103 protein-coding genes, 3 tRNA genes and 2 pseudogenes (2 of these 108 running past the window's edge) are annotated in these 111174 nt (G+C 71.0%); 52 read left to right on the top strand and 56 right to left on the bottom strand.

Features of this window, described 5'->3' with window-relative positions; genetic code table 11:
* Positions 1-1486: the 5' portion of an ABC transporter permease gene (locus A37W_RS0102470; protein WP_018301440.1), read on the bottom strand. It extends 176 nt beyond the left edge of the window; the window shows 1486 of its 1662 coding nt (coding positions 1-1486); the start codon lies at positions 1484-1486; the stop codon falls past the left edge of the window.
* Positions 1487-1585: 99 nt separating this feature from the next.
* On the opposite strand from A37W_RS0102470, the gene A37W_RS0102475 reads away from it, so the two are divergent.
* Positions 1586-2467 carry a hypothetical protein gene (locus A37W_RS0102475; RefSeq protein ID WP_018301441.1) on the top strand — a complete coding sequence of 294 codons (882 nt, stop codon included), beginning with the start codon at positions 1586-1588 and terminating at the stop codon, positions 2465-2467.
* Positions 2468-2474: 7 nt separating this feature from the next.
* Here A37W_RS0102475 and A37W_RS0102480 read toward each other — a convergent pair whose 3' ends face one another.
* Positions 2475-2726, bottom strand: a complete 252-nt coding sequence (locus A37W_RS0102480; protein ID WP_018301442.1) for a DUF2312 domain-containing protein — start codon at positions 2724-2726, stop codon at positions 2475-2477.
* A 121-nt stretch (positions 2727-2847) separates the two neighbouring features.
* On the opposite strand from A37W_RS0102480, the gene A37W_RS0102485 reads away from it, so the two are divergent.
* Together A37W_RS0102485 and A37W_RS0102490 are read left to right on the top strand one after the other, a co-directional pair.
* Complete coding sequence (locus A37W_RS0102485; protein ID WP_018301443.1) at positions 2848-3066, top strand: hypothetical protein; 219 nt, start codon at positions 2848-2850, stop codon at positions 3064-3066.
* Between the two features lie 53 nt (positions 3067-3119).
* Positions 3120-3533, top strand: coding sequence for a protein tyrosine phosphatase family protein (locus A37W_RS0102490; RefSeq protein WP_018301444.1), 414 nt, complete (start codon positions 3120-3122; stop codon positions 3531-3533).
* Between the two features lie 54 nt (positions 3534-3587).
* On the opposite strand, the gene A37W_RS22645 is transcribed toward A37W_RS0102490, so the two are convergent.
* From A37W_RS22645 to A37W_RS0102515, 5 genes are all read right to left on the bottom strand, one after another.
* Positions 3588-5180 (bottom strand): FliM/FliN family flagellar motor C-terminal domain-containing protein, encoded by a 1593-nt coding sequence (locus A37W_RS22645; RefSeq protein WP_018301445.1) that lies wholly within the window; start codon positions 5178-5180, stop codon positions 3588-3590.
* Between the two features lie 69 nt (positions 5181-5249).
* Positions 5250-7919 (bottom strand): ATP-binding protein, encoded by a 2670-nt coding sequence (locus A37W_RS0102500; RefSeq protein ID WP_018301446.1) that lies wholly within the window; start codon positions 7917-7919, stop codon positions 5250-5252.
* A complete protein-coding gene (locus A37W_RS20785) occupies positions 7916-8251 on the bottom strand; it encodes a hypothetical protein (RefSeq protein WP_020502617.1) in 336 nt (111 codons plus the stop codon). Before A37W_RS20785 ends, A37W_RS0102500 begins: the two co-directional genes overlap by 4 nt.
* The gene (locus tag A37W_RS0102510; RefSeq protein ID WP_018301448.1) at positions 8226-8594 is read right to left on the bottom strand and encodes a response regulator transcription factor; all 369 of its coding nucleotides are present in this window, start codon (positions 8592-8594) and stop codon (positions 8226-8228) included. Before A37W_RS0102510 ends, A37W_RS20785 begins: the two co-directional genes overlap by 26 nt.
* Before the next feature lie 96 nt (positions 8595-8690).
* A complete protein-coding gene (locus tag A37W_RS0102515) occupies positions 8691-10007 on the bottom strand; it encodes a helix-turn-helix transcriptional regulator (RefSeq protein ID WP_018301449.1) in 1317 nt (438 codons plus the stop codon).
* A gap of 233 nt (positions 10008-10240) precedes the next feature.
* On the opposite strand from A37W_RS0102515, the gene A37W_RS0102520 reads away from it, so the two are divergent.
* The 10 genes from A37W_RS0102520 (at position 10241) to aat (ending at position 20726) form a co-directional block, all read left to right on the top strand.
* Positions 10241-11635, top strand: coding sequence for a substrate-binding protein (locus A37W_RS0102520; protein WP_026198244.1), 1395 nt, complete (start codon positions 10241-10243; stop codon positions 11633-11635).
* A 98-nt stretch (positions 11636-11733) separates the two neighbouring features.
* Positions 11734-12765: a branched-chain amino acid ABC transporter permease gene (locus A37W_RS0102525; protein WP_018301451.1), complete on the top strand. Its 1032-nt coding sequence runs from the start codon at positions 11734-11736 to the stop codon at positions 12763-12765.
* A 3-nt stretch (positions 12766-12768) separates the two neighbouring features.
* A complete protein-coding gene (locus A37W_RS0102530; RefSeq protein ID WP_018301452.1) occupies positions 12769-13983 on the top strand; it encodes a branched-chain amino acid ABC transporter permease in 1215 nt (404 codons plus the stop codon).
* A gap of 12 nt (positions 13984-13995) precedes the next feature.
* Positions 13996-14754: an ABC transporter ATP-binding protein gene (locus A37W_RS0102535; protein WP_018301453.1), complete on the top strand. Its 759-nt coding sequence runs from the start codon at positions 13996-13998 to the stop codon at positions 14752-14754.
* Positions 14755-14765: 11 nt separating this feature from the next.
* Positions 14766-15539, top strand: a complete 774-nt coding sequence (locus A37W_RS0102540) for an ABC transporter ATP-binding protein (protein ID WP_018301454.1) — start codon at positions 14766-14768, stop codon at positions 15537-15539.
* Between the two features lie 106 nt (positions 15540-15645).
* Positions 15646-17583, top strand: coding sequence for an acetate--CoA ligase (gene acs / locus A37W_RS0102545; RefSeq protein WP_373286044.1), 1938 nt, complete (start codon positions 15646-15648; stop codon positions 17581-17583).
* Positions 17584-17737: 154 nt separating this feature from the next.
* The gene (locus tag A37W_RS20790) at positions 17738-18097 is read left to right on the top strand and encodes a hypothetical protein (protein WP_018301456.1); all 360 of its coding nucleotides are present in this window, start codon (positions 17738-17740) and stop codon (positions 18095-18097) included.
* 130 nt (positions 18098-18227) lie between these two features.
* Positions 18228-18722, top strand: coding sequence for an acetyl-CoA carboxylase biotin carboxyl carrier protein (gene accB / locus A37W_RS0102555; RefSeq protein ID WP_018301457.1), 495 nt, complete (start codon positions 18228-18230; stop codon positions 18720-18722).
* A 10-nt stretch (positions 18723-18732) separates the two neighbouring features.
* A complete protein-coding gene (gene accC, locus A37W_RS0102560) occupies positions 18733-20082 on the top strand; it encodes an acetyl-CoA carboxylase biotin carboxylase subunit (protein WP_018301458.1) in 1350 nt (449 codons plus the stop codon).
* Positions 20083-20087: 5 nt separating this feature from the next.
* The gene (gene aat / locus A37W_RS0102565; RefSeq protein ID WP_018301459.1) at positions 20088-20726 is read left to right on the top strand and encodes a leucyl/phenylalanyl-tRNA--protein transferase; all 639 of its coding nucleotides are present in this window, start codon (positions 20088-20090) and stop codon (positions 20724-20726) included.
* Here the strand turns inward: aat and A37W_RS0102570 are convergent.
* From A37W_RS0102570 to A37W_RS0102580, 3 genes are all read right to left on the bottom strand, one after another.
* On the bottom strand, positions 20690-21043 hold the full coding sequence (locus tag A37W_RS0102570; protein ID WP_018301460.1) for a DUF2155 domain-containing protein: 354 nt from the start codon (positions 21041-21043) through the stop codon (positions 20690-20692). The two genes, aat and A37W_RS0102570, sit on opposite strands and share 37 nt — an antisense overlap.
* 4 nt (positions 21044-21047) lie before the next feature.
* A complete protein-coding gene (locus A37W_RS0102575) occupies positions 21048-21431 on the bottom strand; it encodes an NADH:ubiquinone oxidoreductase subunit NDUFA12 (RefSeq protein ID WP_018301461.1) in 384 nt (127 codons plus the stop codon).
* A gap of 80 nt (positions 21432-21511) precedes the next feature.
* Positions 21512-21898 carry a RidA family protein gene (locus A37W_RS0102580; protein WP_018301462.1) on the bottom strand — a complete coding sequence of 129 codons (387 nt, stop codon included), beginning with the start codon at positions 21896-21898 and terminating at the stop codon, positions 21512-21514.
* 94 nt (positions 21899-21992) lie between these two features.
* On the opposite strand from A37W_RS0102580, the gene A37W_RS0102585 reads away from it, so the two are divergent.
* Complete coding sequence (locus A37W_RS0102585; RefSeq protein ID WP_018301463.1) at positions 21993-22409, top strand: (R)-mandelonitrile lyase; 417 nt, start codon at positions 21993-21995, stop codon at positions 22407-22409.
* A 139-nt stretch (positions 22410-22548) separates the two neighbouring features.
* Here A37W_RS0102585 and clpX read toward each other — a convergent pair whose 3' ends face one another.
* Together clpX and A37W_RS0102595 are read right to left on the bottom strand one after the other, a co-directional pair.
* On the bottom strand, positions 22549-23823 hold the full coding sequence (gene clpX / locus A37W_RS0102590) for an ATP-dependent Clp protease ATP-binding subunit ClpX (RefSeq protein ID WP_018301464.1): 1275 nt from the start codon (positions 23821-23823) through the stop codon (positions 22549-22551).
* A 114-nt stretch (positions 23824-23937) separates the two neighbouring features.
* Positions 23938-24567: an ATP-dependent Clp protease proteolytic subunit gene (locus A37W_RS0102595; RefSeq protein ID WP_018301465.1), complete on the bottom strand. Its 630-nt coding sequence runs from the start codon at positions 24565-24567 to the stop codon at positions 23938-23940.
* A 167-nt stretch (positions 24568-24734) separates the two neighbouring features.
* Between A37W_RS0102595 and A37W_RS0102600 the strand changes: the two genes are divergently transcribed.
* On the top strand, positions 24735-25064 hold the full coding sequence (locus A37W_RS0102600; protein WP_026198248.1) for an ArsR/SmtB family transcription factor: 330 nt from the start codon (positions 24735-24737) through the stop codon (positions 25062-25064).
* The gene (locus A37W_RS20795; RefSeq protein WP_018301467.1) at positions 25061-25537 is read left to right on the top strand and encodes an SRPBCC domain-containing protein; all 477 of its coding nucleotides are present in this window, start codon (positions 25061-25063) and stop codon (positions 25535-25537) included. Before A37W_RS0102600 ends, A37W_RS20795 begins: the two co-directional genes overlap by 4 nt.
* On the opposite strand, the gene A37W_RS0102610 is transcribed toward A37W_RS20795, so the two are convergent.
* From A37W_RS0102610 to otsB, 3 genes are all read right to left on the bottom strand, one after another.
* Positions 25534-26436, bottom strand: a complete 903-nt coding sequence (locus A37W_RS0102610) for a YihY/virulence factor BrkB family protein (RefSeq protein ID WP_229666014.1) — start codon at positions 26434-26436, stop codon at positions 25534-25536. The two genes, A37W_RS20795 and A37W_RS0102610, sit on opposite strands and share 4 nt — an antisense overlap.
* 301 nt (positions 26437-26737) lie before the next feature.
* Complete coding sequence (locus A37W_RS0102615; protein ID WP_018301469.1) at positions 26738-28108, bottom strand: alpha,alpha-trehalose-phosphate synthase (UDP-forming); 1371 nt, start codon at positions 28106-28108, stop codon at positions 26738-26740.
* Positions 28093-28836, bottom strand: coding sequence for a trehalose-phosphatase (otsB, locus tag A37W_RS0102620; protein WP_018301470.1), 744 nt, complete (start codon positions 28834-28836; stop codon positions 28093-28095). The genes A37W_RS0102615 and otsB overlap by 16 nt, the downstream gene beginning before the upstream one ends.
* 430 nt (positions 28837-29266) lie before the next feature.
* On the opposite strand from otsB, the gene glpX reads away from it, so the two are divergent.
* The 4 genes from glpX (at position 29267) to A37W_RS0102640 (ending at position 32743) form a co-directional block, all read left to right on the top strand.
* On the top strand, positions 29267-30232 hold the full coding sequence (gene glpX, locus A37W_RS0102625; protein WP_018301471.1) for a class II fructose-bisphosphatase: 966 nt from the start codon (positions 29267-29269) through the stop codon (positions 30230-30232).
* 90 nt (positions 30233-30322) lie between these two features.
* Entirely contained in the window at positions 30323-32095 is a 1773-nt protein-coding gene (gene recJ, locus A37W_RS0102630) for a single-stranded-DNA-specific exonuclease RecJ (protein WP_018301472.1), read from the top strand.
* Positions 32092-32580: a P-loop nucleotide/nucleoside kinase family protein gene (locus A37W_RS20800; RefSeq protein WP_051081031.1), complete on the top strand. Its 489-nt coding sequence runs from the start codon at positions 32092-32094 to the stop codon at positions 32578-32580. The genes recJ and A37W_RS20800 overlap by 4 nt, the downstream gene beginning before the upstream one ends.
* Positions 32581-32668: 88 nt before the next feature.
* A tRNA-Glu gene (locus A37W_RS0102640) sits at positions 32669-32743 on the top strand.
* 14 nt (positions 32744-32757) lie between these two features.
* On the opposite strand, the gene thpR is transcribed toward A37W_RS0102640, so the two are convergent.
* Positions 32758-33324 carry an RNA 2',3'-cyclic phosphodiesterase gene (gene thpR / locus A37W_RS0102645; protein WP_018301473.1) on the bottom strand — a complete coding sequence of 189 codons (567 nt, stop codon included), beginning with the start codon at positions 33322-33324 and terminating at the stop codon, positions 32758-32760.
* Between the two features lie 107 nt (positions 33325-33431).
* On the opposite strand from thpR, the gene A37W_RS0102650 reads away from it, so the two are divergent.
* From A37W_RS0102650 to glpK, 3 genes are all read left to right on the top strand, one after another.
* The gene (locus A37W_RS0102650) at positions 33432-33794 is read left to right on the top strand and encodes a hypothetical protein (RefSeq protein ID WP_018301474.1); all 363 of its coding nucleotides are present in this window, start codon (positions 33432-33434) and stop codon (positions 33792-33794) included.
* Positions 33791-34108: a hypothetical protein gene (locus A37W_RS0102655; RefSeq protein ID WP_018301475.1), complete on the top strand. Its 318-nt coding sequence runs from the start codon at positions 33791-33793 to the stop codon at positions 34106-34108. Before A37W_RS0102650 ends, A37W_RS0102655 begins: the two co-directional genes overlap by 4 nt.
* A gap of 618 nt (positions 34109-34726) precedes the next feature.
* Positions 34727-36208, top strand: coding sequence for a glycerol kinase GlpK (glpK, locus tag A37W_RS0102660; protein WP_018301476.1), 1482 nt, complete (start codon positions 34727-34729; stop codon positions 36206-36208).
* Positions 36209-36360: 152 nt separating this feature from the next.
* Here the strand turns inward: glpK and A37W_RS0102665 are convergent, their stop codons facing one another.
* The 5 genes from A37W_RS0102665 to A37W_RS0102685 form a co-directional block, all read right to left on the bottom strand.
* On the bottom strand, positions 36361-37392 hold the full coding sequence (locus A37W_RS0102665) for an oligopeptide/dipeptide ABC transporter ATP-binding protein (RefSeq protein WP_018301477.1): 1032 nt from the start codon (positions 37390-37392) through the stop codon (positions 36361-36363).
* A complete protein-coding gene (locus A37W_RS0102670) occupies positions 37389-38408 on the bottom strand; it encodes an oligopeptide/dipeptide ABC transporter ATP-binding protein (protein WP_018301478.1) in 1020 nt (339 codons plus the stop codon). Before A37W_RS0102670 ends, A37W_RS0102665 begins: the two co-directional genes overlap by 4 nt.
* A gap of 35 nt (positions 38409-38443) precedes the next feature.
* The gene (locus A37W_RS0102675; protein WP_040753373.1) at positions 38444-39340 is read right to left on the bottom strand and encodes an ABC transporter permease subunit; all 897 of its coding nucleotides are present in this window, start codon (positions 39338-39340) and stop codon (positions 38444-38446) included.
* 72 nt (positions 39341-39412) lie between these two features.
* Positions 39413-40336 carry an oligopeptide ABC transporter permease OppB gene (gene oppB / locus A37W_RS0102680; RefSeq protein WP_018301480.1) on the bottom strand — a complete coding sequence of 308 codons (924 nt, stop codon included), beginning with the start codon at positions 40334-40336 and terminating at the stop codon, positions 39413-39415.
* A gap of 88 nt (positions 40337-40424) precedes the next feature.
* Entirely contained in the window at positions 40425-42065 is a 1641-nt protein-coding gene (locus A37W_RS0102685) for a peptide ABC transporter substrate-binding protein (protein WP_018301481.1), read from the bottom strand.
* 338 nt (positions 42066-42403) lie between these two features.
* Between A37W_RS0102685 and A37W_RS0102690 the strand changes: the two genes are divergently transcribed.
* From A37W_RS0102690 to A37W_RS0102750, 13 genes are all read left to right on the top strand, one after another.
* Positions 42404-43285 carry a LysR family transcriptional regulator gene (locus A37W_RS0102690; RefSeq protein ID WP_018301482.1) on the top strand — a complete coding sequence of 294 codons (882 nt, stop codon included), beginning with the start codon at positions 42404-42406 and terminating at the stop codon, positions 43283-43285.
* A gap of 96 nt (positions 43286-43381) precedes the next feature.
* Positions 43382-43843, top strand: coding sequence for a formate dehydrogenase subunit gamma (locus tag A37W_RS0102695; RefSeq protein WP_040753375.1), 462 nt, complete (start codon positions 43382-43384; stop codon positions 43841-43843).
* Positions 43840-45360 carry a formate dehydrogenase beta subunit gene (locus A37W_RS0102700; RefSeq protein WP_018301484.1) on the top strand — a complete coding sequence of 507 codons (1521 nt, stop codon included), beginning with the start codon at positions 43840-43842 and terminating at the stop codon, positions 45358-45360. Before A37W_RS0102695 ends, A37W_RS0102700 begins: the two co-directional genes overlap by 4 nt.
* Before the next feature lie 97 nt (positions 45361-45457).
* Complete coding sequence (locus A37W_RS0102705; protein ID WP_018301485.1) at positions 45458-45667, top strand: DUF4287 domain-containing protein; 210 nt, start codon at positions 45458-45460, stop codon at positions 45665-45667.
* Positions 45668-45670: 3 nt separating this feature from the next.
* The gene (fdhF, locus tag A37W_RS0102710) at positions 45671-48550 is read left to right on the top strand and encodes a formate dehydrogenase subunit alpha (protein WP_018301486.1); all 2880 of its coding nucleotides are present in this window, start codon (positions 45671-45673) and stop codon (positions 48548-48550) included.
* A complete protein-coding gene (gene fdhD, locus A37W_RS0102715; RefSeq protein WP_018301487.1) occupies positions 48547-49332 on the top strand; it encodes a formate dehydrogenase accessory sulfurtransferase FdhD in 786 nt (261 codons plus the stop codon). Before fdhF ends, fdhD begins: the two co-directional genes overlap by 4 nt.
* Before the next feature lie 2 nt (positions 49333-49334).
* Positions 49335-49562, top strand: a complete 228-nt coding sequence (locus A37W_RS0102720) for a formate dehydrogenase subunit delta (RefSeq protein ID WP_018301488.1) — start codon at positions 49335-49337, stop codon at positions 49560-49562.
* Positions 49563-49636: 74 nt separating this feature from the next.
* The gene (locus A37W_RS22650) at positions 49637-51412 is read left to right on the top strand and encodes a methyl-accepting chemotaxis protein (RefSeq protein ID WP_156169391.1); all 1776 of its coding nucleotides are present in this window, start codon (positions 49637-49639) and stop codon (positions 51410-51412) included.
* 477 nt (positions 51413-51889) lie between these two features.
* On the top strand, positions 51890-52861 hold the full coding sequence (locus A37W_RS0102730; protein ID WP_018301490.1) for a cytochrome c oxidase subunit II: 972 nt from the start codon (positions 51890-51892) through the stop codon (positions 52859-52861).
* A gap of 89 nt (positions 52862-52950) precedes the next feature.
* A complete protein-coding gene (ctaD, locus tag A37W_RS0102735) occupies positions 52951-55461 on the top strand; it encodes a cytochrome c oxidase subunit I (RefSeq protein WP_047772322.1) in 2511 nt (836 codons plus the stop codon).
* Positions 55462-55463: 2 nt separating this feature from the next.
* A complete protein-coding gene (locus tag A37W_RS0102740; protein WP_026198254.1) occupies positions 55464-55871 on the top strand; it encodes a hypothetical protein in 408 nt (135 codons plus the stop codon).
* Complete coding sequence (locus A37W_RS0102745; RefSeq protein WP_018301493.1) at positions 55868-56425, top strand: cytochrome c oxidase assembly protein; 558 nt, start codon at positions 55868-55870, stop codon at positions 56423-56425. The genes A37W_RS0102740 and A37W_RS0102745 overlap by 4 nt, the downstream gene beginning before the upstream one ends.
* Positions 56425-57447 (top strand): c-type cytochrome, encoded by a 1023-nt coding sequence (locus tag A37W_RS0102750; RefSeq protein ID WP_018301494.1) that lies wholly within the window; start codon positions 56425-56427, stop codon positions 57445-57447. The genes A37W_RS0102745 and A37W_RS0102750 overlap by 1 nt, the downstream gene beginning before the upstream one ends.
* Here the strand turns inward: A37W_RS0102750 and A37W_RS22655 are convergent.
* From A37W_RS22655 to A37W_RS0102770, 4 genes are read right to left on the bottom strand one after another with little or no spacing between them, the layout of a single operon-like run.
* Entirely contained in the window at positions 57444-59714 is a 2271-nt protein-coding gene (locus A37W_RS22655; protein ID WP_018301495.1) for a hybrid sensor histidine kinase/response regulator, read from the bottom strand. The two genes, A37W_RS0102750 and A37W_RS22655, sit on opposite strands and share 4 nt — an antisense overlap.
* Complete coding sequence (locus A37W_RS0102760; protein ID WP_018301496.1) at positions 59711-60088, bottom strand: response regulator; 378 nt, start codon at positions 60086-60088, stop codon at positions 59711-59713. The genes A37W_RS22655 and A37W_RS0102760 overlap by 4 nt, the downstream gene beginning before the upstream one ends.
* Positions 60051-64037, bottom strand: a complete 3987-nt coding sequence (locus A37W_RS22660) for a chemotaxis protein CheB (protein WP_018301497.1) — start codon at positions 64035-64037, stop codon at positions 60051-60053. Before A37W_RS22660 ends, A37W_RS0102760 begins: the two co-directional genes overlap by 38 nt.
* Positions 64034-66604, bottom strand: a complete 2571-nt coding sequence (locus A37W_RS0102770) for a CheR family methyltransferase (RefSeq protein ID WP_018301498.1) — start codon at positions 66602-66604, stop codon at positions 64034-64036. Before A37W_RS0102770 ends, A37W_RS22660 begins: the two co-directional genes overlap by 4 nt.
* Before the next feature lie 89 nt (positions 66605-66693).
* On the opposite strand from A37W_RS0102770, the gene A37W_RS0102775 reads away from it, so the two are divergent.
* Entirely contained in the window at positions 66694-67056 is a 363-nt protein-coding gene (locus tag A37W_RS0102775; protein ID WP_040753384.1) for a response regulator, read from the top strand.
* On the opposite strand, the gene A37W_RS0102780 is transcribed toward A37W_RS0102775, so the two are convergent.
* On the bottom strand, positions 67046-67444 hold the full coding sequence (locus tag A37W_RS0102780; RefSeq protein ID WP_018301500.1) for a response regulator: 399 nt from the start codon (positions 67442-67444) through the stop codon (positions 67046-67048). The genes A37W_RS0102775 and A37W_RS0102780 overlap by 11 nt on opposite strands.
* Before the next feature lie 306 nt (positions 67445-67750).
* On the opposite strand from A37W_RS0102780, the gene A37W_RS0102785 reads away from it, so the two are divergent.
* Genes A37W_RS0102785 through A37W_RS0102795 form a run of 3 tightly spaced genes read left to right on the top strand, consistent with a single transcriptional unit; the run spans position 67751 to position 69314 of the window.
* Complete coding sequence (locus A37W_RS0102785) at positions 67751-68584, top strand: manganese catalase family protein (protein ID WP_018301501.1); 834 nt, start codon at positions 67751-67753, stop codon at positions 68582-68584.
* Positions 68585-68588: 4 nt separating this feature from the next.
* On the top strand, positions 68589-69041 hold the full coding sequence (locus A37W_RS0102790; RefSeq protein WP_018301502.1) for a DUF2383 domain-containing protein: 453 nt from the start codon (positions 68589-68591) through the stop codon (positions 69039-69041).
* Between the two features lie 42 nt (positions 69042-69083).
* Positions 69084-69314, top strand: a complete 231-nt coding sequence (locus A37W_RS0102795) for a hypothetical protein (RefSeq protein WP_018301503.1) — start codon at positions 69084-69086, stop codon at positions 69312-69314.
* Between the two features lie 145 nt (positions 69315-69459).
* On the opposite strand, the gene phaR is transcribed toward A37W_RS0102795, so the two are convergent.
* From phaR to phaC, 3 genes are all read right to left on the bottom strand, one after another.
* A complete protein-coding gene (gene phaR, locus A37W_RS0102800) occupies positions 69460-70017 on the bottom strand; it encodes a polyhydroxyalkanoate synthesis repressor PhaR (protein ID WP_018301504.1) in 558 nt (185 codons plus the stop codon).
* A 145-nt stretch (positions 70018-70162) separates the two neighbouring features.
* On the bottom strand, positions 70163-70609 hold the full coding sequence (locus tag A37W_RS0102805; protein ID WP_018301505.1) for a phasin family protein: 447 nt from the start codon (positions 70607-70609) through the stop codon (positions 70163-70165).
* Between the two features lie 189 nt (positions 70610-70798).
* Positions 70799-72616: a class I poly(R)-hydroxyalkanoic acid synthase gene (gene phaC, locus A37W_RS0102810; RefSeq protein WP_018301506.1), complete on the bottom strand. Its 1818-nt coding sequence runs from the start codon at positions 72614-72616 to the stop codon at positions 70799-70801.
* A gap of 106 nt (positions 72617-72722) precedes the next feature.
* Between phaC and phaZ the strand changes: the two genes are divergently transcribed.
* On the top strand, positions 72723-74042 hold the full coding sequence (phaZ, locus tag A37W_RS20820) for a polyhydroxyalkanoate depolymerase (RefSeq protein ID WP_047772312.1): 1320 nt from the start codon (positions 72723-72725) through the stop codon (positions 74040-74042).
* 76 nt (positions 74043-74118) lie between these two features.
* On the opposite strand, the gene A37W_RS0102820 is transcribed toward phaZ, so the two are convergent.
* From A37W_RS0102820 to yajC, 16 genes are all read right to left on the bottom strand, one after another.
* A complete protein-coding gene (locus tag A37W_RS0102820) occupies positions 74119-74679 on the bottom strand; it encodes a PqiC family protein (protein ID WP_018301508.1) in 561 nt (186 codons plus the stop codon).
* A 4-nt stretch (positions 74680-74683) separates the two neighbouring features.
* Positions 74684-77983, bottom strand: a complete 3300-nt coding sequence (locus A37W_RS24105) for an MlaD family protein (protein WP_018301509.1) — start codon at positions 77981-77983, stop codon at positions 74684-74686.
* Positions 77980-78639 carry a paraquat-inducible protein A gene (locus A37W_RS0102830; RefSeq protein WP_018301510.1) on the bottom strand — a complete coding sequence of 220 codons (660 nt, stop codon included), beginning with the start codon at positions 78637-78639 and terminating at the stop codon, positions 77980-77982. Before A37W_RS0102830 ends, A37W_RS24105 begins: the two co-directional genes overlap by 4 nt.
* Positions 78636-79259: a paraquat-inducible protein A gene (locus tag A37W_RS0102835; protein WP_018301511.1), complete on the bottom strand. Its 624-nt coding sequence runs from the start codon at positions 79257-79259 to the stop codon at positions 78636-78638. The genes A37W_RS0102830 and A37W_RS0102835 overlap by 4 nt, the downstream gene beginning before the upstream one ends.
* Before the next feature lie 612 nt (positions 79260-79871).
* On the bottom strand, positions 79872-83453 hold the full coding sequence (locus A37W_RS0102840) for a hydantoinase B/oxoprolinase family protein (protein WP_018301512.1): 3582 nt from the start codon (positions 83451-83453) through the stop codon (positions 79872-79874).
* 54 nt (positions 83454-83507) lie between these two features.
* Positions 83508-84002, bottom strand: a complete 495-nt coding sequence (locus A37W_RS0102845; protein ID WP_018301513.1) for a GFA family protein — start codon at positions 84000-84002, stop codon at positions 83508-83510.
* 57 nt (positions 84003-84059) lie between these two features.
* The gene (locus A37W_RS0102850; protein WP_018301514.1) at positions 84060-85427 is read right to left on the bottom strand and encodes a phosphohexomutase domain-containing protein; all 1368 of its coding nucleotides are present in this window, start codon (positions 85425-85427) and stop codon (positions 84060-84062) included.
* Between the two features lie 79 nt (positions 85428-85506).
* Positions 85507-86040, bottom strand: coding sequence for a DsbE family thiol:disulfide interchange protein (locus A37W_RS0102855; protein WP_018301515.1), 534 nt, complete (start codon positions 86038-86040; stop codon positions 85507-85509).
* On the bottom strand, positions 86030-86182 hold the full coding sequence (gene ccmD, locus A37W_RS0102860) for a heme exporter protein CcmD (protein WP_018301516.1): 153 nt from the start codon (positions 86180-86182) through the stop codon (positions 86030-86032). Before ccmD ends, A37W_RS0102855 begins: the two co-directional genes overlap by 11 nt.
* Positions 86179-86919, bottom strand: coding sequence for a heme ABC transporter permease (locus A37W_RS0102865; protein WP_018301517.1), 741 nt, complete (start codon positions 86917-86919; stop codon positions 86179-86181). Before A37W_RS0102865 ends, ccmD begins: the two co-directional genes overlap by 4 nt.
* 51 nt (positions 86920-86970) lie before the next feature.
* Complete coding sequence (gene ccmB / locus A37W_RS0102870; protein ID WP_018301518.1) at positions 86971-87627, bottom strand: heme exporter protein CcmB; 657 nt, start codon at positions 87625-87627, stop codon at positions 86971-86973.
* 61 nt (positions 87628-87688) lie between these two features.
* Positions 87689-88309, bottom strand: a complete 621-nt coding sequence (gene ccmA, locus A37W_RS0102875) for a heme ABC exporter ATP-binding protein CcmA (protein ID WP_026198266.1) — start codon at positions 88307-88309, stop codon at positions 87689-87691.
* Complete coding sequence (locus A37W_RS0102880) at positions 88306-88653, bottom strand: Mth938-like domain-containing protein (RefSeq protein WP_018301520.1); 348 nt, start codon at positions 88651-88653, stop codon at positions 88306-88308. The genes ccmA and A37W_RS0102880 overlap by 4 nt, the downstream gene beginning before the upstream one ends.
* 18 nt (positions 88654-88671) lie before the next feature.
* Entirely contained in the window at positions 88672-89643 is a 972-nt protein-coding gene (gene secF / locus A37W_RS0102885) for a protein translocase subunit SecF (protein ID WP_018301521.1), read from the bottom strand.
* Between the two features lies 1 nt (position 89644).
* Positions 89645-91309: a protein translocase subunit SecD gene (gene secD / locus A37W_RS0102890; RefSeq protein WP_018301522.1), complete on the bottom strand. Its 1665-nt coding sequence runs from the start codon at positions 91307-91309 to the stop codon at positions 89645-89647.
* 10 nt (positions 91310-91319) lie between these two features.
* On the bottom strand, positions 91320-91607 hold the full coding sequence (gene yajC / locus A37W_RS0102895) for a preprotein translocase subunit YajC (RefSeq protein WP_018301523.1): 288 nt from the start codon (positions 91605-91607) through the stop codon (positions 91320-91322).
* A gap of 517 nt (positions 91608-92124) precedes the next feature.
* On the opposite strand from yajC, the gene serS reads away from it, so the two are divergent.
* Positions 92125-93417, top strand: coding sequence for a serine--tRNA ligase (gene serS, locus A37W_RS0102900; RefSeq protein ID WP_018301524.1), 1293 nt, complete (start codon positions 92125-92127; stop codon positions 93415-93417).
* Between the two features lie 156 nt (positions 93418-93573).
* Here serS and ndk read toward each other — a convergent pair whose 3' ends face one another.
* From ndk to A37W_RS20830, 3 genes are all read right to left on the bottom strand, one after another.
* On the bottom strand, positions 93574-93996 hold the full coding sequence (gene ndk, locus A37W_RS0102905; RefSeq protein ID WP_018301525.1) for a nucleoside-diphosphate kinase: 423 nt from the start codon (positions 93994-93996) through the stop codon (positions 93574-93576).
* Positions 93997-94187: 191 nt separating this feature from the next.
* The gene (locus A37W_RS0102910) at positions 94188-94598 is read right to left on the bottom strand and encodes a DUF6636 domain-containing protein (protein ID WP_018301526.1); all 411 of its coding nucleotides are present in this window, start codon (positions 94596-94598) and stop codon (positions 94188-94190) included.
* Positions 94599-94631: 33 nt separating this feature from the next.
* Entirely contained in the window at positions 94632-95468 is an 837-nt protein-coding gene (locus A37W_RS20830) for an alpha/beta hydrolase fold domain-containing protein (RefSeq protein ID WP_018301527.1), read from the bottom strand.
* Positions 95469-95559: 91 nt separating this feature from the next.
* Between A37W_RS20830 and A37W_RS0102920 the strand changes: the two genes are divergently transcribed.
* Genes A37W_RS0102920 through A37W_RS0102930 form a run of 3 tightly spaced genes read left to right on the top strand, consistent with a single transcriptional unit; the run spans position 95560 to position 98361 of the window.
* Positions 95560-97404, top strand: a complete 1845-nt coding sequence (locus A37W_RS0102920; protein WP_018301528.1) for an ABC-F family ATP-binding cassette domain-containing protein — start codon at positions 95560-95562, stop codon at positions 97402-97404.
* Complete coding sequence (locus A37W_RS0102925; protein WP_018301529.1) at positions 97401-97895, top strand: GNAT family N-acetyltransferase; 495 nt, start codon at positions 97401-97403, stop codon at positions 97893-97895. The genes A37W_RS0102920 and A37W_RS0102925 overlap by 4 nt, the downstream gene beginning before the upstream one ends.
* 16 nt (positions 97896-97911) lie before the next feature.
* Positions 97912-98361, top strand: coding sequence for a DUF2267 domain-containing protein (locus A37W_RS0102930; RefSeq protein ID WP_229666013.1), 450 nt, complete (start codon positions 97912-97914; stop codon positions 98359-98361).
* Here A37W_RS0102930 and A37W_RS0102935 read toward each other — a convergent pair.
* The gene (locus A37W_RS0102935; protein ID WP_018301531.1) at positions 98358-98768 is read right to left on the bottom strand and encodes a SufE family protein; all 411 of its coding nucleotides are present in this window, start codon (positions 98766-98768) and stop codon (positions 98358-98360) included. The two genes, A37W_RS0102930 and A37W_RS0102935, sit on opposite strands and share 4 nt — an antisense overlap.
* Positions 98769-98925: 157 nt before the next feature.
* On the opposite strand from A37W_RS0102935, the gene A37W_RS22670 reads away from it, so the two are divergent.
* Complete coding sequence (locus A37W_RS22670; RefSeq protein WP_047772325.1) at positions 98926-99420, top strand: hypothetical protein; 495 nt, start codon at positions 98926-98928, stop codon at positions 99418-99420.
* A gap of 205 nt (positions 99421-99625) precedes the next feature.
* Here A37W_RS22670 and rnd read toward each other — a convergent pair whose 3' ends face one another.
* The 3 genes from rnd to purM form a co-directional block, all read right to left on the bottom strand.
* Positions 99626-100783 (bottom strand): ribonuclease D, encoded by a 1158-nt coding sequence (rnd, locus tag A37W_RS0102945; protein ID WP_018301533.1) that lies wholly within the window; start codon positions 100781-100783, stop codon positions 99626-99628.
* A 92-nt stretch (positions 100784-100875) separates the two neighbouring features.
* Complete coding sequence (gene purN / locus A37W_RS0102950; protein WP_018301534.1) at positions 100876-101466, bottom strand: phosphoribosylglycinamide formyltransferase; 591 nt, start codon at positions 101464-101466, stop codon at positions 100876-100878.
* On the bottom strand, positions 101463-102506 hold the full coding sequence (gene purM / locus A37W_RS0102955; protein ID WP_018301535.1) for a phosphoribosylformylglycinamidine cyclo-ligase: 1044 nt from the start codon (positions 102504-102506) through the stop codon (positions 101463-101465). The genes purN and purM overlap by 4 nt, the downstream gene beginning before the upstream one ends.
* 101 nt (positions 102507-102607) lie before the next feature.
* Between purM and A37W_RS0102960 the strand changes: the two genes are divergently transcribed.
* Positions 102608-102683: transfer RNA gene (locus A37W_RS0102960), tRNA-Ile, on the top strand.
* A gap of 378 nt (positions 102684-103061) precedes the next feature.
* Here A37W_RS0102960 and A37W_RS0102965 read toward each other — a convergent pair.
* On the bottom strand, positions 103062-104381 hold the full coding sequence (locus A37W_RS0102965) for an ATP-binding protein (protein WP_018301536.1): 1320 nt from the start codon (positions 104379-104381) through the stop codon (positions 103062-103064).
* A 45-nt stretch (positions 104382-104426) separates the two neighbouring features.
* On the opposite strand from A37W_RS0102965, the gene A37W_RS0102970 reads away from it, so the two are divergent.
* The 4 genes from A37W_RS0102970 to A37W_RS23630 all read left to right on the top strand — a co-directional run bounded on the left by A37W_RS0102970 (position 104427) and on the right by A37W_RS23630 (position 106338).
* Complete coding sequence (locus tag A37W_RS0102970; protein WP_018301537.1) at positions 104427-105320, top strand: MBL fold metallo-hydrolase; 894 nt, start codon at positions 104427-104429, stop codon at positions 105318-105320.
* Between the two features lie 72 nt (positions 105321-105392).
* A tRNA-Asn gene (locus tag A37W_RS0102975) sits at positions 105393-105467 on the top strand.
* A 203-nt stretch (positions 105468-105670) separates the two neighbouring features.
* Entirely contained in the window at positions 105671-105940 is a 270-nt protein-coding gene (locus A37W_RS0102980; protein ID WP_018301538.1) for a hypothetical protein, read from the top strand.
* A gap of 128 nt (positions 105941-106068) precedes the next feature.
* Positions 106069-106338, top strand: a complete 270-nt coding sequence (locus A37W_RS23630) for a hypothetical protein (RefSeq protein ID WP_156169395.1) — start codon at positions 106069-106071, stop codon at positions 106336-106338.
* 56 nt (positions 106339-106394) lie between these two features.
* On the opposite strand, the pseudogene A37W_RS20840 reads toward A37W_RS23630, so the two are convergent.
* A pseudogene (locus A37W_RS20840) lies at positions 106395-107428 on the bottom strand (IS256 family transposase); the annotation flags it as partial.
* Between A37W_RS20840 and A37W_RS24205 the strand changes: the two are divergent.
* Positions 107420-107548: pseudogene (locus A37W_RS24205) on the top strand (IS5/IS1182 family transposase); the annotation flags it as partial. The pseudogenes A37W_RS20840 and A37W_RS24205 overlap by 9 nt on opposite strands.
* A 173-nt stretch (positions 107549-107721) precedes the next feature.
* On the opposite strand, the gene A37W_RS0102990 reads toward A37W_RS24205, so the two are convergent.
* Positions 107722-107946 (bottom strand): DUF2188 domain-containing protein, encoded by a 225-nt coding sequence (locus A37W_RS0102990; RefSeq protein ID WP_026198257.1) that lies wholly within the window; start codon positions 107944-107946, stop codon positions 107722-107724.
* 14 nt (positions 107947-107960) lie between these two features.
* Positions 107961-111174, bottom strand: partial view of a vitamin B12-dependent ribonucleotide reductase gene (locus tag A37W_RS0102995; RefSeq protein ID WP_018301542.1) — the 3' portion only. The gene runs 407 nt beyond the window's last position; the window shows 3214 of its 3621 coding nt (coding positions 408-3621); its start codon lies beyond the right edge, outside the window; its stop codon occupies positions 107961-107963.

Here is a 111174-nt window from a genome sequence, read left to right on the forward strand (position 1 = left end):
AGTCGACGAACACCAGCAGCAGCGCCGACAGCACGCTCGCCCGGATCAGCGGCAGGTGTACGGCGCGCAGCGCCCCTCCGGCCGTCCGCCCCAGCGACCGCGCCGCCATCGGCAGCGACGGCGGCACCCGGCCGAGCGCCGCGTCGGCCGTCCCCTGCCCGATCGCGAAGAAGCGCACCGCGTAGGCCAGCGTCAGCGCCCCGGCGCTGCCCGTGAGGATCAGGCCCGGATCGCTCCCGGTGAGCGCGAGGACCGCGTCCGCCACCCGGTTGTCGAGTGCGGCGAGCGGGATCAGCAGGCCGACGCCGAGCACCGCCCCCGGCACCGCGTAGCCGATCGCCGTCAGCGGCAGCAGCAGGACCGGCAGCCGCCGCCCCGACAGCCGCGCCCCGTAGGACATGAAGAGGCCGAGGGCGACCGTGATTGCCGCCGCCGCGCCGCCCACCGTCAGCGTATGGGTCAGCGCCCGGATCAGCCCCGGCGCCGCCCACTCCCCCGCGTCGAGCGCGTGGCTGACGAGCACTGCCACCGGCAGCACGAACCCGCCCGCCACCGGTAGCGCACACATGAGCGCTGCGCCCCAGCCGCGCACGCCGGTCAGCGGCTGCGCCGTCACCGGTCGCTGGCTGCGCGCCGCGAGGAAGTGGCGGGAGCGGCGGCGGGACAGCTTCTCCACAACCACGAGCGCCACGATCAGCGCCAGCGACAGCGTCGCCAATTGGGCCGCGCCGCCGATGTTCCCCGCCTGCAGCCAGACCGAGAAGATGCCCGTCGTCAGCGTCTGCACCGCGAAATAGTCGACCGTGCCGAAATCGTTGATCGTCTCCATCATCACGACCGCGGTGCCGGCGGCGATGGCCGGCCGCGCGCTCGGCAGGCCGACGCGCCAGAGGCGGCCCCAGGGACCGACGCCGAGGGCGCGGGCGACCTCGTACCCTGCCCCCGACTGCTCGCGGAAGGCCGCCCGCGCGAGGAGGTAGACGTACGGATACAGCGCCGCCGACAGGACGAGGATAGCTGCCCCCCGGGTGCGGATCGCCGGGAACCAGTAGTCCGCCGCGCTCTCCCAGCCGAAGGTGGCGCGCAGCATCCGCTGCACCGGGCCCGCGTACTCCAGGAAATCGACCAGCGCGTAGGCGCCGACATAGGCAGGCACGGCCAGCGGCGCGAGGAGCGCCCATTGCAGCCACCAGTGCCCCGGAAAGCGGTACATCACCACCAGCCAGGCCGCCCCCGTCCCCGCCGCCGCGGACAGAAGGCCGACCCCCGCCATCAGCAGCGCGGTATTGCCGAGGTAGCGGGGCAGCGTGGTCGAGACGAGGTGCGGCCAGATGTTCTCGGCCGGGTGCAGCGCGATCCACAGGACCGACGCCACCGGCAGCAGCATCAGCGCCGCGATCAGCACCGCGCCGACCGACCAGGGATCGCGGCGGCGGCGCACGCGCGCGGCGGGCGGCAGGAATGACTGACCGGTCTGGTCGGACATTCCGGCGGGCTAGCGGATAAGCGTTTGCCTGTCCAGCGGCCGTCCCTTAGGACGACGGGGACCGACGTCGCAGCCCATCCGCGAGCCCATCCGCGAGCCATGAATATCGTCCTTCACATCGGCGCCCACGTCACCGACGGCGAACGGCTGCTGCACTCGCTCCGCAAGAACGCCGACGCGCTGGCGCAGGACGGCGTGAGGGTGCCCGCCCACGGCGCCTACCGTCCCGCCCTGCGCGAGGCGATGCAGGCGGTCAACAACGGCGCCCCGATCGAGGGCCAGCGCGAGCTCCTGCTCGAGCGCGTGCTGGGCGCGGACGCCGGCGCCTGCCGCCGCCTCGTGCTGTCGAATCCGGCGTTCATCTGCACGCCCAGCCGGATCTTCGAGGGGCGGGAATTCTACGCGCTGGTCGGGATGAAGGCGCAGGCCGCGCAGGCGATCTTCGCCGGCGACGATCTGCAGATCTTCCTCGCCACCCGCAATCCCGCGACCTTCGTGCCGGCCGTCTTCACGCAGGCCAAGGCGAAGAACCTGCCGGACTACCTGTCGGGACTGGATCCGACCGAGATCCGCTGGTCCGACGTGGTGCGCCGCCTGCGCGCCGCCGTCCCGCAGGCGAAGGTCACGGTCTGGGCCAACGAGGACACGCCGCTGATCTGGGGCCGCATCCTGCGGCGAATGGCGGGCCTGACGTTCCCGGCTCCGATCCTCGGCGAGCACGATCTTCTCGCCTCGATCATGTCGGACGAGGGGCTGAAGCGCCTCCTCGCCTACCTGCGTTCCCACCCGCCGCAGACCGGCGCGCAGATGAGTCGCGTCGTGGCGGCCTTCCTCGACAAGTACGCCCTGCCCGAGGAGATCGAGGAGGAGATCGACGTCGAGGGCTGGGACGCGGCGACGGTGGCGGCGGTGACCGAGGGCTACGAGGCGGATCTCGCCGAGATCGCGCGCATCGAGGACGTCGAGATGCTGGCGCCCTGAGGCGCCCTCACATCCCGAGCGCGGCCTTGTACAGCTCCATGATCGCCTCTTCCTCGGCGATGTCGTTCTGGTCGCGCTTGCGCAGCGCGATGACCTTGCGCATCACCTTGGTGTCGTAGCCGCGGCCCTTGGCCTCGGCCATGACCTCCTTCTGGCTCTCGGTGATGTCCTTCTTCTCGGCCTCGAGCCGTTCGTAGCGCTCGATGAACTGGCGCAGCTCCTCGGCGGCGACGGTGGAGGAGGTGTCGATGACGCTCATGCCCGGGGCTCCCTTGATGCTGCGGCGCCTCCCCTAGCCCGCGGGGACATGCGTCGCAAGGCCGCCCTTGCGGCGCGGGCGCGGGGCCGGTAGGCGGCGCGGGACCCCTGGAGGAGAACGGATGGTTGCCCTCGTCTGGATCGGCGCCGCCCTGACCGTGATCGGCTTCGCCGGCCTGGTCTGGAGCATCGTGCAGGTCGCCCGCGCCCGCCGCGAGGCCCTGCCGGACGAGGAGCTGCGGGACCGTGTGCGCCGCGCCCTGCCCCTGAACCTGGGCTCGCTCTTCGTTTCGTTCCTGGGGCTGATGCTGGTCCTCGTCGGCGTCATTCTCGCCGGCTGACGGCCCGGCTGAGGCTACTGGACGGACGCCGTCGCCGGGCGTAGACCGATCCCATGGACATCCGACCGATCACCGACGGCTACGCCGTCAGCCCGCAGATCGACCCGGCCGACATGGCCGCGATCCGCGACGCCGGCTACGTGCTGGTTTTGTGCAATCGCCCCGACGCCGAGAACCCGCCCGACCTGCAGGCGGACGCGATGCGCCGCGCGGCCGAGGCAGCGGGCCTCGCCTTCGTGGAGAATCCGGTGACGCACCAGGGCCTGAACGAGGACATGGTGCGCCTCCAGCGCGAGACGATCGACGGCGCCGGCGGCCCGGTCCTTGCCTACTGCGCCTCGGGCACCCGCTCGACCATCGTGTGGGCGCTCGGCCAGGCGGGGGAGCGCCCTGCGGACGAGATCGTCGGCGCCGCGGCGAACGCCGGCTACGACATCGCCGGCCTGCGGCCCCGGCTGGGCGACTGAGCCCGGACGGGGCGGCTGGACGGCCCCTGACCTTCGATCCAGCGCCGAGCCGTTTCACTCCGCCTCCTCGTCGAGGCGAAGCCTGCTGACATCGAGTCCCCGGGCGATGGCTCCGTCGGGCGCCTGCTGCCCCTCGGCGTCGAAGTCCGTCGCATCGTCGCCCGCAAGCGCGAACCGTGCCGTGGCAGGGGCGGCGACGGCACCAGACGGGGACGTCCCGTCGACTGGGGCGGCCCCGGCCCGACCTGCCCCCGGAGGGGCAGGACCGGCTGGGGATGCCCCGTCGATGCTGCCGCCGGTGGAGTCTACGGCAGGGGCATGATCCGGGTCGGTCATCAGGTCCGTCGCGCACCGCGGAAGATCGTCTTCTGCGTCCCCTTGGGGCCCGGAGCCATGGTGCTCCCACTCTCCGCCCCGGGGATCAAGTCTAGCAGCGGCGTCCGGTCCGGCCGGGTCGGCCGGCCACGACAGGGCGTCGCCGATCGGCGTGTTCCCCGCCTCCGCGTCGATGTCCCTGCCCGCGCCGCCCCCGCCGTCTGCCGGAGCGGCGTCATGGGGGTCGGGCGGCCCCGGATCGTCGTGCGGGTCGGGGGACGGCGGGGACAGGTCCGGTGCGCCGGTCAGGTCCATCGGCGGAATCGCCGCCGGGGCGTCCAGCGTCAGGCCGTCGGTGCCGGCCCAGGGATCGGCCGCGCGCCCGTGGCCGACTTCGCCATCGAGCACCCCTGGCGCACCGCGGGCCGGCGCCCGCCGGTCCGAGAGCTCCGCCGGCGCCGGCATCTCCAGCCGGACGGCGCGCAGGCCCGCGACCTGCCCCAGCCGCGCGGTGGCGAGCACGCGGCCCGGCGGCGCCTCCAGCCGGACCGAGCCGACCGTGACCCCGGGCAGCGGCAGGACCAGGCCGGGGCGCAGCGCCTCGGCCTCGGACAGGGGAATCCGGTGGCGGGCGAGAACGGCGGTCAGCACCGCGGTCGCCTCCTCCACGCTGCCGCGGAACGCGTCGGCCCAGTCGCGCCCGTGCGCCGGCGGGGACGTGGCGGAGAGCGGCCGGGAGGGCGGCAGGATCAGGGTCAACTGCCCCGCGCGCCCGCCCTCGAGGTCGAGCGCCAGGGTCACGACCCGGTAGTCGCCCGCCGGAAGCGTCGCGCCGATGGCCCGGCGGCTGGCATGGCGCTCGCCCCCGGACGCACCGGCGACCCAGTCCGGCAGATCGGTGCCCGTCCCGGCCGCGGCGAGGCCGCGCAGCAGGCCGTCGAGGAACGGCAGCCCCAGCGCCGCGTCCGCGGCCGTCACCGCGCGCCGCGGCGCGTCCTCGGGCCGCGGTCGGTCCGACAGGCGGCCGAGCGTCTGCACCTCGACCAGCGCGTCGCGGAGGTCGAGGTCGATCACCGCCAGCCCCCGCTCCGCCCCGTCGCGGTCGAGGCCCAGCAGCAGGTCGGCCTCGTTCAAGCCGGCCAGCACCTCGTCCAGCGTCCGCCGCTCGTCCGCGATGGAGGCGACGGTCAGCGCCAGATCCAGCGCGGCGCCCGCGCGGGTTGCGGCGCGGCGCAGCGCCCGGGCGGGCGTCACCGGCGGCTCCGGCCCCGAAGGGGCGGCCGCGATCCCCGCCATCCGGCGCAGGACCGGATGTGAACCGTCCGCGGCCATGCCTCTCCCGTCCGTTGCGAGCCGGTTGCAGACTAGACGGGGGCCGGTTTCGAAAGGGCTAACGCGCGGTCAGGCCGCGCGGGCCGCCCGCGCCGGCAGCACGACCCGGAACGCCGCCCCACCCTGCCCCGGCAGGTACGCGATGGAGCCGCCGAGCCGGTCCATGATCTCGCGGCAGATGGCGAGGCCGAGTCCTGCGCCGCCGGCCCGCGACTGATCGCCCGCGCGCGAGAACTTCTCGAAGATCAGGTTCTGATCCTCCGGCGCGATCCCGCTACCGTTGTCGGCGAAGTCGATCTCGATCGCGCCCGAGCCGCGGCGGCGCACCCGCACCTGCAGCACCGGCTGCTCGGCGTCGCAGTATTTCCGCGCGTTCGCGATGAGGTTGATGAAGACCTGCGCCAGCCGGTCGAGGTCGGTGAAGACGGGCACGGCCTCCGCCGCCTCCCTGCGCTGGATGACGAGCGGATCGCCCGGCCGCCCCCCAGCCGCCGCCACCGCGCGGTCGATCACCCGCTGCAGGGATCCTTCGCGCATGTCCAGCTTGCCCTGCCCGTTCTCCAGCACCGACAGGTCGAGAAGGTCGTCGAGAAGGCGCGTCAGGCGCTGCGTCTCCTCCTCGATGATTCCGGCGTAGCGGCGCACCGCATCGGGTTCGGCCCCGCCCTCGCGCAGGATCTCCGAGAAGGCGCGGATCGAGGTCATCGGCGTTCGCAGCTCGTGGCTGATCTGGCTGAGGAAGGAATCCTTCTGCACGCCGAGACGGGTCAGCTTGTCGTTCGCCTCGCGCAGGGCCCGGGCCGTGCGCTCCTGCTCGGCCGACTTGGCCTCCAGGCGGGCGGAATATTCCATGATCTGCGCCGCCTCGTCGGCGACGGCGATCAGATCCTCGACCGACACGGTCGCCCCTTGCGTCAGCTGCGCCATCATCGCGTGCGCAGTCGCCGCGCCGACGCTGCCCGCCAGCTCGCGCTCCAGCGCGGCGATGAAGTCAGGGGTCACGTCCGGCAGGTAGCCGTGCTTGCCCTGCGCGACGGCCGCGGCCTGGAAGAAGTCCTGCGCCTCGGCCGCGCCGACGATACGCTGGGCCATGATGAGGAGGTCCTCGGCCTGCGCCGCGCCGGCGTGCAGCGCGCGGGCCGCGCTCGAATGCTGGAACACGTTGACGAACTGCGCGCCCTGCAGCCGCTCCATGGGAGTCGGAAAGGTGCAGAGCGAGACGGTGACGAACGTCCCGGCGTTGAGGAGCAGCGACCACAGGATCGCGTGCAACAGCGGGTCGAGGCCGGCGATCCCGAACAGCGCCTCGGGCCGCAGCCAGACGAGGCCGAACGGGCCGTCCGCCATCACGCCCGCCGGGATGACACCGCCGAGGCTGGGCAGGAACAGGCACCACGCCCAGAGGCTCGCCCCCACGATCAGCCCCGTCGCCGCCCCGGCCCGCGTGGCCCCCCGCCAGAACAGCCCGCCGAGGAGGGCAGGCAGCACCTGCGCGGCACCGACGAAGGAGATGAGACCGATGGCGGCGAGCGCCGCCCCTCCGCCGGAAAAGCGGAAATAGACGTAGCCGAGGGCGAGGACGCCGCCGATGGAGAGCCGCCGCGCGATCAGGACGACGGCTCGCACGTCGCCCGACATCTGCGCCCCCGGACTGCGCGAGCGCAGCCAGATCGGCACGACGATGTGGTTGGAGACCATGGTGGCGAGCGCGATGGTCGCGACGATCACCATTGAGGTCGCCGACGAGAATCCTCCGAGGAACGCCAGCAGCGCGATCCCCTCGCGGTTCTCGGCCAGCGGCAGGGTCAGCACGAAGAGGTCGGGATTGGTGCCCGGCAGACGCTCCAGCCCCATCACCGCGATCGGCACGACGAACAGGCTCATCAGCATGACGTAAAGGGGGAACGCCCAGGAGGCGGTGGCGAGGTGCCGCTCCTCGGCATTCTCGACGACGAGGACCTGGAACATCCGCGGCAGGCACAGGAACGCCGCCCCGGCGAGGAACGTGAGGCCGAGCCAGCGTCCGGCGGACTGGTCCCAGTGCGCGATGGGAGAGGCGTCGATGCGGGCGAGCGTGGCCTGGACGCCGCCGCCGATGCCCCAGACGACGAACAGGCCGACGGCCAACAGCGCGGCCAGCTTCACCACCGCCTCCACCGCGATGGCCATGACGACGCCGTGGTGGCGCTCGTTCACGTCGAGGTTGCGGGTGCCGAAGAGGACGGTGAACAGCGTGAGCCCCACCGCCGACCAGAAGGCGGTGGCCCAGAAGCCGCCCTCCTCCCCCTCGGCGCCGGTGAAGACGGCGAAGCTGAGGGCGATGGATTGCAGCTGCAGCGCGATGTAGGGCGTCGCCGCGGCGATCGCTATGAGGGTCACCAGGACGCCGAGGCCGGTCGACTTGCCGAAGCGCGACGAGATCAGGTCGGCGATCGAGGTGATGCGCTGGGCGCGGCCGACGCGGACCAGCTTGCGCAGGATGCCCCACCAGCCGAACATCACGAGGCTGGGGCCGAGATAGATCGTCAGGTACTCCAGCCCGGACCGTGCGGCGTAGCCGACCGCGCCGTAGAAGGTCCAGGCGGTGCAGTAGATCGACAGCGACAGCGTGTAGATCAGCGGCGAGCGCAGCCAGGCGGTACGCCCCCGCGCCGCCCGCCGCTCCGCCAGGAAGGCCACGGTGAACAGGAACGCCACGTAGAGCAGCGCGAAGAAGACGAGGAGGTTGAACGTGATCATCCCGCCTCGTCCCCCGGAGTGTCGAACGGCGTCGGCCAGTCCGCGCCGGCGTCGGGGCGGAACAGCGCCGCCAGTCCGGCGGCGAGGCAGGCGAGCCCGGCCCAGGCGACGAAGAGGTACACCAGCGCGGCCGAGGTGCGGGCACCCGTCCCCTCGCCCGTCGGCCAGAGCAGCGGAACCATGAACAGGATCGCCCCGAGGACCGGCATCAGCCGCAAGGCGTCGCGCAGCCGCCGCTGGCGATAGCTCGACCGGGCGAGGAACACCGGCCGGCCGGCCGGCGGCGCGCCTGCGGGGCGGCCGGCGTCAGCCCGCCACGAGGGTTCGGACATTCTCCAGCACCTCGGCGTTCGAGAACGGCTTGGTCATGAAGCGGTCCGCGCCGAGGCTCAGCGCGAGGTCGCGATCGCGGGACTGGCCGCGGGCGGTCAGCATCATCACGGGGACGGCGGCGGTCTCGGGGCTGGCGCGCAGGTCGCGCAGGATGTCGAGGCCCGAGCGGCCGGGCAGCATGATGTCGAGGATCACGAGGTCGGGCGGCGCCCGGCGCACCCGGTCGGCCGCGCTGGCGCCGTCGGCGTGGGTGTGCACGGTCCAGCCGTCACGGCTGAGAATGAAGCTGATCGCCTCGGTGATGTTCGGCTCGTCCTCGATCACCAGCACCCGCTTGGCCATGCCTCCCCCGCGCCTCCCCCGCGCGCGCAGCGGGACGCGGCCCCTCCCGGCCGCGCGCCCGCGCAACGATGTTATCGGGGCAAAGCGCGCGGCTTGTCAAAGCGCGTGACCCCGCGCCTCGCCGTCGTCCTCGGGCAGGACGCTCGGCTCGCGGCGCGCGGGGCAGCGGCGGCGGGGGCAGATGCGGCAGGCGATGCCGACCGGAGCCGGCGGGTCGAGGCCGGGCGGCGGATCGGTCAGCACCAGCATCACGGCCTCGGTCAGGACGGGCCCGCCGAAGGCGGCGGGCGCCACGGGCTCGGCCACCGCGTAGACGAGGAGGCGGGGCGCGTCGCCGGGCAGCGCCACCGCCGCGCGGATCGCCCGGCCCGGCTGGCCGAGCGCCTGGTAGAGCGGCCAGAGCGGACAGCCCGGCCCGGCCCGCGGCAGGACGAAACCCGGCGCGGTCTTGAGCTGCAGCAGCGCCCCGGCGCCGTCGCAGACCGCAAGGCCGGTGGGCGGATGGCCCTCTCCCGGCGGCAGCGCGGCAAGGCGGCGAAGGACGGCGGCAAGCGGCGCGCCGAAGCGCCGGGCGAGAGCCGCCGGATCGTACCCCGTCTCCCGCGCCGCCGCGCCGAACTCCGTCAGGGGCAGCGCCCGCGCGTCCGCCGCATACCGGGAGAGCCACGCCGTCGCCAGCCGCTGCGCCGCCGGCGGTCCGATCCCCGGCACCCCGGCCGCGACCTCCGCCGGTGTCGCCGCAGGCTCCGGCCCCTCGAGCGCGGCCACGTGGTGGTCCGTCCGGTCGAGGAACTGCGCCAGCGCCTCCGCCGGGCTGGCCGCAGCGCCCTCCACCGGCTCCAGCCGCCGCGCCAGCTCGCGCGAGGCGTCGGCGAGGCGCAGGGAATCGTCGTGGATGTTGCGGTGGAACCGCTCCTGCCAGTCCCGGTCGAGGTCGTCCGCGCCGACGAGGATGGACGCCGTCGACCGGATCGACGTCACGGCCGAGATCAGCTCGTGCAGCGAGGTGGCGAGGCGCGGGTCGTGGGCGAGCCGGTCTGTCAGCGCCGCAACGCGGCCCTCCAGCTCGCCCACCCGCGCCGCCTGACGCGCGACGAGCGCGGCCCAGCCCGGGAAGGCTTCGGCGAAGGCCTCGGCGCGATCCTCCTCGGCCTCGCTGCCCGGCGCGGCCGCCGCGGCGGCGAGCTGGTCGAGGAGCGGTCGGCCGGCGCCCTGGCTGAGCACCGCGGGCTCCACCTCCAGCTCGGCCGCGATGCGGTTCAGGAGGCGGCCGCCGATTCTGCGGCGGTTGTGCTCGATGAGGTTGAGGTAGCTGGCCGAGATGCCGGCGGCGCGGGCGAGGTCAGCCTGGGCGAGACCGCGGTCGAGCCGACGGGCCCGGATCCGGCTGCCGGCGAGCGCGCTGCGGGCCATCGGAGATTCCTCGTGCGTTTCCAAGGGCTTTCTGCGCCCGCGGGAAAAATCGTTTGCAGATTAACGCGCGAGCCTGTCGAAGTCTTTACAAAAAAGGCGAGCGTTCCGAGACCCTTGTTGAGCGCTTTACGATCCCGCCGATACTGGCCCCCGCACACGACAAGCGTGCGCGTGCCCTGCTCGGGACGAGGAGGTCCGGGGCGAGGCGCGACAAACCGACTGGGAGGATATCGATGTCCAGACACTTCACGCGGCGTGGCGTGCTCAAGTCCGGCGCCGTCGCCGGCGCAGGCCTCGCCCTGCCGACGTACCTGCGCGCGCAGGAGAGCGGATTCACCAATGCGCCGACGGGCGACACCGTCATTCTCGGCTTCAACGTGCCGCAGACCGGCGCCTACGCCGACGAGGGCGCGGACGAGCTGCGCGCGTTCCAGCTGGCGGTGGAGCACCTGAACGGCGAAGGCGACGGCGGCATGCTGCAGACCTTCTCCGAGCAGAACCTCGACGGCACCGGCATCCTCGGCAAGCGGGTCGACTACGTCACCGGCGACACCCAGACCAAGTCCGACGTCGCCCGCGCCTCGGCGCAGTCGATGATCCAGAAGGACGGCGCGATCATGATCTCGGGCGGCTCGTCGTCCGGTCCCGCGATCGCGGTGCAGGCGCTCTGCCAGGAGGCCGGCGTCATCTTCATGGCCGGCCTGACGCACTCCAACGACACGACCGGCAAGGACAAGAAGGCCAACGGCTTCCGCCACTTCTTCAACGCCTACATGTCGGGCGCGGCGCTGCCGCCGATTCTGGCCGAGCAGTACGGCACCGACCGCCGCGCCTATCACCTGACCGCCGACTACACCTGGGGCTGGACCCAGGAGGAGTCGATCAAGGCCGCGACCGAGGCGCTGGGCTGGGAGACCGCAAACACCGTGCTGACCCCGGTCGGCGCGGGCGACTTCTCGTCCTACATCACGCCGGTCCTGCAGTCGGGCGCCGACGTGCTGATCCTGAACCACTACGGCGGGGACATGGTGAACTCGCTGACCCAGGCGGTGCAGTTCGGCCTGCGCGACCGTCAGGTCAACGGCAAGAACTTCGAGATCGTCGTGCCGCTCTACTCCGAGCTGATGGCCGCGGGCGCCGGCGAGGCGATCAAGGGCATCTACGGCTCGATGAACTGGAACTGGCAGTTGCAGGACGCGGGCACGCAGGCCTTCACCCGCTCGTTCGGCGAGAAGTACGGCTTCCCGCCGTCGAACGCGGCGCACACCTGCTACGTGCAGACCCTGCTCTATGCCGACGCGGTCACGCGGGCCGGCAGCTTCAACCCCTGCGCGGTGGTCGAGGCGCTGGAGGGACGGACCGGCGGCAGCGGCAGCCTCGAGGGGATCGACTCGGCGTCGAACGAGGGCTTCCTGTTCGACGGCATGGGCAACGGCCCGACGCTCTACCGCGCGGCGGACCACCAGTGCTTCAAGGACGTGCTGGTCGTGCGCGGGGCCGAGAACCCGACCACGCCCTACGACAACCTCGAGATCGTCGAGGTCACTCCGGTCGAGCAGGTGTGGTACGAGCCCGACCACCCGCAGTTCGCCGGCGGCGATCTCGGCGAGTGCAACCCGGGCGCCTGACGCCCGGACCGCGGGACGGGGCATAGCCCCCGTCCCGCCCTTGCTCCCGGCCGCGCGCCGGGAACCTCCCGCTTCCCATCGCAAGGACGCCCGGGGCCATGGACGCCATCATCCTTCAAATCCTGAACGGGCTCGACAAGGGCTCGGCCTACGCGCTGATCGCGCTGGGCCTCACGCTGATCTTCGGCACCCTCGGGGTCGTGAACTTCGCCCACGGCGCGCTGTTCATGATCGGCGCCTTCTGCGCCGTCACGCTGAACGCCCTTCTGGGGATGAGCCACCAGGTCGAGGACCCGACGCGCACCGACTTTCTCGGCAACCCGCTGCAGGTCGACGTGCCCTACGTGCAGGACATCTTCGGCGAGGCGCTGGGCGCCAGCATCATCGACTGGGCGGTGCCGCTGTCGATCCTGCTGGCAATCCCGGTGATGCTGCTGATCGGCCTCGTGATGGAGCGCGGCCTGATCCGGCACTTCTACAAGCGCCCCCACGCGGACCAGATCCTCGTGACCTTCGGCCTCGCCATCGTGCTGCAGGAGATCATCAAGGCGATCTACGGCGCCAACCCGATCCCGACCCCGGCGCCCGACGCATTCCGCGGCTCGGTCGATTTCGGACAGTGGCTGGGGTTCCAGGCTGGCTCGATCATCTATCCGGTGTGGCGGCTGGTCTACTTCTTCTTCTCGGCACTCATCATCGCCGGCGTGTTCGCCTTCCTGCAGTTCACAACCTTCGGGATGGTGGTGCGCGCCGGCATGGCCGACCGCGAGACGGTGGGCCTCCTCGGGATCGACATCGACCGCCGCTTCACGCTGATGTTCGGGATCGCCGCGGCGGTCGCGGGGCTGGCGGGCGTGATGTACACGCCGATCCTCAGCCCCAACTACCACATGGGCATGGACTTCCTCGTCCTCAGCTTCGTCGTGGTCGTCGTCGGCGGCATGGGCTCGCTCCCGGGTGCGGTGCTGGCCGGGTTCCTTCTCGGGATCCTGCAGAGCTTCGCCTCGATGAACGCGGTGAAATCGCTGCTGCCCGGCATCGACCAGATCATCATCTACCTCGTCGCCATCGCCATCCTGCTCCTCCGGCCGCGTGGCCTGATGGGCCGCAAGGGCGTGATGGAGGAGTAATCCATGCTGGGTCTCGGCAAGAAAGACTTCACCCTGTTCCTGGCCGTGGCGGCGATCACGCTGCTGGCGCCGTTCATCCTGAACCCCTTCCCCACCGGATCGGGCCTGGCGCAGTTCAACGCCGGCTATCCCGACCTGATGCAGCGGTTCGTGATCTACGGAATCTTCGCGATCGGCTTCAACATCCTGTTCGGTCTGACCGGCTACCTGTCCTTCGGCCACGCCGCGTTCCTCGGCCTCGGCTCCTACTCCGCGGTCTGGATGTTCAAGCTGCTCAGCATGAACGTGATCCCGGCGCTGATCCTGTCGGTGATCGTCGCGGGGCTCTTCGCCCTCGTCATCGGCTACATCTCGCTGCGGCGGTCCGGCATCTACTTCTCGATCCTGACGCTGGCCTTCGCGCAGATGGCCTACGCGCTGGCCTACTCGGTCCTCACCCCGCTGACCAACGGCGAGACCGGGCTGCAGCTGACGCTGGACGACCCGCGCGTCCTGGACGGCGGCGGGCGGCCCACGTCGCTGCCGGTGACCGAGTTGTTCGGGATGGAGATGCGCGACACGGCGAGCCTCGGCCTCGGCGCCTGGGACTTCACCTTCGGCGTCGGCTTCTACTTCTGCGCCGTCGTGATGCTGATCTCGTTCTACCTCGCGATCCGCATCTTCCGCTCGCCCTTCGGGATGATGCTGCGGGCGGTGAAGTCGAACCAGCAGCGGATGAACTACACCGGCCTCAATACCCGGCCCTATACCCTCGCCGCGTTCGTGATCTCGGGCATGTATGCCGGCCTCGCCGGCGGCCTGCTGGCCTGCATGGACCCGCTCGCCGGGGCCGAGAGGATGCAGTGGACGGCGAGCGGAGAAGTCGTCCTGATGACCATCCTCGGCGGCGCCGGCACCCTGATCGGGCCGATCCTCGGCGCCGGCATGATCAAGTATTTCGAGAACATCTTCTCGAAGATCAACGACGCGGTCCTGCACCAGTGGTTCGCCGCCCTGCCCGACGGGCTGGAGGATTTCCTCGTCACCATCATCCATCCCTTCATCGGCAAGGGCTGGCACCTGACGCTGGGCCTGATGTTCATGGCCGTCGTCATCTTCCTGCCCGGTGGGCTGGTCGAGGGCGGGCAGCGGGTCGGGCGGCTGTTCCGCCGCCGCGACCGCAAGGCCGGCGGCGCCGAGGCGCAGGCGGCCGAACAGCGCCGCACCCCGGCCGAGTAAGGAGAGCGCGAGATGGGCATCCTCGAAGTCAAGGGCGTGAACAAGCGCTTCGGCGGCCTGCAGGCGCTGGGCGACGTCAACCTCAGCGTGGCCGAGCATACGGTCCACGCGATCATCGGGCCGAACGGCGCGGGCAAGTCGACGCTGCTGAACGTCCTCGTCGGCAAGCTGATCCCGGACTCGGGCTCGGTCATGTTCGACGGCAAGTCGGTGCTGGGTCGCAAGCCGCACGAGATCAACCAGATGGGCATCTCCCGCGTGTTCCAGACCCCCGAGATCTTCGCTGATCTGACGGTGCTGGAGAACGTGATGATCCCGTGCTTCGCCCGCCGCGACGGCGCCTTCCGCATGCACGCGTTCGAGAGCGTCGCCCGCGAGGGCGACATCCTCGGCCAGGCCGAGACGATGCTGGCGGACGTGAACATGCTGGACAAGGCGCACGCCCATGCCGGCAGCCTCAGCCGCGGCGACAAGCGGCGGCTGGAGATGGCGATGTGCCTGGTGCAGGAGCCCAAGCTGCTGCTGCTGGACGAGCCGACCGCCGGCATGGCGCGCGCCGACACCAACAACACGATCGACCTGCTGAAGGAGATCAAGGACAAGCGCCCCATCACGATGTGCATCATCGAGCACGACATGCACGTCGTCTTCTCGCTGGCCGAGCGGATCACGGTGCTGGCGCAGGGGACGCCGCTGATCGAGGACACGCCCGACAACATCAAGGGCCACCCGAAGGTGCGCGAGGCGTACCTCGGCGAGGCGCAGGTCTGAGGACGGAAGAGATGAGCCACATCGAAGCGATCCGCCCCGAGGGCAAGTTCGACAAGAACCGCAACATGGCCGGCACCTCGGCCAAGTTCCTGTCGGTCTGGGACATCCAGGCCTACTACGGCGAAAGCTACATCGTGCAGGGGGTGTCGTTTGACATCCACGAGGGCGAGATCCTCGCCCTGCTCGGCCGCAACGGCGCCGGCAAGACCTCGACCCTGCGGACCATCGCGCGGCTCGACAATCCTTCGCTGAAGCACGGCGAGATCTGGCTCGACCACAAACCGCTGCACACGATGCGCAGCCACCAGGCGGCGCAGAACGGCATTGCGCTGGTGCCCGAGGACCGCCGCATCATCGCCGGCCTAACGGTGGAGGAGAACCTGCGCCTGGCGCAAATCCAGCCGCCCATCGGCTGGTCGCTGGAGCGGATCTACGAGCTGTTCCCCCGCCTCGGCGAGCGGCGGGCCCAGGAGGGCACGACCCTGTCGGGCGGCGAGCAGCAGATGCTCGCCATCGCCCGCGCGCTGGCCCGGGACATCAAGGTGCTGCTGCTGGACGAACCCTACGAGGGGCTGGCGCCGGTCATCGTGCAGGAGATCGCCAAGACGCTGGCCATCATCCGCGACCAGGGCATCACCACGATCATCGTGGAGCAGAACGCCGTCGCCGCGCTGAAGCTCGCCGACCGCGCCGTGATCCTCGACACCGGCTCCGTCGTGTTCGATGGTTCGGCGCAGGAGGTGCTGGACGACGAGGCGCTCCGGGCGCGGTATCTCGCGATCTGACGCGGCCGTCCGGCACCCTGGATTTGGAAGAACGGCGCCGGCCGGGCCATCGCCCGCCGCGCCCGTCCGCCCGTGGCGGACAGATTGGGAGGATCCGATGAAGGACATGCACGACCCCGCCCCCGAACTGGCCAAGTCGGCCCACGCCGACCGGGCGAAGTACGACGAGATGTACGCCGCCTCGGTCGCCGACCCCGATGCATTCTGGGGCGAACACGGCAAGCGGATCGACTGGATCGAGCCCTACACGAAGGTGAAGAACACCTCGTTCGACTTCGGCAACGTCTCGATCAAGTGGTATGAAGACGGCGTCCTCAACGTCGCTGCGAACTGCATCGACCGCCATCTGGCGACCCGCGCCGACCAGACCGCCATCATCTTCGAGCCGGACGATCCGAAGAGCGAGGCGCAGCAAATCACCTACCGCCAGCTGCACGAGAAGGTCTGCCGCATGGCGAACGTCCTGCTGGCGCAAGGGGTGATGCGCGGCGACCGCGTGGTGATCTACCTGCCGATGATCCCGGAGGCGGCTTACGCGATGCTTGCCTGCGCGCGGATCGGCGCGATCCACTCCGTCGTCTTCGCCGGCTTCTCGCCCGACGCGCTGGGCAACCGGATCAACGATTCCGGCGCCAAGGTGGTCATCACCGCCGACACCGCGCCGCGGGGCGGCAAGAAGACGGCGCTGAAGTCCAACACCGACGCCGCGCTGCTGCACTGCTCGGACAAGGTCCGCTGCCTCGTCGTCAAGCATACCGGCGATCAGACGACCTGGATCGAGGGCCGCGACGTCGACGTGAAGGCCCAGATGAAGGAGGTCGCCCCCGACTGCCCGCCGCGCCCGATGAACGCGGAGGACCCGCTCTTCGTCCTCTACACCTCGGGCTCCACCGGCAAGCCGAAGGGCGTCGTCCACACGTCCGGCGGCTATCTCGTCTACGCCGCGATGACGCACCAGTACACGTTCGACTACCATGACGGCGACGTCTTCTGGTGCAGCGCGGACGTCGGCTGGGTCACCGGGCACAGCTACATCATCTACGGCCCGCTCGCGAACGGCGCGACGACGCTGATGTTCGAGGGCGTGCCGACCTGGCCCGACGCCGGCCGGTTCTGGGAGATCTGCGCCAAGCACAAGGTGAACCAGTTCTACACCGCCCCCACCGCGATCCGCGCGCTGATGGGACAGGGCCGCGAGTGGGTGACGAAGCACGACCTGTCGTCGCTGAAGCTGCTCGGCACGGTGGGCGAACCGATCAACCCCGAGGCCTGGAACTGGTACAACGAGGTCGTCGGCCGCGGGACGCTGCCCATCGTCGACACCTGGTGGCAGACCGAGACGGGCGGCCACATGATCACCCCCCTCCCCGGCGCGATCCCGACCAAGCCGGGCAGCGCCACCCTGCCCTTCTTCGGCGTGCAGCCGGTGGTGCTCGAGGCGGAGAAGGGGACCGAGATCGAGGGCAACCCGGCCGAGGGCGTGCTCGCCATCAAGGACAGCTGGCCGGGCCAGATGCGCACCGTCTGGGGCGATCACGAGCGGTTCGAGGCGACCTACTTCCAGCAGTACAAGGGCTACTACTTCTCGGGCGACGGCTGCCGCCGGGACGCCGACGGCTATTACTGGATCACCGGCCGAGTCGACGACGTCATCAACGTCTCTGGCCACCGGATGGGCACGGCCGAGGTCGAGTCGGCCCTCGTCGCCCATGCCAAGGTCGCCGAGGCCGCGGTCGTCGGCTACCCGCACGAGATCAAGGGCCAGGGCATCTACGCCTACGTCACGCTGATGAACGACGTGGAGCCGTCGGACGCGCTGCGCAAGGAGCTGTCGGACTTCGTCCGGCAGGAGATCGGACCGATCGCCAAGCCCGACCTGATCCAGTGGGCGCCGGGGCTGCCCAAGACCCGCTCGGGCAAGATCATGCGCCGCATCCTGCGAAAGATCGCCGAGAACGACTACGGCGCGCTCGGCGACACCTCGACACTGGCCGATCCGTCGGTGGTGGACGACCTGATCGAGAACCGGATGAACCGGGGCTGAACGCGCGGCCGGCCCCGTACGCCGGGGCCGGCCGCGGCGATTCCGGTTGACCGGCCGTTTACCGCCTTGGCCGAATTGTGTCGCTAGTTCAGCTTGTTGGGCGTATCCTCGGGGATGCGGCGACCTCTCGCCGACCAAGACCTCGGAGACGACCATGGACCAGATCGCACCTGCGGGTCCCGTGTCGACGGTGCCCCGCCACACGATGGACCTGCGCCCTGCCGCAGACGCCGCGGCGATCGCCCGCGACCCCCTCCCCGATGCCCCCCTCGGCGTGCCGGCCGCCCTGCCCCCGCAGACGGCGCAGGTCGCCGCCGTCAGCCGCGCCCTCCTCGACGGGTCGGCCGATGCCGGCCCCGCCCCGGTAAGGCCGCCCGAGCGGGTCCTCAAACCCTGGGGTATCCAGATGCTGCCGCGCGCCCCCGACGAGGGCACAGGCCCGACGCCGGATGCCGCCCGACGGCCGCCGGAGGATGGCGAAGAGGCCGGAGCCTCCCGTCGCGCCGACGCCTGACGCCGCTCCTTTCCCCTGCTGCAGCCTTGGCGTATAACCGCCGGATAACCGCTCCGACCGCGGCCCGGCGCCCTGCCCGGCCGACCCCGTCGAGACGCGGAGGGACAGGACCGGGCCAGGGGACCAGAGGATGAGCAAGACCGACACCCACGAAAGCGACGTGGCCTTCATTCGCGCGCTGGCCGAGCTGCTGCGCGAGAACGACCTCAGCGAGGTCGAGGTGATGCGCGAATACGGCGAGGACGACAGCCTGAACGTCCGCGTCAGCCGCAACCACCAGGCCCCCGCGCCCGCCGCCCCGGCGCCCGCCGCGCTGCCGGCCGCCCCGGCGACGCCCGCCTCGCCCCACGCGACGGCCGCCCCGGCCCCCGCCACCGACCCGGCCAGCCACCCCGGCGCCGTCACCTCGCCCATGGTCGGCACCGCCTACCTGCAGGCCGAGCCCGGCACCCCGCCCTTCGTCAAGACCGGCGATACGGTGAAGGAGGGCGACACCCTTCTCATCATCGAGGCGATGAAGACGATGAACCAGATCCCCGCGCCCCGCTCGGGCACGGTCAAGCGCATCCTGGTCGAAGATGGCGGCCCGGTGGAGTACGGCGCCCCCCTGATGATCATCGAATGAGGGGCACCCCATGTTCGACAAGATCCTGATCGCCAACCGCGGCGAGATCGCGCTCCGCGTCGTGCGCGCCGCCCGCGAGATGGGGATTTCGACGGTCGCGGTGCACTCCACCGCCGACGCCGATGCGATGCATGTCCGCATGGCGGACGAGGCGATCTGCATCGGCCCGCCCCCCTCGGGCCAGTCCTACCTGTCCTTCCCGGCGATCCTGTCCGCCTGCGAGATCAGCGGCGCCCAGGCGATCCACCCCGGCTACGGCTTCCTGTCCGAGAACGCCGCCTTCGTGCAGGCGGTCGAGGATCACGGCATCACCTTCATCGGCCCCTCGGCGGAGCATATCCGCATCATGGGCGACAAGATCACCGCCAAGGAGACGGCGAAGCGGCTGGGCATCCCGGTCGTCCCCGGCTCGGACGGCGGCGTGGCGGACGTCGCGGCGGCCAAGGCGATCGGGGCCGAGTTCGGCTATCCCGTCATCATCAAGGCCACCGCCGGCGGCGGCGGCCGCGGCATGAAGGTCGCCAAGGACGAGGCCGGGATGGAGCGGGCGTTCCAGACCGCCCGCTCCGAGGCCAAGGCCGCCTTCGGCAACGACGAGGTCTACATCGAGAAGTACCTCGAGAAGCCGCGTCACATCGAGATCCAGGTCTTCGGCGACGGCAAGGGTGGCGCGGTCCACCTGGGCGAGCGGGACTGCTCTCTCCAGCGCCGCCATCAGAAGGTGCTGGAAGAGGCCCCCGGCCCCGCGATCACCCCGGAAGAGCGCGCCCGGATCGGCACGATCTGCGCGAACGCGGTCGCCGAGATCGGCTATTCCGGCGCCGGCACGATCGAGTTCCTCTACGAGGACGGCGAGTTCTACTTCATCGAGATGAACACCCGCCTGCAGGTCGAGCATCCGGTGACCGAGGCGATCTTCGGCGTCGATCTCGTGCGCGAGCAGATCCGCGTGGCGTCCGGCCTGCCGCTGTCGTTCTCGCAGGAGGACCTCACCATCGGCGGCCATGCGATCGAGGTCCGCATCAACGCCGAGAAGGTGCCGGAATTCGCCCCGCGCCCGGGGCGGATCACCCAGTACCACCAGCCCGGCGGCCTCGGCGTGCGGATGGATTCGGCGCTCTACGACGGCTACTTCATCCCGCCCTACTACGATTCGCTGATCGCCAAACTGATCGTCCACGGCCGCGACCGCCCCGAGGCGCTGGCCCGGCTGTCGCGCGCGCTGGGCGAGCTGATCGTGGACGGGGTCGACACGACCGTGCCGCTGTTCAACGACCTGCTGGCCGAGCCGGCAATCCACTCCGGCGACTACAACATCCACTGGCTGGAGACGTGGCTCGAGACCCGCTACCGCGGGTGAGGCCCATGGTGGCGCTGACCGCCGACCACCTGCTCGCCGCCTATGCGGCGGGCGTGTTCCCGATGGCCGAGACGCGGGCCGACCCGGACGTCTTCTGGGTCGATCCGCGCCGGCGCGGGATCATCCCCTTGGGCGGCTTTCACATCTCGCGCAGTCTTGCCCGCACCCTGCGGCGCGAGCGGTTCCGCGCGACCGCCGACGCGGCCTTCGACGCCGTGGTCGCCGGCTGCGCGGCGCGCGAGGAGACGTGGATCAACCCGGTGATCCAGCGCCTGTACGGCGAGCTCCACGGCCTCGGCCACGCCCATTCGCTGGAAGTGTGGGAGGGGACACGTCTCGCCGGCGGCGTCTACGGCGTGGCCCTCGGCGGCGCCTTCTTCGGCGAGAGCATGTTCAGCCGCGCCGCCGATGCCTCGAAGGTCGCCCTCGCCCACCTCGTCGACCGGCTGCGGCGCGGCGGGTTCACCCTGTTCGATACGCAGTTCCTGACCCCCCACCTCGCCAGCCTCGGCGCGATCGAGATCTCGCGCGGCGAATACCGTCGTCGTCTGGCGAAGGCTCTGGAGGTGCAGGCGGACTGGACCCGCGCGGGGCCGCCCGGCCCCGGTCAGGCGCTGGTGCAGCGCAGCGCCCAGACGTCGTAGCGCGGATGGTCCATCGCGTTCAGCGCGGGGGCCGAGGCGATCATCCAGCCCTGGAAGACCGGGTCCGGCTCGTCCTGGTAGAGGATCGTCAGCCATTCGAACGCATCGCCCGACGCGTTCGCCGCAGGAAACCGGCACTCGCCGAGGTAGATCGTCAGGTGCCCCACCCGGCGGCTGTCGCCGTTGGCGAGCTCCACATCGACGATGGCCCCGGTCGTCTTGTCGAGGACGCGGAACACGCCGCCGGAAGCGGTCGCGGTCTCCTGCGCCGCGGCGGGCGCGGCCAGAAGAGCCAGGGTGAGGATGAAGGATCGCATCGGCCTATTCCGGGCTCCACGCCTCGTAGTCGGCGCGCGGCAGCGGATCGGCGCGGCGGATCGACCCGGCGGGCGCGTAGGCCATCGCGGTGCCGGTCATGTTCTCGCGGTGCGGCTTCTCCCACCGCTGGTGGACCAGCGGCTTCTCGGTCGGCGGTTCGTCCCAGGTGCGGTGCAGCCAACCGTGCCACTCGGGGCTGACGCGGCTACCCTCGACCTCGCCGTTGTAGATGACCCAGCGCTTGCTGTCGTCGGCGTTGCGGTAGAACACGTTGCCGGCGGAGTCCTCGCCGACCCTCATGCCCTTGCGCCAGGTGAAGAGCTGGGTGTTGAGCGTCTGCCCGTTCCACCAGGTGAAGGCCCGCAAGACGCTTTTCAGGATACCCATCGGCCCCTCCGCAAGATCCGCTCCCGTCTTGCCGCAGCAGGGCCGAAAGGTCCAGTCCCCCCTGTCGTCCCGGGCCGTGATCATCCGCGCGGCAAACGGGCCGTCGCCTCGATCTCGATCTTCATCTCGGGCTCCTGCAGGCCGGCGACCAGCATGGTCGCAGCCGGACGGGCGGTGGCGAATGCGTCCGACGTGACCGGCCAGCAGGCCGGCCACTCCGCCGCGTCGGGCAGGATGTAGCGCACGCGCACGACGTCGTTCAGAGAGGCGCCCGCCTCCTCCAGCGCCCGGCGGATGGTCGCCAATGCGTTGCGGCACTGGTCCTCCACCCGCTCCGGCATGGTCATCGTCGCATAGTCGTAACCCGTGGTCCCGGCGACGAAGACCCAGCCGTCCGCGACGACGGCGCGGGAATAGCCGATCCTCGCCTCGAACGGCGAGCCGGTGGAGATGTGGCGGATGATCATGTCGGGTCCCTTCGACGAATCGCGTCGGGCGGAACTATCGCCGCGCGGTGCGCCGACGCTAGGTGGCACGGCATCGGAGACGAAGGAGACGGGCATGGAGCATCACCCAAGGGGCGCGCGGCCGACGACGGACGGCTCGGCCGACTACTTCACCGGCGCCGTGCGGATCACGCCCGTGATCGAGGCGCCGGACCCGGCGCGCGTGCGCGCGGCCGTGGTCGAGTTCCAGCCGGGCGCCCGGACGCACTGGCACACCCACCCGCTCGGCCAGACGCTGCATGTGCTGTCCGGCCGCGGCCGGGTCCAGCGCGAGGGCGGCGAGGTGGTCGAGATCGCGACCGGTGACACGGTGTGGTTCGCCCCGGACGAGCGGCACTGGCACGGCGCCGCGCCCGACAGCGCGATGGTGCACCTCGCGATCCAGGAGGCCGAAAACGGCAAGGCCGTGGACTGGGCGGAGGCGGTGGAAGAGGCGCACTACGCCGGGACCGGACAGGCGTTCCCGGGCTGACGGAAGGCCGACGTCAGAAAGAGACCCCGCCCCGGGCCTGACCCAGGGCCTCGCCGTGGTGACGCACATCGGAGGGGAGGCCCCGGCTCGAGGCCGGGGCGGGTCTTCTTCGATCCGACGCGACAGGCCCGCCCCCCGATCAGCTCGCGGAGGCGGCGGAGCCCTTCTTGCCCTGGCTCTCGGCGTAGATCATGAGCGGGGCGGCGTCCGGGCTCACGGCCTCTTCGTTGACCACGACTTCGCTGACGTTCGACAGGCTGGGCAGGTCGAACATCGTGTCGAGGAGGATGTCCTCCATGATCGACCGCAGGCCGCGGGCGCCGGTCTTGCGCTCGATCGCGCGGCGCGAGATCGCCTTCAGCGCGTCGTCGGTGAAGGTCAGCTTGGCACCCTCGATCTCGAAGAGCCGCTGGTACTGCTTGACCAGCGCGTTCTTCGGTTCGGTCAGGATGGTGACGAGCGCTTCCTCGTCGAGATCCTCGAGCGTCGCGATGACCGGCAGGCGGCCGACGAACTCGGGGATGAGGCCGAACTTCAGCAGATCCTCCGGCTCCAGCTCCTTGAAGATCTCGCCGACGTTCCGGGCCTCGGGGTCGCGCACGTCGGCGCCGAAGCCCATCGCGCTGCCCTTGCCCCGCTGGGCGATGATCTTGTCGAGGCCGGCGAAGGCGCCGCCGCAGATGAACAGGATGTTCGTCGTGTCCACCTGCAGGAATTCCTGCTGCGGATGCTTGCGCCCGCCCTGCGGGGGGACGGAAGCCACGGTGCCTTCCATGATCTTGAGCAGCGCCTGCTGCACGCCCTCGCCCGAGACGTCGCGGGTGATCGAGGGGTTGTCGGACTTGCGGGTGATCTTGTCGACCTCGTCGATGTAGACGATGCCGCGCTGCGCCCGCTCGACGTTGTATTCCGACGCCTGGAGCAGCTTGAGGATGATGTTCTCGACGTCCTCACCGACATAGCCGGCCTCGGTCAGCGTCGTGGCGTCGGCCATCGTGAACGGCACGTCGAGGATGCGCGCCAGCGTCTGAGCCAGCAGCGTCTTGCCGCAGCCGGTGGGGCCGATCAGCAGGATGTTGGACTTGGCCAGCTCGATGTCCGCGCTCTTCTGCGCGTGGTTCAGGCGCTTGTAGTGATTGTGGACCGCCACCGACAGGACGCGCTTGGCGTGCATCTGGCCGATCACGTAGTCGTCCAGCACGTCGCAGATCTCGCGCGGGGCCGGCACGCCGTCCGAGGATTTCAGGCCGGCGGACTTCGTCTCCTCGCGGATGATGTCCATGCACAGCTCGACGCACTCGTCGCAGATGAACACGGTCGGACCCGCGATCAGCTTGCGCACTTCGTGCTGCGACTTGCCGCAGAAGCTGCAGTAGAGGGTGTTCTTGCTGTCGCCGCCCGACGTGTTCGCCATGTTCAACCTCTGGCTCCGTGGCCTTTTTCCGCCCCCTCCGGGACTGCCCGTTGGCTCAACGATAGGGCAGCCCGGCGGGGGCCACAACGTGAAATTCGGCGGCGTCCCGAGGCGTCACTTGGCCTCGTCGGATCCGCCCTCGCGGCTCTCCTGGATGTGGTCGATCAGGCCCCAGGCCTTGGCCTCCTCGGGCGACATGAAGTTGTCGCGCTCCAGCGCCTTCTCGACGTTCTCGAGACTCTGGCCCGTGTGCTTGACGTAGATCTCGTTCAGCCGCCGCTTCAGCTTCAGCGTCTCCTCGGCGTGGATCATGATGTCCGTCGCCTGGCCCTGGTAGCCGCCCGAGGGCTGGTGGACCATGATCCGGCTGTTCGGCAGCGAGAACCGCATCCCCGGCGCGCCGGCGGTCAGGAGGAGCGAGCCCATCGACGCCGCCTGCCCGATGACCAGGGTCGAGACCTTGGGCTTGATGTATTGCATCGTGTCGTAGATCGACAGCCCCGACGTCACCACCCCGCCCGGGGAGTTGATGTACATCGAGATTTCCTTCTTCGGGTTCTCGGCCTCGAGGTGCAGCAGCTGCGCCACGACGAGCTGGCTCATCCCGTCGTGGACCGGGCCGTTCACGAACACGATCCGCTCCTTCAGCAGGCGCGAGAAGATGTCGTAGGCGCGCTCGCCCCGGCTGGTCTGCTCGACCACCATCGGGACGAGGTTCATGTAGGTATCAATCGGGTCGCGCATGGCGGCGGGCCTTTCAACGGGACGTGTCGTCGCTAGGGGAGAAATCCTTCGGGAGTCTTAGTGACCCGGCGACGGGGCTGCAAGGAGGGGCCGGCCGGCGGACCGGCGGCTCCCGGGTTGGTAACCGGATCGTTGACATGATCGTAAGTCATCGCTTACCGTAGGACGTGACTTACGAAACCGCAATAGCCGCCCTCGCCGATCCCACCCGCCGCTGCATCGTGGAGCGGCTGCGCGGAGGCCCCCTACCCGTCTCGGCCCTCGCCGACGGCCTGCCGGTCAGCCGCCCGGCGGTGTCTCAGCACCTGCGCGTCCTGTCCGGGGCGGGCCTCCTGCAGGTGACGCCGCACGGCACCCGGCGCTACTATGGCCTCGCCCCCGGCGGCGTGGACGAGCTGCGCGCCTGGCTGGACGCCATGTGGGACGATGCGCTGGCGGCCTTCGCCGCCGAGGCGCGGCTCGAGGCCCGGCGCCGCGAGAAGGAGAGACCGAGATGAGCGCCCTGCCCGACCTCCGCCCCGACCCGCGGCCCCCCGTGCGCAAGCGCGTCACCGTGCCGCTGCCGCCCCGGGACGCGTTCGACCTCTTCACCCGCGGCATCGCCCGCTGGTGGCCGGACAGCCACACCGCCAGCGGCGGGCGCGGCGGCCGTCCCGCCGACCTGACGGTCGAGCCGCGCGAGGGCGGCCGCATCGTCGAGACCACGCCGGAGGGCCGGCGCGTCACCTGGGCCACGATCACGCGGTGGGAGGAGGGCCGGCGGCTGGAGGCGGACTGGCACCTGGGCGAGGACGGACCGACCGAGCTGACGGTGACCTTCTCCGACGACGGCGCGGGCGGCACACGGGTCGATCTCGTCCACGGCGGCTGGCCGCCGGGCGAGAGCGCCTCTGCGCGGCGCGAGACCTACGACGCCGACTGGACGCTGGTCCTCGGCCGCCTTGCACTCGCCCTGCCGGTCACCGCCTAGGAGCCGAGGGGCGATTCCTGGCTGCCCGGCTCGGGATGCTCCAGCTCCGTCGGCCGGGGTCCCTCGCGCGCCAGCCCCCGCTTCTCGATCGCCACGTTCAGCGCCGCTCCGAAGAGGATCAGATAGGCGCTGATGTAGAGCCACATCAGCATCGCCGCCGCCGCCCCGATGGAGCCGTAGACCTCGTTGTAGCGGCCGAAGTTCGACAGGTAGAGCGAGAAGCCAGTCGAGGCGGCCAGCCACAGCACGATCACCACCAGTGCGCCGGGCGTCACCCAGCTCGGCCGCGCCTCGCGCCGGTTGGGGCCGAAGCGGTAGAGGATCCCGAGGCCCGCCAGCAGCACCATGAAGGCGATCAGCCAGCGTAGAAGCTCCAGCACCGCCGCCGCCCTCCAGGGGAGCGGGACGTGCGCGATGACGACCGGCGCGACGACCACCATGAGCAAGGCAGTCAGTGCCACGCCGATCAGCGAAAAGGTCATCGTGATCGCGGCGAGGATGTGCCGCAGCCCTCCGCGCACGGGCCTGTCGTAGACCGAGTTCAGCCCCAGCATCAGCGCGGCCACCCCCGCCCGCGCCGAGAACAGCGCCACCGACAGCGACAGGACCGTCGCGAAGGTCAGCGTCTCGGGCCGCGCGGACAGCAGGTTCTCCAGCTGGCTGAACAGCGCGTCGTAGGCGTCGGGCGGGATCAGCTCGCGCACCAGTTCCAGCTGGGTCTGGATCACGATGGGGTCGGCGACGAGGCCGAAGATCGCGATGACGGCGGCGAGCGCGGGAAACAGCGCGAACATGGCGAAGAACGCGACCCCGGCCGCGATCAGGCCGAGATGGACCCGGTCCGCGACGAACCAGACCTTCAGGAAGGTCGATCCGTAATCCTTCATCCGTGCCAGCACGCCGCGCCTCCTCTCAGGTCAGGCGTAGCGCGCGCCGGGCGCGTGTCCAACACCGCGCCGCTGCCCCGGCACGAGCGGAAGCGAGGCGTTGCAAGCGGGCCGAAGCGGAGACGGTGGCGCCCGCTGGAATGGCCCTGCCGCTTTGCAGGACGGCGGCGCCGCAGAGTCTGCGTCCCGGGCCTGACCCGGGACCTCGCCAAACGGGTGGCCCGCGTTGCGCGAGCCCCCGGGTCAGGCCCGGGGCGGGTATTCCCGGGATCCGGAAGGTGGGCCAGCAGTCCGCCGCGCCCCGCCGCGCCCCTCACGCCGCTGCCGACGCCGCCCTCCCGGTCAGGGCGTCGAGGTAGGTCGCCGTCCACCAGGCGATGTCCGTCTCGCGGATCGTGCGGATCAGCGACAGGTGCCGGGCGCGACGCTCGTGCTCTGGCATGCTCAGCGCCTGGCGGATCGCCTTGGCGGTCTCGGCGGTGTCGTAGGGGTTCACCATCAGGGCGGCGTCCAGCTGCTCGGCCGCGCCGGCGAAGTGCGACAGGATCAGCACGCCGGGATCCGCGCCGTCCTGCGCCGCCACGTATTCCTTCGCCACCAGGTTCATCCCGTCCGCCAGCGGCGTCACCAGCATCGCGTCCGCGCGCCGGTATAGCCCCGCCAGCACGTCCCGCGGCAGGCCGCGTCGGATGTAGCGGATCGGCGTCCAGTCGAGTTCGGCATGGTTGCCGTTGACCCGGCCGGACAGCGTCTCCAGCTCCTCGCGGATCTCGCGGTAGGCTTCGACGTCCTCGCGGCTGGGCGGCGCGATCTGCAGGAGCGTCGCCCGCGGCTCGCCGTCCTCGCCCGTCGCGAGGAACTCGCCGAATGCGGAAAAGCGGTTGGGGATGCCCTTGGAATAGTCCAGCCGGTCGACGCCGAGGATCAGCTTCTCCTCGTCGGGGATCCGCAGGGTCGCGCCGGCGGGCGGGGCGGCCTCGGCCGCGCGGACGAAGTCGTCCACGTCGATCCCGATCGGGAACGAGCCGAGCGTGAAGTGCCGGTCGCCCAGCCGCATCTGCCCGCGCAGCAGCATCTCGGCCCCCGACCGGCGGAGCACGTCGATCGCCGCCGCCACGTCGCGCCGCGTCTGCAGGCCGACGAGGTCGTAGGCCGCGAGCCAGGACGCGAGATAACGCTGCTCGGGCAGCGCCGGCACGTCGCTGGCGTTGGGGAACGGGATGTGCAGGAAGAAGCCGATCCGGTTCTTCACCCCCTCCATCCGCATCGCCTGGGCGAGCGGGATGAAATGGTAGTCCTGCACCCAGACCACGTCATCGGGCTGCAGCTCGGCCGCGACCAGCTGCGCCACCTTGCGGTTCACCTCCCAGTAGATGCGCGAGCTCTCGGGATCGAGCGTCATCAGGTCGGCGCGGTGATGGAAGAGAGGCCACAGCGTCGCGTTGGCGTAGTCGAGGTAGAAGCCCTTGTGCTCGGCCGGGGTGAGGTCGAAGGCGCGGCGCTGATAGGGCTCGTCGGCGATGGTGGTCAGACCCTCGGCGGGGCTGTCGGTCACCTTGCCCGAATGGCCGACCCACAGCCCGCCGCGCGCCTTCAGCGCATCGTGCAGGGCCACGACGAGGCCGCCCGAGGGCGCCGCATCGGTCGGTATCCTGTTCGAGATGACGATCAGCCGGCCGGCCATTCCCTGTTCCCCCCTGTCCAGTGATCCAGCAGCGCCCGGACGGCGGCCGGATCGGCCAGCCGCAGGGGCGCCGCACTTTCGCCCTCGCCCACCTTGACCGCAACCCCTCCCGCCTCGGCGACCCAGACCAGCGCCGGCTCGTCCGTCGCGTCGTCGCCGAAGAAGATCGGAATGGTCCCGGCGAAGCGCGGCTCGGACATCAGGTCGGCGATGGCGGCGTCTTTGCCGATGCCCTCGGGCCGCAGCTCGGCGGCCATCTTGGCCTCGTGAAGCTCGAACCCGTCGTGCAGTTCGGCGAGGCCTGCGACGAAGGCCAGCACCCCTTCGGCCGCGTCGGGCCGCCTGCGATAGTGGACGACGATCCCGGTCGGCTTGCGCTCCACGATCAGGCCGTCGCGGCCGGCGGCGAAACCCTCGGCGGCTTCGACGATCTCGGGCAGCGCCGGACTGTCGGCCGCCGGATGACGACGAACGTGACCGTCCTCGCGTCGCTCGGCTCCGTGGCCGCCGATGATCAGGCCGTCAAAGTCGGGCAGGAACCCGCCCACGTCGGCGACGGCACGACCGCTGACCAGCGCAATCCGCCCACCGGTTGCGTCGGACAGTCGCGCAAGCAGATCCGGCAGGCCGGCATCGACGAGGACCCCGTCCGGGGTCTCGGCGATGTCGACGAGCGTGCCGTCGAAGTCGAGGAGCAGGGTCGACGCGCCGAGATCGACATCGGGCATCGCAGCATCGGGGTCCGCGACGGCGGACGGTGTCGGTCGGGCAGCCATGTGTGGTTCGGATCGTTCCGCCATTTGGGCAGCGGAACAACGCGCAGGCCATGCTGGCGTTCCGCCGCAGCGCCCATTTGTACGCCGGCCGACCGATCCGGAGGCACCCCTGCTCATCGGGCGGGCATTCGATCTCTCGCGGCTCATGCCTTCCGGGCGGTCGCGTGTGGCTTGGAAAATCCGCTCGCCGAAGTCACGGGTTCGGTGCACCGGCCTGTGCTCCCCCGCCACGGCGGTCGGCAGGGGGCAGCCTCGGGGAGGTCGGGGTGTGCACCCCTCGGTCCGCCACCTCACGGGACCACCGTTAGCGGTCACAAGGTTGTGCGCCGTCGCAGGCTCGGGCTAGGCAGGCCGCGACGCTCATCCCCCGAAGGACCGACGAATGGCCGACGCCCCTGAATTCATGGACCGCATGCTCTCTCTCGGGCTCGCCCGGGTGTCGGAGGCGGCGGCCATCGCCTGCGCCGACCTGATCGGCCGCGGCGACGAGAAGCGTGCCGACCAGGCCGCCGTCAACGCGATGCGCAACCAGCTGAACATGCTGGACATCAGGGGCACCGTTGTCATCGGCGAGGGCGAGCGGGACGAGGCGCCGATGCTGTATATCGGCGAGGAGGTCGGCACCGGGTCGGGGCCGGAGGTGGACATCGCGCTCGACCCGCTGGAGGGGACGACGCTGACCGCCAAGGACATGCCGAACGCGCTGACCGTGATCGCGATGGCGCCGCGGCACACGCTGCTCCACGCGCCCGACGTCTACATGGACAAGCTCGCCATCGGCCCCGGCTTCCGCCGCGGGGTCGTCACCCTGGACATGGCCCCGGCCGAGCGGGTGTCGGCGCTTGCCGCCGCCAAGGGCTGCTCGATCACCGACATCACCGTCTGCGTGCTGGAGCGGCCGCGCCACGAGGAGATGATCGCCGAGATCCGCTCCACCGGCGCGGCGATCCGGCTGATCACCGACGGCGACGTGGCCGGCGTCATGCACTGCGCCGAGCCGCAGAAGACGGGAATCGACATGTACATGGGCTCCGGCGGGGCGCCCGAGGGGGTGCTGGCCGCGGCGGCGCTGAAATGCATGGGCGGACAGATGTTCGGCAAGCTGCTGTTCCGCAACGACGACGAGCGGGGCCGCGCGAAGAAGGCCGGCATCACCAACCTCGACCGGGTCTACACCCGCGACGATCTGGTGACCGGCGACGTGATCTTCGCGGCGACCGGGGTGACGGACGGGAGCCTCGTCCCCGGCATCCGGCGCGAGCCGGGCTACGTGACTGCCGAGACGATCCTGATGCGCTCCAAGAGCGGCAGCATCCGGCGGATGACCTACCGCAATCCCGTCAAGTGACCGCGCGTGGCCGGCGTCCGGCCGCGTATGTGTGTGACATGCGAAGGCATGGGTGTGGCGAATCCGGGCGGCGACATCTAGTGTAGCGTCATGGATGGCACACTCGATATCGCGGTGCCGGCGTTCCTGAACGTCAGCGCCTCCGCCTCCGGCCGGCGCTGGGTCGGGCCGAGCGCCGACGAGGACCGGCTGGCCGAGGCGATGGTGCAGGCGACCCGCCTGCCCCGCGTCCTGTGCGGCCTGCTGGTCCGGCGCGGCGTGGAGGCGGGCGCGGCGGCGGCGTTCCTCAAGCCGCTGGTGAAGGACCTGTTGCCCGACCCGCTGACGCTGCGCGACATGGACAGGGCCGCGGCGCGGTTCCTGCAGGCGGTGCGCCGGGGCGAGCGGATCGCCGTTTTCGCCGACTACGACGTGGACGGCGGCGCTTCGGCGGCGCTGGTCCTGTCGTGGCTGCGGGCGATGGGCCGCGAGGCGACGCTCTACGTGCCCGACCGCATCGACGAGGGGTACGGGCCGAACGACGTCGCGATGGCCGGTCTCGCGGCGCAGCACGACCTGATCGTCTGCGTCGATTGCGGGACGCTCAGCCACGGGCCGATCGCGGCGGCGAGGGGTGCCGACGTGATCGTCCTCGACCACCATCTCGGGGCCGAGACGCTGCCCGATGCGGTGGCGGTCGTGAACCCGAACCGGCAGGACGAGGACGGCGCGCTCGGCCATCTCTGCGCGGCGACGGTCGTGTTCCTGATGCTGGTGGAGGTGAACCGGCGCCTGCGGGCGGACGGAGAACGCGGGTCGGACCTGATGGCGATGCTCGACCTCGTCGCGCTGGCGACCGTGGCGGACGTCGCGCCCCTGATCGGCGTGAACCGCGCGCTGGTGCGCAGCGGCCTTTCCGTGATGGCGCAGCGGCAGCGGCCGGGCCTGCGCGCCCTCGCCGACATCGCGGGCGTCGACACGATGCCCACCGCCTATCACCTCGGCTACCTCCTCGGCCCGCGGGTCAATGCCGGCGGGCGGATCGGCATGGCCAACCTCGGCGCGCGGCTCCTGTCCACCGACGATCCCCACGAGGCGGCGGCGCTGGCCGAGCGGCTGGACAAGCTGAACGCCGAGCGGCGCGAGATCGAGGCGCAGGTCAAGGAGGCCGCGCTGGTGCAGGCCGAGGCGCGGGGGACCTCCGGTCCGCTCGTCTGGGCGGCGGGCGAGGGCTGGCATCCCGGCGTCGTCGGCATCGTCGCGGCGCGGCTGAAGGAGGCGACGAACCGACCGGCCGTCGTGATCGGGCTGGAGGACGGGATCGGCAAGGGCTCCGCCCGGTCGGTCGCGGGCGTCGACCTCGGCGCCGCGATCCAGCGGCTGGCCGCGGAAGGGCTGCTGCTGAAGGGCGGCGGACACCGGATGGCGGCGGGGCTGACCGTCGAGGAAGGGAAGATCGAGGCGGCGATGGCGCGGCTGGGCGAGCTGCTGGCGCGGCAGGGCGCGGGGCGAGGCGGTCCGGCGGACCTGACGCTGGACGGGCTGCTGATGCCTGGCGCCGCGACGGTGGAACTGGTCGAGCAGGTCGAGGCGGCGGGCCCCTTCGGTGCCTCCGCCCCGTCTCCACGATTCGCTCTGGCCGACTGCCGCGTTCTGCAGACCCGCGAGGTCGGGACCGGGCACCTGAAGGTGACGGTCGGCGACGGCCTCGGCGCGCGGCTGGACGGCATCGCCTTCGGCGCAGTCGGCACGGCGTTGGGGACGGCTCTGGCGGGCCACGGCGGGCGCCGGTTCCACGTCGCCGGGCGGCTGGAAGTCAACGTCTGGCAGGGCCGCAAGTCGGCGCAGCTGAAGCTGGAGGACGCCGCCCCGGCGGGCGGATGAGGCGGCCGCTGCTGATCGTCCTGTCGGGGCTTCCGGGCAGCGGCAAGACGACGCTGGCCCACGGCCTCGCGACGCGGTTTGGGGCCGTGCACCTGCGGATCGACACGATCGAACAGGCGTTGCGGACGTCGCCCTATGCCCCGGTCGAGGTCATCGACCACGGCTACCGCGCCGCGATGGGCCTCGCCCGGGACAATCTCGCCTTCGGACACGTGGTCATCGGCGACGCGGTGAACGGAATGGCCGAACTGGACCGCGGCTGGGCCGCGGCGGCCGAGGGCCTGGCGGCGATGGTCGCGATGCGGATCGTCTGTTCGGACGAGATCGTGCACCGCAAGCGGGTCGAGACCGCCGCGCCGACCTGCCCGGCCACGTCCTGCCCACCTGGTCCGAAGTCCGCGCCCGCGCCTTTCGCCCCGACCCTGCAGCGCTGGTTCTCGACACCGCCGGGCGCACCCCCGACGGATCGCTGGCGGACGCCCTGACCCTCCTCGAAACCGCCGCGCGATAATTCCGCAAGGTCCCCTCTTGCGCCCGCCGAAACCTTCTTTTATCAGCCCCCTCACCGGCTGCGGCCCGTTCGTCTATCGGTTAGGACGCCAGGTTTTCAACCTGGAAAGAGGGGTTCGATTCCCCTACGGGCTGCCACCGGGATCTCCCCTTCATACTTCGAAGGCGACCGATCCGCCCTCCAGCGGGTAGCGGGCGAGGTCGTCGTGGACCGCGCCGCTCTTGAGGAGCGTGGAGCGGTAGAGGACCATCTCGTCCGCCGTGAAGGGCGGGCACGGGAAGGCGGACCAGCGCGCGAGCGCGCGGGCGATGGCGGGTTCGTCCGTTGCCTCGGCCGGCGACAGACGGGTCAGGGTCACGTGCGGGCGGAACCGGCGGCGCTCCAGCGGGAGGCCGACGCCGTGGAGGGCGGAGCGGACCTTGGCGGCGAGGGCGGCGACCGGGGCCGGATCGGCGAGAGCGGCCCAGATCGTGAGGCCGCCGTCGGGAGTCCGGAACGTGTCGAGGCCCCGGATCCGCACCTCGAAGGCCGGACGGCGGATGTCCGACAGCGCCTCATGGGCCGCCTCGATGTCGGCGTCGGGCCGTTCGCCGAGGAAGGCGAGGGTCAGGTGCATCTGTTCGGGATCGGTCGGGCGGCCGAGCTTGAGACCGTCCTGCACGGCCTCCAGCGCGCGGACCGGACCGGCGGGCAGCGGGAGGGCGACGAAGCATCTCATGGCCGCACCCTGCCACCGGGTGGGGGCGGACGGAAGCGGGGGACCTTCGCCGAGCCGGAGGCAGCCGGGGCTTTCCCGCCGGGCGCGGCGGGCGTAGCGTCGCGGTCATGCGCGCCCTGCCCCTCCTCCCGCTCGCCCTCGCGGCCTGCACGCCGGGTCCGACCGGCGAGTTGCCGGTCGGGACTGGGTTTCCCGTCTCCTACCGGGGGATGTGGTCCCCGGCCCCGGACTGCGTCGCCGCCGCCTCCGCGGCGGGGACGGTGCGGATCGGGGAGACCACGCTGGAGGGGCTGGACAATCTCTGCAGGCTCGTCCGCGCCACGCCGGCGGCGGGCGGGGGCCTGCTGGCGGAGATGACCTGCACTGCCCGTGGCCGGACCAGGACCGAGCTCGCCCGGCTGGCGCTGAGCGGGGGCGTCCTCAGCTACCGCTCGGCCGAAGGCCGGGCCGACTGGAGCCGATGCTCATGAGAAACTTCGCCTTCATCGCCCATGTCGCCCTGGCCGGCTGCATCGAGGAGGAGACGGACGACCGCCCCTCGCTGGGCCCGGCGGAGGAGGCGGCGTGCGAGGCGCGGGGCGGGCGGGTGTCCATCGCCGGCCTCCTCGGAGGGGAGTTCTGCGCCGAGCGGACGCCGGATGCCGGGCAGGCCTGTTCGCGCGCATCGGACTGCAGCGCCTGGTGCGAGAGCGAGACGCGGACATGCGCGACGCACGCGGACCCGTTCGGTTGCCGGTCCTACCTGACCGACGAGGGCGAGGTCGAGGCGATCTGCGTGGACTGAACGGGCCGCTCCGGACCGACGCTCCGGTCTGGAAGGCGGCCTGGGGGACCGTGCGCCCGGCTCGCCGGCGACCGTTGTACTGGCGGAACGAAGGGCGGCGTCTGGCGAGGGGCGCTTCCCGGACGCCGGCGCGGCTGATGTCGAGCGCGGCGTATCCTGGCGGCGGTTTCGTCGTCGGATGACCGCAAACCGCGCTCCAGCGATCGCAGTGACGTAGCGCAGCGAGCGGCCCCGGCCGTCCGCCCGCAATTCCAGGTTGATCGCGCCGACAGCCCGACCTTGCTTTTCGCGACACAACGTTATATGAAAACGACCTAGGCGCCGCCTCTGCTGCCGGCGCCCTCCGCCAAGAAAAGGGAGAGTTCCATGACCGGATTTGCCGGAGCCGGCACTGCTGGCGTGACGACATTCGGAACCAGGCGCCGGCCCCAGCCGGCCCCCGCGCCGAAGGCGCCCAAGGACGCGGCCTGACCCGCACCGGCCCCCGCGCCCGATGCGCGGGGACACCGACCGCAAGCCCCCGGTGACCCGGGGGCTTTTTCATGTCCGCCCCCTGCCCCGCTGGCCTCCTGCCGGCGTCGTTCCTAAAGTCGGCAGCGAGAGAGGGAGGAGGCACCGATGTCGCACATTCTGGCGGTCGACCAGGGCACCACATCCAGCCGGGCGATCCTGTTCGGCCCGGCGATGGAGATCGTCGCGGTCGCACAGGAGGAGTTCCCCCAGCACTTTCCCCGCTCCGGCTGGGTGGAGCACGACCCGGCCGACCTGATGGGCACGGTCCTCTCGACGGCCCGGGCGGCGCTGGAGAAGGCCGGAAAGGGGGCGGGCGACCTCGCCGGGATCGGCATCACCAACCAGCGCGAGACGACGCTGGTCTGGGATCGCGCGACCGGCCGGCCGGTGCACAACGCGATCGTCTGGCAGGACCGCCGGACCGCGCCGCTCTGCGCCGATCTGAAGGACGAGGGGTTCGAGGAGACGGTGACCGCGCGGACCGGCCTCATCGTCGACCCCTACTTCTCGGCCACCAAGCTGCGCTGGATCCTGGACGAGGTGGAGGGGGCGCGGGCCAGGGCCGAAGCGGGCGAGCTGCTGTTCGGGACGGTGGACACCTGGCTGATCTGGACCCTGACCGAGGGCCGGGTCCACGCCACCGACGCGACGAACGCCTGCCGGACGATGCTGTACGATATCCACGACGGCGCCTGGTCGGAGGAGATTTGCGGCCGGCTCGGCATCCCGATGGCGATGCTGCCCGAGGTCAGGGACTGCGACGCGGGCTTCGGCACGACGACCCTGCTGGGCGGCGAGGTGCCGATCCTCGGCGTCGCGGGCGACCAGCAGGCGGCGACGCTGGGACAGGCCTGCTTCCGGCCGGGGATGCTGAAGTCGACCTACGGGACCGGGTGCTTCGCCCTGCTGAACACCGGGGAGACGGCGGTGCGCTCGTCCTCGCGCCTGTTGACCACCATCGCCTACCAGTTCGGCGGGCGGCCGACCTACGCGCTCGAGGGGTCGATCTTCGTCGCGGGCGCGGTGGTGCAGTGGCTGCGCGACGGGCTGAAGGCGATCGGCACGGCGGCGGAGACGCAAGGGCTGGCCCAGGCGGCGGACCCGAGCCAGGAGGTGATCCTCGTCCCCGCCTTCACCGGCCTCGGTGCGCCCTACTGGCACCCGGGCAGCCGCGGCGCCGCCTTCGGCCTGACCCGCAGCACCGGCCCGGCCGAGTTGGCGCGCGCGGCGCTGGAGAGCGTCGGCTTCCAGACCCGGGACCTGCTGGAGGCGATGCACGCCGACTGGACCGACGCCGACGGCGCGCCGACGCTGCGCGTCGACGGCGGCATGGTGGCGAACGACTGGACGATGCAGTTCCTCGCCGACATCCTCGGCGCCCCGGTGGACCGGCCGAAGGTGACGGAGACCACCGCCCTCGGCGCCGCCTGGCTGGCGGGGCAGAAGGCCGGGGTCTGGCCGGGGATGGAGGAGTTCGCGGCAGGCTGGGCGCTGGAGCGGACCTTCACCCCCGCGATGGACGAGGCCGAGCGGGACCGCCGCTACGCCGCCTGGAAGCGGGCGGTGGCGGCGACGATGAGCGTGTAGGGTGGGTGAAACCCACCGCGCGCCCGAAAGCGGGTTTCACCCGCCCTACGCAGCCGCGTCAGCGCCGTGCGATGTAGGGTGGGTGAAACCCACCATCGGCGATCGTCGGACGAAGGTGGGTTTCACCCGCCCTACCCCGCCCCCGGCTCCACCTACGTGACCTTCTCCCGCGCCTCGTCGGCGACGGCGAGCACGTCCTGCACCTCGTTGTAGGGGCAGGCGACGAAGTGGCCGGGCTCCGGCTCCAGCATCGGCGGGATGCCCTCGGCGCAGTCGGGGCGGGCCTTGGGGCAGCGGGTGCGGAAGACGCAGCCGGACGGCGGGTTCAGCGGCGAGGGCAGCTCGCCCGAGATGATCGGGCGGACGCGGGCCTTCTCCAGCACCGGGTCGGGGATCGGCACCGAGGCGATGAGCGCCTGGGTATAGGGATGCCGCGGCCGGGTCGTCAGCGGACGCGACGCCGCCTCTTCCATCAGCCGGCCGAGATACATCACGACGATCCGGTCCGAGATGTGCTTCACCACGGACAGGTCGTGCGCGATGAAGATCATCGACAGCCCCATGTCGCGCTGAAGCTCCTTCAGGAGGTTCACCACCTGGGCCTGCACGGACACGTCGAGGGCCGAGACCGGCTCGTCGCAGATCAGCAGGCGGGGCTTCAGCACCAGCGCGCGGGCGATGCCGATGCGCTGGCACTGGCCGCCGGAGAATTCGTGCGGGTAGCGGTTGATGAGGTTGGGCAGCAGGCCCACCCGCTCCATCATCTCCTGCACGCGGGCCTTCACCTCCTTCTTGGGGGTGTCGGGATGGTGCGTCAGCAGCGGCTCGGCGATGATGTCGCCGACCGGCATCCGGGGGTTCAGGGCCGCGAGCGGGTCCTGGAACACCATCTGCACGCCCTTGCGGTGGCGCCGCCGCTCGCGCGGGGACATCGAACTGAGTTCGGTCCCGTCGAAGACGATGCGCCCGCCGGAGGTCGGGACGGTGCCGACGATGGCGCGGGCGAGCGTGGACTTGCCGGAGCCCGACTCGCCGACGACGCCGAGACACTCTCCCGGCGCGAGGTCGAAGGACACGTCCGACACGGCGCGCAGCTTCATCGGCGGCGTCCAGGGCCAGGCGCCGCGGCGGTTGACGTCGAACGTCACCGACAGGTCGCGGCAGGACAGGAGCGGGGCGCTCATGGCTGGGCCTCCACCAGCGGTTTCGCGGGCGGTCGTCCCTGCGGCGCGCCGCTGCGCACCTCTTCCAGCGGGGCGTGGCAGGCGCGGCGGCGGCCCGGCTCGAACGGGTCGAGCGGCGGGCGGACGGTCGGACACTGCTCCAGCCGGAAGGCGCAGCGCGGCGTGAAGGGGCAGCCCTTCGGCAGCCGGCTCATGTCCGGCGGCTCGCCCGCGATGGTCGCGAGATCGACGTCGTCCCGGTCGAGGCGCGGCACGGCGGACAGCAGGCCCAGCGTGTAGGGATGCGCCGGCGCGGCGAAGAGGCCGTCGGTCGGGCCGTCCTCCATGATCTGGCCGCCGTACATCACGAGGGTGCGGTCGCAGAACTCGGCCACGATGCCGAGGTCGTGGGTGATGAGGATGATGGCGGTCCCGAACTCCTGCCGGATCTCGCCCAGCAGCTTCATGATCTGCGCCTGCACGGTCACGTCGAGCGCGGTCGTCGGTTCGTCCGCGATCAGCAGATTGGGCCGGCAGAGGAGCGCCATCGCGATCATCACGCGCTGGCGCATGCCGCCGGAGAATTCGTGCGGGTACATGTTCACGCGGTTGCGGGCATCGGGGATGCGCACCGCGTCGAGCATCTTCACGCTTTCGTCGACGGCGGCCTTCTTCGACAGTCCCTTGTGCAGGGTCAGCACCTCGGCCATCTGATCCGAGACGCGCAGATAAGGGTTCAGCGAGGTCATCGGGTCCTGGAAGATCATCGCGATCTCCTCGGCCCGTATCTTGTTCAGCTGCCGGGGCGTCAGACCCAGCAGCTCCTTGCCCTGGTACTTCACCGACCCGGTGGCGCGGCCATTCTTGGCCAGCAGGCCCATCGCGGCGAAGGCGGTCTGCGACTTGCCCGATCCGGACTCGCCCACGATCGCCAGCGTCTCCTGCCGGTCGATGCCGAACGAGACGCCGTTGACCGCGTTCACCTCGCCGTCGCCGGTGGTGAAGGTCACGCCGAGATTGTCGATTTCGAGCAGCATCGAAGGTCCTTGCAGTGCGCCGGCGGCGTCGGCCGTCAGCGGTCTTTCGGGTCCAGCGCGTCGCGCAGGCCGTCGCCCACGAAGAACAGCGCAAACAGCGTGATCAGGAAGAAGAACAGCGGGTAGAGCAGCATCCAGAGCGTTCCGTTGTTCATCTGGCTGGTGCCGCCGTTGATGAGCGCGCCGAGCGAGGTCATCGGCTCCTGAATCCCGAGACCGAGATAGGAGATGAAGCTCTCGAAGATAATCATGCCGGGCACGAGAAGCGTCGCGTACACGATCACGATGCCGAGAAGGTTCGGCACGACGTGGCGCAGGATGATCCGCAGGGGGCTGACGCCCGTGGCGACCGCGGCCTCGACGAACTCCTTGCCCTTGATCGACAGGGTCTGGCCCCGGGCGATCCGCGCCATGTCCAGCCACGAGATCAGGCCGATGCCGATGAACAGCATCAGGATCGACCGGCCGAAGATCACCAGCATCAGGATCAGCACGAACATGAACGGGATCGACATCAGGATGTCGACGAAGCGCATCATGATCTGGTCGGTCTTGCCTCCGAGGTATCCCGCCGTCGCGCCGTACAGCGTGCCGACGATCACCGCGACGAGCGCGCCGACGAGCCCGACGAGAAGCGAGATGCGGGTGCCGACGACGGTCCGCGCGAACAGGTCGCGCCCGTCCACGTCGGTGCCGAAATAGTGGCCGGTCTCGATCGAGGGGACGCCCTTGTACGCGTTCGCGCCCATCAGCGTGAAATCGACGTACTGCGGCTCGTACTGCGCGATCAGCCCTCCGAAGGTGGCGAACAGCGCGACGAGGATCAGCACCACGAGGCCGAGCACGGCGGCCCTGTTGCGGAAGAAGCGGGTGCGCGCGTCGGCCCAGAGGGACCGGCCCTTGATCTCGTGATCGGTGCCCGACAGGTCCATGATGTCGGCCTGAGGCGTGGCGTGCTTCTGCGTGTCGAGGTTGTCGCGGACCTGTGCCATGCGCGTCCCCTCCTAGTAGCGGATCTTCGGGTCGATCCACGCGTACAGGATGTCGACCAGAAGGTTGAAGCCGATGGTCAACGCGCCCACGAGGATCGTGATCCCCATGATGACGGCGTAGTCCCGGTTGAAGGCGGAATTGACGAAGAACTGCCCGATGCCGCCGGTGGAGAAGATGACGTCCACCACGACCGAGCCGGTGATCATGCCGACGATGGCGGGGCCGAGGTAGCTGAGCACCGGCAGGAGGGCCGGCTTCAGCGCGTGGCGCAGGATCACCCGGCGCATCGGCAGGCCCTTGGCCATCGCGGTGCGGATGAAGTTCGAGTTCAGCACCTCGAGCATCGAGGACCGGGTGATCCGCGCGATCGAGGCCATGTAGGACGTCGACAGCGCGATCACCGGCAGGATCACGTATTCCCACTGCCCGCCCCGCCAGCCGCCGCCGGGCAGCCAGCCCAGCCACAGCGTGAAGACGAGGACGAGGATCGGACCCATGACGAAGTTCGGCAGCGCCTGCGCCCCGATCGAGATGCCGACGGCGGAATAGTCGACCCAACTGTTCTGGCGGATCGCCGCGACGACGCCGAGCGCGACGCCCACGATCACCGCCACCAGCGCCGACCACAGGCCGTAGGTCAGCGTCACCGGAAAGCCCTGGCGGATGATGTCGTTCACGCTGCGGTCGCGGTACTGGAACGAGGGGCCGAAGTCGAAGCGGGTCACCACGTTCACCACGTAGTCGACCATCTGCTTCCAGTACGGCTGGTCGAGGCCGTAGCGCGCCTCGATGTTCTGCATGATCTGCGGCGGCAGCGGGCGCTCGGAATTGAACGGGCCGCCGGGGGCCGCGAACATCAGCACGAACGAGAAGACGACGAGGATCAGCAGCGTCGGCACCGCCACGGCGAGGCGCCTCAGGATGTAGCTGAACATGTGTGGGACGGCCCCCCGCGCAGGCACAAAAGGCGAAGGCTCGCGCCCCCCTTTCGGGGGACGCGAGCGGATCGGTTACGATGTCGGCTTATTCGCCGGCGACCCGGTACAGGTCCTTGGCGTACCAGTTGTCCTGCGCGTTCTCGAGCGGCCAGCCCTTGATGGTGTCGTCGAGCATGAACACGGTCGAGTAGAAGTAGATCGGCAGGATCGGGTGCTCGGCCATGATGATCTCTTCCGCCTGCTGGTACAGCGGGAGCGGATCCTCGGCGGTGCGCGCCTCGGCCATCAGGCTGTCGTACTCCTCGGACGCGAAGCCCGAGTCGTTGTAGCCCGAGTCGGACTGCATGATGTCGAGGAACGACGAGGCCTCGTTGTAGTCCGCGCACCAGCCGGCCCGCGCGACGCCCGGGTACTGCTTCTCGCCGCGGGTGGTCAGGAAGGTCTGCCACTCCTGGTTGGCGAGCGTGGTCGTGACGCCGAGCGTCTGCTGCCACATCTGGCCGATCGCGACCGCGACCGAGCGGTGCGCGTCCGACGTGTTGTAGAGAATCTCGATCTCGAGCGGCTCGCCGTCGGTGCCGTAGCCGGCTTCGGCCATCAGCTCCTGCGCGCGGGCGTTGCGCTCTTCCTGGGTCATCGACATCACGTCGCTTTCCGGCACCTCGAAGCCCGCCGTGGCCCAGTGGGTCAGCGAGAAGGCCGGGACCTGGCCGCCGGCCAGCACCGAGTCCACGATCACGTCGCGGTCGATGGCGAGCGAGAGGGCCTCGCGCACGCTGGCCTCCTGCAGGGCCGGAAGGCCGGCGTCGGTCAGGTTCACGTTGTAGTAGTACGTGCACAGGTTCGGCACCGAGATCGCCTCGGTCGGGTACTCTTCCGACAGGCGCGGGAACTGGCCGGCCGGCATGTCGGTCTGGTCCAGCTCGCCGGCGAGGTAGCGGGTCAGCGCCTGGTTCTCGTCGTTGATGATGAGCGCGGTGACGGTGTCGAGGTAGACGTTCTCGGCATCCCAGTAGTTCTCGTTCTTGGTGAGGACGATCCGCTCTTGCGGGACGCGCTCTTCCAGGACGTAGGCGCCGTTGCCGACCATGTTGCCGGGCTGGGTCCACGCGTCGCCATGCTCCTCGATCACCGACTGCGGGACCGGGAAGGTGGTGGTGTGGGTGACCATCTGCGGGAAGTAGGGCAGCGCCTGGGTCAGGCGGACCTCGAGCGTGTGGTCATCGACGGCGGTCACGCCCAGCTCGGACGGGTCCATCTCGCCGGCCATCACGGCGTCGACGTTCTCGATCGCCATCAGGCCCATGTACCACTGGTACTCGGACGCGGTCGCCGGATCGGCGGCGCGCTGCCAGGAATAGACGAAGTCCTGCGCGGTGACCGGCTCGCCGTTCGACCACATCGCCTCGGGGCGCAGGTTGAAGGTGTAGGTCAGGCCGTCGTCGGAGACCTCGTAGCCGGTGGCGACGCCGGGCACGACGTTGCCTTCGCTGTCCTGATTCATCAGGCCTTCGAACAGGTTCCGGCCGATGGCCGAGCCTTCGACGTCCTCGATCAGGTTCGGGTCGATCGACGGAAACTCGTCCAGCACGCGGTAGGTGAAGGTCTGGTTCTCGGCCAGCTGCTCGCCGTTGGGGCCGGCCATGTCCTGGGCGAAGGCGGCGGAGCCGGCCATCGCGACCAGCGCGGCGGCGGTGCCGGACAGAAGCGTTCTGCGAAGTGTCATGTGGGGTCTCCCTTGTCGTCTCGGCCGGTCTGGTGCCGGCTGTCGGTGGATGGGGCAGCCTTCCCGCGCGGACGCGGGACATGGCGCGATCCTTTGACCAGTTGACGCAAATGGCAAGAGCGGACATCGCGTGACGCCGCGACGCACGGGCAGGTGAAGTCGCGTCAGGCGATGTGACGGCCGGCTTCGCGTGCGGCCGTCGTTCCGCCGCGCCTTCGGGCGGATCTACGAAATCGTCGTCAGGACGACGCCGCGAGATCCGGCCCACCGGGCCTCTGGACGCCCTCCCGCCGGGGCGGCACGCTGTCCGGACCGGCCGCCCGAACGGGAGAAACGCCATGATCGACAAGCTGGAGATGTTCGTCGCCCTCGCCCAGGCCCGCCACTTCGGCCGCGCGGCCGAGGCGGTGGGCGTGACGCAGCCGACGCTGTCGGCGGCGATCAAGTCGCTGGAGGCCGAGCTGGGCGTGATGCTGGTGCAGCGCGGCAGCCGCTTCGGCGGGCTGACGCCCGAGGGCAAGCGCGTGCTGGACTGGGCGCGGCGGATCGTCGGCGACGCCCGCACGATGAAGGAGGAGCTGCGCGCCGCCCGCTCGGGCCTGTCGGGCGATCTGCGCCTCGCCGTGATCCCGACCGCGCTGTCGGCGGTGTCCGAGCTGACGACCGCGCTGGCGGCGGCGCACCCCAATGTCCGTTTCACGATCCTGTCCGCAACCTCCACCGACATCCTGTCGATGATCGAGGACCTGCGCGTCGATGCCGGGATCACCTATCTCGACAACGAGCCCCTGGGCCGGGTCGTGACGGTGCCGCTCTACGACGAGCGCTACGCTCTGATCGTGCGGAACGACTCGATCTTCGCCGGCCGCGCCTCGGTGCCCTGGGCGGAGCTGGGCACCCTGCCCCTCGCCCTGCTGACGCCGGACATGCAGAACCGGCGGATCACCGGCGGCCATCTCGCCGCCGCGGGCGTCCGCACGCAGCCGTCGGTGGAGACGAACTCCACCATCGTCCTCATCAGCCACGTCCTGCAGGGCTGGGCCACCGTCCTGCCGATGCGCGCCGCCGAGATCTTCCTCGCCAGCGCGCCGGTGGCGGCGATCCCCCTGGTCGAGCCGGACGCGCGCAACGCCGTGGGCCTCGTCGCGCCATGGCGCGAGCCGCATACGCCGGTGATCGACGCGCTGCTGCGGGAGGCGGGGCGGCTGTCGGGGATTTGATAGAGAAATCCTATCAGATCACGGAAGATCGATATTGAACGACGCGCCAATCCGGGGATGATGCGCGCGCGTGCCCTGCCCTTCCGAAAGCGCCCGATGACCGACCTTGCCGACCGCGTCCGCGACATCGTCGCCGACCATGCCGCCCTCGAGGGGCCGCTCCTGCCGATCCTGCACGCGGTGCAGGCCGAGTGGGGCCATGTGCCGGAGGCGGCCGTGCCGGTGATCGCCGAGGCGCTGAACCTCTCCCGGGCGGAGGTCTACGGCGTCGTCACCTTCTACCATGACTTCCGCGAAAGGCCCGCCGGCCAGCACGTGCTGAAACTGTGCCGGGCCGAGGCCTGCCAGGCGCAGGGCGGCGCCGGCATCGCCAAGCTCGCACAGGCGCGCCTCGGCATCGGCTGGCACGAGACGACGCCCGACGGGCGCGTGACGCTGGAGCCGGTCTACTGCCTCGGTCTCTGCGCCTGCGGCCCGTCCGCGATGGTGGGCGACCAGGTGATCGGCCGGATGGATCGCGAGAAGCTCGAGACGCTGATCGAAGGACTGCGCGCATGAAGGTCTGGGTGCCCCGCGACGCCGCCGCCCGCGCCCTCGGCGCCGACGAGGTGGTGACCGCGCTGACGGACGAGGCGGCGAAGCGCGGTTTCGACCTGACGATCGTGCGCAACGGCAGCCGCGGCATGGTCTGGCTGGAGCCGCTGGTGGAGGTCGAGGTGGACGGCGTGCGCCACGCCTTCGGCCCCGCCCTGCCCTCCGACGCGGCCGCGATCCTCGACCTCAGCGGGCCGAAGGCTCTGGGGCCGACCGACGACCTCGACTGGATGAAGCGGCAGGACCGCCTGACCTTCCAGCGGGTGGGCGTGATCGACCCGCTCGACCTCGGCGAGTACGAGGCGCATGGCGGCCTCGCCGGCCTGCGGCGGGCGCTGGGGATGTCGGGCCAGGACATCGTCGACGAGATCAAGGAAAGCGGCCTGCGCGGCCGCGGCGGCGCCGGCTTCCCCACCGGGATCAAGTGGGACACCGTCCGGCTTGCCGAGGCGCCGCAGAAGTACGTCGTCTGCAACGCCGACGAGGGCGATTCGGGCACCTTCGCCGACCGGATGCTGATGGAGGGCGACCCGTTCAGCCTGGTCGAGGGCATGGCGATCGCCGGCCTCTGCGTCGGCGCCACAAAGGGCTACGTCTACCTGCGGTCCGAGTATCCGGACGCCATCGCCACCATGCAGGAGGCGGTGCGCCGCGCCCGGGCCGCTAGGGTGCTGGGCGCCGACGTCCTCGGGTCCGGCCGCGCCTTCGACATGGAGATCCGCGTCGGCGCCGGCGCCTATGTCTGCGGCGAGGAGACGTCTCTGCTGAACTCGCTGGAAGGCAAGCGCGGAATCGTCCGCGCCAAGCCGCCGCTGCCGGCGCTGGAGGGGCTGTTCGGCAAGCCGACCGTGGTGAACAACGTCATCTCGCTCGCTACCGTGCCGGTGATCCTGGAGAAGGGTGCCGCGCATTACGCCGGCTTCGGCCGCGGCCGGTCGAAGGGGACCGTGACGCTGCAGATCGCCGGCAACGTGGCGCGGGGCGGGCTGTTCGAGACGGCCTTCGGCCTCAGCCTCGGCGAGATCGTGGACGATCTCGCGGGCGGCACCCGCTCGGGCCGGCCGGTGAAGGCGGTGCAGGTGGGCGGGCCCCTCGGCGCCTACTTCCCGCCCGCGAAGTTCGCGACGCCCTTCGGCTACGAGGAGTTCGACGCCGAGGGCGGGCTGATCGGCCACGCGGGCCTCGTGGTGTTCGACGACGGCGTCGACATGGTCCGGCAGGCCCGCTTCGCGATGGAGTTCTGTGCCGTCGAGAGCTGCGGCAAGTGCACGCCCTGCCGGATCGGCGCGGTCCGCGGGGTCGAGACGATCGACCGGATCGCGGCCGGCGAGCCGGGGCTGCTGCCCCTCCTCGCGGACCTCTGCGAGACGATGCGCGACGGCTCGCTCTGCGCGCTGGGGGGGTTCACGCCGTTCCCGGTGATGAGCGCGGTGACGCATTTCCCTGACGACTTCGCGAAGGCGCGGGAGGCCGCGGAATGAGCGGGCCCTGCCCCCACGAGTACCCGCCCCGGCCCCCCGCCGGGTCGAGGTCCCGGGTCAGGCCCGGGACGGGGTTGTCTGGCTGGAAAGGCGCGCGATGACCGACAAGGTGAAGGGCCCCGCCTCGTACTTCCCCTCGATCGAGAAGAAGTACGGCCAGCCCGTCCGGCACTGGCTGGACCTGATCGCCGGCCGGCCGGACGAGAAGCACATGGAGACCGTCGCCTGGCTGAAGGCCGAGCACGGGCTCGGACACGGACATGCCAACGCCCTCGTCGCGCATGCGCGGGCCGGGAAAGGGATCTGACCCATGAAGGACTTCATCATCCCCTGGGACGACCGCGACTTCGGCACCCCCGCGGTGAAAAGCGACCGGCAGGTGACCCTCAGCATCGACGGGTTCGAGATCACGGTGCCCGAGGGCACGTCCGTCATGCGCGCCTCCGAAATGGCCGGCATCCAGGTGCCGAAGCTCTGCGCCAGCGACAACGTCAAGGCATTCGGCTCGTGCCGCCTGTGCGTGGTCGAGATCGAGGGCCGCCGCGGCACCCCCGCCTCCTGCACCACGCCCGCGACCGAAGGCATGGTCGTGCACACCCACTCCGACAAGGTGCGCCGCATCCGCAAGGGCGTGATGGAGCTCTACATCTCGGACCACCCGCTCGACTGCCTGACCTGCGCCGCCAACGGCGACTGCCAGCTGCAGGACATGGCCGGCGCGGTCGGCCTGCGCGACGTGCGCTACGAGACGCACAAGGACAACCATTTCGAGGTGCGGACCGCCGACGGGCCGAATCCGCAATGGCTGCCCAAGGACGACAGCAACCCCTACTTCTCCTACGACCCGTCCAAGTGCATCGTCTGCTCGCTCTGCGTCCGGGCCTGCGAGGAGGTGCAGGGCACCTTCGCGCTCACCATCGCCGGCCGCGGCTGGGACAGCCGGGTGTCGGCCGGCACCGGCGCCGACGATTTCCTGTCGTCCGAATGCGTCAGCTGCGGCGCCTGCGTGCAGGCCTGCCCGACCGCGACGCTCCAGGAGAAGTCCGTCATCGAACTCGGCACCCCCGACCGCAAGGTGGTGACGACCTGCGCCTATTGCGGCGTCGGCTGCTCGTTCGAGGCGCACATGCGCGGCGACCAGGTCGTCCGCATGGTGCCGTGGAAGCACGGCGCGGCGAACCGCGGGCATAGCTGCGTGAAGGGCCGCTTCGCCTACGGCTATGCCGGGCACAAGGACCGCATCCTGAACCCGATGATCCGCGAGACCATCGACCAGCCGTGGCGCGAAGTCTCGTGGGACGAGGCGATCGGCTTCGCCGCCGGGCGCCTGCGCGACATCCAGGGCCGGCACGGCATCCAGTCGATCGGCGGCATCACCTCCAGCCGCTGCACGAACGAGGAGACGTTCCTCGTCCAGAAGATGATCCGCGCCGTGTTCGGCAACAACAACACCGACACCTGCGCCCGGGTCTGCCATTCGCCCACCGGCTACGGCCTCAAGACGACGTTCGGCACCAGCGCGGGCACGCAGAACTTCGACAGCGTCGAGGAGACGGACTGCGTCATCGTCATCGGCGCCAACCCCACCGACGGCCACCCCGTCTTCGCCTCGCGCCTGAAGAAGCGCCTGCGCCAGGGCGCAGACCTCATCGTCATCGACCCCCGCCGGATCGACCTCGTCCGCACGCCCCACGTGAAGGCGGCGCATCACCTGGCCCTGCGGCCCGGCACCAACGTCGCCGTGGTCACCGCGCTGGCGCACGTTATCGTCACCGAGGGGCTGTTCGACGAGGCCTTCATCCGCGAGCGCTGCGACTGGGACGAGTTCCAGGACTACGCCGCCTTCGCCGCCGACGAGCGGCACTCGCCCGAGGCGACGGAAGGCCATACCGGCGTCCCCGCCGCCGAGCTCCGCGCCGCCGCCCGCCTGTTCGCGCAGGCGCCGAACGGGTCGATCTACTACGGCCTCGGCGTGACCGAGCATTCCCAGGGCTCGACCACCGTCATGGGGATCGCCAACCTTGCCATGCTCACCGGCAACCTCGGCCGGCCCGGCGTGGGCGTGAACCCGCTGCGCGGTCAGAACAACGTCCAGGGCGCGTGCGACATGGGCTCCTTCCCGCACGAGCTGCCGGGCTACCGCCACGTCTCCGACGACGCCACCCGCGCCGTGTTCGAGGAGATGTGGGGCAAGGTCCTCGACAAGGAGCCGGGGCTGCGCATTCCCAACATGCTGGACGCCGCCGTCGAGGGTACCTTCAAGGGCATCTACATCCAGGGCGAGGACATCCTGCAGTCCGACCCCGACACCCGCCACGTCTCGGCCGGCCTTGCGGCGATGGAGTGCGTGATCGTCCAGGACCTGTTCCTGAACGAAACCGCTAACTACGCCCACGTCTTCCTGCCCGGCTCCACCTTCCTCGAGAAGGACGGCACCTTCACCAACGCCGAGCGGCGCATCAACCGCGTGCGCGAGGTGATGAAGCCGAAGAACGGCTATGCCGACTGGGAGGTGACGCAGCTGCTGGCGAACGCGATGGGCGCCGGCTGGACCTACACCCACCCGTCCCAGGTGATGGACGAGATCGCGGCGACGACGCCGGGCTTCGCCCACGTCTCGTACGAGATGCTGGAAGAGCGCGGCTCGGTCCAGTGGCCCTGCAACGACGCGGCGCCCGATGGCTCGCCGATCATGCACGTGGACGGCTTCGTCCGCGGCAAGGGCCGGTTCATCAATACCGAGTACGTGGCGACGGACGAGAAGACGGGGCCGCGCTTCCCGCTGCTGCTCACGACGGGGCGGATCCTCAGCCAGTACAACGTCGGCGCGCAGACCCGCCGCACCGACAACACCGTCTGGCACGGCGAGGACCGGCTGGAAATCCATCCCCACGACGCCGAGGTGCGCGGCGTGAAGGAGGGCGACTGGGTGCGCCTCGCCTCGCGCTCGGGCGAGACGTCGCTGCGGGCCGAGCTGACGGACCGGGTGTCGCCGGGCGTCGTCTACACCACGTTCCACCACCCGACGACGCAGGCCAACGTCATCACCACCGACTTCTCGGACTGGGCCACCAACTGCCCGGAATACAAGGTGACCGCGGTGCAGGTGTCGCTGTCGAACGGGCCGACCGACTGGCAGGAGGACTATCAGGCGCTCAGCACCCGGTCGCGGCGGATCGCGGCGGAATGAGGCTGGAGGGCGTCCGCCTGACGCCCGCCCTCGGGCCCGCCGGGCCCGAGGAGCGGGCGCTGCCGGAGGAGACGCCGGTGGCGCTGGTCTACAACGGCTCCACCTACGCCGTGATGATGGCCTCGCCGGCGGATCTCACGGACTTCGCGATCGGGTTCACCCTGTCCGAGGCGATCGCGACGGCGAACGAGGTCGGCGAGGTCGAGGTCGTGGCCCACGAGCACGGGATCGAGGCGCGGATGTGGTTGCCCGAGGGGCGCGAGGCCGCGCTGGCGTCGCGCCGCCGGGCGGTCGCGGGGCCGGTCGGCTGCGGCCTCTGCGGCATCGACAGCCTCGCCGCGGCGGTCCGGCCCCTGCCCCGCGTGGCCGAGCCGGACTGGCGCTTTCCGCTGGCCGAGGTCGGCGCGGCGCTGGAGTCGCTGCGCGGGCACCAGCCTCTGCACGACGCGACCCGGGCGGTGCACGCCGCCGGCTTCTGGCAGCCGGGGCGCGGAATCGTCATGGCGCGCGAGGATGTGGGGCGGCACAACGCGCTCGACAAGCTGATCGGGGCGCTGGCACGGGCGGGGATCGACGGCGCGTCGGGCGCGGTCGTCCTGACCAGCCGCGTGTCGGTCGAGATGGTGCAGAAGGCGGCGACGCTGGGCGCGCCGGTCGTGGTCGCGGTGTCCTCGCCGACGGCCCACGCGGTGCGGCTGGCGGACGGCGCGGGCGTCACGCTGGTCTCGGCCGCGGGGCGGCAGACCCGCATCTTCACCCACCCGCAAAGAGTGAACGGATAGACATGTCAGGCGGTTACGACGCAAAGCTCGTGCGGATGGCGAACCAGATCGCCACCTTCTTCGAGAGCCAGCCCTCCGACGACCGGCCCGGCGAGGTGGCGGCGCACCTGCGCGACTTCTGGGACCCGCGGATGCGGCGGCGGCTGGACGAGCTGCTCGCCGCCGGGGGCGACGGGCTGTCGCCGTTGGCCCGCGAGGCCGCGGAACGGCTGCGCGCGGTCCGCGCTTAACCCGCCCTTAAACCACCCCGTGAGAGACACCCTGCCGAGGGCGGCTCCGATGCCGCCGATTGGCCGAGGCGGTGATGCAGTCTATCGATGTGCGGGCGCGGCTCCTGGCGCTCTATGCTCTGTTCCTGACCCTGATCGGGGGCCTTCTGGCCGGCTGGTGGCTGACCGTGTCGGACCTCGGCGCCCTCGCCGGCGAGCCGGCCGCCGGGGCCCTGCGCTCCCGCGGGGGGGTGATGATGCTGGCGTTCGGCGCCTCGGCCGCGACTGTCGGCCTCGCCGCGACGCTCATCGCCGCCCGCCGGATCGGCCGCGGCCTCGAGGCTCTCGCGACGGCGGCGGAGGAGATCGCGCGGGGCGAGGCGCCGCACCTCGCGACGTCCGCGCCGGGGGCGGTCGGGATTCTGGCCCGCGCCCTCGCCGCGCTGCGCGACCGGCAGGCCGAGGACCGGGCGGCACGCGAGGCGCGGGCGACCTCTGACGCAACGATGAGGCGCACCCTCGAATCGGCGACAGACGCCGTCCGCAGACTCGCCGACGGGGAGGACGGGGTGCGCCTCCCGCCTGCGTCGGACGCCGCCGCGCCGCTCGGCCCGCTCCTTTCCGCGCTCGCCGACGTCGCGGCGCGGACGCGCGACCTCTCCGCCTCCGTCCGGTCCTCTGGGACCGAGCTGGCACAGGGGGCTTCCGAGCTCCTCGAAATCTCGGACAAGCTCACCCGCCGCACCGAATCCCAGGCGGCCACGGTGGAGCAGTCGGCCACCGCGCTCGACCAGCTCGCCGCGGGCGTGCGCTCCGCCGCCGAGAGCGCGGCCGAGGCCGACCGCTTCGTCACGGAGAACCGCGCCCAGGCCGAGGCCGGCGGCCAGGTCGTGCGCGAGGCGATTGCTGCCATGGAAGCGCTGGAGGAGACGTCGCGCGAGGTGGCCAAGATCATCGGCGCGATCGACGACATCGCTTTCCAGACCAATCTCCTGGCGCTCAACGCCGGGGTAGAGGCGGCGCGCGCGGGAGAGAGCGGGCGCGGCTTCGCCGTCGTCGCCGCCGAGGTCGGCTCGCTCGCCCAGCGCGCCTCGACGTCGGCGGGCGAAATCAAGAAGCTGATCACGACTTCGGGCACGCAGATCCGCGAGAGCAGCGCGCTGGTCGCCCGCTCCGGGGCCGCGCTGGAGGACATCGTCTCCGGCATCGGCGAGGTCGCGGGCCGGGTCTCCCAGATTGCCGGTGCCGCACGGGAACAGTCCCAGGGCCTCCAGGAGATCAACCTCGGCGTCGCGGAGCTCGACAAGACGACCCAGCAGACCGCCTCGATGGTCGAGACCGGCGCCGGGCTCGCCCGTCAGCTCCAGGCCAGCGCCGACCGCCTGGGCGAGGCCCTCGCCCGCTCCGGCGCCGCCGGCGGCACGGCCTCCGCCCTTCCGGCCCTGCCCGCCCGGGCGGCCGGGGGCCCCACCGCGCGTGACAAGGGCCGTCCCGCACCCGCGGATCCGACCGGCCCCGGCCGCAACGCCGTCGACGAGCGGGCCGGGCGGGCCGGACGCCACCAGGCGGCCAATGCGGCTCCGCGCGCGCCCGCCGGCGACCGGATCGGCACGAGCCGACCGATTGTCGGCCGCAGCGGACCGGCAGGCGCGCCGCTCGCCGCGGGCGCGACCAGCGGCGGCGCTCATGCGACAGCGCCTGCGAACGGGAAGGGTGACAGCCTCTCCCGCGGCTCGCGCGTCGCTTCCAGCTCCCCCGCCGAGACGGCAATCGCGCAGACTTCGCCCGCCCGGGTGCGAGCGGCCGGCGCTGTCCCCCTGCGGGCCACGGGTCGAGGAGACGAGAGCGTGGCCCGCTGGGTCGACTTCTGACCAGCGGGTCGAGTGGGGCGCCGCACGCGTCCCACACACCCATCCGGGCGACACTTGAGACTCCGGGACCTCTGGCCGATCGACCGGATCCGCCCACGGCGGGCGTGACACTGACACCGGCAGCAAGCCGATCACCTGTCCCGATCCATCCCCTACAGCACCGCCCGAGCGGCGGCATGGGTCGGCGGACCCTCCGCTCCCGCTCACGGCGCACGAGGGTCCCCGGCCGTGACGGCCGGCTTGGGCATCTCGGGCAGAGCACACCCCTCCTGCCCGCCCCGGTGCTATCGCACCGCACCGGCGCATCGCAGTCGCGCGGCCGGTCATCGCGCCCGCCTCGCGCGGGCAGACGCACGGAACCGGGCGCCACAGCGCGCATTGCCCCCTCTGGGACAAGGCGCCCGCCGACTGGCAATGTGCGTTCGGCGGCGCCGCGAGTGGAACACGAAGTCAGGGGCGGCTCCGCATGACGGCGGCATGAAGATCAGGACGGTCGCCCTCGCCGGCGCACTTCTCGCCCTTGCCGCCTGCGAGGGCGGACCGCAATCCGCGCTCGCCCCCGCCGGGACCGACGCCGCGCAGATCGCGCGCATCTTCTGGGTCATGCTGATCGCCGCGGCGATCCTCTGGATCGCGTTGAACGGCCTGTTCGCCTTCGTCACCCGCATCCACCCCCGCCCGATCTCGCGCCGCATCGCCGAGACGCTGATCATCGGCGGTGGCATCGTGCTGCCGCTGATCCTGCTGGGCACGCTTCTGACGTGGGGCCTGCGCGCCATGCCCGACCAGCGCGCGCCCGGCGACGGGCTGACGGTCAGGGTCGGCGGCGAGCAATGGTGGTGGCGGGTGGAGTACCTGCCCGCTGACGGCGGCCCCCCCGTCCGCTCGGCCAACGAGGTGCGCCTGCCCGCCGGGCTGCGCACCGACATCGAACTGTCGGCCGCTCTCGTCATCCACTCGTTCTGGATCCCGGCGCTCGGCGGCAAGATGGACATGATCCCCGGCCGCGTGAACCGGATGTCCCTCGCCCCGACCGAACCCGGCACCTACCGCGGGCAGTGCGCCGAGTTCTGCGGCCTCAGCCACGCGCTGATGGCGCTGAACGCCGTCGTCCTGCCGGCGGACGAGTTCGACGCCTGGCTGTCCGCCGAGGCCGCCGAAGCCGACCCGCCCGACGGGCCGGGCGCCGATCTCTTCGCCCGCGAGGGCTGCGGCGGCTGCCATGCGATCCGCGGCACCGAGTGGCAGGCGCAGGTCGGCCCGGACCTCACGCATGTGGGCGGCCGCACCAGCCTCGCCGCCGGGATCCTGCCGATGACCGAGGAGGCGCTGGCCGGCTGGATTCGCAACCCGGACGCGATCAAGCCCGGCGCCGAGATGCCCGGCTACGACCACCTCTCGCCCGAGGAGCTGACGACCCTCGCCCGCTGGCTGATGGAGCTGACATGACCGACGCGGCCGCCGGCCCCCGCCCCGCCGTCCCGCGCGGCTACGACGCCGACGAGGGCGTGACCGGCCCCTATCCGCCGACCGAGGAGATGCTGGCCGAGCCGATCCCCGAGGAGGTGCGACAAGCCCAGGAGGACCGCCTGCGCGAGGTCTGGAAGGAGCCGCCGGGCTGGCGCTACCTCTCGGCGGTCAACAACTCGGAAATCGGCAAGTGGTACTCGCTGACCGCCTTCGGCTTCATGCTGCTGGCCGGCATCCTTGCCCTGGTGATGCGGGCGCAACTGGCGGTTCCGGATAACGACCTGATCTCGGCAAACCGCTACAACCAGTTCTTCACCATGCACGGCTCGGCGATGATGTTCCTCTTCGCCGTGCCGATGTTCGAGGCGATCTCGATCCTGATCCTGCCCGCTTTCCTCGGTGCGCGGGACATGCCGTTCCCGCGGCTCAGCGCCTACGGCTTCTGGTGCTTCGTCATCGGCGGCGTGTTCGTGATGGGCTCGCTGCTGTTCGACGCCGCCCCGGACGCGGGCTGGTTCATGTATCCGCCGCTGTCGACCAAGCAGGGCGGCATCGGGGCGGACATCTGGCTGCTGGGCCTGTCGTTCATCGAGGTCGCCTCCATCGCCGCGGCGGTGGAGCTGATCGTCGGCGTGCTCAAGTGCCGCCCGCCGGGGATGCGGGTGAACCTGATGCCGCTCTACGCGTGGTACGTCCTCGTCGTCGGCGGCATGATCCTGTTCGCGTTCCCGCCGCTGATCGCCGGCGACTTCCTGTTCGAGCTGGAGCGCGGGTTCGACTGGCCGTTCTTCGACCCCGAGCGCGGGGGCGACCCGCTCCTGTGGCAGCACCTGTTCTGGATCTTCGGCCACCCGGAGGTCTACATCATCTTCCTGCCGTCCATCGCGATCGCCGCGATGGTGGTGCCGACCGCCGCGGGCCGGCCGATCGTCGGCTATTCCTGGATCGTGCTGTCGGCGGTCGGGACCGGCTTCATCAGCTTCGGCCTGTGGGTCCACCACATGTTCACGACGGGGCTGCCGACGATCAGTCTCGGCTTCTTCTCGGCCGCGTCCGAGGCGGTGGTTATCCCGACGGGCATCCAGCTCTTCGCCTTCGTGGCGACGCTGATGGTCGGGCGGGTGACGCTGTCGCTGCCGCTTCTGTGGATCGCGGGGGGCCTCGCCATCTTCACCGCCGGCGGTCTGACGGGCGTCATGGTCGCCATCGCGCCCTTCGACTGGCAGGTCCACGACACCTACTTCGTCGTCGCGCACCTGCATTACACGCTGTTCGGCGGCATGGTCCTGCCGGTGATCGGAGGCGTCACCTACTTCTACCCCTTCTTCACCAAGAAGCAGATGTCCCGGCGCCTCGGCCTGTGGTCCTTCTGGCTGACCGTCGTGGGGTTCAACATCACGTTCCTGCCGATGCACCTCACCGGCCTGTGGGGGATGCCGCGGCGGGTCTTCACCTACCCGGGCGGCCTCGGCTGGGACTGGCTGAACCTGCTCTCGACGGCGGGGTCGGTGATCGTGGCGGCCGGCATCCTGATCTTCGCGTGGGACCTGATCCGGCCCAAGGGCCGCGAGCCTCTGACCGAACGCAACCCGTGGGGCGGCGGCACGCTGGAATGGAGCCACGACGTCCCGGAGGAGAAGTGGGGGGTGAGGTCGGTCCCCTACATCACCTCGCGCTATCCGCTGTGGGACCAGGACAAGATCGTCGAGCGGATGGACGCGGGCCGCTACTACCTGCCCGACGCCGAGGAGGGCCACCGCGAGACGCTGGTGACGAGCGTCATCGACGCCCGGCCGCTGCAGGTGCTGCGGGTGACCGGACCGGCGTGGATCACGATGGCGGCGGCGGCCTTCACCGGCGGGGCGTTCATCTTCCCGACCTTCCACATGTATCCGCCGGCCATCGTCAGCGGCGCCCTGGCGATCCTCTGCGTGATCTACTGGCTGTGGACCTCGACGGCGCAGATCCCGGAGAAGAGCACCAAGGACATCGGCCTCGGCCTCAGCGTTCCAACCTACGTGTCGGGGCCGCGCGCCGTCGGCTGGTGGGGCATGTGGATCACCATGCTGGGCGATTCCACGGCCTTCGCGAGCCTCGTCTTCGGCGTGTTCTTCTACTGGACGGCGGGCACCGATTTCCCGCCCGCGGACGCGGCCCACGTCGACTGGCGCTGGTCGCTGATGGCCGGCGCGCTGGGGCTGGCCGCGTGGGCGGCGATCCTGCTGGCGCGCACGACGAACCGGGGCGGCCGGCCGCTCCCCGCGGCGGCGATCGCGGGGGCCGGCGCGGTGGCGGGGGCGCTGGCGATCTGGGCCTTCATCACGGCGCTGCGGTTGCCGGGACTGAATCCGACGAGCCACGTCTACCCGGCGATGATGTGGGCGCTGGGCGTCTGGACCATCGCGCACCTCGGCGCGGGCATCATCATGCTGCTCTACTGCGCGGCGGCGCTGATCTTCGGCAAGGCGACCCCGACCCACGATGCGCCGATGTGGAACGTCTCTCTCTACTGGCACTTCATGGCGCTGACGGTCACGGTCACCGTCCTCGTCACCGCCTTCCTGCCGAGGGGTCTGTGACGATGGCCGAGCGCAAGCAGCTGCATCGCGAGTTCAGCGAGGAATTGTCCAGTCTGTGGCGCATCGCCATAGCGCCCTCGGTCTGGGCGATCCACTTCGTCGCCAGCTACGGACTCGCCGCGGTCTGGTGCGCCAAGTGGTCCGACGCGACGCTGCTGGGCGACGTGTCGGCGTGGCGGGTGCTGATCTGCGGCGCGAGCGTCGTGGCGCTCGGCATCATCGGCTGGATCGGCTGGAAGGCCTGGCGGCAGTGGGACTTCCTCGAGGACTGGGACTACACCCACCCGCTCGCGACCGAGGAGGACCGGCACGAGTTCCTCGGGCACGCCGCGTTCCTGCTGGCGGTGCTGTCGGCGGTGGGCGTGATCGCGACGACGCTGCCGGCGCTGCTGATCTCGACCTGCACATGAGGGCCGCCGCGCTGATCCCGGGCCTCGGCCTCCTCGCGCTCGTCTGGGGCGGGCCGCTGACGGCGTGGCTTGGCTGGGGCTTTCCCGCCCACATGGTGCGGCACATGACGCTGGTCGCGCTCGCCGCGCCGCTGATCGTCCTCGGCCTGCCGGCGCTGGCCCGCCGGGGGCCGCCGGCCCTGCTGGGCGCGGTGGCGGAGTTCGTGCTGGTCTGGGGCTGGCACCTGCCGCGGCTGCACGATGCGACGCTGCTGTCGCCGGCCTGGTTCGCGGTGGAACAGGCCAGCTTCCTCGTCGCCGGCCTCGCCGTCTGGGCCGGCGCGCTGGGGGCGCGGTCGCCGCTCGCGGGGGCCGGAGCGCTGCTGCTCACCTCGATGCACATGACGGCGCTGGGGGCGATCCTGACGCTGGCGCCGCGGATCCTCTACGCCGACTGCGCGGCCCTGTCGGACCAGCAGCTGGGCGGGATGCTGATGCTGGCGATCGGTACGCCGGTCTACCTGCTGGGCGGGCTGATCCTTGCCGGGCGGGCCCTGAGACCGGAGGCGGCCTGATGAAGACGGTGCTCTATACCCTCGCGACCCTCGCGCTGCTGGGCATTCTCGGGGCGGCCGCCGTCGTCGGCTTCGGCCTCTACAACGTCTCGGCCGCCGCGGGGCACCTGCCGGGCGTGTCGTGGGTGCTGCACACCACCTTCCGGCAGGCCGTCACCCTGCGCGCGCCGCCGGAGGAGGAGGTGCCCGAACTGACGGACGCCCTCGCCGAACTGGGGGCGCGGCATTTCGACCGCGCCTGCCGGATGTGCCACGCCGCGCCGGGCGAGCGGCCGACGGCCACGGTCGAGAGCATGGTGCCCGAGCCGCCGCCGATCCAGGTGGCGGTGGGAGACTGGTCTCCGGCGGAGTTGCACTGGATCGTCGACGAGGGCGTGAAGATGAGCGGCATGCCGCACTGGCCGTCGATCCGCGATGACGAGGTCTGGGCCGTGGTCGCCTTCCTCTCGCGGGTGCGGGAGATGGATGCGGCCTCCTATGCGGACGTGACGGGGGGCGAGGCTTATTGCGCCGGCTGCCACGGCGAGGGCGGCGCGTCGGAGAACCCCCAGATCCCGCGCCTCGACATCCTGTCGGAAGAGTATGTGCGCATGTCCCTCGGCGCCTACTGGGAGGGCGAGCGGGAGAGCGGGTTCATGGCGCACGCGGTGACGGAGGTAGGCGCCGGAGCGTTCGCAGAGCTGGCCGCCGAGTATTCGGGTGACGCCGTAGGCGCGGGCGCGTCGGACGCGGATCCCGCCCTCGTCGAGACGGGCCGCGAGCTGGCGCTGGCGACGACCGGCGATCCCGACGTGCCCGCCTGCCACGCCTGCCACGGGCCGGGGCGGGCCGAGGCGACGGCGCCGGGTCCCCGTCTCGACGGGCAGCACGCACCCTACCTCGTCCGGCAACTCCACGCCTGGCGGGCCGGTGTGCGCGGCGGCGGGCCGCGGGCCGAGCTGATGCGCCATGCGGCGGCCGACCTGACCGACGCCGACATCGAGGCGCTTGCCGCCTGGTACGCCGCTGGCGCGCCGGACTAGTCCGGCCCGAGCGCGCCCACGATTTCGGCGAGGAGGGTGTCGGCGCCGATCGGTTTCTTCAACGCCTGCAGGGGCGTCCCGTCCAGCACCGGCCGCGCCCCGGCGACCCCGGACAGGAGCAGCGTCGGCAGGCCGGGATACCGCTGGCGCGCGCGGCGGACGACGTCGAGGCCGTCGGCCCGGCCCGGCAGTTGCAGGTCGGTGAGGACGAGGTCCGGACGCGCAGCCTCCAGCGCCGCAAGCGCCGCCTCGCCATCTGCCACCGACCGCACATCGGCGCCGTGCGACGTGAGCAGATCGACGAGGCTGCGGCGGTAGGCCGGATCGTCCTCGACCACGAGGACCCGCCGCCCGGCGAGGGCGTCGCGCCCGGAGGGGGCGGCCGCCTTCTGCGGCAGTGGCGCGTCGGCCGCGCGCAGCGTCAGCCGCGCGACCGTGCCCGCCCCCTCGGTCGAGGACAACTGGAACCGTCCACCCGCCACCTCGGCGCAGCGGGCGACGGTGGCGAGGCCGAGGCCGGTGCCGCCCGTCGCCTCCCGCGTGGTGAAGAACGGCTCGTTCGCGCGGCGCAGGACGTAGGGCGCCATGCCCGGCCCATCGTCCGCGACCTCTATCACCACCTCGTCGCCGTCCGCCACGACTGACACCGAGACCCGGCCGCCCTGCCCCGATTCGACGATGGCGTCCCGGGCATTCACCAGGAGATTGAGGACTGCGCTTTCCAGCAGGCCCCCGTCCGCCTCGACGGTGAGGGGTCCGCTCAGGTCGGGCAGGTCGATCGTGAGGCCGGACGGCAGGGTCCGGCGGGCGAGCGCGACGACGTTCGGCAGGATCTCGGCCAGGTCCGCCGCCTCGAGCGCCGGCTCGCGGCTGCGCGCGAAGGTGAGGACGCGGCTCGTCAGTTCGGCGCCGCGGTCGCAGGCGGCGCGGATCGCGTCGAACTCGGCCCGTGCCTCGGGATCGGAGGCCTGCAGGGCCCCCACGTCGGCCGACAGGCGGATCACGCCGAGGAGGTTGGCGACGTCGTGGGCGATGCCGCCGGCGATCTCGCCCAGCACGTTCAGCCGCTCGGCCGCCTGCCGGCCGCGGACGGCGTAGAACTCGTCCGTCACGTCGCGCAGCATCAGCAGCACGTTGCGGTGCCCCTTGCTCTCGCGCCATTCTCCGCCGCTCAGATGCAGGATGCGCTGGCCGCCGTCCGGCACCGCCAGTCCGATGAGCCGCGTCCCCACGACCGGCACGTCCCAGGGCCTTCGGAAATCGACGCTGTCGGGCGGCAGAGGCCGGAACGTCTCGGGGTCGAGGAACACGGACTCCGCCAGCCACCTCTCGGCCCGGCCGCCGCCGGTCTCGGCCACCAGCCGGTCGGCGGACGCGTTCGAGAAGCGCAGCGCGCCCGAGCGGTCGAAGGCCATGATCGAGGTGTAGAGCCCGTCGACGAGCGCCCGCAGGCGGACCTCGCTGTCGATCCCGCGCTGCTCGGCCGCGTTCTCGACCGCGGCGTTGCGCAGCACGGCGCCGATGGCGAGCGCGGTCAGCACGGTCGCCAGGAGGCCCAGACGCAGATCGGCGTCGAGCAGACCGTGGTCCGTGGCGACGAGCGTGGCGAACGTCATCAGGAACGGCAGGACGATGACGACGGGGAACAGCCGCCGCGCCGCGCGGCTGCCCCGGCCGCTTCCCAGGACGTAGCGCACCCACGTCCGCTCGGGCTGGTCGAGGAGGATGGCGGCCGAGACCAGCAGGAACAGGGCCGCCGTATGGACCGCCATGCCCCTGAACGGCAGCAGTTCGACCAGCGCCTCGGCGCTGAAGACGTAGCCGGTCAGGGCGATCAGGGCGATCGTGCCGCAGCAGGTGGACGCGACGAGGAGCCGGCGGCCGGCAGACCCGGGCACGGTCGTACCGAAGAGCGCCACCGCCGACAGGAGGAACGACAGGATCGTCGACAGCGACATCCGGTCAGCCGCCATCCGCCCCGCCAGCTCCGACAGGCCGACCCCCGCGACGAGGACGACCGTCGTCCCGGCGGCCACGCGCGCGGCCGTGGCCCGCCCCCGCGTCGCGAGGAAAAGCCCCCCGCCGATCAGGACGAAGCACAGCGCGGTCGTGGGCACCATCGCGGGCAGGCCCGGAGCAACGCGCGTGACGGCGTCGATCCCCAGTCCCCAGCCGACCAGCAGGACGGCCAGCCCGACCGCCACGACGACAAGGGTCAGCGCGTCCCGCAGCCGCGCCGGACGGGCGGCGGCCGGGCCGTCATTCACCCGCGCGCGTCCCCGGAGCTGCCGAGCGCGGCGACGGCGGCCAGCAGTTCGGCTTCCCGATAGGGCTTGCTGACCAGCGTGCGGTCGCGGTGGCGTTCGCCCAGCACGTCGCGGGCGTGGCCGGACAGGAAGAGGTAGGGGACCCCCATTTCGGCGAGCAGGTCGGCGATCGGATCGCTCCGCCCTGTGCCGAGGTTCACGTCAAGGACGGCGCCATCCGGCGGCTCGCCTTCGATGAGCTTCAGGGCGCGGTCGATCGAATGCGCCGGGCCGAGGACACGGTAGCCCGCCTCCTTGAGGATCATCTCGAGTTCGAGGGCGAGGAGCGCCTCGTCGTCAACTACGAGGATCGTCTGTTTCGCCGTGTCCGACATTTGGCTGTGCCTCTTGGAGGGCGGATTCGGGAACGCTGATCCGGCAGAATAGTCCGCTGGGGCGGAACGTCATCTCCAGGGTGCCCGTCAGCTGGCTCTCGATCGCACTCCGGATGACGCTGGAGCCGAACGACGTCTGCTCGGGCGGCGTCAGTCCGGACAGCCCGTCCTCCTGCCATGTCAGGTCCAGCCGGCCATCCGCGACGTCCCAGCTGACCGCCAGACGCCCGTTTCCGTACGACATGGCACCGTGCCGGACGGCGTTCGTCGTCAGCTCGTGGAAGGCAAGCGCGAAGCTCTGCGCGGCGCGCGAGCCGAGGTGGACGTCGGGGCCGTCGAGGCTGACGTTCGTCAGGCCGTCGGTGCGGTAGGCCTCGAGCTCGTCGTCCAGAAGCTGGCGCAGCGCGATTCCCTGCCAGCGCGTCTCGGCCAGTGCGGCATGGGTCCGGGCGAGCGACTGGATCCGGTCGCCGAACGTCTCGCGGAAGGTCTCGATGCTGTCGGCGTTGCGGCCGGTCATCCGCGCGATCGTGTTGACGAGCGCGAGGATGTTCTTCACCCGGTGGTCCAGCTCGGCGGACACGACGCGCGTCCGCTCTTCCCACTGCTTGCGGTCGTGGATGTCGACGGCGGCGACGAAGAACCCGTCCGCGCCGCGTCCGGCCGGTCGGCGGGCGCCGTGGATCAGGAATGTCCGGGGCCCGGTGCCGGGAATTGCGATCTCGGCCTCCAGCTCGACCTTCTCGCGGTCGGGCGCGGCGAGGGCCTCACCCAGGATCTCGGCCGTCCGGGCGCCGAACACGTCGCCGATCGGTGCGCCGCGCAGCTCGTCGATCGTGAAACCGGCCGCCTCGATGGCGCGGTTGGTCATGTCGAAGCGCAGGTCGGCGTTGACGACCGCGATCATCACCGGCAGCCCGTTGATCAGGTCCTGCAGGGCGCGGCGTTGTCCGTCGCGGAGGCGCTGGGACTCGTGCTGGCTGACGGCCAGCCACAGCAGATTGGCCACCGCCGCGACGTAGGTCGTCCGCTCCTCGTCGAAGCCGCCGGTGTCCCGGCGCCAGACCCCCAGAACGCCCCAGCTCTGCAGCGCCGGTCCGATGGGCAGCGCGATCCCGCTCGCCACGCCGGTGTCGGCCAGCAGCTGGGAAGGCCGGATGGCAGCGTCGGGTGCCGAGAAGTCCGACGTCGCGACCGGCTGCGCGAGGCGCTGCACGAGTCCCGGGTAGCTGGCCGGATCGTCGGGCGACTCGGTATGGCCCGCCATGCCGCGGGGCCAGCCCGCGCCGGCGGTCATCCGGAAGACGCTCCGCTCGGCGTCCGGCACGTCGATACCGACGAAGTCCGCCCCGGCATGGGTCCGGACGTCCTCGGCCGCGCGGGCGAGCAGGGTGTCGAGGGAGCCGGTCCCCAGCGCGATCCGGCTCAGCTCCGCGATCGAGGCCTGGCGCCCGGCCTGTGCGGCCATTCGGTAGGACGCCTCGCGCAGACGGCGCACGTCGGACCAGATCACGATCACCCCGGCGATCCGGTTCGACAGCGTGCGGAACGGCGTGATCCGTCGCAGGTAGGCGTACCCTTCCCCCGTCACCTCGGTCTCGTGCGTATCGAGCGTCTCGAGGACATGGCGGGCGTCGTCGATGACGTCCGGATCGTCGACCAGCATCCGCAGGTCGCCCAGCGGCCGGCCGACATCGGCGCTGCGGATCGCGATGAGGTCGCCGACGCGGGCCGAATAGCGGCGGATCGCGAAATCGGTGTCGAGGAAGAGCGTGGCGACGTCGGTGGATCGGATGAGGTTGGCGAGGTCGTCGTTCGTCGTTTCCAGCTCGCTGACCTTTTCCTCCAGCTCGACGTTGATCGTCGTCAGCTCCTCGTTCAGCGACTGCAGCTCCTCGCGCGAGGTCTCGAGCTCCTCGTTGGAGCTCTGCAGCTCCTCGTTGGCGCTCATCACCTCCTCGTTCGCGGCCTGCAGTTCCTCGTTCGAGGTCTCGCTCCTCTCCATCACGCCCTGCAGCTCGCGGCGGAGGGCCGCGATCTCGGCCTCGTAGGCCTCGACCAGCTGGCGTTCCGCCTCCACCGGCCCGACCTGGGAGTCCGGCTGGGGATCGTCCCGCCGGCCGAAATAGACGAGGAAGGCGCGGCTGCCGTCCGGTTGCGGGACGGGTTCGACCAGCAGCCCGACATGCTGCCGTGTCTCGCCGGGGAGCATGACGGCAGCACTCGTCGGCTCGCCGGTGCGGCGGGCCGCGACGAGGGCGTTCCAGACCCGCGCCTGGAACCCGTCGCGAAGCATCGGGACGAGGGAGGACGACAGGCTGCCGCGGCGGAACTGGAGGAACTCACCCACCTCTCCGTGGAAGCTCTGGACCTCGAATGCATCGTCGACGAGCACCGCCGGCGGCGCGTAGCGCGCCAGCATCGCCTGCACCGCCGCGTCCTGGCGCTGGGTCAGCGCGGGACGGGTGCCGGCCTCCTCGCGCAGAAGGATGCCCCGCCCGCCTCCCCGTCCCGCGGCCTTGCCGCGCCGGGCCGGATCGGTGGGGAGCCGGCTGTAGATGCGCTGGCGCTGGTCGACGGGCCGGAACAGGTGGCGCGTGCGCTCGATCGTCTCGCTGAGACCGAGAAAGAGCAGGCCGTCTTCGCGCAGCGCGAAATGAAAGGTCTCCATCACCCGGCGCTGCGCCTCGACCCCCAGATAGATCATCAGGTTCCGGCACGAGATGATGTCGAGCGAGGAGAAGGGCGGGTCCGAAATGGCGTTCTGCTCGGCAAAGATCAGACGGTCGCGCAGCATGTCGCGCACCTTCACGTGGTCGCCCTCCCGGCGGAACCAGCGATCGATCCGCTCGGGCGACATCTCGGCGACGCTTGCGGCGGGATAGCGGCCGATGCGGGCAGCCTCGATCGCGTCGCCGTTGAGGTCGGTCGCGAAGATCAGCGGGTCGATCGCCTTGCCGCTCGCCTCGATCCGCTCGAGGATGACGATGGCCATCGTGTAGGCCTCTTCGCCCGTGGCGCATCCGGCGACCCATGCGCGCAGGGCGTCGCCGTCCCGGGCCCGCTCGATCACCGCGTCGACGGCACGGGTCTCGAACGTCTCCCACGCCTCGGGGTCGCGGAAGAAGCGGGTCACGCCGATCAGCAGGTCCCGCACCAGGGCCTGGCGTTCGTCCGGATCCTCGGCCAACCGGTCGCGGTACACACCCAGGTCGGCACAGCCGGTGATCCGCATCCGGCGCCGGATCCGGCGGCCGAGGGTTCCGGGCTTGTACTCTTCGAAGTTGTAGTTCTCGCGGTCGGCGAGAAGGTCCACGATCTCGGCGAGGGTGGACGTGTCGGGCTCTTCCGGCGGCACCGTTTCCGTCGCGTGCTGCCGGAGCAGAGCCAGGACATGTCCGGCGAGGCGGTCGGCCTTGTCCATCGCATCGACCGGCCCGCTGGCGACCGCCGCCTGCGGCATGCCGTCGAACTCGGCGTCCTCAGGCTGCTGGTTGAGGACGGCGCCGCCCGCGCTCTTGATGTCGCGGCACCCCTGCGCCCCGTCCGTGCCGGTGCCGGACAGGATCACGCCGATCGCATCGGCGCCGCGCGCCTCGGCCAGTCCGGTCAGGAGGTGATCGATGGGCGAGCGGTGGAAGCGCGGCTCGGTCGGTTCGGTCACGGTCAGCCGGTCGCCGTCGATCCCGATGTCCATGCCGGGCGGCGCGACGTAGACGTGGTCCGCCTTCAGCCTGGTTCCATCGGCGCCCTCGGCGACCGGCATTCCGGTGGCGCGGCCCAGCAGCTCGGGCAGACGGGTTTCGTGGGTGGGGTCGAGGTGCTGGACGACGATCCAGGCCGCACCTGTCTTCTCCTCGACGGCTCCAAGCAGCCGCCTCAGCGCCGGGAGGCCGCCGGCCGACGCCCCGACGGCGACGATCGGAAGGGTCTGCTCGGCCCCGGTCATCGAACCTGCTGCGGCATCGCATCGCCGCTGAACAGCAGCACGGCGCCGCCGTTGCCGTCTCGCGCTGGAATCGCCTCGACCACCAGCTCCCGCCCGGCCCACTTGCCGCGCGCCGAGCGACGTTCGTTGCCGGAGATCGCGTCGCGCGCCAGATCGGCCGGCTCGCAGAACGACGGCCGCGCGCCGGCATTGGCGACGAGGCGACCGGTGTCGTGCGGCTCCAGTCCCAGCAGCAGCGAGGCGAGCCGGGTGTAACGCCGGATCCGCAGATCGGCATCGAGGACGACCGCGCCGTAGCCGAGGACGTCGAACACCAGCTCGATGTCGCCGTTCAGCTCGCTCAGCAGCTCGATCTTGCGCTCGTGCTCGGCGCTGACCGAGACGAGCTCTTCGTTGACGGCCTGCAGTTCCTCGTTCGAGGCCTGAAGCTCCTCGTTGGCGGCCTGCAGCTCTTCGTTCGAGGCCTGAAGCTCCTCGTTCGAGGCCTGCAGCTCCTCGCTCGAGGTTTCGAGACGCTCGGTCACGTACTGGAGGCTCTCGTCCGTCAGGCGCAGGTCGCGCTCCAGTTCCACCACGCGGCGCATGAGGACGTCTTCGTCCCCTTGCGTCTCCGCCCGTCCCGGCGCCTCGTTGGCGCCGCCGGACTCCGCGGCGCCCTCAGTGTCGAGCCGGACCAGCGTCACCAGAAGGAACTGGGCCGCGCCCGCCGATCCCGGCAGCCGCTCGATCCGGACCCGCAGGCGATGGGCCTCGTCGCCCTCGCCCACCGTGACCTCGCGCTCGAACGTCTCGCCGGCATTCTGGCGCAACCGCTCGGAGCCGAGGTTGATAGCGTAGTGCAGCGCCGGGTTCACGATCTCCTCGACCGTGCGCTCGGCCAGGCCGCTGACCGTGTCGACGTAGGCGCCAGCGGCGCCGAACCAGGTCAGAACCTCCCCCGCCTCGGTGATCAGGATCGCCGACGGGGCATAGCGCTTGAGCAGGGCGTCGTAGCCCCGCAACAGGCTGTCGCGGTCGCTGCGGCTGCGGCCCGCTCCGTCGAGACTGGCGAGAGGGGGCCGCGCAGCGACGTTCCGAGGCGGGGCCGCGGGGCGCGGCTCGGCCGGGCCGCCCATCCGGCTCGTCAGCAGGCCCGGATCGAAGACCCGGCGGTCGCTCGACTTCGAGAAGAGGCGCCAGCTGCTGTCGATGACCGAGAAGTCGTCCCGCAGCGCGCCGAGGCTTTCGGACGAGCCCAGAAAGAGGAAGCCGTCGCGCTTCAGCCCGAACAGGAACATCGACAGCAGCCGCGCCTGCGCGTCGTCGTCGAGATAGATCAGCAGGTTCCGGCAGGACACGAGGTCGAGCCGCATGAAGGGAGGATCGGCCAGCGCGTTGTGGACCGAGAAGATGAGCCGCTGGCGCAGCGCCGGGTCCACCTGCACCCCGCCGCGATACTCGACGAAGTAGCGCTCGCGGATCGCCTCGGGCACGTCCTTGACCGCCTCGAAGGGGTAGACGCCGGCCGCCGCCCTCTCGATCGACGGGCGGTGGACGTCGGTGGCGATGATCCGGAACCGTCGGTCGATGCCGGCGCGCCGCAGCACCTCGGACAGTTCGATGGCGATCGTGTAGGCCTCTTCCCCGCTGGCGCAGGCCGGCACCCAGATCCGGATATCGTCCTCTTCGGGGGTCCGGGCGACAAGCGGCGCCAGGGCCTGCCGGGACAGGGACGCGATGGCGTCGGGGTCGCGGTAGAACGCGGTCACCCCGATCAGCATGTCATGGTACAGTTCGTCGAGAGCGAGCGCGTCACGCTCGAGGAGGTCGAGGTAGTCCGCGATGTTCTCGATCCCCCTGAGGTGCATGCGCCGCTCGATCCGGCGCTTGACGGTGGGGGCCTTGTAGGCGCCGAAGTCGATGCGGTGCGCCCGCTCGATCAGGCGAAGGATGGCCCGCCAGGGATCGACCGGCCCCGCGACCGGCGCCGGCGTGCGGTCGCCCGATTCCAGCAGGTCGGCGATCGCCCCGGGCAGGTCGGCCGCCTCCTCGATCCGATCGACGGCGCCCGTCGAGAGGACCGCCCTGGGCATCGACGCGAAGCGCGCCTCGCGCGGAGACTGCACGAGGACGAATCCCCCCGACCGTTGCAGCGCCTCCGCGCCCTTCGAGCCGTCGGCGCCGGAGCCGGACAGGACGACCGCCACCCGTTCTCCCGGAGCGCTCGCGAGGCTTCGGAAGAAGGCGTCTATGGGCAGGTGGGGCACCGCCTCTCCCGCGTCGTAGGTGCGCACCCGGAACGTCCGGCCCTGGAGGGTCACCTCGGCATTGGGCGGGTTGAGGAAGATGGTGTCGGGCGCTGCGTCGGTGCCGTCCTCGATCCGCCGGATCCTCAGGTCCGAACGGCGCGCGAGCAGCTCGTCCATGCGCGAGCGGTAGTCGGGCGAGAGGTGCTGCAGCACGACATAGCACCAGCCCCGCCCCGCCACGGCGGACGAGAAGAAGAGCTCGAGCGGGTCGAGCCCGCCCGCGGACGCTCCGATGGCGACGACCGGAATGTCCGTGCCGCTGTCGCTTCCCTCCGTCACGCGGGCCTGCCCCCTGCCGAAAACGTTTACCCCGAGCGGAGTTAGCCCTATCACGACACTGAACGCAATTGATCCCGGACCTGTGCCTCGTGGCAAAGATCCTGCTGGCCGACGACGATCCCGACTACACCGCGACCTTCGGGCGGGCGATGGACGCGCTCGGCCACCGCTTCGCATCCGTGGCGACCGGCGAGGACATCGCGGCCGCGGTGGTCGAGACCCGGCCCGACATCGTCTTTCTGGACGTGCTGATGCCGGGGGGCGGCGCGATCAGCCGGCTGCACGAACTGCGCGCGGCGCACCCCCACCTGCCGATCGTGGTCATCACCGGAAACGCCGCGGTCTACGACTCGCCCATCGTGACCGAAGGCATGCGGACGGCGAACGCCCGCGTGCCCAAGACCATCTCCCTGCTGCAGCTCGCCGAGATCATCGACCGCCTCACGGGCTGACGGCGTGTCCGACGGCGACGCCCTCCAGCGCTGCGCGGATCTGTCCTTCGCCGAACGGCTTGGCCACGATCGGCGCGGTCAGTCCGCGGCCCCGCACCGTTTCGGGGTCGAGGCCGGTGATGAGGATGAAGGGGATGTGCATCCGGTCCAGCCGACGCGCGACCGGCCCGGCGCAGTCCCCGGCCAGGTCGACGTCGAGGAGCGCGACGTCGACGCCGCCGGCGTCGAGGATCGCCATCGCCCGCTCCGGGTGCAGTGCGACGCCCGCGATCTCGTAGCCCAGGGCCCCGAGTTCGTCCTCGAGATCCATGCAGACCAGAGTCTCGTCCTCGACGATCAGGATGCGCCTCGCGGAACGGGGCGGCGGAGTGGCATCGACCGGCAGCATCGGGGGACTCCCTTCGATGAGCGATGTAGCGTTCCGGGAGGGCCCGTCGATCGAACGCCGCGCTGCAGGTCGCGCGGTGCGGTCCGAACGTCACTCTCCCTGTAGTTGTTGTACCGCCCCGCCTCGCCCTTTGAAAAGGGGATTTGCTTCGGGAATCGGGGCGAACGGATGCGAGGGGCCGGCGCCGCTCCCGGCACGGCCCGTTCGGCGGCGGAGCGCCTTCTTCCATTTGTTAGAAGAAACATATGCCCGCCACTCGCGTTGAGCGCCTGTCAGCCACTCAACAGCAGAGAAAGGGACAGGGGCATGTTCCACCATTCTTCCAAGCTGCAGTACGAGGTGCGCGTCGACCGGCCGGACCCGGTTTTCGCCAAGTACCTGCAGCAGGCCATCGGCGGCATCGAGGGCGAGATCCGCGTCGCGATGCAGTACTTCTTCCAGGCGATGGGCGCGCGCGGCGACGCCAAGTACCGCGACATGCTGATGATGACCGCGACCGAGGAGCTGAGCCACATCGAGTTCCTCGGACACGCCGTGGCCCTGAACCTCGACGGCGCGCCGGTCAGCGCGCAGGAAGAGGCGGCGATGGACCCGGTCGTGCACGCGATCATGGGCGGCGCCAACCCGCGGCACATCCTGTCCTCGGGCCTGTCGGCGATGCCCGTGAACGCCAATGGCGTGCCGTTCGACATGAGCCACGTCTATGCGACGGGCAACCTGGCGGCCGACATGATGGCCAATGCGGTCGCCGAGTCGGGCGGCCGGGTGCTTGCCTCGCGGCTCTACAACATGACCGACGATGCCGGGATGAAGGACATGTTGTCCTTCCTGATCGCCCGCGACACGATGCACCAGCAGCAGTGGCTCGCCGTGATCGAGGAGCTGGGCGGCTGGGAGGCGGCGCTGCCGATCCCGAACGCCACGCCGCAGGAGCACGAGGCGACCGAGCACAGCTACTACTTCCTCAACACCTCTCTCGACGAACCCACGCCCGAAGGGCGCTGGACGCGCGGTCCCTCGCTGGACGGACGCGGCACCTTCCGGGTGCAGGAGAAGCCCGACCCGCTCGGCCAGAAGCCGGACCTCGGCAAGGCCAAGCCCGGATCGGGCGCGCAGAGCGAACAGATCGGAAAGGAGTGACCTCATGGCCACCACAGTCGGAACCGGCGACGACCTCGCCACACTCGTGAAGAACTTCATCCTGCTGGAGCGGGACGCGATCGCGGCCTACGACGCCTGCATCGAGCGGCTGGACGCGCCGCACCGCAAGGACAAGGTGTCCGAGTTCCGGGCCGACCATGCCCGGCACCTCGACGAGCTGATCTCGCTGGCGGGCCGCGTCGGAGCCGAGGCGCCGGCCGAGGGCGACATGAAGCAGATGCTCACCACCGGCAAGGTCGCGATGGCCGACCTCGTGGGCGGCGACGGCGCGATCCTCAAGGCGATGTCGACGAACGAGAGCGACACCGTCACCGCCTACGAGCGGGGGGCCGGCAACGCCGCCATCCCGGCCGAGCATCGCGGGCTGTTCGAGCGCGCCCACGCGGACGAGGTGCGGCACAAGTCGTGGATGGAGAGCGAGGCGCAGGCCGCCTGAGCGTCAACCTAGCGTTAACCAAGTACGGGCGAAGGTGGCGGCATGAGCGCCTCCTTCGCCCTTCCCACCGGACGCGACTGGCTGGATCAGGTCTTCGCCTGCCGGGCCGCGACGACCGGCGGAGTGATCCGGCGGCAGGTCGTGGACGTGGTGCGGGAGGTCGGCGAGGCGACCTTCGTGGCCGAGGTGCGGCGGCGGGGCTTCCGGCTGATCCGCACGCAGGGGCATTTCATCGTCGTCTGCGGCGACGGGGCGATCGAGATCGTGATCTGAGGGACAAACGAATTTCATCGAAATTCGTTCTGCGGTCCCTTTGAAATTCGTCGAATTTCAGGCGCGATGTATCGGCGGGAGCCCCGGAATTTCGACGAAATTCCGATGAGTGCAGAACGGATTTCGGTGAAATCCGTTCGCGCTGTCACCCCTTGCCCATCTTCGACAACCGCTCCTGCATCTCCGCAAGCTGGCGGCGCATTGCGTCGATATCCTCGCCTCCCTGCTTCGGCGCCTCTGCCGCCCCGCCCTTCCCCGGCATCATGCCCCCGGTCATCGCCTTGAAGAACGCCTCCTGCTGGGCGCGCATCGCCTCGAATCCCGGCATGGTGGACATCGGGTTCGCCTTGGCCATGTTCTCCATCATCTTCGACTGCCCCTCGCGCAGCATGTCGAACGACATGGCCAGGAACTGCGGCACGATGGTCGAGGCCTGGGAGGTGTAGCTGCGCACGAGGTCGGTCAGCACGTCCACCGGCAGCACGCTCTCGCCGCGGGATTCGTGTTCGGCGATGATCTGCAGCAGGTACTGGCGGGTCAGATCGTCGCCGGACTTGAGATCCACGATCTGCACCTCGCGCCCCTCGCGGATGAAGGCCGCGATGTCCTCCAGCGTGACGTAGTCGCTGGTCTCGGTGTTGTAGAGGCGGCGGCTGGCGTAGCGCTTGATCAGAAGCGGCTTGCCGGGATCGGCTGCGGCCAAGGGGAAACCTCCGAGGATGCGTGCGGTTGCAGAAAAACCGTAGGACGCATCCGCAGAAAAAGAAAGGGCGAGCGTCGCCGCTCGCCCTTGCAGGCCCGGATCGCGGAGAGGGAGGGTCCCCGCGGCCCGGCCGGATGCAGGCGAATTACTTCGCCGAGGCCTTCTTGGCGGCCGAGGTCATCTCGTCGGTGGCCTTCTTGGCGACGGCGGTCATGTCCTCGGACATGTCCTTGCCGGCGGCGAGCATCAGCTCGAGCGTCTCGGCCTGCACCTTCTTGGCGATCTCGGCAAACGCGGCCATGTGCTCGGCGGCGGACTCGGCCGAGGCGGAGGCGAAGTCGGTCATCGACTTGGCGTAGTCCGACGGCTCGGTCTTGGCACGGGTCATCGCCGAGAACTTGGACAGGGTGTCCTGGGTCCAGCGGGCGGAGAGGTCGGTCGACTTCTGCGCGGCGTCGATCGCGACGGCCGACATCTTCTCGGCGAAGGCGGCCTGCGACTGCCACATGGTCTCCATGGACTTCGTATCCATCGGGAACGCGCCCATCATGTCCTTCATCATCGCGGTATAGTCCTGGGTCTTGGCGGCCATGGCGGCAGCTCCTTTCTGGCTCTGATCTCGTCGGGGCGGGCCCCGCATCGGGTGACCCACCGTCATCTTGTGAGCAGGAGATACATGCTGCGCCGCAGCATTTCAAGACCGGATGCTGCGGCGCAGCATAAAATTTCCGCAGAAGCGAAATCGCGTTGCGGTTGAGGGATTCCAAATCTCCGCCGGGCGTCAGGCCCGGGACACCGACCGCACGTAGGTGCCCGGCGCGGGCGCCAGCGGCGGGTGCGACTCGTCGCCCGGTGTCCGCGCCGGGACCATCTTGCCGGACCGCTTGGCCAGCCATGCCTCCCACTTCGCCCACCACGACCCTTCGTGACGTTCGGCGGCCGCCTTCCACGCCTCGGGATCCAGCGAAAGGTCGTCGTTCGTCCAGTGGGCGTACTTCTTCTTCGCCGGCGGATTGACGATGCCCGCGATGTGCCCGGACCCGGCGAGAAGGAAGGTCTTGTCCTTGGAGCCCATCCCCTGCAGGCCCCGGTAGCTGCTCTTCCACGCGGCGATGTGGTCGGTCTCGCAGGCGATGGCGCAGACCGGGACGGACACGTCCGAGATGTGGACCGTCTCGTCCCCGAGGCGGAAGCCGCGAGTCGCGAAGTCGTCGCGCTGGCACAGGCCGCGCAGGTACTCCACCGCCATCTTCGCCGGCAGGTTGGTGCCGTCCCCGTTCCAGAACAGCAGATCGAACGCGGGCGGCGTCTGGCCCATCATGTAGCTGCGGATCGCGGGCTGGTAGATCAGGTCGTTCGAGCGCAGGTAGCTGAAGGTCCGCGCCATGAAGAACTTGTCGAGATAGCCCTTCTCGGTCACCTCCGCCTCGATCCCGTCGACGAAGTCGTCGTCCAGGAAGACGCCCACCTCCCCCTGATCCGAGAAATCGGTGAGCGTGGTGAAGAAGGTCGCGCTCTTCACCGACGTGTCGCCCCGCTTCTTCATCAGCGCGAGCGTCAGCGACAGCGTGGTCCCGGCGATGCAGTAGCCGATGGCGTTGACGGACTTCGTGCCGCAGATCGCCTTCGCCTCGCGGATCGCGGTCAGGAACCCGTCCTCGACGTAGTCGACCATGCCGGTGTCGCGGTAGCTGGCATCGGGGTTCACCCAGCTGACGACGAATAGAGTGTAGCCCTGGTCTACGATCCAGCGGATCAGGCTGTTCGCGGGCTTCAGGTCGAGGATGTAGAACTTGTTGATCCAGGGCGGGAACAGGACGACCGGCGTCTGGTGGACCTTTTCGGTCGTGGGCGAATACTGGATCAACTCGAACAGGTGGTTGCGCCAGACGACCTCGCCCGGGGCGGTCGCGATGTTCTCGCCGATCTCGAACGCCTTGCGGTCGGCCAGCGTCACCACGAGCTCGCCCTCGTTCGCCTCGAGGTCGGCGATCAGGTTCTCCAGCCCGTCGACGAGGGACTGGCCTTCCGTCTCCACCGCGCGCTCCAGCGCGTCGGGATTGGTGGCGAGGAAGTTCGTCGGCGCCATCATGTCGACGATCTGCTTCGAGAAGTAGGTCAGGCGCTGCTTCTCGCGCGCGTCCAGCCCCTCGACCCCTTCGACCGCGGTCTCGATCGCCTTCGCGTTCGCGAGGTACTGCTGCTTGACGTAGTTGAACCAGGGATGGCTGTCCCACAGCGGGTTCGAGAAGCGGCGGTCGCTCGGCCCCGGGTCGGCGGGGGCGTGGAAGTGGCCGTGCATCAGCTCCTGCGTGGCCTCGGCGTAGGTCTTGAGCGTCTCGCCCCAGTAGCCGACCTGCTGCTCGATCAGCTTGGCCGGGTTCTGCATCATGTCCGTCCAGTAGGCGTGGGCCGCCCGCAGGTACAGATCCTGCCCCGGCGCCTGCAGGTCCGGCCGGACCTGGCGCTTGCCGCCCATGACCTTCAGCAGACGCTCGGTCAGCGCCTCGACCCGGCCCAGGTTCTCCTCGAACTTCGCCAGCGTCTCGGCCGCGTCAGGCGGCGTCCCCGGGGGCGTCGGCGTTTCCTTTGTTGCCATGTTGACTATCCCCCACTATCTCTTTCGCAGTTGCAGCATCGGCAGTGGCTCCTCCGCCTGCCGCGCCGGTCCGTCGCGTTCCGAAACCCCGCCGGGGAGGTCTGCCTTGAATTATATGTGGTCCTACGACCTCATGGAAAGCATGCGGAACACCAGCCAGTGGCTGGGGGCGACCGCGCGCGCCATGGGCTCCTATCCGATGACTGCCGCGATGGCCAATCCGGCCGTGGAGTGGATGAAGGCCTGGGGCGAGGTGACCGAGCGCAGCTTCGAGCGGATGGTGGCCAAGCCCGACTGGGGCATCCCCACCGTGACGGTCGAGGACGGCACCGACCACACCGTCCGCGTGATGACCGTGGTCGAGAAGCCGTTCGGCGACCTCATCCACTTCAAGGTGCCGGGCCGCAGCCCGCGGGCACGCCGGGTCCTGCTCGTCGCGCCGATGTCGGGGCATTACGCCACACTGCTGCGCAAGACGGTGATCTCGCTGCTGCCCGACTGCGAGGTGTTCGTCACCGACTGGCACAATGCCCGCGACATCCCGGTGAGCGAAGGAAAGTTCGACGTCGAGGACTACACCCTCTACCTGGTGGAGTTCATGCGCCACCTCGGCCCCGACACCCACGTGATCGCGGTCTGCCAGCCGGCGCCGCTGACGCTCGCCGCGACGGCCTACCTCGCCGAGGAGGATCCGGACGCGCAGCCGCGCACGCTGACCCTGATCGGCGGGCCGATCGACCCCGAGGCGAACCACACCGAGGTGACGGATTTCGGCCGGACGGTCACGATGGGCCAGCTCGAAGCCTCGATGATCCAGCGGGTCGGGTTCAAGTATGCCGGCGTCGGGCGGCCGGTCTATCCGGGGCTGCTGCAGCTGGCGTCGTTCATCAACATGAACCTCGGCACCCACGCGCAGGCCTTCCAGGACCAGATCTTCCGCGTCGCCAGGGGCGAGGGGTCGGACCACGACAAGCACAACGCCTTCTACGACGAATACCTCGCGGTCATGGACATGACGGCGGAATTCTATCTCTCGACGGTGGAGCGGGTGTTCAAGGGACGCGAGATCGCGCGCAACGCCTTCACCGTCGCAGGCAAGCCGGTGGACATCGGCAAGATCACCAGCGTCGCGGTGCAGATCGTCGAGGGCGAGAAGGACGACATCTCGGCCCCGGGCCAGTGCCTCGCCGCGCTGGACCTGCTGACGGGCCTGCCGAAGTCCAAGAAGGCCAGCCACCTGGAGCGGGGGGCCGGGCACTACGGCATCTTCGCCGGGCGGTCGTGGCGAAACAACATCCGCCCGCTGGTCCTGCGGTTCATCGACCAGAACTCGCCCGGCGCGCCGAAGCGGCCGATCACCCGTCCGCGGGTGGTGGCGAGCGGCGTGGCGCCCGGCGACGAGCCGGGGAAGAACGTCGCGGTGTAAGGGGACGTAATCCCCGGCCGCTGCGGGACGACCGCGGCGGACCGTCGATGGCGGTTCGCCTCGTTCCGTCTGACGGCTACCGCAGCCCGTCCCGCGCGATTCGATCCGCGAGCGCAGCCATTGCCTGTCCCCGCGCGGCCGCGATCTGCCCCGGCCCGGCGTCCACCGCCAGCGGCACCGAGAGGCGGAACAGCCGCGCCCGGTCCCGGCCGGACCCGTCGAGCGCGGCGACGAAATACTGCCCCGCCAGCCGGAACGCGCCCGACCGCGAGGCGACGAACTCCTCCACCCGGACCTCGACCCGCGCCGCCGGGTAGGGCTCGAACGGCCACGGCTCGGGCGCGACCGGCACGTCCGTGATCTCGGCCAGTGCCCGCGACAGCTCCAGCGTCGCGGCGCGCTGGGGATCGTCGGCCCACAGCAGGTCGTCCGACCCGACGAGCGTGCCGTCCGCCTCTTCCACGAAGATCGATTCCGACTGGGCGTAGGTCGGCAGCGTGATGTCCCGCACCTCGATGGAGGAAAATCCGATCCCCACCCGCTCCGGCGCCTCGGCCGGGGGGACGGCGATGCGCACCTCGGGCCCGCCGCAGGCGGCGAGAAGGGCAACGAGGGCGAGCGGCAGCGTGCGTTTCATCAGATCAGCGTCCCAGGATCAGCGAGTTGGGCTGGCGTTCCAGCGTTCGGGCGAGGCGGGCGATGTTCTCGGCGGCCTGGCTGACCTCGCGCAGCGCGGCCCGCAGGTCCCGCGCCAGCGCGCCATTCTCGCCGTAGGCCTCCACCGTGGCGCCGGTCGTGCCGAGCACCGTGTTGGCCTGCGTGATCAGCCCCGGCAGCGTGTCGAGCGAGGTGGCCAGCTGGTCCGCCGCGACGCGGATCGAGGCGAGCGTGGCGTTCGCGTTCTCGACCGCGCCGCCCTCGCGCAGCTGCGCCAGGATCAGTCGCAGCTCGGTCAGCGCGTCGCCGAGGTTGCCCGGCAGCTCCTGCGTGTCCTGCCCCGACAGCAGCGCGTCGGCGCTGGCCAGCAGCTGCTCCAGCGAGTCGCCGATGCCCTGCAGATCCACCGTCTCGGCCCCGGCCACGACGCCGTCGATCCGGCTGACCACCTGCGGCACGCCGGCAACGGCTTCCTCCACCGCGCCCGCTGCCTCGCCGGCCGAGTCGATGGCCGCCAGCAGCCGGCCGGTGCCGCCCTGCCCCGAGAAGTCGGCGATCAGGGCCCGCGTCTCCGAGATCCCCGCCGACAGCTCGTCCGCGAGCGCGGACAGGTCCGCCGGCAGCGCCGCCGTCGTCTCGGACGAGACCAGCGCGTCGGCGCTCGCCAACAGCGTGTCGAGCCGCGCCACCGCCCCCGCCAGGTCCGCCGCCTGCAGGTTCGCTGCAACGGCGTCGATCCGCTCCACCACCTGCGGCACGCCCGCCAGCGCCGCATCCAGCGAGGCGGCCGCCGCGGCGGCGGAATCCACCGCCGCCAGCAGGCGTGCGCCGCCGTCGTCGGCGGTGATCCCCGAGATCAGGGCCCGCGCCTCGGCCACCGTCGCCTGCAGTTCCGCCGCCAGCGCGTTCACCTGCCCCGGCAGCGCCTGCGCGGATTCGGTCGCGAGGATGCCGTTGGCGCTCGCCAGCACGCTCTCCAGCCGCGCCACCACGCCGTCGATGTCCGACGCGCCGACCTGCGCAGCGACCGCGTCCAGCCGCTCGATCAGTCCGGGCACGCCCTGGAGCGCGGTGTCGAGGGACGCCGCCGCCGCGCCGGCCTGATCGACCGCCGCCAGAACCCGCTCCGCCCCGCCGCCCTCGTTCAGGCCGGACACCAGCGCGTTCGCCTCGGCGACCGCGCCTTCCAGTTCGGTCGCGATGGCGGTGACGCGCGCCGGAATCGCCTGCACGTCCTCGGAAGAGATCACCGCGTCCGCGCTCGCCAGCACGCCGGCCAGCCGCTCGGACACGGCCTGCAGCTCCATCGCCTGCACCTGCGCGGCCACCGCGTCCAGGCGCTCCACCACCTGCGGCACGCCGGCCAGCGCCTCGTCCAGCGAGGTCGCCGCCGCGCCGGCCGCGTCCACGGCCGCCAGGAGCCGGTCCGGCCCGCCCTGCTCGTTGAGGCCCGCCACCAGCGCCCGCGCCTCGGCCACCGTCGCCTCCAGCTCGGCCGTCAGGCTGCCGATCCGCCCCGGCAGTGCCGCCGCCGCCTCGGACCCCAGCAGCGCGTCGGCTGACGCCGCGACACCGGTCACCTGCGTGACGAGCTCGTCCAGCGGCAGATCGCCCGCCGTCGCGGCCAGCTGCGTCACCTCGTCGATCAGCGCCGGCGCGCCGGCCAGCGCGGTATCGACCGAGGCCAGCGTCGCCTCGACCGCGTCGATCGCGCCGAGGAGGCGGCCCGGCACGTCCTGCTCTTCCAGCGCGGTGACGAGCGCGTTGATCTCGCCCGCGGCGCCGGCCAGTTCCGTCAGCACGTCGCCCACCTGCCCCGGCACCGCCTGCAACTCGTCCGACGACGTGATCTGCCGCACGTCCGACAGGATGCCGCGGATCTCCTCGGGCAGCGCCTGGGTGTCCTGCGAGGCGAGCAGCACCGCGGTGCTGTCCAGCACCGATTGCACGCTGCCGAGGATCTCCTCGATCGGCAGCGCGCTGATCCGGTCGAGCGTGTCCTGCGCCGAGGCGGCCACGTCGGCGATGTCGCTGGCGACCGTGGGAATGCGCGGATAGGGATCCGCCTCGAGGTCGACGGCCCCCGGTCCGGGATCGGGCAGCGAGACCAGCTGCACCTTCAGCCCGCCGGTGAGGATGTTGCCGGTCGCGAGGCGCGCTCTCAGGCCGCTCTCGACCTCGTCGATCAGGTAGTTCAGCGCGGCCTCGGGCGCGCCCTGCCCCTCGAACCCGATCCGGCCCGGCCGGATGTCGAGGACAGCCTGCAGGCGCACCTGCTCGGCCCCCTGATCGTCGCGTTCCACGATGCCGTTGATCGCCGAGACCTCGCCGATCCGCAGGCCGTCCAGTTCCACAGCCGCGCCGACGTTGAGGCCGGACACATTGCCGTCGAACACGGCCATCAGCGTCAGCTCGGGGCCGGTCGCGCGGTTGAAGACGCTCGACCGGGCGAGGCTCTCGTCGTCGTAGACGTCGAACACGGCACCGTCCTCGGCCAGCGGCGCGCCGGACACGAACGTATCGAACGTCAGGCCGCCGACGATCAGCGAGGCGAGGCTCTCGAAATCGACCGCCGCGCCGCCCGACCCGACCGAGAAGGAGAAACCGGACGTGTCCCAGAACCGCGTCTCCTCGGTCACGAGGGCGTCGTAGGGCGCGTAGATCACCGCAGGCGCCTCGACCGTGAAGCCGTCGAGCGAGACCACCGCCTCGCCGACCTGCCCGACCTCGACGCCGCGATAGACGAGCGGGACCCGTCCCGTCAGGCTGTCGCCGGAGGTGCGCAGGATGATCTGCAGCCCCTCCTGCCCGCCGGCGAGGAGCGGCGCACTGGCGAGCCCGTCGAACTCGTAGGTCGGCTGGCCGGGCCGGGTGTCCCACAGCCCTTCGATGTAGACGCCGGACAGGACTGTATCGAGGCCGGTGACGCCTTGCGTCGTCACCTCAGGCTCGACGATCCAGAACTGGGCGGCCTCGTCCACGTAGGGGGCGACCTGCTTCTCCAGGCGGATATGGACGGCGACGCGGTCGAGATCGTCGGTGAAGCCGACGTCCTCGACCACGCCCACGCCGACGTCGCGGTAGCGCAGCTCGGTCTCACGGGTCTCGACTCCGGCGGCGTCGTCGAAATAGACCGTGATGAGCGGCCCGCGGTCGGCCCAGTTGTTCCAGGCGACACCCACGGCGATGGCGAGCGCGGCGAGCGGGACCAGCCAGACGATCGAGACGCGGTCCCAGAGGGAGCGGCGCGCCGGCTCCACCTTCACCTCGCCGGGATCGCTCATGCCGGTCGGGCCTCGCCGCCTTCCGACCGGGCGGATTCCTCGATCCGATCCCAGATCATGCGCGGGTCGAAGGCCTGGGCGGACAACATCGTGAAGATCACCGACAGAGCGAACGCGAGCGAGGCCGGGCCCGGATTGACCGACGCGACCACGTTCAGTTGCACCAGCGCCGACAGGATCGCAACCACGAACACGTCGATCATCGACCAGCGGCCGATATACTCCACGATCTCGTAGAGTTGCTGCCGCCGGTGCGCCGACAGCAGCGTCACCCGCCGCACCGACAGGGCGAGGTAGGCGATGGCGATGAACTTCGCGACCGGGATGCCGACCGAGGCGACGAGGATCACGATCGCGATGCCGACCGCGTCGTGGTGCATCAGCTCGATCACGCCGCCGACGATGGTATCCTCGCTCTCGGACATCAGCGTCCGGGTGACCAGCATCGGCCAGAGGTTCGCGGGGATGTAGGCCATGACGCCGACACACCACCACGCCCAGACCCGGCTGAGCGAGCCGGTATCGCGCGAGGCGAGCCGCGCGCCGCAGCGGTCGCAGCGGTCCTCGGCCATCGGCCAGACCCTCTGGCACCGGGTGCAGGCGACGAGGCCCGCGTCCCGCGCGGTCAGAGCGATGTCCTTGCCGAGATCCCTCACGTCGCGGCCTCGCGGTCCAGCGAGGCCCAGACCGACCAGCGGTCCATCCACTGGTCCTGGACGACGACGACGACCGTCAGCACGCAGAACATCCAGAAGGCCGGCCCGAAGGTCAGGTTGGCGAGGTCGGCGACCTTCACCAGCGCGACCGCGCAGCCGATCGAGAAGATCTCGGCCATCGACCACGGCCGCAGCGCCTCGGACAGGCGGAACGCCTGCGCGGCGCCCCGCCAGGGCGAACGGTCCATGACGACGGGCGTCAGGACGTAGAGCGTCAGCAGCGCCCGGGTCGCCGGGATCAGCACGATCAGCGCCAGCACGGCCAGCGACAGCAGCTGCAACGGCCCCTCGGTGAAGGCGAGCGCGGTGTCGAGGATGGACGCGTCATTGCCGAAGCCGGCGCGGCTGATCCGGAGGAACGGGAAGTTTATGGCGCCCGCGACGAGGATCAGCGTCGCCAGCGACAGCATGATGATCGACATGCCGGCGCGCGCCCGCGGCGCGATCAGGACCGTGTGGCAGCGCTCGCACACCGCCCGCTCGCCGGCCGCCGGCTGGCGCGCGCGGTACAGCGCGTCGCAGGTCGGGCAGGCGATCAGCTCGGCCGGGTCGGGCAACATGCTGTGGAGCTCCAGTCGGGACCCCTCAATCTAGGACGAGGCGCGGGGGAACGCCAGCGGGCGCACGGGCCGGGGGGGCTCGGCCGATCGGCCAAGGCGCATTGTCCCACGAGGTCCCGGGTCACGCCCGGGACGGGCCTTCCTTGCATGGCGGGAACGCGTCACCCGCCCCGGCCCCCGAGCCGGGGCCGGGGCGGATGGAGCGGGACGTATCGGGGGCCGGGGGCGCTCCACCGATCAGGCCGGGCGCATCGCCCCGCGGGGTCCCGGGTCAAGCCCGGGACGGGTTTTCCTTGCGCCGCGGGAAGGAGTCACCCGCCCCGGCCCCTGAGCCGGGGCCTCGACGGACAGGGCGCAACACATCGGACCCTGGGCGCTCGACTGATCAGGCCGGGCGCGTCGCCCCGCGGGGTCCCGGGTCAAGCCCGGGACAGGTTTTCCGTGCGCCGCGGGAAGGAGCCACCCGCCCCGGCCCCTGAGCCGGGGCCTCGACGGACAGGGCGCAACGGAGCCCGGGGCGCTCAACCGATCAGGCCGGGCGCATCGCCCTGCGGGGTCCCGGGTCAAGCCCGGGACGAGCTTTCCTCGCGCCGCGGGCAAGCGCACCCGCCCCTACCCGCCGAAGCCGCCCGGCGTCGGCGTGGTCACGATCACCGCCTCCCCCGCCTTCAGCCGCGTCTGCGCGCAGGCGTCCAGCCGCTCGACCGTTCCGTCCAGGCGCCGCACCTCGGTCCGGCCCACCTGCCCGTCGCCGCCGCCCGCGATCCCGCGTGGCGGCCGGCCGCGGTGGGAGGACAGGATCGCGCAGTCCATCTCCTCCAGGAAGCGCAGCACCCGGCGCGTGCCGTCGCCGCCCGGATGCCGCCCCTCCCCGCCGGAGCCCGTCCGCAGGGCGAAACTCTCCAGCAGCACCGGAAACCGCAGCTCCAGGATCTCCGGATCCGTCAGCCGCGAGTTCGTCATGTGAGTGTGCACCCCAGACGTCCCCGCGAACCCGCTCCCGTCGTTCCGCCGCCCGGCCGGCGAGCCGGAGCAGATCGTCTCGTAGTACTGGTGCCGGTCGTTGCCGAAGGTCAGGTTGTTCATCGTCCCTTGCGCGTTCGCCAGGGCGCCCAGCGCTTCGAACAGCGCGTTGGTCACGTGCTGCGAGGTCTCGACGTTGCCGGCCACGACCGCGCGCGGATAGTCGGGCCGCAGCATGCAGCCCTCCGGGATCACGATGTCGATGGGCCGCAGGCACCCGGCGTTCATCGGGATCGGGCTCTCGACCATCACGCGGAAGACGTAGAGGACCGCCGCCCGCGCCACCGGCTCCGGCGCGTTGAAGTTGTTCTCCATCGCGTCAGACGTGCCCGTGAAGTCCACCGTCGCCCGCCGCGCCGCGCGGTCGACCGTGATCTTCACCTTGATCGTCTGGCCGGTGTCGGTCGGATATTCCGCTTCGCAATCCTCCAGCCGCCCCAGCACCCGCGCCACCTCCTCGGCGGCGTTGTCCTGGACGTGGCCCATGTAGGCCTCCACGACGTCCAGCCCGAACTCGTCCACCATGCGCCGCAGCTCGGCCGCGCCGCGCTCGTTCGCGGCGACCTGGGCCTTCAGATCGGCGATGTTCACGCCTGGATTGCGGCAGGGCCACTTGTGATCGGTCAGGAGGGCGTGCGTCTCCTCCTCCAGGAACCGCCCCTCGGAGACCATGAGGAAGTTGTCGATCAGCACCCCTTCCTCGTCGACCGTGGTGGCGAGCGGCGTCATGGAGCCGGGCGCGGTGCCGCCCACGTCGGCGTGGTGGCCGCGCGAGGCGGTCCAGAACAGCAGCCGCTCGCCGCTGTCGTCGAAGACGGGCGAGACGACGGTGATGTCCGGCAGGTGGGTGCCGCCGTTGTAGGGCGCGTTCAGCGCCCAGACGTCGCCGGGCCGGATGCGGCCCTCGTTCTGGCGGATGATCGCCTCGACGCTGCGGTCCATGGAGCCAAGGTGCACCGGCATGTGCGGCGCGTTCGCCACCAGCGCTCCGGTCCGGTCGAAGACGGCGCAGGAGAAGTCCAGCCGCTCCTTGATGTTCACCGACTGCGCGGTGTTCTGCAGCGCCACGCCCATCTGCTCGGCGATGTTCATGAAGAGGTTGTTGAAGACCTCCAGCAGGATCGGGTCCGCCTCTGTCCCGATCGCACCCTCCCGCGCCGCCGCCTCGTGGCGGGTCATCAGGATGTCGTCGCGAGCGGTCAACTCGGCGGTCCAGCCGGGTTCGACCATCACGGTCTGGTTCGGTTCTATGATGAGGGCGGGGCCACGGATGCGGGCACCGGGGGCGATATTCTCGCGCCGGACCACGGCCGCGTCGTGCCAGCCGCCGCCGGAGAAGACGCGGCGCGTCTCGCCTGCCTCCACGTCCCGCTGTTCCGCGGCAGGGTCGTCTCGCTCCGCGATATCGTCCCGCTCCTCCGTCCCCTCGACCTCGACCGCCTCGACGATCACCGGTCGGTCGGAGGTGAAGCCGAACTGCGCCTTGTGGGCCGCCTCGAAATCGGCCCGCGCCTGCGCGTCGTCCTCGTAGGCGGCCGGCAGCGCCGTGTCCGTCCCCTCGTAGCGCAGGTGCAGGCGCACCGCGCGGGCGTGCGCGCCGATCCCCTGCCCCGCGAGATCCTCCGCCACCTGCGCCGACAGCTCCTCCACCGTCGCGGCGAGGTCCGGCGCGTCGCCCAGCGGCTGCACCAGCCCCTTCTGCCGGGAAGCGGAGACCGTCGCGAGGCCGATGCCGTAGGCCGACAGCAGCCCCGACAGCGGATGGATCAGCACCGCCTCCATCCCCAGCGCGTCGGCGACGAGGCAAGCATGCTGCCCCCCGGCGCCCCCGAACGAGTTCAGCAGGTACTTCGTGACGTCGTACCCTCGCTGCACGCTGATCTTCTTGATCGCGTTCGCCATGTTCTGCACGGCGATGGTGACGAACCCCTCGGCCACCTCCTCCGCCGACTTGCCCTCGCGCGCCGCGATTTCGCGGAACGCGGCCTCCACCGCCGCGCGGTCGAGCGGCTGGTCCTGCCCCTCGCCGAAGATCGCGGGGAAGAGGTCGGGCTGCAGCTTGCCCAGCATCAGGTTCGCGTCCGTCACCGTCAGCGGCCCGCCCCGGCGGTAGCACGCGGGGCCGGGATCGGCGCCCGCGCTCTCGGGGCCGACGCGGAAGCGTCCCGGCTCGGCCGACAGGATCGAGCCGCCGCCGGCGGCGACGGTGTGGATGCGCATCATCGGCGCCCGGATGCGGACGCCCGCGACCTCGGTGTCGAACGCCCGCTCGTACTCGCCGGCCGAGTGCGCGACGTCGGTCGACGTGCCGCCCATGTCGAAGCCGATGACCTTGGCGTAGCCCGCCGCCCGTCCCGTCTGCACCATGCCGACAACACCGCCCGCGGGGCCGGAGAGGATCGCGTCCTTGCCCTGGAACGCCTCGGCCGCGGTCATCCCCCCCGAGGACATCATGAACTGCAGCGTCGGCCCGTCCTCGCCCGCCGGCGTCGCGCCGAGCGCGCCGGCCACCCGCGCGACGTAGCGCGACAGGATCGGCGAGAGGTACGCGTCCACGACCGTCGTGTCGCCGCGCCCGACCAGCTTCACCAGCGGCGAGACCTCGTGGCTGACCGAGACCTGCCCGAAGCCGGCGTCCCGCACCGCCCGCGCCAGCGCCTGCTCGTGAGCGGGGTGCGTCCAGGCGTGCATCAACACGATGGCGACGGCGTCGATGCCGTCGGCCTTCGCCCGCTCCAGCTCGGGCGTCACCGCCGCAAGGTCCAGCTCGCGCTCGACCGTGCCGTCGGCGCGCACCCGCTCCGGCACCTCGACCACGCGCTCGTACAGCTGCTCGGGCAGGACGATCTCCTTGGCGAAGATGTCCGGCCGCGCCTGGTAGGCGAGGCGCAGGGCGTCGCGGAAGCCGTCCGTGATGAGCAGCAGCGTCCGGTCGCCCTTGCGCTCCAGCAGCGCGTTGGTGGCGACGGTGGTGCCCATCTTGACGGTGCCGATGCGGCCGGGGTCGATCGCGCCGCCCAGCAGCCGGCGGATGCCCTCGATCGCGGCGTCCTCGTAGACGCCCGAATTCTCGGACAGCAGCTTCAGCGGCGTCAGCGCCCCGTCCGGCGCACGCCCCACCACGTCGGTGAAGGTGCCGCCCCGGTCGATCCAGAAATCCCAAAGCGCCATCGCCGTCCCCTCGTTGCCGGCCTTGGCGTGGCAAGGGGGCGCGGCGAGGTCAAGTCACTCGACCCACATCCCGTGCCGGCGGTGCCAGTCCTCGAGGCTCTCCTCGGGGTAGCGGGCGAAGGTCAGGTCGCCGTCGCGGATGTCCGGCTGCACCCAGGGCGCGGCGAAATCCAGCATCAGGTGGGTGCGCTGCGGCGGCTCCGGCAGGTCGGTGTCGATGGCGGAGGCGTGGGGGTGGATCAGGTCGGGCCAGGACGGCGAGAACAGCCACAGCGCCGTGCCGCAGGAGGTGCAGAAGCTGCGCTCGCCTTCCGAGATGCGGCAGTACCCCTCGTCGTCCGCGATCTCGGCGCGGAACATGCCGATGCTCTGCCGCCCCTCGACCTCCAGAGTGTCCGCAAGGCCCGAGAGGTTGATCGCATACCCCCCGCCCCCGGCGGTCTTGCGGCAGATCGAGCAGTAGCAGCGCTGGTAGGGCACCGGAGCCCGGCTCTGCAGGGTGAAGCGGACGGCGCCGCAGCGGCAGCTTCCGGTCAGGGTCATCGGCATGGCGGTCTCCTGCGGGTTCGGGTCGGGGGCCAACGCGCCGGGCCGCCGGTCCGGTCCTCAGAACCGCGCCAGCAGCTCCCGCACCTCGGCCGTCTTCGCGTCAAGCAGCGCCCGGTCGCCCCGGGTCTCGAGGTTCAGGCGCACCACCGGCTCGGTGTTGGAGCGGCGCAGGTTCACCCGCCACGCGCCCATGTCGAGGCTGATCCCGTCGAGGCGGTCCACCTCCCGCGCCTGCGGCAGATAGGTCTCCTCGAAGGCCGCGATGGCGGCGTCCGGGTCGCCGGGGCGGAAGTTCATCTCGCCGGACGAGGGATAGGCGGCGCGCATCCCCTCGACCAGTTCCGACAGCGGTCGGCCCGAGCGCGAGACCAGTTCGGCCACCAGCACCCAGGGGATCATCCCCGAATCGCAGTACATGAAGGCGCGGAAATAGTGGTGCGCGCTCATCTCGCCGCCATAGATCGCGTCCACCTCGCGCATCTTCGCCTTGAGGTGGGCGTGACCGGTCAGGCTGACCACCGGCTCGCCGCCGCCGGCGCGCACGAGGTCCACCGTGTTCCACATCACGCGGGGGTCGTGGACGATGCGCGCCCCCGCCTCCTTGCGCAGGAAGGCCTGCGCCAGGAGGCCGACCACGTACTCTCCGTCGACGAACGCCCCGGTCTCGTCGAAGAAGAAGCAGCGGTCGAAGTCGCCGTCCCACGCGACGCCCATGTCGGCGCCGTGACGGCGCACCGCGTCGGCCGTACGGGGCCGGTTCTCGGGCAGCAGCGGGTTCGGGATGCCGTTCGGAAAGGCCGCGTCCGGCTCGTGGTCGATCCGGTGGAAGCGGAACGGCGCACCCACCGCCTCCAGCCGCTCGGCCAGGGCGTCGAAGGCGGGACCGGCGGTGCCGTTGCCGGCATTCACCACGATGTCGATGGGGCGCAGGCCGTCGGTGTCGAGGTAGCTGACGACGCGGTCGGCATAGGCCTCGCGCGGGATGTCCTGCCGCAGCGCGCCGGGCGCGGCCATGCCGGACGGCCCGCCCTCCACCGCGACCAGCCCCGCCATCGCGTCGAGGCCGTCGGGCGCGAGCGGGCGCGCGCCCTCGCGCACCATCTTGATCCCGTTCCACTCGATCGGGTTGTGCGACGCCGTCACCATCAGTCCGCCGCCGGCGCCGTAGAAGTCCGTCGCGAAATAGACCTCTTCGGTGCCGCAGAGGCCGAGGTCGACCACGTCCACGCCCTCGGCCCTGAGGCCCGCGATCAGAGCCGCCTGCAGCATGGGAGAGCTGTCGCGCACGTCGCGCCCCACCACGACGCGGCCCGGGTCGATCACCTGCGCGAAGGCGCGGCCGGTGGCGCGGGCGACGGCCTCGTCGAGGTCGACGCCGACGCGGCCGCGGATGTCGTAGCTCTTGAAGGCGGAGGTGGGCAGCATGCGGGAGGGTCCGGGGTCGTTGAGCCGCTGCAGTAAGGGAGGTTTCGCCGTGAAGGAAAAGCCGAAAATCGCCGGCCCCCTACCCGCCCGCCGCCTCGAGCGCCGGACGGAGGCGTCCCTGCAGCGAGCGTTCGGTCACGGGGCCGGCCATCCGCATCAGGATCCGTCCCTCGCCGTCGACGAGGAACGTCTCGGGCACGCCGTAGACGCCCCACTCGACGGCGACCCGGCCCGACTGGTCGGTGCCGGTGGCCGTGTAGGGATTGCCCATCTCGGCGAGGAAGCCGAGGGCATTCGCGGTCTCGTCCTTGTAGTTCACGCCGTAGATCGGCAGCCCTTCCTCGGCCAGCGCCTCGAGGTGGGGATGCTCCACCCGGCAGGGGGCGCACCAGCTGGCCCAGAAGTTCACCAGCTTCAGCTCGCCGTCGGCGAGCGCGGCGGGGTCGAACGTGGGCAGGTCGCCGAGTTGGCCGACCGCGGCCGCGGGGGCGGTCTGGCCGATCAGCGCCGACGGCAGCTCCTGCGCGTCCTCGCGCAGCATGCCGGCGGCGAACAGGCCGGCGAGGCCGGCGAAGATCACCGGCGGGATCAGGACGAGCGGTCTAACGGGCATGGCGCCGCTCCGCCTCGGCCAGCCGCGCCGCCACCTTGCGGGCGCGGCGGACCGACAGCCCGACCAGCACGGCCAGGAGGCCGAGGCCGCCGGCGTAGGACCACAGCACCTCGGCCGCGTAGCGTCCCAGGTCCGGCATCATGCCCGCGCCTCCACCGCCCGCGCCCGCGCCTCGAGCGCGCGGATGCGCCGGGCGGCGATCTCGGTCCGCGTCCGCATCAGGACGAGCGCGAGGAACAGCAGCACGAACCCCGCGATGCAGACCAGCAGCGGCACCCAGAACACGTCGGCCACGTTCTCTTCCGCGTCCAGCGACAGCGACGCGCCCTGGTGCAGGCCCTGGTTCCAGAAGTTCACGGCGTAGCGCGACAGGATGGCGAAGACCGAGCCGACCATGCACAGGACGGAGGTCAGGTCGGCCGCGGTGTCGGGATCGTCGATCGCCTCCCACAGGGCCATGTAGCCGAGGTAGAACAGGAACAGGATGAGGAACGAGGTGAGCCGGGGGTCCCACGCCCACCACGTCCCCCACATCGGCTGGCCCCAGATCGCCCCGGTCAGCAGCGCGATCAGCGTCATCGTCAGGCCCACCGGCGCCGCCGCCCGGGCCGCCAGCGCGCTGACATGGTGCCGCCGGATCAGCCAGATCAGCGAGGCGACCAGCATCATCGCCCAGGCGTTGATCGCCATCATCGCCGAGGGGACGTGCAGGTAGATGATCTTGACCGTCGACTCGAACCGCTCGGCATCCGGCGTGCCGAAGAAGCCCCAGACGAGACCGACGACGAGGCAGAGGCAAGCGGCGCCGAACAGCCACGGCACGAGGGGGGCCGTGGTCTCGTTGAACTTCTTGGGGTTGGCGTATTCCCAGATCGACATGCGGGCTTCCTATCCTCCGAGGGCCGGCCGCTCAACGGGCAGCGCGTCGCATCACCGCAGATTGACCCTCAGCGCCACCGCCGCCGCGAACGGCATCAGCGCCAGCGAGCCGAGGGCGAGGCCGGCGAGCATCAGGACGGGCGTCGCGTACGGCAGCCCCTCGGCCGCCCGCCGCGCCGCCTCGGCCCCGAAGATCAGGACCGGCACGTAGAGCGGCAGGACCAGCAGCGACAGCAGCAGCCCGCCCCGCCGCAGGCCCACCGTCAGCGCCGCGCCGAAGGCGCCGATGGCGGACAGGGCCGGCGTGCCGAGCGCCAGCGACAGGGTCAGCGGACCGAAGGCCGGCCCCGGCAGGTTCAGGAGAACACCGAGCGCCGGCGCCGCCAGCGTCAGCGGCAGCCCGGTCGTCACCCAGTGCGCCCCCGCCTTGGCCAGCGCCACGCCCTCCAGCGGCAGCGGCGCGGTGGCGAGCAGCGGCAGCGAGCCGTCCTCCCAGTCGAGCGCGAACAGGCGGTCGAGCGAGAGGAGCGCGGCGAGCAAGGCGGCCACCCACAGGATGCCGGGCGCGATCCGCGCCAGCACTTCCCGCTCCGGCCCGACGCCGAAGGGCACCAGCACCACGACGATGAGGAAGAAGGCAAGCCCGAGGCCGAAGCCGCCCCCGGCGCGGATCGCCAGCCGCAGGTCGCGCACGAAGACCGCCCTCACCGCCCGGCCCCAGGAAATCGCGCGATTTCCGTGCACGATGTCCGCGCGGACATCGTGGGCCTCACAGGAACGCCTCGTCGCTGCCGCCCGTGGCGGTGTGCGGGTCGGCGCGGTACGGCGTCAGGTCCAATTCGGGCGCATCCAGCCCGAGGTCGATGTGCGTCGCGATCACCGCCACGCCCCCTGCCCCCAGATGCCGCTCCGCCAGCCACCCGGCGAACCGGCGCACCGACGCGGCGTCCAGCGACACCGTCGGCTCGTCCAGCAGCAGCACGCGGCGCCCGATCACGCCCAGCCGCGCGAGGCCCAGCCGCCGCGTCTGGCCGGCCGACAGCGTGCCGCCCATCCGGTCCCGCAGATCGTGGAGGTCGAACGCCTCCCACACGTCGTCCGGCACCGTCCGGCCATAGACCTCCGCCCAGAAGGCGAGGTTCTCCGCCACCGTCAGCGTCGCCTTGATGCCGTCGCGGTGGCTGGCGTAGGCGAGCGTTTCGGCCTCAGCCTCCACCTCGCCCGCCAGCGCCGGCTGCAGGCCGGCGATGGTCCGCAGGAGCGTCGTCTTGCCAATCCCGTTCGGGCCGCGCAGGACCAGCGCCGCGCCGGCGGACAGTCGGAACGAGACGCCTTCCAGCACCGGGACGCCGCCGCGGGCGACGGCCAGGCCCCGGACGTCCAGCATCAGACGGGAAGGAGCGCGAGGCCGACGCGGCGGCCCTCGCTGAGGAGGACGTTGTAGGTCCGGCAGGCGGCGGGCGAGGCCATCGCCTCGACCCCCAGACCGGCTTCCTCCAGCGCAGCGCGGAACGCGGGCGGCACGTGCGCCACCTCGGCCCCGGTCCCGACGAAGAGGACATCGATCGCCGCCTCCGCCAGACGGGCGGTGTCCTCGTACCCGCCCCAGGCGAAGACGCCGGTCGGCAGGACCGCGACCGGCCCCTCGACCACCTCGCCGCCGATCCGGAAGAAGCCGGGTCCGTAGCCGTCGACGGGCTTGGCGTCGGTGAAGACGATCTCGTTCAGGCGCATGGGCGGCCCCCTTCCGGGTCAGGCGTCGATGTCGGCGTACTTGCCCCCCGCGGTCGCGGCAGCCTTGGACCAGTCCCGCTTCACGCCCAGCATCAGCACGATGTTCTTGGCGACGTAGATCGACGAGTAGGTCCCGATCACGATGCCGAACGTGATCGCGAAGACGAACCCGCGGATCACGTCGCCGCCGAGGACGAGCAGCGCGATCAGCGCGATCAGCGTGGTGCCCGAGGTCATGACCGTCCGGCTGAGCGTCTCGTTCGCCGAGAGGTTCAGCACGTCGATCAGCGGCATCTCCTTGTACTTGCGCAGGTTCTCGCGCGCGCGGTCGAACACGACGACGGTGTCGTTGATCGAGTAGCCGACGATGGTCAGCAGCGCGGCGATGATCGACAGGTCGAACCGCAGCTGCAGCAGGGAGAAGACGCCGATGGTGATCAGCACGTCGTGCAGCAGCGCCACCAGCGCGCCGACCGCGAACTGCCACTCGAACCGCAGCCAGATGTAGAAGCAGATCGCCGCCATCGCGCCGGTGACGGCCAGGACGGCGGTCCAGATCAGCTCGTTCGAGACCTTGCCGCTGACGCTCTCGGTGCTGGTGATCTGCAGCTCGGGATCGACGGCGACCAGCGCCGACTCGATCTCGGCCAGCGTCGAGGCCGCGATGGATCCTTCGCCGCCCTGGTTCTGCACCCGGATCGAGGCGACGTTCTCGTCGTCGTCGAAGGTCGGGTCGAACACCTCCGAGATCACCACGTCGCCGAGGCCGAGAGGCTCCAGCGCGGCGCGATAGGCGCCGACGTCGACGCCTTGCGTGCTCTCGGTGCGGATCGAGGTGCCGCCGGTGAAGTCGATGCCGTAGTTCAGCCCCATCGCGAAGAACATCAGGACCGACAGCACCGCCACGACGACCGAACCGCCGAAGGTGACGCCCGCCCAGCGGAAGAAGTTGATGTTGGTGGTCTCGGGAACCAGCCTCAGACGTCGCATCCTACACCTCGATGGTCTTGGGCCGGCGGCGGTTGTACCAGATCACGATCATCAGCCGCGTCACGAAGATCGCGGTGAAGACCGAGGTCAGGATGCCGAGGCCCAGCGTGATCGCGAAACCGCGCACCGGCCCCGCGCCCAACGTGAACAGGATCACCGCCGTCATGAAGGTGGTGAAGTTGGAGTCGACGATGGCCGACAGCGCCTTCTCGTAGCCGAGCTCGATGGCGCGGGCCGGGCCGCGGGCGGTCTTCATCTCCTCGCGGATCCGCTCGAACACGAGGACGTTGGCGTCCACCGCCATGCCCATCGTCAGCACGATGCCGGCGATGCCGGGCAGCGTCAGCGTCGCCCCGATGAGGCTGAGCAGCCCCATCAGCAGCGCCACGTTGACCCCCAGGGCGACGCTCGCGAAGACGCCGAACAGGCCGTAGCTCGCGATCATGACGATCACCACGGCGACGAGGCCGACGATGCCGGCGATCTTGCCGGCGTCGATGCTGTCCTGCCCCAGCTCGGGGCCGATGGTCCGCTCTTCCAGGAACGTCAGCTCGGCCGGCAGCGCGCCGGCGCGCAGCAGGACGGCGAGCTGCGTCGACTCCTCGACCGTGAAGGTGCCGGTGATGATGCCCGAGCCGCCGGGGATGTGACTCTGGATGATCGGGGCCGAGATCACCTCGTCGTCGAGGACGATGGCGAAGGGCTGGCCGATATTCTCGGCCGTGTAGTCGCCGAAGGCGCGGGCGCCCGCCGGGTTGAAGCGGAAGTTCACCGCCGGGCGGCCGTTCTGGTCGAAGGCGGGCTGCGCGTCCACCAGTTCCTCGCCGGTGACGACGGGGGCCCGCTCGATCACGTAGTAGAGGCCCTCCTGATCGAGGGCGGGGACGACCATGTTCCCGGTGCCGGCCGTCGCGTCGGCATCGTCCGTCTGGCGCACGACCGCGTTGAAGGTCAGCTGCGCCGTGGTGCCGATGATGTCCTTCACCTCCTGCGCCGAGCCGACGCCCGGCACCTGCACCAGGATCCGGTCGTCGCCCTGCCGGGCAATCGTCGGCTCGCGGGTGCCGACCTCGTCGATCCGGCGGCGCACGATCTCCAGCGCCTGCTGAACGGTGCGGTTGTCCGTCGCGACGCGCTCGGCCTCGGAGAGCTGGACCTTGATGATGCCGTTCTCCGCCACGACCTCCAGGTCGGTGGCGCCGGCGCCGGTCAGGCTGGCGACCGGCCGGGCAAGCCCGCGCACGATCTCGAGCGCGCGGGGCGTCTGCTCCTCGTCGCCGACGGAAACCCAGAGCTGCCCCGCAGGCGCGTCCTCGTTCCGGGTGACGAAGCCGAGCGTGTCCCGCTCGGCCGCGAGCGCGTCCCGCACGTCCGGCCAGAGCGCGTCCATCCGGCTGGCATAGACGTCGTCCACCTGCACCTCGGCGAGAAGGTGCGCCCCGCCCCGCAGGTCGAGGCCGAGGTTGACGAGGCCGTGGGGCATCCATTCGGGCCAGAGCGCCGCGTCGGCCGCCGCCGACTCGTCCGCGGTGCCGGCGGCGATGCCGGCGCGTGCATCGTTCGCGAGCTCGACCCGGCTGTAAAACGCGTTCGGCAGCGCCAGCACGATCCCCGCGAGGCAGATGCCGAGGATGACGATGCGTCGCCAGAGGGGGATGTGCAGCATGTCCGTCGCCTCAGGTCGAGGACTTGGCGGGCTCGGTCTTGCTGACCACCTGCGCGACAGTCGAGCGCACGACCCGGACCACGACGCCCGGCGCCAGCTCGACGTCGATCTCGTTGTCGTCGCGGACCTTGGTGACCTTGCCGATCAGCCCGCCCTGGGTGATGACCTGGTCGCCCCGGCGCAGCGCGCCGACCATCGCCTGGTGCTCCTTCAGCTTCCGCTGCTGCGGACGGATCAGCAGGAAGTACATGATCGCGAAGATCAGGATCAGCGGAATGAGGGATTCGAGGCCTTGCATGACGGTCCTTCCGGTCGTTCCCGTGGAGGGGCGGCGGACGGCCCCCGAAAAAGTCGCGGCACCCTAGTGCCGGCCCCTGTCCTTGACAACCGAACGTCCGGGGCGTTGGCGCGCCATATATGGATCCTTCCCCGCGGGGGCCAGAGGGGCCCGCGCTGACGCGGCGGTCGGCCGCATCGGCGATGGGGATGGGGGCGCGACAGGGAGGCGCGGCCGCGGTCGGGCTCCGAGCGACAGAAGGGCGGCGTCTGGCCGCGGTCAGACGCTCTGACGCGTCGATAGTCGAGCTTCATCTCCGCTCGCCGGACGCCTTCGATCGTCCCGCAGGCGGCGAGGAAGCGTCTGGCCGGGGGGCGGCCAGACGCTGCCCGGGTCGCTTCGCGGCTGCTTCCGGGCAGGGTCCGCTATCCGCAGCCCCTGCCACCGTGCCACGCGCCCCCTTTTCCCGGTTCCCCTCCGTCCCGCCTTGCGGCATATCGCCCGCACCCGAAACCGGCCCCCGAAGAGGAGAGGTGCCATGCACGACATCCGCCAGATCCGCGACAATCCCGCCGCCTTCGACGCGGCGCTGTCGTCCCGGGGCATGGCGCCGATGTCGCCGGCCATCCTCGCCCTCGACGAGGAGCGGCGCGGCCTGATCCACAAGGCCGAAACGCTGCGGGCCGCGCAGAACAGAGCCAGCAAGGAGATCGGCGCGGCGAAGGCCGCCGGCGACGAGGACCGCTTCCAGCGGCTCCGCGCCGAGGTGGCCGAGCACAAGGAAGAGGGCCAGCGCCTCGCCGACGCGGCGAAGGCCAAGGACGACGAGCTGCAGGCGCTGCTCCTGACGATCCCGAACCTGCCCTACGACGACGTGCCCGTGGGCGCCGACGAGGACTCGAACGTCGAGCTCAGCCGCTGGGGCGCGCCGCGCAACTTCTCGTTCGACCCGCGGGAGCACTACGAGATCCCCGCCGTGAAGGACCAGCTCGACTTCGAGGCCGCGGCGATGCTGTCGGGCAGCCGCTTCGTCGTCCTGCGCTCGGCCGCCGCGCGCCTGCACCGGGCGCTCGCGCAGTTCATGCTCGACCACCATGTCGAACAGAACGGGCTGGAGGAGACGATCACCCCGGTGCTGGTGAAGCCTGAAATGATGCTGGGCACCGGCCAGCTGCCGAAGTTCGGCGAGGACAGCTACCAGACCACGACCGGGTGGTGGCTGATCCCGACCGCCGAGGTGACGCTGACCAACATGGTGCACGGGCAGATCGTCGACGCCGCCCGCCTGCCGTGGCGGATGGTGGCGCACACCAACTGCTTCCGCTCCGAGGCCGGCAGCGCGGGGCGCGACACCGCCGGCATGCTGCGCCAGCACCAGTTCGAGAAGGTGGAGATGGTCACCATCTGCACCCCCGACCAGTCCGAGGCCGAGCACGAGCGGATGACCCGCTGCGCGGCGAGCGTGCTGGAGGCGCTGGAGCTGCCCTACCGGGTGATGAAGCTGTCGACCGGAGACATGGGCGGCGGCGCGCGGCGGACCCACGACCTGGAGGTCTGGCTGCCGGGACAGAACACCTACCGCGAGATCAGCTCGGTCTCGACCTGCGGCGACTGGCAGGCGCGGCGGATGAACGGCCGCTACCGGCCGGCGGACGGCGGCAAGCCGGAGTACGTGCACACGCTGAACGGCTCCGGCCTCGCCGTGGGCCGGGCGCTGATCGCGGTGCTGGAGAACGGGCAGGAGGAGGACGGCTCGGTGACGCTGCCGGAGGCGCTGCATCCGTACCTGCGGGGCGCGACGCGGATCACGGCGGAGGGGCGGTTGGAGTAGTCTGGGGCGGCGGCGCTGCCCCGGACGACCCGCCCCGGGCCTGACCCGGGGCCCCGCGCAGATGGGGCGCTTTGCCCGATCCAGGTCCCGGCTCGAGGCCGGGACGGGTGATCGGGGCGGCGGGGTCCCGGACCGGCCGGGACCCCGCGCGTCGTCTCAGCCGACCAGTTCGAGGCCGGAGAAGAAGAACGAGATCTCTTCCTTCGCAGTCTCCGGCGCGTCCGAGCCGTGGACCGAGTTCTCGCCGACCGACTCGGCGAACTCGGCGCGGATCGTGCCGGGCGCGGCGTCGGCGGGATTGGTCGCGCCCATCACGTCGCGGTTCTTCTGGATCGCGCTCTCGCCTTCCAGCACCTGCACCACCACCGGCTCGGACGCCATGAAGGTGGTCAGCTCGTCGTAGAACGGGCGGGCGGCGTGGACCTTGTAGAACTCGCCCGCCTGCGCCTTGGTCAGGTGGATCCGCTTCTGCGCCACGATGCGCAGGCCTGCATCCTCGAACTTGGCGTTGATCTTGCCGGTGAGGTTGCGGCGGGTCGCGTCGGGCTTGATGATCGACAGGGTGCGTTCGGTGGCCATCTTGGTCTTCCTGCAAAAGGGGGTCGTGGGTTCGGGCGCCCGCCTAGCATGGCCCCGCCGAGGAAGGAAAGAGCCGGCGATCCGGCGGCGCGCCTTGCGGCGCACGCTCCTTGGCGCGGGGGGCGTCCCGCCCCCGTCCGGCTGACGCCGGCCTCCCCCTGGGGATATTTATGGCTCGATGAGAGGGAGGGTCAGAACACCTGCTGCGCCGCCCGGCGCAGGGTGAAGCCGTGGCCACCCTGGTTGGTGCAGGTGACGCCCGACATCTCGGAGGTGCAGGTGAACGGCCCGAAGGCGATCTGCTGGCCATAGGGCAGCACGGGCGAGTCGTTGTGGATCACGGTGTCGCCGTGGCAGATCGGCTGACCCGGACCGGCCGCGCCCACCTCGAACGCGCGGCCCCAGTCGAGGTCGCAATCCGCGGGGCGCTGCGGGAAGCTGAGCGTGCCCTCGAGAATGTCGCAACGGACGGCGACGTAGTTTCGCGCATGCATCGCGCAGTGGATGTTGCCGGACGGCGAGTGGAAGGTGACGTAGTCCTGCGCCGCGACGGGCGCGGCGAGGGAGAGGCAGGGCGCGAGGGCGAGGAAGGAAAGGCGCATGGCGAAGAACTCCTGACTGAAATCGCCGCCAGCCTAGAGCCCCGGTCCCACCCCGGACAAGCGTCGCGCGAAGGTGGCGATGCGCGCGAGTGCCGCCTGCCCCTCCGGGATCGCGTCCGGCCAGAGCGGAAAGAGATGGAACATCTCCGGCGTCACGTGCAGCGAGACGCGGGCGCCCGCCAGCGCCGCCGCCCGCGCCAGCAGCAGCCCGTCGTCCAGCAGGATCTCGTCGCCCGCCAGCTCCAGGTGCAGCGGCGGCAGGCCCGAGAGGTCCGCCAGCAGCGGCGAGGCGGCCGGGTCTTCCGGCGCCATCCCCGGCATCGCCATCGCGGCGAGGCGGGCGTCGGTGGCGTCGTCGTTCATCAGGTCGGTCTCGCGCCCGCGGGTCGTGCTCCGCCCCGTGCGGTCGGTGTTGGGCGAGATCAGTGCCAGGCCCGCCGCCCTCCCCGGCCGCTGAAGCGCGACGTTCAGCGCCAGGTGCCCGCCCGCGCTGTCGCCGCCGAGGATCACCTTGCCGTCGAGGGCATCCAGCGCCGCCAGCGCGTCGTCCAGCATCGCCGGCCAGGGATGCTCCGGCGCCAGCCGATAGCCGGGCAGCACCACCCGCACGTTCCCCGCCGCCAGCCCGTGCGCCAGCGCCAGATGCGTCCCGGGCGCACCGAAGACATAGCCGCCGCCGTGGAACCACAGCAGCGTCGGCCCCTGCCCCACGGCCAATGCCTCCACCGGGCCGAGGCGCAGCGCTTCCGCACCGGGCTGTGGACCGGCGAGGCGCGCGAAACCGGCCCTCATCTCGTCGGGGCTGTCGCCGAGGTCGGTGGCCGCGATGAGCGCCACGACGTCGCCGAAGGTGCGGGGGCGTCTGTCCATGGGGTCTCCAACGACCGGCTCCGCGGTCCCGGTTCCCGCCTGCCGCGCGGCGCGATTGACGGCCCGCCCCGGCTCTGCCACTCCGCGCCCCATGCTGAAGATCGCGGACATCTCCTATTCGGTCGAGGGCCGGCCCCTGTTCGAGGGTGCCTCGGCGACGATCCCCGCCGGCCACAAGGTCGGCCTCGTCGGCCGCAACGGCACCGGCAAGACCACCCTGTTCCGGCTGATCCGGGGCGAGCTGACGCTGGACGGCGGCGAGATCGAGGTGCCGAAGGGCGCCCGCATCGGCGGCGTCGCGCAGGAGGTGCCGGGGTCCGACGTCTCGCTCCTCGACACCGTGCTGGCCGCCGACACCGAGCGGGCGGCGCTGATGGCCGAAGAGGCGACAGACGCCCACCGCATCGCCGAGATCCAGACCCGCCTCGCCGACATCGACGCGTGGAGCGCGGAGGCGCGCGCCTCCACCATCCTCCGTGGCCTCGGCTTCACCCAGGACGAGGTGACGCAGCCCTGCTCGGCCTTCTCGGGCGGCTGGCGGATGCGCGTGGCGCTCGCCGCGGTCCTGTTCGCGCAGCCGGATCTCCTGCTCCTCGACGAGCCGACGAACTATCTCGACCTCGAGGGCGCGCTCTGGCTGGAGAGCTACATCGCGAAGTATCCGCACACGGTGCTGGTCGTCAGCCACGACCGCGAGCTGCTGAACCGCTCGGTCACCGGCATCCTGCACCTGGAGAACCGGACGCTCACCTACTGGACCGGGCCCTACGACCAGTTCGCCCGCCAGCGGGCCGAGCGGCGGGCCAACCTGATGGCGCAGGCGAAGAAGCAGGAGGCGGCCCGCGCCCACCTGCAATCCTTCGTCGACCGGTTCAAGGCCAAGGCGTCCAAGGCCCGGCAGGCGCAGTCCCGGGTGAAGATGCTGGAGAAGATGGAGACGATCCGCGTGCCCGAGGACGCAGCGCGCACCGTCTTCACCTTTCCAGAGCCGGAGGAGCTGTCGCCGCCCATCGTGCGGATGGAAGGCGCGGCCGTCGGCTACGGCGAGCGGACGGTCCTGTCGCGGCTCGACCTCCGGATCGACCAGGACGACCGGATCGCGCTGCTGGGCCGCAACGGCGAGGGCAAGTCGACCTTCGCCAAGCTGCTGGCCGGCAAGCTGGAGGCGATGGCAGGCCGCGTGCACGCGTCCGGCAAGCTGCGCGTCGGCTACTTCGCGCAGCACCAGGTGGACGAGCTGCGCATCGACGAGACGCCGCTGCAGCACCTGATCCGCGCCCTGCCCGAGACGCCGCAGCCGAAGCTGCGGGCGCGGCTCGCCGGCTTCGGCCTGATGGCAGCGCAGGCCGAGACCGAGGTCGGGCGCCTGTCGGGCGGCCAGAAGGCCCGGCTGTCGCTGCTGCTGGCCACCATCGAGGCGCCGCACCTCCTGATCCTCGACGAGCCGACCAACCACCTCGACATCGAGAGCCGCGAGGCGCTGATCGAGGCGCTGGCGGCCTATTCGGGCGCCGTGATCCTCGTCAGCCACGACATGCACCTGCTGTCGCTGGTCGCGGACCTGCTGTGGCTGGTGAAGGACGGCCGCGTCACGCCCTTCGAGGACGACCTCGCCGCCTATCGCCGCATGCTGCTGACGCCGGACGCGCCGGCGAAGGACAGACCGGCCCCGCCCAGGGCGCCGAAGCCGACGCGCGAGGCGATGCTGGCGCTGAAGGCCGAGGTCCGCAAATGCGAGGAGCGGGTGAACAAGATCGAGGAGATGCGCGACCGGCTGGCGAAGAAGCTGGCCGATCCCGCGCTCTACGAGGACGGCCGCGCGGGCGAGCTGGAGACCTGGAACCGCAAGTATGCCGAGGTGATGGACGGCCTGCGCCGGGCCGAGGCAATGTGGATGGCGGCGCTGGAGAAGCTGGAGAAGGCGGAAGCAGCGTGACCGTGACCGTCCGGCCAGCGACCGACGCCGACTGGCCAGCGATCTGGGCGATCGTGGAGCCGGTCGTGCGGGCGGGCGAGGCCTATACGGTCGATCCCGGCATGGGGGAGGCGGAGGCGAAGGACTTCTGGTGCGGCCCGCCCTCCACGCACGTCACGGTGGCGGAGGTGGACGGCCGGGTGCTCGGCACCGCCCACATGGGGCCGAACCGCGCGGGGCCCGGCGCCCACATCGCGAATGCCAGCTACATGGTCGCAGCGGACGCGCAGGGGCGCGGCGTGGGGCGGGCGCTGGTGGTGGACTCGCTGGAGCGGCTGGCGGCGGACGGCTTCGCCGGGCTGCAGTTCAACGCGGTGGCCGAGAGCAACCGCGGCGCGCTGAAGCTGTACGCCGACCTCGGCTTCGACATCGTGGGCACGATCCCCGGCGGCTTCGACCACCCCCGCGAGGGGCGGGTCGGCCTGCACATCCTCTACCGCCCCCTTCCCTGAGATCCTGCCGATGCCGATGCCCTGGACCTACCGCCACGCGAGCGCCGAGTGGCGGCGGTTCCTGGACGACTTTCGCGCCGAGACGGACCTCGTCTCGGACAATTCCGCCTACACCGCGATCCAGGGCGTCCTCCACGCCTTCCGCCGTCGGCTGACGGTGGCCGAGGCGCTGGGCTTCGCGGACATGTTGCCGGCGGTGGTGCGGGCGATCTTCGTCGAAGGGTGGGACACGGGCGCGCCGACGGCCGCGCCCGGCACCCGCGCCGACTGGACGGCGGAGGCCAGGGCGCTGCGGCCCGACCACAACCTGACGCCGGACAATGCGGTCGAGGCCTGCGCCGTCGCGCTGCGCCGGCAGGTCCGGGCGCCCGACATCGACCGGGCGCTGGCGCGGCTGCCGCCCTTCGCAAGTGAGTTCTGGTCCACGCCCTCGCACCCCTCGGGCATCGCCGCGCGGATCGGCTAGGCTGCCTCCGCCGCCGTTCGGCGGATCCGCTCCACCATCGCGCGCAGCCCGTTGGAGCGCTGCGACGACAGGTGGCCCTGCAGGCCGAGCCGCCCCAGCTCGCCCTCGGCGTCCAGCCCCGGCACCTCGGCCACCGGCACCCCGGCATAGAGCGCGTGCAGGATGGCGATCAGGCCGTTCACGATCATCGCGTCGGATTCGCCGGCGAAGTCGTAGCGCCCGGCCTCGATCCGCGGCACCAGCCAGACCTGGCTGGCGCAGCCCTTCACCTTCGTCGCCGGCACCTTCAGCGCGTCGTCGAGCGGCGGCATCTCGCGGCCGAGCTCGATGACGTGCCGGTATCGCTCTTCCCAGTCGTCCAGGAAGGCGAAGGTCTCGGCGATCTCCTCGAAGGCCTCGGTGGCCATGGGTCTTCCCCCAAATCCTGCTGCGGCCCGTAACGCTGAGGCCCGTGTCGCTGAGGCCCCGACATAGGAGCCGCGGGAGAGGGCGTCCAGCCCGGCGCTTCCCATGCGGCCGGGTTTCGGCTACCCCCGGTCGGGCGACCCCAAGACGAAGACACCGATGCGCACCCTGCCCCTTCTCCTCGCCTTCGCCGCCCTCGGCGCCGCCCCCGGTTGCGCCCGGCTGGCGAATTCGCCGCTCAACCCGTTCGGCTGGTTCGGCGGCTCGACCGAGGTGATGGCCACTGCGCCGGACCCCGCCACGCGCCGCCCCCTCGTGACGACGGCAGACGTGGCGGTGGTCGCCGACACCCGGCCCGCCATCGCACAGGTGGACGAGATGAGTGTGGAGCGCACGCCCCGCGGCGCCATCGTCCGCGCCACCGGCACCGCCGCGACGCAGGGCGTCTACAACGCCGACCTCGTGCCCCGCGGGGTCTCCGGCGGGACGCTGGTGCTGGAGTTCCGGGTGGAACAGCCGCCGCAGGTACCGCCCGGCGGACCGGAGCGGACCCGCACGGTGACGGTGGCGCGCTCGTTCGAGGCGCGCGAGCTGGCCGGGATCAGCGCGATCCGGGTGGTCGGTCAGACGAACGGACGCGAAGCGCGGCGCTGACGGTAGGACACGCACGTGGCGCCGAGCCGAGGCGCGAACGGGCGCAGGGCGCAGCGCCGAATTCCCCGGCGCGAGGGGCGCAGAGCACGGCGCCGGCCCCCCGAAATACCCGCCCCGGGCCTGACCCGGGGCCTCTCCGATCAGGGCGCTCCCGTGCCGTCGGGGCCCCGACTCAGGGCCGGGGCGGGGCGATCGAACGCCGCCCCTACAGCGCCACCGTCACCACGTTCGGCCCCTTCGCCGCGAGCGCCACCTTGCCCTCGCACAGCATCAGCGCCTCGGCGCCGAAAACCTCGTGACGCCAGCCGTTCAGCGCCGCCACGTCCCGCTCGCCGCTGGCGATCGCGTCGAGGTCGGCGGCCGAGGCGATCAGCTTCGCCGCCACGTTCTCCCGCTCGGCCCGTGCCTTCAGCAGCACGCGCAGAAGGTCCGCCAGCGCCGGGTTCACCTGCTGCTGCTCGCGCGTGCGGTCCGGGCGCGGCTGGTCCTCGGGCGGCGTCTCGAGACCGGCCTTCACCGCGGCGAGGATGCCGTCCGCGATGTCCCCCCGCCGCGCCTCGCGCAGCAGCAGGCGCGAGCGGCCGAGGTCCTTCTCGGTGGTCGGCTTGGTCGAGGCGAGCTCGACCAGCGCGTCGTCCTTGAACACGCGGCTGCGGGGCACGTCGCGGGTCTGGGCATAGACCTCGCGGAACTTCGCCAGCTCGCGCACGATGGCCAGGAAGCGGCCGGAGTTGGTGCGCGTCTTCACCCGCTGCCACGCCTCGTCGGGATCGACGCGGTAGGTGGCGGGGTCGGTCAGCACCCCCATCTCCTCCTCGACCCAGCGGGCGCGGCCGGTGCGGTCCAGCCGCTCCGACAGTTCCTCGTAGATCACCCGCAGATGCGTCACGTCCGCCAGCGCGTAGCGCAGCTGCGCCTCGGTCAGCGGCCGCCGCGACCAGTCGGTGAAGCGCGAGGACTTGTCGATCTCGGCCTTGGCGATTTTGCGCACCAGCGTCTCGTAGCCGACCTGCTCGCCGTAGCCGCAGACCATCGCCGCGACCTGCGTGTCGAACAGCGGCGCCGGGATCACGCCGCGGTCGACGAAGAAGATCTCCAGATCCTGCCGCGCGGCGTGGAACACCTTCACGACGCCGGGATCGCGGAACAGGTCGTACAGGGGATCGAGGCTCAGCCCCTCGACCAGCGGATCGACGAGCACCGCGCTGTCCTCGTCCTCGCCGGGATGGGCGAGCTGGATCAGGCAGAGCTTGGAATAGTAGGTCCGCTCGCGCAGGAACTCGGTATCGACGGTGACGTAGGGGTGGCCGGCCGCGCGAGCGCAGAACGCGGCCAGCGCGTCGGTGGTGGTGATCGTCTGCATCTGGTCCTGTCGCTCGGTTCTTCTTGATCCCGCGCCGGCGGTTCCCGGCTTTTAGGCCGTCGCGCGCGCCAAGGAAAGGCGTCGGCAGCGCCTCAGAGGAGGACCGGAGTCGTGTCGCCGGCGGCGAAGCGGCGCAGGACGGCCGGGTAGAGCCGATGCTCCAGCCGCAGCACCCGCGCGGCGAGCGCCTCCGGCGTCTCGCCCGGGATCACGTCGAGCGACGCCTGTCCCAGGACCGGGCCGTCGTCGAGTGCCGCGGTCACCTCGTGCACGGTGCAGCCGTGGCGGGCATCGCCCTCGGCCAGCGCACGGGCGTGGGTATCGAGGCCGCGGTGCCTCGGCAGCAGCGAGGGGTGGATGTTCAGCATCCTGCCTTCCCACCCGGCGACGAAGTCGCCCGACAGGACGCGCATGAACCCGGCGAGGCAGACGATCTCGGCCCGCGCGGCGCGCAGGACGCGGTCGAGCTCGGCCTCGAAGCCGGCCCGGCCGCCGTGGGCCCGGTGATCGACGACGAAGGTCGGCACGTTCAGCCTGCGCGCCTTGGCGAGGCCGCCCGCCTCCGGCACGTTCGAGACCACCAGCACCGGCTGCGCCGGATGGCCCTTGTCGGCCATGTCCTCGACCAGGCGGGCCATGTTCGATCCCGACCCCGAGATCAGGATCGCGGTGCGTTTCCTCACGCCAGCGCACCCTCGTAGGTCACGCCCTGCCCCGCCGTGACGGTGCCGAGCCGGTGGACCGCCTCGCCCTCGCCTTCCAGCAGCGCCGCCACCGCGTCGGCCCGCGCGGCGTCGGCGACCACGACCATGCCGATCCCGGCGTTGAAGGTCTTCAGCAGCTCCGCCGTCTCCAGCCCGCCCTCCTGCGCCAGCCAGGCGAAGACCGGCGGCAGGCGCCACGCGGAAAGGTCGATCGTCGCGCCCAGGCCCTCGGGCAGGACCCGCGGCAGGTTCTCGGTCAGCCCGCCACCGGTGATGTGGGCGAGCGCGCGCACGCCCCCCGCCCGGATCGCCGCCAGCGCCGGCCGGACATAGAGCCGCGTCGGCGTCAGGAGCGCGGGCCCGAGCGGTCCGTCGGCGAACGGCGCCGGGTCGGTCCAGCCGAGGCCCGCTCCCTCCACGATCCGCCGCACCAGCGAATATCCGTTGGAATGGACCCCGTCCGCGGCCAGCCCCAGCAGCACGTTGCCCTCCGCCACGCCGGCCGGCAGCGCCGTCCCCCGCTCCATCGCCCCGACCGCGAAGCCGGCGAGGTCGAAGTCGCCGCCGTGATACATGCCCGGCATCTCGGCCGTCTCGCCGCCGATCAGCGCGCAGCCCGAGGCGCGGCAGCCGGCCGCGATCCCCTCGACGATGCGGGCGGCGGCGTCGACCTCCAGCTTGCCGGTGGCGAAGTAGTCGAGGAAGAACAGCGGCTCCGCGCCCTGGCAGACGAGGTCGTTCACGCACATCGCGACGAGGTCGATGCCGATCGTATCGACCTCCCCCGTCTCGATCGCGATCCGCAGCTTGGTGCCCACCCCGTCCGTCGCCGCGACGAGGACCGGATCGGTGTAGCCCGCGGCCTTGAGGTCGAAGAGCGCGCCGAAGCCGCCGAGGCCGGACACCGTACCCGGCCGGTCGGTGGACTTCGCCGCGGGCTTGATCCGTTCGACCAGGGCGTTGCCGGCGTCGATGTCCACGCCCGCCTGAGCATAGGTGAGCCCGTTCTTGCCCGTCATCGCAGCCCCCGTCCGTCGGTCGCGGCCCGCCTAGCGCAGCGGCCCCGCCTTTTCCAGCGGCAACTTGACCGTGCGGGGGGCGGCGGTCATAGGTCGGGCGGGGGCCCGTAGCTCAACGGTCAGAGCAGACCGCTCATAACGGTTTGGTTGCAGGTTCGAATCCTGCCGGGCCTACCAGGGGTGCAACGGCGTGCCGCGAACCTCCGGCGCTGCCCCGATCGAACGGGAAGCCACGAAACGCCGACCGCGACAGTCGTCCTCGCCGCCTTCTCCAGCGACCAGCGGCCAGCGACGGGCCGCGACCGCCCCTGGGTGGGCGCCTCGCAGCGCCGGTGACGCGCGTTTTATCCCTCCACACCGGACGACGCTCCTGTCTCGCAGAACGCCGCGGGGGCGCCCGCCCCCCGGGAGGGGCGGGCGCGGCCCGTCGCTGGTCGCGCCGGGCGGGCGGGTCGCGGGGACGGCGCATTTGTCGCGAGGTCAGTCAGAAGCGCCGCTTGGACGTGACGCAATCGGACCGGGCAGGATCGGTCGGCCTCACCGGCACCGCCCCCCTCACCGCGCGATCACCAGATCCGCCTTCAGCCCCCCCAGCCGCTCGCTCTCGCCCAGCCGCAGCGCGCCGCCATGCGCCCGCGCGATGTCGGCCACGATGGCGAGGCCCAGCCCCACCCCCGAGCCACGGTCCTGGTTCCGGGCGGGATCCAGCCGGGTGAACGGCCGGATCGCCTCGCCCCGCGCCTCGGGCGGGATGCCGGGCCCGTCATCCTCCACCGTCAGCCGCACCGACTTCTCTCCGAACGCCACCGCCACCTCGGCGCGGGTGCCGTGGCGCAGGGCGTTCGACAGCAGATTCTCCAGCGCCCGCCGCACCGCCACGGGCCGCAGCGCCACCTCCGCCGCCTCCCCCTCCACCGGCCGCAGCGCCGCCGCCGCGCCGGTCCTCACCGCGTCCGCCACCACCGACGCCGCGATCTCCGCGGGATCGCCGCGCCCCATCTCGCCCTCCGCGTCGCCGCGGGCGAAGTCGAGAAAGGCGTCGGTCAGCCTCTGCATCTCCTCCACGTCGCGGATCAGCGGCGCCGCCTCGTCCTCCGGCAGCATCGAAAGGCCGAGGCGCAGCCGCGTCAGCGGCGTGCGCAGATCGTGGCTCACCCCCGACAGCATCATCGTGCGCGTCTCGCGCTGCCGCTCGATCCGGTTGCGCATGTCGAGGAACGCGGCCCCCGCCGCCCGCACCTCCGTCGCCCCCGACGGCGCGTAGGGCACGATCCGCCCGCGGCCGAACTCGGTCGCCGCCGCCGCCATCCGCTTGATCGGCCGCAGCTGGTTGCGCAGGAAGACGTACGCGATCCCCGTCATCAGCAGCGCCAGGCCCAGCGTCAGCACCAGCAGCTGGTGCGGGTTCGACGCCGACACCCGCGCCCGATCGAAGCGCACCTCCATCACCCCCTGCGGCACCTCGATCCAGAGATCCACCACCTGGCTGTCCGGCAACCGCGCGGCGAGCAGCCCCGGCAGCCCCTCGCGCAGGACCGCCACCACCCGCGGCGCCGTCAGGTCGCGCCAGCGCCAGCTGTCGGCCGCCGGCGCCGGTCCCGCCGGCAGCGTCACCGACAGGTCGAGCGCGGCCGACACTTCCGCGACCTCGCGCAGTGCGCGCTCCGCCGTCCCCGCAGCCGACACCTCGTCCACGAGGTAGCGCAGCTCGTACAGCACCGATCGCGTCATCTGCCGCGTGACGTCCGCGAAGTGCCGCTGCACGAACCCGACCGAGAAGGTGAGCTGCAGGATCACCACCGGCACCACGAGGATCAGCGCGGCGCGTCCGTAGAGGTTGCGCGGCAGCCCGTTCTTGAGCCAGTCCAGTGCCATGGCCGGACGCTAGCCCCGGCCCCGCGACAGAGAAAGGGGGAACGCATGGACGAGCCACGGGCGGACCGCCCCGTCGAGCTGTCGCCCGGACTGGTGCGCCTCGTCGCGCCCAACCCCTCGCCGATGACGTACTGGGGGACGAACACCTATCTCCTCGGCACCCGGTCGGTCGCGGTGATCGATCCCGGTCCGGACGACCCGGCGCACATGGCCGCGATTCTCGGCGTGCTGGACGGCCGCCCGGTGTCGCACATCCTCGTCACCCACGCCCACGGCGACCATTCCGCCCTCGCCCCCCGCCTCGCGGCCAGGACCGGCGCTCCCATGCTCGCCTGGGGCCGCGCCACCGACGGGCGGAGCCCGGCGATGCAGGCGCTGGCCGGCACGGGCGCGCTCGGCGGCGGCGAGGGCCTCGACCGCGGCTTCGTGCCCGACCGGACCGTGGCGGACGGCGAGGGTGTGTCCGGTGACGGCTGGGACCTGCGCGTCCTGCACACACCAGGCCACCTCGGCAGCCACATCTGCCTGCTGTACCGGGACGCCGCCTTCACCGGCGACCACGTCATGGGCTGGGCCTCGACCCTGATCTCGCCGCCGGACGGCGACCTGACCGACTTCATGGCCTCGTGCGAGCGCCTCCTCGCCACCGGCGCCCGCCGCTACCTGCCCGGCCACGGCCCGGCGATCGACGACGGCCCCGCCCGCACCCGCTGGCTGATGGACCACCGCCGCATGCGGGAGGCCGAGATCCTCGCCGTCCTCGCAACCGGCCCCGCCACCGCCGCCACCCTCGCCGCCCGCCTCTACGTGGACACGCCGCCCGCCCTCCTGCCCGCCGCTGCCCGCAACGTCCTCGCCCATCTCGTTGACCTCATGCGGAAATCCACCGTCCGCCCCGACGGACCGGCTGCGCCCGACACTGCCTGGCGCCTGACCTGACGCCACCCCCGATTTTTCGCCCCCGCCCCTCTGGACGCCCCCGAGCCCCCTTGCTATATCGCGCCCCGGTGTTCCGGCGTAGCTCAGCGGTAGAGCAGTTGACTGTTAATCAATTGGTCGTAGGTTCGATCCCTACCGCCGGAGCCAACTCCCCAGTAAGCCTCTGAAATTATAGGATTTCCGAGTTCCAGCATCGAAGCTCGACGACGAGGTGCACATTCGGGTGCACACGGCGGAGCACAACGTGCGCACAGGAGGGCATTCCCACGCCCCGGAATCGGAGCTTGCCGCCCCACCTCGAAAGCCGCCGAACCGGTTATTGCTGGCGCAGACGTCTGCCCCGTTACCTGATGAAGAAGGACAACCCCGGCTCTGCGTCCGAGGACGACAGATCCGAACCCCATCGAAAAAAGTCGTTCCTCCGGTTTTCGCTGCGCACCCATCTCCCGGCCGACGCGAAGATCCTGGCCCGCCGCCTCACCGAGATGAGCGATCTGGTCTTCGCCGCGGATCCGGCGCGCGTCGGAAAGGTGCTGCGCGACAGCGCGACCTTCTCGTTGAGATCGATACTCCTGAGGATCGGTATGCGGCATCGCTCCGCTGGCACGGCGCGCGACTGAGTGACCTCGCCGCCACCCTGCCGACCTGAAGTCTGGGTCCCCGATCTTCGGATTGGGGCCGCCACTCCGGCATCGGCCCGGCTCGCTCGAGCCGCTCAGATTCCGGTATCCGAAAAGGGACAATCTGAATGCATCTCAGCGCCAGCAAGATCGCAATTATTCAAGACCTCAAAACACGTAGCCTCCGAGCTTATCACGACCAGGCCTTCCTCTGGTCGAAGTCGCCGACCGACGTAGGCAGCGCTGACGAAGTAGCGGATTTCTACACCGTCACCCTCATCCGGTTCATCGAGTTTCTCGAAACGTCGTCGGCCCATCAGCGGCTTGATCTGATGGCCCGGTCGCACCAAGGCATTTATTCAGGGGGTAATGGTCGGTCGTGTCTGGGAACTGGTTGAAATTCTCGACCGTCGTTCTCCGAGCGTGATGACTTCGGCCTGTTCAGGCGGCTTGGTCAAGGGCGAAGGGGTTCGATGGGCTGAGACAGGGTCTCCCACCCGTCGACTTGCGCATGCAGATCTGGCCGGAGGCGAGAAGCGCCCAGAGCAGCATGGGCACGGTCTCGGTGCAGGGCAGGACGGTCTGGGTCTTGATGCGGCGTCGGAATTCCTCGTTGAACCGCTCGATGGCGTTGGTTGTCCGCGCCGATTTCCATTGCGACGGATCGAGGCGGGTGTAGGCGAACAGCCGCTCCCCGGCTTCCTAGAGGCTGTCGGCGACGGCCCGGCACTTGAGGCGCCATTTGCGCAGGAACGCCTTGCGGCGGCTCTCCACCTCGGCGGCAGTCGCGGCGTAGATCATGTCGCGGTAATCCTCGGTCAGCTCGTCATGCAGGTGCTTGGGCGCGTGTCCGAGCAGGTTGCGGTGCTTGTGCACGGTGCAGCGCTGGATCGGCAACTCGGCGCCCCAGAGCGCGGTGAGCGCGGCCTCGAGCCCCGGCGCGCCGTCCACGATGACGAAGTCGGGGCGCTTCAGCCCGCGGGCGTCGAGATCGTCGAGGAACTGGCGCCACGCCCCGGTGCTCTCCCCGCCCATGTGCCGGATGGACAGCAGGATCTTCTGGCCGTCGCGGCGCACGCCAATGGCCGCCAGCACGGAGATGTTCGTGGCCTTATTGTCCAGCCGGGTCCGGATCACCGTGCCGTCGAGGATCAGGCGGACGATGTCTTCCTCGGCGAGGCTGCGCGCACACCATGCGTCCCAGTCGACCTTCACCTTCCGCCAGGCCCGGCTGACGACGTCCTTGCCGACCGCGCCCTGGAACAGGCCGTAAAGCGCCCGCTTCACCCGCCGTGTGTTGGTCCCGGCGAGGTAGACCGCGGCGATCAGCGCCTCGGCGCGCTTCGTCAGCCGCTGGTAGCGCGGCAGCGCCTTCGAGCGCCATTTCGTGGTCTTGCCGTCCTCGCCCTCAATACGGGCGCGGGGCACGCTGACGATCTCCGTGCCGAACGTGCCGACCAGTTCGCGCTCGCGACGGCCGTGGCGATAGCTCTGGCCGCGGAGGGCACCGCGCCGAAGACGGTGATGATCGACGCGACCTACCTGAAGGCCCATCGCACGGCACCGAGCCTGTCGCCTGACGTGACAGGCGATGACTACCGCGGACGTGCCGGAGACCCCGGCCGTCCGATGGCCGCTCGCACAGCTGGCCCCAAGAAAAAGGGCCCCCGAAGGGGCCCTGAGGTTCGCTGATCAGGCTCGATTTGTTGGTACCGCCCGGTTTTCTGCCTGCGGCCCGATCCGCGCCGGGGCGGGCAGAGCCCGCGCCGGATCTCGTTGTCTCAGCCCGGGATGTCCCGGGGGTCGTGACCATAGGTGTTGCGCTCGCGGATCTGCCCGTCCTCGCCCTGCAGGTACGCCTCGCACTTCGCTCCGCGGGCGAGGCGCTTGCACTCCTCCCACGCCTCCGCCTGCGTTCCGTGGACCGAACTCGCCCGGCTCGCGCCCTCGCGCTTCACCTGCCAGCCGTCCTCGTGCCTGGTCGTCCAGTAGTCGCCATCGGCCATGGTCACCTCCTCCGTCAGCTGCAGCCCGACGTCCCGCCGCAGGTGTTGCACTTCATGCAGGTGCCGTTGCGCACCAGCGTGTAGTTGCCGCATTCGCCGCAGGGGTCGCCCTCGTAGCCCTGCATCTTGGCCTTGTCGCGGGCCGAGATGCTGACCGTCGCGACGGCCGTCTGCGCCTCGGTCGTGACCGACAGGCCCGACAGCGCCGCCGGGGCCACGCCCGACATGCCGCCGTTCAGCACCATCAGCTCCTGAGGCAGCCGCCCCCGGGTGAAGCCGGCGCTCGCCACCTGCTTCAGCACTTCCAGGCTCTTCGACGCCGCGCTCTCGTTCACCTCGCGGACGTTCGACTTGCCCTCCTCCTCGCCGCGGCCGAGTTCGTCGAAGGTGACGCCGGACGGCTTCACGTGGGCGAGGTCGGTGCGGTCGAGGTAGCTCACCGCCAGTTCGCGGAAGATGTAGTCGAGGATCGAGGTCGCCGACTTGATGCTGTCGTTGCCCTGCACCATCCCGGCCGGCTCGAACTTGGTGAAGGTGAAGGCGTCCACGAACTCCTCCAGCGGCACGCCGTACTGCAGGCCGACCGACACCGCGATGGCGAAGTTGTTCATCATCGCGCGGAAGCCGGCGCCTTCCTTGTGCATGTCGATGAAGATCTCGCCCAAGCTACCGTCGCCGTACTCGCCGGTCCGCAGATAGACCTTGTGGCCGCCGACCACCGCCTTCTGGGTGTAGCCGCGCCGCCGCTCGGGCATCTTCTCGCGGTGCGAGCGGACCATCTCCTTGACGATGATCTTCTCGACGATCTTCTCGGCCAGGACGGTCGCCTTCTCGTGGTTGGTGCCGCTCTCCAGCACCTCGGCCGCCTCGTCGTCGTCCTCCACCAGCGCGGAGGCCAGCGGCTGCGACAGCTTGGAGCCGTCGCGGTAGAGGGCGTTCGCCTTCACGCCGAGCGACCACGACAGCTCGTACGCCTTCTGGCAATCCTCGATCGTGGCGTGGTTGGCCATGTTGATCGTCTTGGAGATCGCGCCCGAGATGAAGGACTGGGCCGCGGCCATCATGTGGATGTGGCTGCCGACGCTGAGGTAGCGCTTGCCCTTCTTGCCGCAGGGGTTGGCGCAGTCGAACACGCTGAGATGCTCGTCCTTGAGGTACGGCGCGCCTTCCAGCGTCATCGTCCCGCAGACGTGGTCGTTCGCGGCCTCGATGTCCTTCCTGCTGTAGCCGAGGTGGCGCAGCAGGTCGAAGGTCGGGTCGGCCAGCTTGGCCGCCGGGATACCGAGGGTCCGGGTGCAGAACTCCTCGCCCAGCGTCCACTGGTTGAAGACGAACCGGATGTCGAAGGCCTGCGGCAGCGCCGCTTCCAGCTTGTCCAGTTCGGCCTGGCCGAAGCCGTGGCCGACCAGCGAGGTGTGGTTGATGCCCGGCGCGTTGCCCAGCGTCTTGTGGCCGACCGCGTAGGAGATGATCTCCTCGATCTGCGAGGAGGAGTAGCCCAGCGTCTCGAGCGCGGCGGGGACCGAGCGGTTGATGATCTTGAAGTAGCCGCCGCCGGCCAGCTTCTTGAACTTCACCAGCGCGAAGTCCGGCTCGATGCCCGTGGTGTCGCAATCCATGACGAGGCCGATCGTCCCCGTAGGCGCGATGACCGACACCTGCGCGTTGCGGTAGCCGTTCTTCTCGCCGAGGCTGAGGGCCTCGTCCCAGGACGACTTCGCCAGCGCGACCAGGCGCTGGTCCGGGCAGTTGGCGGCGTCGAACGGAACCGGGTTCACGTTCATCGCCTCGTACCCGTCCGTCTCGCCATAGGCGGCGCGGCGGTGGTTGCGGATCACCCGCAGCATGTGCTGCGCGTTGCGCTCGTGCCCCGGGAAGGCGCCCAGCTCGCCCGCCATCTCGGCCGAGGTGGCGTAGGCGACGCCGGTCATGATCGCGGTCAGCGCCGCGCCCATCGCCCGGCCCTCGTCGCTGTCGTAGCCCAGCCCCATGTTCATCAAGAGGCCGCCGATGTTGGCGTAGCCGAGGCCGAGGGTGCGGAAGTCGTAGGACTTCTGCGCGATCTCCTTGGACGGGAACTGCGCCATCAGCACGCTGATCTCCAGCGTGACGGTCCACAGGCGCGTGGCATGGACGTAGGCCTCGGCGTCGAAACGGCCGTCGCGGTAGAACTGCAGCAGGTTCATCGACGCCAGGTTGCAGGCGGTGTCGTCGAGGAACATGTATTCCGAGCAGGGGTTCGACCCCCGGATCGGCCCGTCTTCGGGGCAGGTGTGCCAGGCGTTGACTGTGTCGTGGAACTGGATGCCCGGGTCGGCGCAGGCCCACGCGGCGTGGCCCACCTTCTCCCACAGGTCGCGGGCCTTGACGGTCTTGGCGACCTTGCCCGAGGTGCGGTTGATGAGATCCCAGTCGCCGTCGGCCTCGACGGCCTTGAGGAAGGCGTCGGTGACCCGGATCGAGTTGTTCGAATTCTGGCCGGAGACAGAGTTGTAGGCCTCGCTGTCCCAGTCGGTGTCGTAGGTCGGAAACTCGATCGAGGTGTAGCCCTGGCGGGCGTAGTCCAGCACGCGCTTGATGTATGTTTCCGGGATCGAGACCTTTTTCGCGTCACGCAGCGCGGTCTTCAAACCCGGATTCTTGCCCGGGTCGACGGCGTCGGCCATGTCGCCGTCCCAGGCCTTGATCGCGGCGAAGATGGCGTTGAGCTGTCGCTCGTGCATCTTCGATCCCGCGACGATCGACGCGACCTTCTGCTCTTCCAGCACCTTCCAGTCGATGAACTGTTCGATGTCCGGGTGATCGGCGTCCACGATCACCATCTTCGCTGCCCGACGGGTTGTGCCGCCTGATTTGATCGCGCCGGCCGCCCGGTCGCCGATCTTGAGAAAACCCATGAGGCCGGACGACTTGCCGCCGCCCGACAGCTTCTCGCCCTCGCCGCGGAGCGAGGAGAAATTGGTGCCGGTGCCCGAGCCGTACTTGAAGAGGCGCGCCTCGCGGACCCAGAGGTCCATGATGCCGCCCTCGTTCACCAGGTCGTCGGCGACGGACTGGATGAAGCAGGCATGCGGCTGCGGATGCTCGTAGGCGCTGTCCGACTTGGTCAGCTTGCCGGTCCTGTGATCGACGTAGTGGTGCCCCTGCGCCGGGCCGTCGATGCCGTAGGCCCAGTGCAGGCCGGTGTTGAACCATTGCGGGCTGTTCGGCGCGGCCATCTGGCGCGCC

The sequence above is a fragment of the Wenxinia marina DSM 24838 genome, from assembly GCF_000379485.1.
GTDB classification, from domain to species: domain Bacteria; phylum Pseudomonadota; class Alphaproteobacteria; order Rhodobacterales; family Rhodobacteraceae; genus Wenxinia; species Wenxinia marina.

What these genes read in the sequence shown, in the direction of transcription:
- A37W_RS0102580 (WP_018301462.1), bottom strand. Translation starts at nt 21,898, where the DNA reads ATGATCATCCGCCACATCTCCACCGGCTCGCCGTTCGAGGCGAGGATC.
- fdhD (WP_018301487.1), top strand. Translation starts at nt 48,547, where the DNA reads ATGAGGCTGGAGGGCGTCCGCCTGACGCCCGCCCTCGGGCCCGCCGGG.
- A37W_RS0102690 (WP_018301482.1), top strand. Translation starts at nt 42,404, where the DNA reads ATGATCGACAAGCTGGAGATGTTCGTCGCCCTCGCCCAGGCCCGCCAC.
- A37W_RS0102865 (WP_018301517.1), bottom strand. Translation starts at nt 86,919, where the DNA reads ATGTCGATCTGGGAATACGCCAACCCCAAGAAGTTCAACGAGACCACG.
- A37W_RS0102745 (WP_018301493.1), top strand. Translation starts at nt 55,868, where the DNA reads ATGAGGGCCGCCGCGCTGATCCCGGGCCTCGGCCTCCTCGCGCTCGTC.
- A37W_RS20800 (WP_051081031.1), top strand. Translation starts at nt 32,092, where the DNA reads ATGAGGCGGCCGCTGCTGATCGTCCTGTCGGGGCTTCCGGGCAGCGGC.
- A37W_RS0102685 (WP_018301481.1), bottom strand. Translation starts at nt 42,065, where the DNA reads ATGACACTTCGCAGAACGCTTCTGTCCGGCACCGCCGCCGCGCTGGTC.
- A37W_RS0102920 (WP_018301528.1), top strand. Translation starts at nt 95,560, where the DNA reads ATGCTGAAGATCGCGGACATCTCCTATTCGGTCGAGGGCCGGCCCCTG.
- A37W_RS0102970 (WP_018301537.1), top strand. Translation starts at nt 104,427, where the DNA reads ATGGACGAGCCACGGGCGGACCGCCCCGTCGAGCTGTCGCCCGGACTG.
- A37W_RS0102675 (WP_040753373.1), bottom strand. Translation starts at nt 39,340, where the DNA reads ATGGACCTGTCGGGCACCGATCACGAGATCAAGGGCCGGTCCCTCTGG.
- ndk (WP_018301525.1), bottom strand. Translation starts at nt 93,996, where the DNA reads ATGGCCACCGAACGCACCCTGTCGATCATCAAGCCCGACGCGACCCGC.
- A37W_RS0102930 (WP_229666013.1), top strand. Translation starts at nt 97,912, where the DNA reads ATGCCCTGGACCTACCGCCACGCGAGCGCCGAGTGGCGGCGGTTCCTG.
- A37W_RS0102935 (WP_018301531.1), bottom strand. Translation starts at nt 98,768, where the DNA reads ATGGCCACCGAGGCCTTCGAGGAGATCGCCGAGACCTTCGCCTTCCTG.
- A37W_RS0102585 (WP_018301463.1), top strand. Translation starts at nt 21,993, where the DNA reads ATGGAGCATCACCCAAGGGGCGCGCGGCCGACGACGGACGGCTCGGCC.
- A37W_RS0102980 (WP_018301538.1), top strand. Translation starts at nt 105,671, where the DNA reads ATGAAGAAGGACAACCCCGGCTCTGCGTCCGAGGACGACAGATCCGAA.
- A37W_RS0102665 (WP_018301477.1), bottom strand. Translation starts at nt 37,392, where the DNA reads ATGAGCGCCCCGCTCCTGTCCTGCCGCGACCTGTCGGTGACGTTCGAC.
- A37W_RS0102790 (WP_018301502.1), top strand. Translation starts at nt 68,589, where the DNA reads ATGGCCACCACAGTCGGAACCGGCGACGACCTCGCCACACTCGTGAAG.
- A37W_RS23630 (WP_156169395.1), top strand. Translation starts at nt 106,069, where the DNA reads ATGCATCTCAGCGCCAGCAAGATCGCAATTATTCAAGACCTCAAAACA.
- A37W_RS0102515 (WP_018301449.1), bottom strand. Translation starts at nt 10,007, where the DNA reads ATGGCCCGCAGCGCGCTCGCCGGCAGCCGGATCCGGGCCCGTCGGCTC.
- A37W_RS0102595 (WP_018301465.1), bottom strand. Translation starts at nt 24,567, where the DNA reads ATGCGCGACCCGATTGATACCTACATGAACCTCGTCCCGATGGTGGTC.
- A37W_RS22660 (WP_018301497.1), bottom strand. Translation starts at nt 64,037, where the DNA reads ATGACCGGGGCCGAGCAGACCCTTCCGATCGTCGCCGTCGGGGCGTCG.
- A37W_RS0102480 (WP_018301442.1), bottom strand. Translation starts at nt 2,726, where the DNA reads ATGAGCGTCATCGACACCTCCTCCACCGTCGCCGCCGAGGAGCTGCGC.
- accB (WP_018301457.1), top strand. Translation starts at nt 18,228, where the DNA reads ATGAGCAAGACCGACACCCACGAAAGCGACGTGGCCTTCATTCGCGCG.
- phaC (WP_018301506.1), bottom strand. Translation starts at nt 72,616, where the DNA reads ATGGCAACAAAGGAAACGCCGACGCCCCCGGGGACGCCGCCTGACGCG.
- A37W_RS0102700 (WP_018301484.1), top strand. Translation starts at nt 43,840, where the DNA reads ATGAAGGTCTGGGTGCCCCGCGACGCCGCCGCCCGCGCCCTCGGCGCC.
- secD (WP_018301522.1), bottom strand. Translation starts at nt 91,309, where the DNA reads ATGCTGCACATCCCCCTCTGGCGACGCATCGTCATCCTCGGCATCTGC.
- glpK (WP_018301476.1), top strand. Translation starts at nt 34,727, where the DNA reads ATGTCGCACATTCTGGCGGTCGACCAGGGCACCACATCCAGCCGGGCG.
- A37W_RS0102655 (WP_018301475.1), top strand. Translation starts at nt 33,791, where the DNA reads ATGAGAAACTTCGCCTTCATCGCCCATGTCGCCCTGGCCGGCTGCATC.
- A37W_RS0102910 (WP_018301526.1), bottom strand. Translation starts at nt 94,598, where the DNA reads ATGCGCCTTTCCTTCCTCGCCCTCGCGCCCTGCCTCTCCCTCGCCGCG.
- recJ (WP_018301472.1), top strand. Translation starts at nt 30,323, where the DNA reads ATGGATGGCACACTCGATATCGCGGTGCCGGCGTTCCTGAACGTCAGC.
- rnd (WP_018301533.1), bottom strand. Translation starts at nt 100,783, where the DNA reads ATGCAGACGATCACCACCACCGACGCGCTGGCCGCGTTCTGCGCTCGC.
- A37W_RS0102490 (WP_018301444.1), top strand. Translation starts at nt 3,120, where the DNA reads ATGGACATCCGACCGATCACCGACGGCTACGCCGTCAGCCCGCAGATC.
- A37W_RS20790 (WP_018301456.1), top strand. Translation starts at nt 17,738, where the DNA reads ATGGACCAGATCGCACCTGCGGGTCCCGTGTCGACGGTGCCCCGCCAC.
- acs (WP_373286044.1), top strand. Translation starts at nt 15,646, where the DNA reads ATGCACGACCCCGCCCCCGAACTGGCCAAGTCGGCCCACGCCGACCGG.
- purM (WP_018301535.1), bottom strand. Translation starts at nt 102,506, where the DNA reads ATGACGGGCAAGAACGGGCTCACCTATGCTCAGGCGGGCGTGGACATC.
- thpR (WP_018301473.1), bottom strand. Translation starts at nt 33,324, where the DNA reads ATGAGATGCTTCGTCGCCCTCCCGCTGCCCGCCGGTCCGGTCCGCGCG.
- A37W_RS0102965 (WP_018301536.1), bottom strand. Translation starts at nt 104,381, where the DNA reads ATGGCACTGGACTGGCTCAAGAACGGGCTGCCGCGCAACCTCTACGGA.
- ctaD (WP_047772322.1), top strand. Translation starts at nt 52,951, where the DNA reads ATGCTGGCCGAGCCGATCCCCGAGGAGGTGCGACAAGCCCAGGAGGAC.
- A37W_RS0102650 (WP_018301474.1), top strand. Translation starts at nt 33,432, where the DNA reads ATGCGCGCCCTGCCCCTCCTCCCGCTCGCCCTCGCGGCCTGCACGCCG.
- A37W_RS0102845 (WP_018301513.1), bottom strand. Translation starts at nt 84,002, where the DNA reads ATGCCGATGACCCTGACCGGAAGCTGCCGCTGCGGCGCCGTCCGCTTC.
- A37W_RS22645 (WP_018301445.1), bottom strand. Translation starts at nt 5,180, where the DNA reads ATGGCCGCGGACGGTTCACATCCGGTCCTGCGCCGGATGGCGGGGATC.
- A37W_RS20785 (WP_020502617.1), bottom strand. Translation starts at nt 8,251, where the DNA reads ATGTCCGAACCCTCGTGGCGGGCTGACGCCGGCCGCCCCGCAGGCGCG.
- A37W_RS0102740 (WP_026198254.1), top strand. Translation starts at nt 55,464, where the DNA reads ATGGCCGAGCGCAAGCAGCTGCATCGCGAGTTCAGCGAGGAATTGTCC.
- aat (WP_018301459.1), top strand. Translation starts at nt 20,088, where the DNA reads ATGGTGGCGCTGACCGCCGACCACCTGCTCGCCGCCTATGCGGCGGGC.
- A37W_RS0102695 (WP_040753375.1), top strand. Translation starts at nt 43,382, where the DNA reads ATGACCGACCTTGCCGACCGCGTCCGCGACATCGTCGCCGACCATGCC.
- A37W_RS0102780 (WP_018301500.1), bottom strand. Translation starts at nt 67,444, where the DNA reads ATGCTGCCGGTCGATGCCACTCCGCCGCCCCGTTCCGCGAGGCGCATC.
- accC (WP_018301458.1), top strand. Translation starts at nt 18,733, where the DNA reads ATGTTCGACAAGATCCTGATCGCCAACCGCGGCGAGATCGCGCTCCGC.
- secF (WP_018301521.1), bottom strand. Translation starts at nt 89,643, where the DNA reads ATGCGACGTCTGAGGCTGGTTCCCGAGACCACCAACATCAACTTCTTC.
- ccmD (WP_018301516.1), bottom strand. Translation starts at nt 86,182, where the DNA reads ATGATGCCGGACCTGGGACGCTACGCGGCCGAGGTGCTGTGGTCCTAC.
- A37W_RS0102670 (WP_018301478.1), bottom strand. Translation starts at nt 38,408, where the DNA reads ATGCTGCTCGAAATCGACAATCTCGGCGTGACCTTCACCACCGGCGAC.
- A37W_RS22650 (WP_156169391.1), top strand. Translation starts at nt 49,637, where the DNA reads ATGCAGTCTATCGATGTGCGGGCGCGGCTCCTGGCGCTCTATGCTCTG.
- A37W_RS0102850 (WP_018301514.1), bottom strand. Translation starts at nt 85,427, where the DNA reads ATGCTGCCCACCTCCGCCTTCAAGAGCTACGACATCCGCGGCCGCGTC.
- A37W_RS0102750 (WP_018301494.1), top strand. Translation starts at nt 56,425, where the DNA reads ATGAAGACGGTGCTCTATACCCTCGCGACCCTCGCGCTGCTGGGCATT.
- A37W_RS0102805 (WP_018301505.1), bottom strand. Translation starts at nt 70,609, where the DNA reads ATGGCCGCCAAGACCCAGGACTATACCGCGATGATGAAGGACATGATG.
- A37W_RS0102485 (WP_018301443.1), top strand. Translation starts at nt 2,848, where the DNA reads ATGGTTGCCCTCGTCTGGATCGGCGCCGCCCTGACCGTGATCGGCTTC.
- A37W_RS0102720 (WP_018301488.1), top strand. Translation starts at nt 49,335, where the DNA reads ATGTCAGGCGGTTACGACGCAAAGCTCGTGCGGATGGCGAACCAGATC.
- A37W_RS24105 (WP_018301509.1), bottom strand. Translation starts at nt 77,983, where the DNA reads ATGAGCGATCCCGGCGAGGTGAAGGTGGAGCCGGCGCGCCGCTCCCTC.
- A37W_RS0102615 (WP_018301469.1), bottom strand. Translation starts at nt 28,108, where the DNA reads ATGGCCGGCCGGCTGATCGTCATCTCGAACAGGATACCGACCGATGCG.
- A37W_RS0102510 (WP_018301448.1), bottom strand. Translation starts at nt 8,594, where the DNA reads ATGGCCAAGCGGGTGCTGGTGATCGAGGACGAGCCGAACATCACCGAG.
- A37W_RS0102785 (WP_018301501.1), top strand. Translation starts at nt 67,751, where the DNA reads ATGTTCCACCATTCTTCCAAGCTGCAGTACGAGGTGCGCGTCGACCGG.
- A37W_RS0102705 (WP_018301485.1), top strand. Translation starts at nt 45,458, where the DNA reads ATGACCGACAAGGTGAAGGGCCCCGCCTCGTACTTCCCCTCGATCGAG.
- A37W_RS0102835 (WP_018301511.1), bottom strand. Translation starts at nt 79,259, where the DNA reads ATGTTGCCCGACCCGGCCGAGCTGATCGCCTGCCCGACCTGCGACGCG.
- serS (WP_018301524.1), top strand. Translation starts at nt 92,125, where the DNA reads ATGCACGACATCCGCCAGATCCGCGACAATCCCGCCGCCTTCGACGCG.
- A37W_RS0102820 (WP_018301508.1), bottom strand. Translation starts at nt 74,679, where the DNA reads ATGAAACGCACGCTGCCGCTCGCCCTCGTTGCCCTTCTCGCCGCCTGC.
- A37W_RS0102530 (WP_018301452.1), top strand. Translation starts at nt 12,769, where the DNA reads ATGCTGGGTCTCGGCAAGAAAGACTTCACCCTGTTCCTGGCCGTGGCG.
- A37W_RS0102575 (WP_018301461.1), bottom strand. Translation starts at nt 21,431, where the DNA reads ATGGGTATCCTGAAAAGCGTCTTGCGGGCCTTCACCTGGTGGAACGGG.
- A37W_RS0102730 (WP_018301490.1), top strand. Translation starts at nt 51,890, where the DNA reads ATGAAGATCAGGACGGTCGCCCTCGCCGGCGCACTTCTCGCCCTTGCC.
- A37W_RS0102840 (WP_018301512.1), bottom strand. Translation starts at nt 83,453, where the DNA reads ATGGCGCTTTGGGATTTCTGGATCGACCGGGGCGGCACCTTCACCGAC.
- A37W_RS20795 (WP_018301467.1), top strand. Translation starts at nt 25,061, where the DNA reads ATGAGCGCCCTGCCCGACCTCCGCCCCGACCCGCGGCCCCCCGTGCGC.
- clpX (WP_018301464.1), bottom strand. Translation starts at nt 23,823, where the DNA reads ATGGCGAACACGTCGGGCGGCGACAGCAAGAACACCCTCTACTGCAGC.
- A37W_RS0102535 (WP_018301453.1), top strand. Translation starts at nt 13,996, where the DNA reads ATGGGCATCCTCGAAGTCAAGGGCGTGAACAAGCGCTTCGGCGGCCTG.
- A37W_RS0102760 (WP_018301496.1), bottom strand. Translation starts at nt 60,088, where the DNA reads ATGTCGGACACGGCGAAACAGACGATCCTCGTAGTTGACGACGAGGCG.
- A37W_RS0102500 (WP_018301446.1), bottom strand. Translation starts at nt 7,919, where the DNA reads ATGATCACGTTCAACCTCCTCGTCTTCTTCGCGCTGCTCTACGTGGCG.
- A37W_RS0102540 (WP_018301454.1), top strand. Translation starts at nt 14,766, where the DNA reads ATGAGCCACATCGAAGCGATCCGCCCCGAGGGCAAGTTCGACAAGAAC.
- A37W_RS22670 (WP_047772325.1), top strand. Translation starts at nt 98,926, where the DNA reads ATGCGCACCCTGCCCCTTCTCCTCGCCTTCGCCGCCCTCGGCGCCGCC.
- A37W_RS0102570 (WP_018301460.1), bottom strand. Translation starts at nt 21,043, where the DNA reads ATGCGATCCTTCATCCTCACCCTGGCTCTTCTGGCCGCGCCCGCCGCG.
- oppB (WP_018301480.1), bottom strand. Translation starts at nt 40,336, where the DNA reads ATGTTCAGCTACATCCTGAGGCGCCTCGCCGTGGCGGTGCCGACGCTG.
- A37W_RS0102795 (WP_018301503.1), top strand. Translation starts at nt 69,084, where the DNA reads ATGAGCGCCTCCTTCGCCCTTCCCACCGGACGCGACTGGCTGGATCAG.
- A37W_RS0102520 (WP_026198244.1), top strand. Translation starts at nt 10,241, where the DNA reads ATGTCCAGACACTTCACGCGGCGTGGCGTGCTCAAGTCCGGCGCCGTC.
- glpX (WP_018301471.1), top strand. Translation starts at nt 29,267, where the DNA reads ATGGCCGACGCCCCTGAATTCATGGACCGCATGCTCTCTCTCGGGCTC.
- A37W_RS0102880 (WP_018301520.1), bottom strand. Translation starts at nt 88,653, where the DNA reads ATGCGCCTGAACGAGATCGTCTTCACCGACGCCAAGCCCGTCGACGGC.
- A37W_RS0102990 (WP_026198257.1), bottom strand. Translation starts at nt 107,946, where the DNA reads ATGGCCGATGGCGACTACTGGACGACCAGGCACGAGGACGGCTGGCAG.
- A37W_RS0102525 (WP_018301451.1), top strand. Translation starts at nt 11,734, where the DNA reads ATGGACGCCATCATCCTTCAAATCCTGAACGGGCTCGACAAGGGCTCG.
- otsB (WP_018301470.1), bottom strand. Translation starts at nt 28,836, where the DNA reads ATGCCCGATGTCGATCTCGGCGCGTCGACCCTGCTCCTCGACTTCGAC.
- A37W_RS0102475 (WP_018301441.1), top strand. Translation starts at nt 1,586, where the DNA reads ATGAATATCGTCCTTCACATCGGCGCCCACGTCACCGACGGCGAACGG.
- fdhF (WP_018301486.1), top strand. Translation starts at nt 45,671, where the DNA reads ATGAAGGACTTCATCATCCCCTGGGACGACCGCGACTTCGGCACCCCC.
- A37W_RS20830 (WP_018301527.1), bottom strand. Translation starts at nt 95,468, where the DNA reads ATGGACAGACGCCCCCGCACCTTCGGCGACGTCGTGGCGCTCATCGCG.
- A37W_RS0102855 (WP_018301515.1), bottom strand. Translation starts at nt 86,040, where the DNA reads ATGCCCGTTAGACCGCTCGTCCTGATCCCGCCGGTGATCTTCGCCGGC.
- yajC (WP_018301523.1), bottom strand. Translation starts at nt 91,607, where the DNA reads ATGCAAGGCCTCGAATCCCTCATTCCGCTGATCCTGATCTTCGCGATC.